Here is a 114,542-nt window from a genome sequence, read left to right on the forward strand (position 1 = left end):
GAAGCGTGAATAGAGCAGGTGCAGAATCGCGTGTTCGATGCCGCCAATGTACTGGTCGACATTCATCCAATAGGCCGCATCTTCCGCGTCCGTGGGCGTTGCCGCGTTGGGCGAGATGAAGCGCGCGTAATACCAAGACGAATCAACAAACGTGTCCATCGTGTCAGTTTCGCGCTGGGCGGGCTTGCCGCAGGTCGGGCAAGCACAGTTGCGCCATGTCGGGTGACGGTCCAGCGGGTTACCTGGCACGTCAAAGGTGACATCCTCGGGCAGTTTGACGGGCAAGTTCTCTTTCTTTTCAGGCACCACGCCACAATCATCGCAATGGACAACAGGAATCGGACAGCCCCAGTAGCGCTGGCGGCTTAGACCCCAATCGCGCAGGCGGTAATTGGTCACGCCCGTGCCCCAGCCAGCCTCTTCCGCGAATTTCACGGTTGATTCGATGGCCTCTTCGCCGGTGGCTTCTTTCAAACCGGCGAAATGGTTAACCCACGTCACCTTCTCAGTTTTTGGCGGTACGAAGGCTGTTTTTTCAACAGGTTCCGGTGTGTCCAGAGACAAGAACGTGTCGACCACCGGCAAATCATACTTCCGGCAGAAGTCCAAATCGCGTTGGTCATGGGCCGGGCAGGCAAAGATCGCACCGGTGCCGTAATCCATCAGGATAAAGTTGGCGATCCAAACTGGTAGCTCCCAATTCGGGTCCAGCGGGTGTTTCACACGAATTCCGGTGTCATAACCCAGCTTTTCGGCGGTTTCGATGGCTTCGGCGGTGGTGCCGCCTTTGCGCATTTCTGCGATCTTGGCGGCAATTTCAGGATTTTCAGCCTCTAGCACCTTGGCAATCGGGTGATCGGGCGAAATGCCAACGAAGGATGCGCCCATCAAAGTGTCGGGGCGCGTGGTGTAGACCTCGATCCCGTCACCACCGTCGGTGCGTTCAAAGGTGAATTGCAAACCTTGCGACTTGCCAATCCAGTTGGCTTGCATGGTGCGCACTTTTTCTGGCCAGTTGTCCAAGCCGTCCAGCGCGTCCAGCAATTCGCCCGAGTAATCAGAGATTTTGAAGAACCACTGTGTTAGGTCGCGACGCTCCACCGGCGCACCTGATCGCCAACCGCAGCCGTCGATCACTTGTTCATTGGCCAGAACGGTCATGTCGACTGGATCCCAGTTCACCGTGGCATTCTTGCGGTAAACCAGCCCACGCTCCATGAAGTCGATGAACATGGACTGCTGTTGGCCGTAATATTCCGGGTCACAGGTCGCGAACTCACGGCTCCAGTCAATCGACAGGCCCAGCGGCTTCATCTGACCTTTCATGGTCTTGATGTTATCGTAAGTCCAAGTGCCCGGGTGACCGCCCTGCGCCATCGCCGCATTTTCTGCAGGCATTCCAAAGGCATCCCAGCCCATTGGGTGCAGCACTGAAAAGCCACAAGACGCTTTATACCGCGAGATGACGTCGCCCATCGTGTAATTGCGCACGTGGCCCATGTGAATCCGGCCCGACGGATAAGGGAACATCTCAAGCACATAGTATTTTGGCTTGGTCTCATCGCGCTTGGCGGTGAAAATTCCGGCCTGATCCCAGGCTTCTTGCCATTTCGGCTCAATATCAGCGGCTGTGTATCGCGACATTCGTCAGGTCCTTGATGTGAAAACGCCGGGCGATGGGCCCGGCGCATGTCTTATAAGTCTGATCGGTCCGGGTCTAGAGCTTGCCGTCACGAATGCGAAGCTGACGGGCACGGGTCAAGATCGCGTCTTCGACCTTACGCACAGCCTCGGCGCTGGCAGGGCCAGAGCGGGAATATAGTGCAACCGACAGCGAACGCGCATCCAACGCAGGGTCACGCACATATACGGTGGCTTTATATGCTGTTCCGCCACCCGGTGGGCGTCCGAAGTTGAACACGATGATGCCCGAGAATGGATCAGCTGCCTGCACAGGCATAAAACTCAGAACATCCAACGAGGCGTTCCAGAGGTAGCGATTCACCTCAACCGTAGTGTTCGGGTCGTCCTGATTGGTGAATAGATCCCAAATCGTCTCGCGCTTTTCTTCGGCTTTCGGGGTGTGTTTCACACCTTGGCCTTGCTGCTGCTGGCCGCTCGAGCCGCCAAATATGTTACCAGAACCAACAGAGCCACGATTCCCCCCGCAGGCGGACAGGCCGACAATACCGATTAGTGAAACCCCGAAGGCGATAGACTTGGCGATGCGCATAAAACAGCCCCGTTTCCTCAAATTCCTCTTGTTAGTATATAAGCCCCTAAGAGCGGGCAAGCGTTTTCCCCGGTTCACGCTTTATGTCATGATATTGCATGAAAACTTGGGGTTTGGATGGGTGATCCGTTGGAGCAATGCGAAAACTGTGACATTGAAGCACCAATTCAGGCCACAATCAGTTTTGCCGTTCTGCATTTCTTGCAAACCCCCGATGAAAGGTGGAAACAACCTCCCATACTCAATTCGGATTTCCCTGAATTGAGGTGCACTCTTAAAGAAACACATGAGGGAAAACGAAATGAAAAAGATTCTCTTCGCTTCGACCGCTCTGGTAGCATCCGCTGGTATCGCAGCAGCTGCAGAAGTCGACTTCTCGGGCGCAGCCGGTATGGGCTTCGGCTATGACGGTTCTGACTGGTCCGCAATCAGCTTCGCAACACTTTCAGTTGCTATGACTGGTGAAACCGATGGTGGCCTGTCGTTCGGCGCTGACTTCGACATCACTGCCGGTAACGGGTTCGATCCTGACAAAGCTGAAGATCGTCAGGGCATCATCGATGATGCTGTTGTTTACATTGAAGGCGGCTTCGGCAAATTCTCAATCGGCGACGTTGACAATGCTGTTCAAGTTGTAACTGGTCTTGGCGACCTTGGCTTCGACGGCCTGGGTGTTGACGATCTGGCTGAAGGTCTGCGCGGACTTTCGAGCGCAAACACCTTGTATGAAGGCACATTCGGTGATTTCACCGGTGCGATTTCATACGATCTGGGTGGCACGGAAGATGTTGCTGTTGGTGTTAAATATGCAATGGGCGACTACTCGATCGCTCTTGGCTATGGCACTTATCAAGCCGCAACTGCATCTGGTCAAGACGCTGTCTTTACAGATCGCCAGAACGCACTTTCGGTCCAGCTTGGCGCTGACATTGGTGACGTTTCACTTGCAGCTCTGTACTCGCAGTCAAGCTGGAGTGGTGCAGTTGCTCTGACTGACTCAGCTGGTGTTGTAACCAACGTCGCAGATTCAGATGGTGCAAAAGCCCGTCAGCTTGGTGTGACCGCTGGTTACACAATGGGTGCTGTGACTGTAACTGCTGCCTACACAGAGGCACGTATCACCGGCGCAGGCGCACTTAACGGCAAAACCGAAGCCTACGGTCTGGGTGTTTCCTATGACCTGGGTGGCGGCGCCACTCTGGACGGTGGTGTTGCAGAAGTTGGCGGCACAACCGTTGCTGACCTCGGCATCAACATGTCGTTCTAATCCACTCGGATTAGTGACTTAGGGAAGAGCGGGCCTTGTGCCCGCTCTTTTCTTTTGGGACACCTGTGTTTGAGAATTCCAACCAACGGGTGCCCTATGCCACTTTCAGACATTCAAGATCGGATCGCCAAAGAAGAAACGCGCGTGGGCCGTGACGTCGGTTCGACACATCTGATCGCCGTGTCAAAGGTGCAGCCGGTTGAGCGGGTGGTCGCTGTTCTGGAAGAGGGTCATCGCGTTTTCGGTGAAAACAAGGTGCAGGAAGCTGCTGGCAAATGGCCGGATCTGAAGGCGCAATTCAAGGGCGTCGAATTACATCTGATCGGCCCATTGCAATCCAACAAGACCAGGCAGGCGATGGGGCTTTTTGATGTAATTCATTCGGTGGATCGCCCCAAGCTCGCCCGTGCTATCGCCCGCATTTCAGACGAAGAGGGTCATTGCCCGAAGTTGTTTATTCAGGTGAACACTGGCGAGGAAGCACAGAAAGCAGGCATCATGCCTGATGATCTAGATGCTTTCGTCGTAGAATGTCGGGCACTTAGCCTGCCAATTGTCGGACTGATGTGTATCCCGCCTGTCGAAGAAGAACCGAGCCTACATTTCGCCCTGCTGGCCAAGATGGCAAGACGCAATGGCCTTGACCAACTGTCGATGGGGATGAGCAGTGATTTTGAACGTGCCATTGCACAAGGTGCGACACATGTTCGGGTCGGGTCAGCGATTTTTGGCGATCGTGACTACGGGTAGGGGCGTTGCCCCTCGAGCCTTCGGCTCTCACCCCAGGATATTTCTTGAAAGAAAATAAGTTCAGCGGACGAAGATACGGGTTTGCGAAGTCCAGCGGCTTAGAATCCAACCGAGGTCGCTCGGGGCGAAGGCGAGGCACCCGGCGGTTGGGTGCCGTGGTTTGCGCCATTGGTGGATGAAGATAGCGGAGCCTTTGCCGGGTTGAGCATCCGGCCAGTTCCAATCGCTTATCAGAAAAGTATCATAAAGCCGGGGCGTCATACGCAGCTTTTCATGGCTGAAGGGGTGGTTGCTTGATCTTAATCCATGATTGTACGCGGGATCTTGTGGATCATCCGACCAGATGTCGTGTGGCCCGATTGGTTGGAGTGCAATTGAGCCCACAAACTCGGGTCGTGCGATCCGGTCCGCACGATAACCACCACCCATGATCCGCCAGACGCCCCGGGGCGTGGCCATATCACCCTCGCGTTTGTCATCTGTCATCCCACCGCGCCCAATTGAGACAGGGAAGCGACGTCCCATGAACCGAGCCCCCCAGCGGGTGACGGTCATGTCGTAACGGTTGGGCCTCACAGCAGATGACCTGACTTTGCAGCCTTGGTCGCCAAGTATTCTGCATTGTGTGTGCCTTTGCCGGCTTTCAGGGGCACGCGTTCGGTCACTCTGATCCCGGTGTCTTCCATCCGGGAGACTTTGCGAGGGTTATTGGTCATCAGCCGCACTTCGGAAAAACCCAGAGATTTGAGCAGTTGAGACCCGATGCGGAAGTCGCGTTCATCATCCTCAAATCCGAGCCGGTGATTGGCTTCGACCGTATCAAACCCTTGATCTTGCAGGGAATAGGCGCGCATCTTGTTCGCCAACCCAATCCCGCGACCTTCTTGGTTTAGGTACAGAAGCACGCCCGCCCCTTCCTCCCCCATTCGGGCGAGAGCCGCGTGAAGTTGTGGCCCGCAATCACATTTCAGGCTACCCAGCACGTCACCTGTGAAACACGCGGAATGAAGGCGCGCCAGCACAGGGGTGTCACGAGACGGGCGTCCGACCTCGACTGCGTAGTGTTCCTCACCTCCATCATCGGGACGGAAAATATGCAACCGACCGGCCTCGCTGACCGATAAGGGCAGGCGAGCATGAACGACCGGAGCGAGAGACAACAATTGCAATGTGCGACCATCAAGCTCGACAACCGTCAACGCATTTGCGGATGCCAGCGCTGCGGCGTCTTCGGGCGTAACAATAAGCGCCGACGGCAGAAGCTGCGCAGATTTACACAAAGCAATGGCCTGCGCCTCTAATCGGTCATCGCCGTCACGCTGAGTGCGAAATGGACCTTTCATCGGATGCGTCAGATCGTCGGCGGGGTCAGCGATAGAGGCGATCCATCTGGTATCCGCGCCAGAGGGTAACTCAATCCGGGCCACATGCTCGGAATAGGCGCGCGCCTTCAGGGTTTCGGCTCTGCGTGGGGTGATGGCCAATGACACCGGCCCCAATGCCCGCATCTCGGTCAAGCGGCCGGATGAAAGCGTCTCGGCCGCCGCTGCCAACACTGATCGCCCCTCAAGCCGCAAGACAACCGGCACCCCCATGCGCAAATCGGCACGGGCGCGGGCAATCAATTCCGTTTGATCAGGGGCAAGCGTCATCAGTGTCCTTTCAAGCCCATAACTAGGGCGAACTGTCACGATATGAAACATTTCCCGGTGAATTGACACGAGGACGTGAGAGTAGTGTAGCAACTCTTGTCAATTCCGCGAGCGGACAACAAGTCTTATCCCAAGACGACAGAGGAGGGCGAGATGTCCACGTTAAAAAAGATACTGCTGGTTGATGATGACGAAGATCTGCGCGATGCGCTGGCAGAACAGCTTTTGATGACCGAAGACTTTGATGTGTTCGAGGCCGGGAATGGCTCCGAGGCGATCGTGAAGTCGAAAGAAGCGATTTACGATCTCGTGATCCTTGATGTGGGCCTGCCTGATACTGATGGCCGAGAGCTGTGCCGTGTGATGCGCAAACAGGGCGTGAAATGCCCGATCCTGATGTTGACGGCTCATGACACGGATGCCGACACCATTCTGGGTCTTGATGCAGGCGCCAACGATTATGTCTCGAAGCCTTTCAAGTTTCCGGTACTTCTGGCCCGTATTCGCGCCCAACTGCGCCAACACGAGCAAAGCGAAGACGCTGTCTTCCAGCTTGGACCGTACACGTTCAAACCATCGATGAAGATGCTGATAACCGAAGAAGACCGCAAAGTACGCCTGACCGAGAAAGAGACGAACATCCTTAAGTTCCTCTATCGCTCAAACGACGGTGTGGTTGCGCGTGATGTACTGTTGCACGAGGTCTGGGGATACAACGCCGGGGTCACAACCCACACGTTAGAGACACATATCTATCGCCTGCGCCAAAAGATCGAACCCGATCCGTCGAATGCACGGCTCTTGGTTACCGAAAGCGGTGGTTATCGCCTGAACGCTTAAATGTTCCCTCGTGTCCGGGGTTAAGGACACATCCTCCCTGATGGACTGGCCGGGCCTTGTGCCCGGTCTTTTTTCAGTCACCCATCAGATCGATGGCATAGAACCTTGCTGCGGTCCGTTCAAACACACAGTTTTGGTCAGCTTCGGGCACCAGTGCGGTATAGGCCGACAACAGCGTCTCGTAATCGGAATAAAGTTTATCCACCGGAAAATTGGAGCCGAACATGGTTCGCGTCGCACCAAATTGATCCAAGCAAATAGCGACAATCTTTGAGATACTCTGAGTTGTCCAACCGTGATCAAACATACCCAAGCCCGAAAGTTTGCACGTTACCTGGGGCAGGATTGACAGGTGATGCAAGTGCTTCGCCCATTGCGCGATGCCCTGCTTCGATCTGTCATGCGGCGAACCGGCATGACAAAGGGCAATCTTTGTATTCGGTACCTTCTCGAGAGTTTTCGCAGTCTTCTCCATTAGCTCCGGAATCAGTTGCAGATCGAAGCTCAGACCGCGTTCTCCCGCTTCCCTCAGACCGGCCGCGAACTGGGGATTGTCGAGCAGATCGTTTGTACCGGTCACGGCATCTTCGCCGGGCGCACGTCCGACGATCTGGCGAACCCCAGCAACGGTTGATAATCGCTGTAGTTCATCCAGCTGTTTGTTCAAATCCGGCGCCGTGAGATCACAGAACACAACCTGCTTCAATGGCCAGTCCGGACTGGCATCCGCGATGGACTGCACCCATTGCGCTTCGGCCAGACCATCCTCAGCTCCAACCTGAATATGGACAGATGCGGTAATCCCGTTTTTGCCTGCCTCTGCACGGTATTCTTCGATCAGGTAGTCGCGCTGTATGGGGGAAGGATCACCAAAGAACCGTTCGATGCCGCGCGCCATCAACCAAGGATAATGAACGGCGGACAAGTCCCACAGGTGGTGATGCGCGTCTATCATATGAGTGCCCCATTCACACCTGTCTCCAGTCCCCCAGCGACACCTGTGGTTCGGGTCAGAATATCGATACCTTGCATGTTCCAAAAATGCAGAAGGTCGATAAATATCCAGTTTTCAGTCAGCTTGTCACCAACACGTCGATAGATATCGATCACCCGCATATCGCCGGGTGTGGTGGTGGCGGGCATGCCCATGAAACCGCCAGCTGGCGTCAACGTCAGGTTCGGCCAGCCAAAGAAACCACCGATATGACCTTCTGCGATGCGGCAGATATGGCCGTTGAACGTACGGTCTTTCAGCCCTGCGCGGAATGGGCCGGAGTGCTGCTGGGCATAGCGTTCGATTGTATAAGTCGCTCCGATCCCAGCGGGTCCCCACCAGATCATATCCTCGTTCCAACTGCGACGCAGCTCGTCGACCAAAGGCTCTTCGATCCCGCCGCGCCAAGTCTTGATATCACTTACCATGTGGTCAATTGCAGCCAGTGTTTTGCTCCCTTCTTCAGGGTCCTGAGCGTCGAACATCAAACCCTCGTGGGTCATTGGCCCGGGTTGAACAAGATGGGCGGCAGTTTGGGGTGGGAACGGTTCTAGTCCGGCCTGCATCATCAAGTGCGGAATATCGAAATACATCGCTGTTTCAGTGATTTTCCCGCTCTCGACCCGATGAAATTCGCAGTAGCGTAGCATGACGATCTTAGCTGTGGGTGGAATGCCGAGCCAAGGTTGGTCAAAAAGGCCCATCAGATGACCCATCGAGACGACCCAGACACCGCCATGCGCTTCGATCGTATTGCAACCAGCCATGAAGATATCCATGCGCCTTTGCATGTGCGTCAGACTGGTTCTCAGTGGCTTCCAGAATCGGTTCGCGACCTCCTGGGCATCGCGCATTTCATGAAACGGATGGAAGCCACGCCAGAGGTAATCGGGTGCGATGAACCGGTCCTGGACTGAGCGCAAGTCATCTTGGTTCGCAGCATCCAGTTGGGCATAGTAATCCCTAACCAGTTGTTTTTCATGTTGAAAGGATATTTTGCCCATTGGTCCAGTTGCCTTGCTCGAGTCATTTTTGCATACGTTTGCAAAAATACATTGCCAAAACGAGGACCTCGAGTCTAGCATATTGCAAACGTATGCAAACGATTCCGCCCGGGGGAGGAACCATGGCCGAAATTCAACTGCGCAATCTGTCCAAGCGTTGGGGAGCGTTCGTCGGTGTCGACAATTTTGACCTGACCATCGCCGATAAGGAATTCTTGGTTCTTCTGGGCCCATCGGGTTGCGGCAAGACCACGACAATGCGGATGATTGCGGGGCTAGAGGACGTCACCGAAGGCGATATTCTGGTCGATGGCGAACGTGTCAACGATCTGGAGCCAAAAGACCGGGATGTCGCCATGGTGTTCCAAAGCTATGCGCTTTACCCGAACATGAACGTCTACGAAAACATCCGCTTTCCGCTGAAAGTGCGGGGTATCGATCCCAGCTCCCACGACGAAAAGGTCCGCCGTGCAAGTGCAATGGTAGAGTTGGACGATTTCTTACATCGCAAGCCCGCCGAACTGTCGGGCGGTCAGCGCCAACGTGTCGCTTTGGCCCGTGCCATTGTACGGGAACCAAATGTGTTTTTGATGGATGAGCCTCTGTCGAACCTTGATGCGAAGCTTCGCGTATCGACCCGCGCACAGATCAAGAACCTTAGCCACGAGCTGGCCGTGACCACGATTTATGTAACCCACGATCAGATCGAAGCGATGACCCTTGCCGACCGTGTTGTTGTGATGAAACAGGGCATCGTGCAACAGGTCGGCAGCCCAACCGAAATCTACGACACACCCGCAAACGCCTTTGTCGCAAGCTTCATTGGCAGCCCCGCCATGAACCTGATGGATGGCGAGCTGAGTGATGGAGTATTCCGCGCAAAGAATACCGAGATATCAGGCCTAAACGGCCCTGATGGCAAAGTCACTTTGGGATTCCGTGCCGAGGATGCGAGTGTTGTTGAAAGCGGTGGCGAGATCAACGCGCCGATATACACGATGGAGCTTTTGGGCGACGCCACCATGGTCTCGGTCCGTATCAGTGGGGCGTTGGTCAGCGTGAAAGCCGACAAGACCTTCCGTGCGGATATCGACGACGCCGTATCCATCCATGTTCACAAAGATCACTGCCATCTGTTTGACGCAGAAACAGGGGCACGCATCGAGGGCTGACGCCCTCGCAACCTCCCGCAACGCGGGACAACGGGGTGCGGTCTTCGAAGTCGCACCCATCCAATAACAGGGAGAGAGACGAGATGTTTCTGAAACACGCAGCACTGGCCAGTGGTTTGGCCTTGATGGCTGGAACAGCCGTGGCAGATTGCCAGATTTCCGGTCGTGTCAGCATTGTGGGCAACGAATTCCCCGCAATTCACTCGGTCGCAGATGACGCCAAAGCCTGCTCGGGCGGCGATGTCAAAGCCAACCTGACATCCGAGCACCAAACGATCAACGTGGCAGGTATGTCAGGCAATCCGGCAGAGTATACCACCGCTGTCATCGCCAACAGCTCAATCGCCGCGTTGATGAACGAAGGCGTCATTCGCCCACTTGATGATTTGGTGGCGGAATATGGTCAGGCGCTGAAGCCAAGCCAGCTGATCACTGTCGATGGCAAAGTAATGGCCGTGGCGTTCATGGCGAACGCACAGCACTTGGTGTACCGGGCTGACATCCTGGACGAAGCAGGGCTGGAAGCCCCGAAGACCTATGAAGAGATGCTGGAAGCCGCCAAAGTGATCCGCGAGAAAGGTCTGCTGGAATACCCATTGGGCGGTGCCTACAAAGCGGGCTGGAACCTGGCTCAGGAATTCAACAACATGTATCTGGGCTTCGGGGGTGAGTTCTTCAAACCCGGCACAGCCGAGGTTTCGATCAACAACGAGGCCGGTATTGCAGCGCTTGAGACGATGAAAGCGCTTAGCGAATATATGAACCCTGACTTCCTTACCCACGATTCCAATGCGACTTCGGCTGAATGGAAAGCTGGCAATGTCGCACTGATGAACATGTGGGGATCACGGATGGAACCCTTGAAAGATCCCGAGCAGTCCACCCCAGAAGTGGTTGCGGGCACGACGTTGTCGGGGCCGATGACCGTTGGTGGTGGTGACACACCAGCCACGACCCTGTGGTGGGACGGTTGGACCGTGGCCAAAAACATCTCGGACGAAGATGCTGCGGCAACCTTCCAAGCGATGATGAACGGCATCGATCCTGCAAATCTAGATGACGAGAAATCGCTCTTGGCCGTTTGGCTCACAGATGGCTACACGCCAACACCAGCAGCCGTTGGTGTGATCGAGGCCGTGAACATGCAAGCCAAGCCTTACCCCATGTTGCCATATATCGGTCTTTTGCACACCGCCCTTGGCGCCGAGATCGTGGACTTCATGCAAGGCAAGGAAAGCGCAGAGCAAGCGCTTCAGGATGCCGAAGCAGCTTATACCGCTGCGGCGAAAGAAAAGGGCTTCCTCTAAAGCCTGCTCCTCGTCTGGCCAGAGCCCCTCTGGCCAGACACCCCTTCACCGAGACGCGGTTCTGATCCATGAAACATCGTACTTTCTTTTGGTTCTTTCTGCCCACTGGGCTGGCAATGCTTCTATTCATTGCGTTCCCGATCATCTCGGTGATCACGCAATCGATGCACACGCCACACGAGGCCGTGCTCGTCGTGACTGAAAACTGCGGCCCGTTTGGCTGCAAACAAGAAACGTCTGTAGACCAAGACGCGACCGAGGCTTTACGCGCTGCAAATCCTGTTGGCAGATTCGTTGGGTTGGATATTTATCTGGACCGCGGGCACTTAGCTGTGAGCGAAGTGGCCCAAGCCTGGCGCACATCCGACGGAGTAGGCGACTTCTTCAAGAAGATCGGCAACCTGCCGCTGTACCGCGCGCTGGCATTCACGTTGACCTACACGTTCACCGTAACGCCCCTTTTGATTATTCTAGGCTTGATAATCGCGCTGACCGTGAACTCGCTTCATCGCCACTTAAAGGGGCTGGTGATTTTCTTCTCACTTCTGCCGATGATCGTGACTCCGCTTATCGGGTCGCTGATCCTGTTCTGGATGGTCGACAGCCGAGGCATTCTTGGATCCGCCCTGCAATGGCTTGCCAATGATCCCAATCTGTCGCTGAAGGCGTCCACTGGACTGACATGGATCATGTTGATCGTGTACGGCGTCTGGCATTCTGCCCCATTTGCTTTTGTGGTCTTCTATGCGGGGCTGCAAACTCTACCTCAGGACCAGCTTGAAAGCGCCCAGATCGACGGGGCAAGCCGGTGGCAGCAGGTGCTTTATGTGATCGTGCCACATTTGATGCCGCTGGTTACATTCGTGGCGCTGATTCAGCTGATGGACAACTTCAAGGTCCTCGAACCCATTGTCGGTTTTAACGCTGAGGCACATGCCACCTCGCTTAGTTGGATCATTCTCAATGACCTTGGTGGCGAGACCCGCCAACTGTCCGCGGCCTCGGCCACATCGGTTTTGACCATCATCGGCGTCGCCATTTTGCTGTCACCCGTTCTGGTGCGCACTTGGCGCGATTTCAAAGGAAAGACCTGACATGGCCAGCAAAGCACAAAGAATGCCCATTGGGCTGCGCGCCACTTCCACTGCCTTTGTTGTGGTCTGGCTGATCCTTGCCGCTTTTCCCTTTCTTTGGACCCTTTGGGGATCGTTCAAAGTCGAGGTCGATTTCTTCTCGATCGCTGACTGGACAGACGCTCTGACTGGCGAGAAAACCAAAGCCACCCACGGCTCGGCCTTTACCGTTGCCGGCTATGAAGGTGCTTGGGTAAAGGAAGAGTTCTGGCGCGCTGCCATCAACACGGGAATTGTGTGTTTCTTTGTTGTCCTGATCTCTCTGACAATCGGAACATTGGGCGGCTACGCGCTATCTCGGTCCGGATACCGATATACATTCTGGTTGCTGATCACTGCTTTGATCTTTCGCGCAATGCCACCAGTGACGCTGGTTTCAGGTTATCTATTGCCGTTCTTTGAGTGGAACCTATGGGGCATCCTGCCCACCACCATCATCGTTCTTGTGGCGATCAACCAACCGTTCACATTGTGGATGCTACATTCATTCTTTCAAAACATTCCGAAAGAGCTTGATGAAAGCGCCAAGGTCGACGGCTGCACCCAGTTTCAGGCATTCCGTAATGTGATCATTCCAGTGATGTGGCCAGGCGTGATCACCACAGGGCTCTTTAGTTTCCTGCTGGCTTATAACGACTTTGTTGTGACCACGATGCTCTTGTCTAAGGAAAACCAGACCATGGTTCCGAAGATCGCAAGCTTCCTTGGAACCACGCAGACCGAAGGCAACGTGATGTTTGCAGTGGCGGCCGTTGTATCCGCGACCGCGCCTCTGTTCATCCTTGTCATGTTCTTCCAGCGTCAAATCGTTGGCGGCCTGACCGCCGGCGCGGTCAAAGGGTGACGATGTGGGAGGCTGTCATCCTCAATCAGTCAATGCCCACGCGCGCAGCGCCGGCTTGAGTGTTGCCGCGCGCCGAGCACGAAGACCGGGGCGGATTCCATTTGCATCGACGCGGGCCGGGCCGGGTGCCCACACCGTCGACGCAAATAGAGTTCCAGATTAAGAGGACAGCCCAGTGAGCGCCCCCGATCGAACCCCTTACCTTGAGTATGCCGCCGCGCAACGCCACCCCGGCGACTTCGCACCGGCAATCGAGTGTTTCTTTTCTCCCACGGCCCAAATCAATGTGGTGCACCCGTTCAACGAAACCGGCAATGGTGGCGGCTATCATGATGCGGTGATTGCAACGCTTCAGGCAGCCTTTTCCGGTCTGTATCGCCGCGACGATATTGTTATGGCAGGCCAGTTTGAATATGACGACTGGATCACCGCCACCGGGTATTACTGCGGCTGTTTTGACAAGGACTGGATCGGCATTCGTGCCACTGGCCGTTTGGCCTATCTGCGATACGGCGAGTTTCACCGGATGAAGAACGGTGCCGCGGTGGAAAGCTACATCTTTCTTGACCTCCCGGAATTGATGATCGCATCGGATCAATGGCCTATTTCAACCGGGCCGGGCGACAAACGTGGGTATACCGGTCTGATCCAAGGACCGGCCACGCAAGATGGTGTCATGACCGCGCCGAAGGACCCGGCAGAGAGTGCAAAAAGCTACCAGATCACCTCGGACATGTTGCTTAAGCTGGCGACCAAAGACGAAGCCTGGCGGCCTTATTGGCATGAAAACATGATGTGGTACGGCCCCGGCGCATTCGGGTCGTTCATTGGCGTTGAAGATTTCGCCTCGTTTCAGGTGCCTTTTGAAGGCCAGTTCGACGAATGGTCGGGCGGATCAAAGAACAATGGCATGACCCGCCACTTCACCCGCATGGGCGAAGGAAACTACTCTTGCTCGGGGGGATGGCCATCGTTGACTGGTATCAATGTCAAATCGTTCCTTGAACAGGAACCGACCGGCGAGCGGGTCTTCATGCGTGTCTGCGACTGGTGGCGTCGCGAGGGTGATTTACTGGTCGAAAACTGGGTCTTTGTGGATGTTCCCCATGTGCTCAAACAGCTCGGTTTTGACCTATTTGCAGAAATGGAGAATGCAACATGAAGGGTTTCCGTCCCGAACAAGCGGTCTTAACCCGCGACACGGACATGTCGAAGACCGAAGACACCCGCCGGGTGATCGAAAGCATGGTGGATGGGCTGAATGACCACCGTATCAACGATATTGGCGAGTTTTTCAGCCAAGGGTTCCGCTGGATGGGAAATCAGGGATGCGGAACAAAGACGGGCCTGAAAGAGTTTCAAGACAACTGGCAACGCCCCTTCCAAGCCGCTTTTTCTGACAAGACCTGCATAGACGAGGCGCGCCTTTACATGGGCGAATGGGCTGCTGCTTTTGGCCGTCAGGAAGCCACCCATTCAGGCGAGTTTCTGGGCATCGCCCCCACCGGAAAACGCGTCGAAATCCGCTATATGGATTTCTGGAAAGTGGTGGATGGCAAGATTGTCGATAACTGGGTGAATGTGGATTTCGCCCACGTGGCCGCGCAGCTTGGCGTGGATCTGTTTAACGGTGAAGGCTGGGAAGCTTTTGACCGGGGCGACCGTGCTGCCCCAACCCCCGAAACGCGCCCGAACTGAGCGAGGAAAAACAATGACAATAGAACACCTCAAACGTGGCAAACCCGAAGCAGATCGCGCCGAAGATGACGCGAAAACCGCCGCGGTTGTGGCCGCGACGTTGAAGGATATTGAGACCCGTGGCGACACCGCCGTGCGTGAGTTGGCCAATAAGTTCGACGGCTACGATCGCGACAGCTATCGCCTGAGCCAGGACGAGATCGACGCGCTGATTGCCAAGGTTAGCCCGCGCGATCTGGAGGACATCAAGTTCGCGCAATCTCAGGTGGTCAACTTCGCACAGGCCCAGCGCGATAGCATGCTGGATATCGAGGTCGAGACCATGCCCGGCGTCATTCTGGGCCATAAAAACATCCCAGTGCAATCCGTCGGCTGCTACGTGCCGGGTGGCAAGTTTCCAATGGTCGCCTCGGCCCATATGTCGGTCGCCACCGCCAAAGTGGCTGGCGTCCCGCGCATCATCGCCTGCACCCCACCATTTAATGGTGAGCCGAACCCCGCTGTGATTGCCGCGATGCATCTTGGTGGCGCGCATGAGATCTATGTCCTTGGTGGCATTCAAGCCGTCGGCGCCATGGCGCTGGGCACCGAAACCATCGACCCGGTTCACCTGCTGGTCGGACCCGGCAACGCGTTTGTCGCAGAAGCCAAGCGGCAGCTATTCGGTCGCGTTGGCATCGACCTGTTCGCAGGTCCGACCGAAACCATGGTGATCGCAGACGAGACCGTCGACGCCGAGATGTGCGCGACCGACCTGCTGGGTCAAGCTGAACACGGCTATAACTCGCCCGCCGTTTTGGTGACGAATTCGCGCAAACTGGCTGAAGATACGTTAACCGAAATCGACCGCATCCTAGAAATCCTGCCTACCGCCGGCACAGCTGGCGTGAGCTGGCAGGACTACGGCGAAGTCATCCTGTGTGACACCTATGACGAGATGCTGGAGGTCGCGGACGACATTGCATCCGAGCATGTGCAAGTGATGACAGATCGCGACGATTGGTTCCTTGAAAACATGACGTGCTACGGCGCGCTGTTCCTTGGGCCGCGCACCAACGTCTCAAACGGAGACAAGGTGATCGGTACCAACCACACCCTGCCCACGAAAAAGGCCGGGCGTTATACGGGCGGGCTTTGGGTTGGCAAATATCTGAAAACGCACAGTTATCAAAAGATAACTACGGATGAGGCCGCCGCCAAGATCGGCGCCTATGGCTCGCGGTTGTGTCTGTTGGAAGGCTTCGTCGGCCATGCCGAGCAATGTAACCTGCGTGTACGTCGCTATGGTGGGCAAAATGTCCCCTATGGCGAGGCCGCCGAGTGATGAGCCGCGTCGCGCATCTCAGATCATTGATCGCGCCCTTACGTGGGGCGATGGCGGAGTTTTCCGAGGATGGTGTGCGCGCAGCGATGGAAGGTGTTTTGGCCGACACAGCAAACGTACAGCTGGCGCATCCGCTGGGCAACATGTCGGGTGCCGAGCTGTATGATTGCGCATTTGCACCACTTTTTGAGGCTTTACCTGACCTTGAGCGCCGCGATCTGATCGTCGTTGTTGGCGATGATGGCGACGGCGATTGGGTCGGTTGCATGGGGCACTATATGGGCACGTTTGTCGCGCCGTACTTAGATATTCCCCCGACTGGCCACCTTGCCCATATGCGATTTCACGAGTTTTTTCGCTTTGAGGACAACAAAATCGTCGAGGTTCAGGCAATCTGGGATCTGCCTGAACTTATGATGCAAGCGGGCGCTTGGCCGATGGCGCCAAGCCTTGGGCGCGAGTTCTGCGTGCCTGCCCCGATGACCCAGGATGGACTGTCGGCGCATGATCCGGGCACCAGTCAGACCAGTCATGATCTGGTGATCGAGATGCTCACCAACCTGTCGCGTCATCCCTCCGAAGGTGGCCCCGAGATTATGCAGGCTGAGCGCTTCTGGCATCCGCGCATGAACTGGTATGGACCGGCGGGCATCGGCACGGCGCGTGGCATTGCAGGTTTCCGCAACTGGCATCAGATACCGTTTCTAAATGCCCTGCCGGATCGCAAGGGTGGAACAACCGGGACACTACGCGCGCATTTCTTTGCCGAGGGGAACTATGTCGCCGTGACCGGGTGGCCCAACATGCAGATGACAGTTACTGGCGATGGCTGGCTTGGCATCGCGCCAGCTGGGCAAAAGATCACTATGAAAAGCCTCGATTTTTGGCGTGTTGAAGGCGATCGCATCCGCGAAAACTGGGTGCTTGTCGATCTGCTGGACGTCTATGCCCAGCTGGGCGTAGATGTGTTTGCCCGTCTGCGCGAGTTTAACAAAGCGCGCGTCCCCGGCCGCATTCAATACCTAATAGGAGCCGCCTGATGTCCCTGCCCAAAACCCCTTCATTCCGTCTGGACGGCAAGCGCGCCCTCGTCGCAGGTGCCAGTTCCGGCATCGGCTTGGCCTGCGCTGCTGCGTTGGGCGAGGCAGGGGCAGAAGTCACATTGGCCGCTCGCCGGGCAGATGTGCTGGACAGTGTGGTGGCCGAGATGAACGCCGCAGGTATGTCCGCGCGCGCGCTTCCATTGGATGTAGCAGACGTGCCCGGAACCCAAGCTGCGATAGCAAATAGCGGCCCTTTTGATATTCTTGTCAACTCAGCCGGATTGGCCCGTCACAGTCCAGCCGACAAGACAACCGAAGAAGATTTCGACGCCGTCGCGAACTTGAACGTAAAGGGAGCATATTTCCTGACGCAGGCGGTCGCCAAAGGATTGTTGGCCGCAGGGAAACCCGGCAGTCTGATCAATATTTCATCCCAAATGGCCCACGTCGGCGGGTTGGATCGCGCGGTCTATTGCGCCACCAAACACGCGGTCGAAGGGTTCACCAAATCGATGGCAATCGAGTGGGGCAAGGCGGGCATTCGCGTCAACACAATCTGCCCAACGTTCATCCTGACCGATCTTACCCGATCTACCTTCGAGCAACCCGACAAGCGCGCGTGGATCGAAGATAAAATCAAACTCGGCCGTGTGGGCGAGGTCGAGGACATTATGGGCGCTGTGGCATATCTGGCATCGGATGCGTCGTCGCTTGTGACCGGCACGGCGCTCATGATCGACGGAGGATGGACAGCGGAATGAGCACAACCAAAGTCACATCCCAACAAGTCGCCGAACGTGCCGGTGTCAGCCAGTCGGCGGTCAGCCGGGTGTTCACTCCGGGCGCATCGGCGTCGAAGAAAACGGTCGAAAAGGTGCGCAAAGCGGCAGCCGATCTGGGATATCGGCCCAACGTTTTGGCCCGTGCAATGGTGTCTGGTAAAAGCCGGATCATCGGGCTGGTCGTCGCCTATCTGGAAAACCAGTTCTATCCGGAAGCGCTTGAAAAGCTGTCGAACGAGCTCCAGCAACGCGGCTATCACGTTCTGATCTTCTTGGCCGAGCAAACGGCGGGAAATATTGACGCCGTGGTAGAGGAAATCCTTGATTACCAAGTGGATGGGATCATCGCGGCATCGGTTGCGATGTCTTCGGACTTGTCCGAGCGTTGTCGGGCTGCCGGCGTGCCCATGGTTCTGTTCAATCGAAGCCAGGATGACCCGAACATGTCTGCCGTAACCTCGGACAACTATGCCGGAGGGCGTAAGATCGCCGAGTTCCTACTGGCCGCCGGGCACCGTAAAATCGGTCATATCGCCGGTTGGGAAGGGGCTTCGACCCAGCGCGATCGTGAGGCTGGATTTATCTCGGCATTGGCCGAAGCAGGTGTCACCCTGCATTCGCGGGCAGCGGGTGAGTTTACAATGGAAAAAGCCGCCGAGGCCACGCGCACCATGTTTGCCTCCGACCCACCAGAGGCGGTTTTCGTGGCCAACGATCATATGGCCATTGCCGTAATGGACACGTTGCGGTTCGAATTGGGATTGAACGTGCCCGAGGATGTCTCGGTCATCGGCTTCGATGATGTGCCCGCCGCTGGATGGCCAGCTTATAGTCTGACGACTGTACGGCAACCTGCCAATCGCATGGTTGCGGACACGGTCGAAATCCTGCTCGACCAGATTGAAAACAAAAGCGACGAACCACGCCGCATTGCCATTGACGGCCCTCTGATCCTGCGCGGATCGGCCCGTATTCCAGAAGGATGGACCACATGAAGGGGTTTGACCCGAAATTCAACGATTTCCCGGACTACATCCTGCAGATCACCCGCGAGATTTGGGAGGATCGTGGCATCGCCACGCTCAACCACTATTACACCGAAGACATCCCAATGCGCTTCCCAGAAGGCGTCTCGATTGGCAATCAGCGCACGATGAACGGCACACTGGCCACCTTGGCGGAATTCCCGGATCGCGAGTTGACCGGCGAGGATGTGATCTGGTCAGGAAACGAGGATGAGGGCTTCCTGTCCTCACATCGTCTGCTGACTATGGGCACGCACACGGGCGGGGGCTATTTCGGCCCGGCAACCGGCAAGCGGTTTGTGATCCGCGCCATTGCCGACTGTGCTGCGATCAATGATCAGATCAACGATGAATGGCTGATCCGCGACACGGCGGGCATCGTCCTGCAACTTGGGATGAAGCCGAAGAAGTTCGCCCGCGACCTGATCAAGCGTGAAGGTGGGCCCGAGAATTGCGTGAAGCCGTTTTGCCCAGCAGTGGATGTCGAAGGCCCCTACAAAGGGCGCGGCAATGACAACGAATGGGGCGAACGGATGTCCGACATCCTGACCCGAATGATGGACAAAGATTTCGCGGTGGTTCGCGCGGAATATGACCGGGCGGTACAGACCGAACACCCGGCATCTACCACGGTGCATTCCTGGGCGGATACCGAAAAGCTGTGGATGGGTTTGCGCGCGTCTTTCCCGACCGCTGAGTTCAAGATTGAGCATCAGATCGGCCGCGAAGACCCGATGCTATCACCCCGCGCCGCCGTCCGTTGGAGCCTGCACGGCAAGCACGACGGCTGGGGTATGTTTGGGCAACCGACGGGTGCGGATGTCTACGTGATGGGCTTCACCCATGCCGAGTTTGGCCCCTACGGGCTGCGCCGCGAATGGTCGTTGTTCGACCATGTTTCAATATGGAAGCAGATCTTGATGCAGACAGGCGCGTGCTAGATGGCCGTACGACACTCATATCTGGATGGCAGTCAGGCAGCGCGGCGGTTTCACACCCATCGCGCCAGCCTGCGCGCGCGTCGACTGAACAACCGTCCTCCCAGCGGTCGGGTTTGAGCCACTCAAACCCAAACCAAAGGAGACAAAACAATGAGTAATATCGAAAACCGCATCGTTCGCTACGGCGATCTGAAACCCTGCAAAACCGCGTTTATCGACGCCCACACGCCGGGGTCGGATCAGAAGGAGAATTTCACCATCATCGGTGGTGGTGTTTCTGAAAGCCCCGATCAGCATGTGCATATCGCTGACCAAATTGGGTTTAATATCGGGGCCGCTGGGCAACCTCCGCGCGTGCGCAATTCGCTGCACGACCACAACACAGCCGAGGTCTTCTTTGTCCTGAAGGGCAAATGGCGGTTCTTCTGGGGCCGTTGGGGCAATGCAGGTGAGGTGACACTGGAAGAAGGTGACATCTTCAACATTCCCACCGGTATTTTCCGCGGATTTGAGAATATTGGCACCGACTACGGAATGATTATGGCGGTTCTGGGCGGCAATGATGCTGGCGGAGGCGTCCATTGGGCCCCTCAGGTGATCGAGGATGCTGCAGATCATGGCCTCGTGTTGGGCGAAAACGGCGTGCTTTATGACAGCAAAAAGGGCGATGAACTGCCCCACAACGTTAATCCCATGCCGCTCATGTCAGAGGAAGAACTAGCCAAGCGCGGCGAGCCAACCACAGCGAACGTTTTGCCAAATCACGTCGCACGCTACTGGGACCTGATGGCTTTGTCGGACAACCAGCCCGCCAAGGTGATTGGTGCCGATGCCCTCTTGCGCGATCGCCCCGGTTTCGAGGTCGATTTCTTATCGTGCAACTCGATCACGTCCGACGTTCATACCCACGATCAGAACACCGTTCTGATGCCCGTGCGTGGACACTGGAAAGTGCGCCTTGAAGGGGAAGAAAGCGTCCTTAATCCGGGTGACACTTGTCTGATCAAAGCAGGCGAGGCGCATTCCGTCGCACCTTCGATGACCGGCGAAGCATGCCTCTATCGCATCCGCTCCACAGACGATCCTGCTGGCCTGACCGGCGCAACATAATACACTAGGGAAAGGGTCCATAATGACCAAGATAAACACAACTCATGTGGGCTCTTTGCCGCGCACTCAGGATGTGGTGGATTTCATATTTGCCCGCGAGAATGAAAAGCCGTTCGATCAGGCCGCGTTTGACGCCTGCATGACTGCGGCAGTTTCCGAAACGGTTCGAAAGCAGGTCGAAGCCGGGATCGACATCGTGTCGGACGGCGAGACGTCCAAGATCTCCTATGCCACTTATGTGAAAGATCGCTACACCGGTTTTGGCGGCGATAGCCCGCGTAACGCGCCAGCGGATCTGAAGATGTTCCCGGGCTTTCTGGAGCGTTTGGCCGATGATGGCGGCACACCGCAATATGCCCGCCCAATGTGCGTGGGTGAGGTACGGTCTAAGGGTCAGGGTGAGCTTGATAAGGACATCGCGAACCTCAAGGCGGCGATGGCCGACCATGGCGCAGAACGAGGTTTCATGAACGCCGCCAGCCCCGGTGTGATCTCGCTGTTCCTGCAAAACGATTACTACAAATCGCGCGAGGCCTATCTGGCCGCCTTGGCTGATGCGATGAAGACGGAATACGAGACCATCGTGGCCGCCGGGTTGGACCTGCAACTGGATTGCCCTGACCTTGCCCTGTCACGCCACATGCTGTTCACCGACTTGTCTGATGACGAGTTCATCAAGGTCGCAAACATACATGTGGAGGCTCTGAACCACGCGCTGTCTGATGTGCCTGCCGAGAAGGTGCGCGTCCATATTTGCTGGGGCAACTACGAAGGTCCGCATTGCTGTGACATCCCGATGTCAAAGATGTTCGACACGTTGATGTCGACGAAATCCCGCTATGTGCTGTTCGAAACCTCAAACCCGCGCCACGGGCATGAATGGTCCACCTTCCGTGATCGCAAAGCAGACATCCCGGACAATAAGGTTCTGGTGCCCGGTGTCGTCGATACCACCACCAATTTCGTGGAACATCCCGAACTGGTCGCCCAGCGGATCGAACGCTTTGTGGATATCGTCGGCGCAGACCGGGTAATCGCGGGCTCGGACTGCGGCTTTGGCACGTTCGCGGGGTTCGGCGCGGTCGACCCCGACATTGCCTACGCCAAACTGTCAGCCCTGTCTGAAGGGGCAGCGCTGGTCAAATGACACCACTGGTCCTGCTTCCCGGAATGATGTGCGACGCGCGGCTGTTTGCGCCGCAGATCGCTGCGTTCTCCGGGCGCAGGACTGTGATTTGCGCACCGATATCTGGACGATCTAGTATCGAGGAGCTTGCGTCTGACATTCTTGCCGACTCCCCGCCCCGTTTCGCTTTGGCAGGCCTTTCGATGGGCGGGATCGTGGCGATGGAAATCCTGCGTCAGGCCCCTGAACGGGTAGAGCGGATTGCGCTGCTCGACACCAATCCTCTGGCGGAAACTGACGAGGTCAAAGCCCGCAGGTTTCCCCAAATGATGGCCGTTAAAGAGGGCAATCTGTCCACGATCATGCGCGATGAAATGAAACCGCACTACTTAAGCGACGGGCCGCGGCGGGGTGAGGTGCTCGACCTTTGTATGGACATGGCGTTGGGTCTCGGACCGCATGTGTTTCTGAACCAATCCCGCGCCTTGATGGATCGACAGGACCAGACTGATGCGCTGCGCAATGTGGCTGTTCCGGCGCTGGTTCTTTGTGGGCGCGAAGACACTCTTTGCCCGGTCTCCCGTCACGAACTGATGGCCGACCTGATACCCGACGCCAATCTTGAAATCGTCGACGGCGCGGGACATTTGCCGACTTTAGAACAACCCCAAAAAACCAATGCAGCGCTCGCCCGCTGGCTGGAGGATTAAATGGACAACACTCTCCTGACCTTGCTCAAGCAGGTCGACACGCCGACCGTGTGCAACGCCATCGAGGTGGCGCAAGGCAAGCGCGGGTTCAACGCTTTCACGCGCGGAACGATGCTGTCCTCACGTCCAGAAGCACCTGCGATGGTGGGGTATGCACGGACTGCAAAAATCGCGGCTGTGAAACCGCCAAATGAGCCCCCCGGAATTATCAAGACCCGTCGCATGGACTACTACCGCCATATGGCCGAAGGCCCCCGCCCAGCCATCGCGGTGGTTGAAGACCTCGATTTCCCCCGTTGCATCGGAGCATACTGGGGCGAGATAAACACAACCGTTCACAAAGGGTTCGGCTTGTCGGGCGCACTGACCAACGGCGTTATGCGCGACCTCGGAGACCTCCCAGACGGGTTTCCTGTCGTCGCAGGTTCCATCGGACCCAGTCACGGGTTTGTTCATGTGAAAGAGATCGCGACGACCGTGTCAGTGTTCGGACTGCAAATCACCGATGGCGATCTGGTTCACTCCGACCGGCATGGTGCGCTGGTCATTCCACCTGATGTGATACCCGATCTCGAATCCGCCATAGACAAGTTGTTGGAGACGGAAAAACTAGTGCTAGAACCAGCGCGACAAGACGGGTTTGATTTCGAAGCGTTTGAGGCAGCTTGGGGAAAGTTCGAGGCAGCACGAACTTAACATGTGACACATATCAGAAGCTGATCCTTAAATCATCCGGATAACGTCTTTATCAATCGACAGCATATAGCCGCGGCGCGCGATGGTTTTCACGAGTAATTCGCTCATCATCTGATTGCCAAGCGCATCGCGAAGGCGTTTGATTCGGGTTGCTCCTGCGGCTTCTTCACAGTCCGATGGATCACGACCGGAAATTAGTCCTTCCAGTTCTGACCCTGACAAGACCTCTTCGTCCATTCGGGCTTCGGCCAACGCCGACAGCGTTTCGATTGCGGCCTCGGTCAGCGAGAACTCCATGTTGTTTAAATAAACAGTACGCTCTTCACGACTGATCAGAAGAGAATTCACCTGGATGCCAGCACGTTCAATTTCACCCATGCGGCGGTTTAGGCCGATGATGGTGATCAAGAACACTAAAGCCGAGACCAGCAGAGCCGTCGAAAACACCAACAACACAAATATCACCATGCGATAGCTGGTCAGCGTATCTGCAAAAGCAGTGCCGGACTGGGCAAGGATCTCAAGCAGTTTAATCTCGGCGCCGGACGTCAGCCCGTCATTTTCAATGAATATCTGTTCGACGCGTGCGTTGAATGCATTCGCATCTGGCAGGGTCATGAACAACAAGATCGCTGCAACCAACAGGATCCCCACAATCGTAACAATCCCAACTACGACCACCCGATTGGACAATCGGCGTGTGTCAGAAGCGGAGGAAGAATTCTCCGGCACTTTCTTTCCTTTCGGCAAGACCCGTCTCGTCAAAGATGGACTGAATCTTCAGAAGGAGCCAGCCCCCATCCGATAACCGCTGTGTGACTTGCCGTGTGGCGGCAGCACGATTTCCGCAAGCAACATCGGGCAGCTGCATCACGCCGTAATGCAGTTTGAGCGGGTTGTCCTGTTTGGCTTTGTAATCGGCATAGCAAGCTGCCTGAGACGGCAGCGCATAAGCGATCAGCGCAAGGGCTAGGAGTGTTTGTTTCATCATGCACAAACCATGCGGGCTGACACAGGGATATTCAATATCAAAGCTGTTGTTAGGTGATAACAGCGGGCTGATATTGCCTGTCTTAGAGGGGTCGACCCAAGTTTGGTTCATCTTCCACGCATCCCCGGATGCCCAGTTGAAAGGAAACCAAATGAAACGCTTTATCGCTGCCCCCCTTAAAATTGCCCTTAGCGCTACACTTGCAATGTCGTTGCTCGCCGCGCCTGTTTCGGCTGGAAACGACCGGTCGAGATCAGATGGTGGAGACACTGCCGCAATACTCGGTGCTCTCTTGGGATTGGCGACAATTGGTGTACTACTATCAAACAAGGGCAAAGAGGATCGCGATCACGGACATCGTCCCCGTCGCCCAAAGCCCCATGCCCCACATGTACAACCTGTTCCGATCAACCTTCAGCTACCCAGCCAGTGCCTTCGTTCGTATCACACGCAACAGGGAATGCGGAACTACTTCAGTAATCGCTGCTTCAAGAACAACTTTGCCTATGCTGACCAGTTGCCACGCAGGTGTCGCGACACGATCGTCGCTCTTAACAACAAAGGGACCTACGTGACCCGTAAGATCTATCACCGGTCGTGCCTGACCCAGCGCGGTTACAGAACAAAACCTACCTACTAATCAAACATCGAGCAGCGGCACGTCGTCCCCTAACCCTTCGTGCCGCTTAACTTGCGGGAGGTTCGCCTCCCGCCTTTTTTACTTGCAGGCAGGCGCCTGATCAGCGACCCAAGATGCATGAGCAAGTCTATACCCGATTTTAGCTTTGAGACGGCCGCGCATGATCGCGGCTTTTTGCGCATCGCTGGCGTGGACGAGGTAGGCCGTGGGCCCTTGTCCGGACCAGTAACAGCTGCGGCTGTCGTTCTTGATCCATCAAACATTCCAGAAGGCATGAACGATTCCAAGGCGTTGAGCGTCAAGAAGCGAGAGGCTTTGTTTGATCTGATCATGACGGCCGCCGATGTTTCCATCGCCCACGCCACAGTCGAAGAGATCGACGAGATGAATATCTTGCGCGCCAGCCACGTGGCGATGGTGCGCGCTATTGAAGGCCTCGCCACCGCCCCGGATCATGTCTTGATCGATGGCAATATGGTGCCACGCGGCCTGACGCTTTCATCCGAGACGATCATCAAAGGTGATGCCAAATCACTGTCGATTTCCGCCGCCTCGATCGTCGCTAAAATCACCCGCGATCGGATCATGGTGGATTTGGCGCAACAGTACCCCGGCTACGGTTGGGAGACGAACGCAGGATACCCGTCGAAAAGCCACAGGTTGGCGCTTCAAAATCTTGGTGTAACCCCACACCATAGACGTTCGTTCAAGCCCGTCCACAACATCTTGTATCAACAGAAAAATGTAAGTGACTGATTCAAAAAAGAATTTGACGACGAATCAGCTTTGACTCATCCTGACCCCATCAAAACGAGCGCAACAATGCGCCACCGAAGAGCGCAAAATGCGCCGGGTACATGAGGCAGAAATGAAGACGAAAACCAAAGCAAAAGCGGCTGTCGAATTGCCGCTCAATCAGATTATTGACGGTGACTGCATCGAGGTGATGAACAGTCTACCGGAAAACTCGGTCGACCTGATTTTCGCCGATCCGCCTTATAACCTACAGCTAAAGGGTGATCTGCATCGCCCCGATAATTCGAAAGTCGATGCGGTTGATGACGAGTGGGACCAGTTTGACAGCTTCAAAGCTTATGACCAGTTTACCCGTGCGTGGCTGAAAGCCGCCCGCCGCATCCTGAAACCTGATGGTGCGATTTGGGTTATTGGCTCGTATCACAATGTGTTCCGCATGGGTGCCGAACTTCAAAACCAGGGCTATTGGATCCTGAACGACGTTGTATGGCGCAAGTCCAACCCGATGCCAAACTTCCGCGGCAAACGCTTTACCAATGCTCATGAAACGATGATTTGGGCCTCGAAATCCGAGGGCGCGAAATACACGTTCAATTACGAAGCTCTGAAGGCGTTGAATGAGGGTATTCAGATGCGTTCGGACTGGGTGCTTCCAATCTGCACCGGCCATGAGCGTCTGAAAGATGACAACGGCGACAAAGCCCACCCGACGCAGAAGCCAGAGGCTCTATTGCACCGTATTTTGGTCGGATCGACCAGCCCGGGCGATGTAATCCTTGATCCGTTCTTCGGTACCGGCACAACAGGTGCTGTCGCCAAAATGCTGGGTCGTGACTTTATTGGTATCGAACGCGAGGAAGCCTATCGCAAAGTCGCCAACAAGCGCATCTCAAAGGTCCGCAAGTTTGACAAAGAAGCGCTAACGACGACGCCTTCCAAACGTGCCGAGCCGCGTGTTCCCTTCGGTCAGTTGGTCGAACGCGGCATGCTGCGCCCCGGCGAAGTTTTGACAAGTCCACGTGGCCAGACCGCTAAGGTTCGCGCAGATGGCACGCTGATTTCCGGTGAAGCTCGTGGGTCGATCCACCAAGTTGGCGCCGCCCTTGAAAGCGCACCAAGCTGCAATGGTTGGACCTACTGGTACTTTAAGCAGGACGGAAAGAAAGTTCCAATCGACCTGCTGCGCCAGCAAATCCGCGCAGAAATGAACTAATCCCAAGAATTTACAGGGCATACAATAAGTGCCCGCAACCCGAGGTACCGCCTGTGCCTGTGGCATGCTCCACGGCACTCTTCAACTGACCCCGCCCTGAAAAGGGTGGGGCCTTTTTTTGCGGTTGCGCCGGTCCGCTTGGTGCGAAATCATCTGATTATGACGCTAGATCTTCCCATCCTCTATTCCTTCCGCCGGTGCCCCTATGCCATCCGCGCCCGGCTTGCGCTGGTCAGCAGCGGGGTTAGGGTCGAATTGCGCGAGATACTCCTGCGCGACAAACCCCAGGCCTTTTTGGAAAAGTCGCCTTCCGCAACAGTGCCTTGCTTGGTGTTGGCTGAAGAGGTTTTGGACGAGAGCGTCGACATCATGCGATGGGCATTGGCCCAGAATGATCCCGAGCGTCTTTGCAACATGCCCGCTGACGGCGACAGTTTGATTGAGACGTTCGACGGTCCATTCAAGCGGGCGCTCGACCTTACCAAATACGCGATCCGCCACCCAGACAGCGATCCGGATGTAACACGCGCCGAAGCGATGGGGATCCTCAGATCGTTGGAAGATCAACTGGATGCCGGCTGGCTTTATGGCGATCGCCCGACTTTGGCAGATATGGCAGTTCTGCCCTTCGTTCGGCAATTTGCGATGATCGACAAACCCCGCTTCGACGGCGAGGTCACACCACAAGTTTCCGCATGGTTAGAGACGTTTTTGGTAAGCCATCGCCTGTCGAATACCATGCAAAAGCATGCACCATGGAAAAGCGGTGACGCGCAGCTGATCTATCCTTAATTTTGCCCCGGTGGCGGCAAGCTACCCGCCTTATAGGCGCTCCAATCGGTGATTTCAGGATAGTGCAGTTTACGCCATGCACGCACGCGCGGATTCATAACACGTCGCCAAACTGGCGGGATCATCGCTGCGACCGTCATAACGGGATACCCATAAGGAAGTTGCGGGGCTTCGCCATCAGGATAGGTCTGCAAAAGGGGAAATCGTCGTGCGGGCTTATAGTGGTGGTCAGAATGGCGTTGGAGGTTGATCAAAAGCCAGTTTGACGCCCTATGATCCGCATTCCAACTGTGATGCGGCATCACACGTTCGTATTTCCCATCCTCAAGATATTTACGCGTCAGACCATAGTGTTCGACATAGTTCGTCAACTCCAACTGCCAAATGGCAACCAACGCCTGGAAAGCAAATAGGGCGAGGCCAAGCCAACCACCAATCACCACCGCAAGAATCATGGCGATGAGCTGCAACGCCCCATACCGCCAGAACGGGTTCGACCCGTCGAAAGCGGAAAAACCGCGGCGCGCCAGCATCGCCTTTTCGGCCTTCCACGCTGAACCGGGCGTTTCACGCAATACGCGGGCGAAATATCGGTGGAATCCTTCGTTGTACTTCGCAGTCACTGCATCGCGCGACGTGCCCACATACGGGTGGTGGACCAAAAGGTGTTCCGTGCGAAAGTGACTGTACAGGACCAAGGCCAACAACAGATCGCCCAACCAACGCTCCAACCGGCTGGATTGGTGCATAAGTTCATGCGAATAGACGATCCCAACCGCACCCGTCAGCACCCCGACTCCAAAGAAGGCAAAGAACTTTTCGGACAACGAAAGGTGCGCCGCACCGGTAACGTACCAAATCATGCCGTAGATCATCACAAACTGAATTGGAAACCAGATCAGGGTGATAAGGCGGTACCAAAACAAATCCTTATCCGAGATGTCGGGATCTGCGTTTTCGCTATACCGCCCGACTGCCGCATCCAGCACGGCGTAGAGCCACCACGTGCCCAGTGGCGGCAACAAAAGATACCAACCACCATTTACAGCAGCGATACAGACCAGAATTGGCAACAACAACGAGACACCAAAAGGTGCCGCGTTTCGGAACCGAGCGACCGTCGATGATGGAACCATGGTTGCGTCCTTTCTGCCCCGGCATGACTTATAGCTCTGTCCGGGGTAACGCTCAATGCGACAGGAAGGCTCTCGCGACGTCAAACGCCTTTCGCATAACGGTCGGCAGATCGCTGGGCCTGATTTGTTGGAAGAATCGCGGGTCAGGATCCGTGTCATTTGGCACAACCGCGACGCGCAGCGATAAACGCAGGTGGAAATGTGTAAAGGTATGTCGTACCTCGACGCCGGGATCGCGCCAATTGGCGGAAATCGGCGGGGCCTCCAGCGGTGTCTCACCCCAATCTGCTCCCGGCCAGCCAAGCATACCACCAAGAAGCCCAGTATCTGGCCGGCGCTCGATCAGCCAACACCCGTCTTCACGCTGGGCAAGATATGCAATTCCCAGACGCGTCGGCTTAGCGCTTTTAGGCTTACGGGCAGGAAGGGTCGACTGCACGCCCGATCTTCGGGATAAACAGTCCCTATTCCATGGACAAATGCCGCATGCTGGCGACTTAGGGGTGCAGATCGTCGCCCCCAAATCCATTACGGCCTGCGCATAATCCCCGGGCCGTTTGGTTGGCGTCAAGATCGCAGCAAGGCGTTTCAACTCGGGTTTGGAATCAGGCAGGGGCGTTTCAACTTGGAACACGCGGGACATGACCCGTTCGACATTCCCATCCACAACGGTTTCCGGTCGATCATACGCAATCGCCGAAATTGCAGCAGACGTATAAGGCCCGATTCCGGGCAACGCTTCGAGCCCCTCACGTGTTCTTGGAAAACCATCACCCTGCGCAACAACCCGGGCGCATTTCAGCAAATTTCGGGCTCGCGCGTAATATCCAAGCCCGGCCCATTCCCCCATCACCCGGTCATCATCGGCATTGGCCAGATCGTTGATCGTTGGCCATAATGCCATAAACCGGGCGAAATAGTCTCTTACTGCTGCAACGGTCGTCTGCTGTAACATGATCTCGGACAGCCACACGGCATAAGGATCGGGAACCACTCCTAAAGCGCGGTCCGCTGGACTAACCCGCCACGGCAAATCACGGGCATGTACATCATACCAAGCCAATAAATCGGCGGAATCTGGCGTGTCACGCACGTGTTATCTCCTAACAAGGGTTTGTACTGGCATAGCACCTTCAAACGCATAGAATAGGGGCAATCCTAGGATGTGCCAGACGTGAAACAGACGAAGAAAATCCCTCGCCGCCGCAAAGGCTTTGAAAGGACATCAAGCCTGCTGTCGACGCGCATTCGCAAAACGGGCGAAGCGCGCGGATTTGCTGTCACGCGCGTACTGACACACTGGGCCGAGATAGTGGGCGACGCTGCAGCCGCAACAACCAAGCCTGTCGACATTTCCTATGGGCGCGGTGGCTTAGGGGCCACGTTGACTGTTCTGACCACAGGCGCAAATGCGCCGCTGGTGGAAATGCAGAAAGAGCAATTGCGCGCAAAAGTGAACGCCATCTATGGCTATAACGCGATTGCGCGGGTAAGGATCACGCAAACGGCTCCGACCGGGTTTGCCGAGGGTCAGGTACAATTTACGCCAGCCCCAAAACTCAAACCCCAAGCGGACGAAGCAACGCGCACGCGCGCGGCTCAGGTCACTGCAGATGTGGCCGATACTGGGCTTCGCGAAGCATTAGAGAAACTGGCACAAAATGTGCTGATGAAACAAAAAACACGATAGAGGCTGAGAGACATATCATGACCCGACTCCTACCCATCCTGCTGGCCGCTGTGCTTTTGATTGGCGGCGGTGCCTACTACATGAGCCAGAACAGTGGTTCGGTGCCTGGCGTTTCGATCGCAGAAGCGCAAAGCGCAGATGCCGAAGTCGAAGTCGAACTGGCCCCCGACATGGTTCTGGGTGATGCTGACGCCCCGGTAACCGTGATCGAATACGCGTCGTTCACCTGTCCGCATTGCGCGAACTTCCACGAGACAGTTTTTAAAGAGCTCAAGAAGAACTACATTGACACGGGCAAGATCAAGTTTGTCCTCCGCGAGGTGTATTTTGACCGATTTGGTCTGTGGGCCGGCATGATCGCACGTTGCGGCGGCGAGACACGTTACTTCGGTCTAGCTGACAAAATCTATACAGATCAGAAAGAATGGATTGGCGATGGCGATCCCGGTCAAATTCTGAACAACTTGCGAAAGATCGGCCGCACCGCAGGTATGACCGACGAACAGCTGGACGCCTGCTTGCAGGACGAGGCAATGGCTCAAAGCATGGTTGCCGCTTATCAACAGAACGCAACTGCTGATGAGATCAACGCTACGCCATCCTTCGTAATCGATGGCACAACATACTCGAATATGTCCTACGACGAGTTTGCCAAGCTGATCGATGAAAAGCTGGCAGAGTAAACGATCGGGTTAGGGCCGTAGCAGGCTCTAACCCAGCCCAATCTTCGCAAGTTCTGCATCAACCAGCAACCAGTCTGGCAACACCAACCGAACGGGGACTGTCAGAACTTTGCACCGGAACGAGGTTGGCAGACGCACGGCATCCTTTTCCGTGGTGACAAGCTGAGCGCCAAGCGCCTGTGCCTCGATCTCCAGCCTCTTCATCAACGCCTCGGTCAAGGGTTGGTGGTCCGCAAGCGCCTCGGCCCGAAGCAAGTTAGCCCCAAGGCCCTGAACGGTCGCAAAGAACTTCTCGGGCAGTCCGATCCCAGCGAACGCAAGCACGTTCATTCCGTCCCAATCCATACCTGTCGGCAATGGCTCCAGCCGCCCTTTGGTATGGGGACAGGTGATCTGACCGGACCAGTCTTTCGCAAACCGCCGTTGCGCTGCCTCGATACCAATCGACAAAAGAAGATCGGCGCGCTGCAAGCCTGCCGGTACAGTTTCGCGAAGCGGTCCGGCCGGAATGCACCGCGCGTTGCCGAAACCCTTAACCGCGTCGACCACAACAATCGACAGTTTTTTTTCGACCGCTGGGTTCTGGAAGCCGTCATCCATCAGGATGACATCGGCCCCAGCTTGCTCGGCGGCTTTCACGCCCAAGGCGCGATCCTTTGCAATCCAAGTGGCGGTGAAGGCGGCCATCAACATTGGTTCATCACCAACCTGATCGGCAGAATGCCCGCGTTCATCAACGCGCAAAGGACCTTCCAGCGACCCTTTGTGACCGCGAGAAACAATGTGTACATCCAAACCGCGCGCAATCAAGTGCTGCGCCAGCGCGATGGTGGTGGGTGTCTTGCCGGTACCGCCAGCGTTTATATTACCGATACAGATCACTGGGACATTCGCGCGGTGTGTCGGATCCTCGGCAACACGACGGGCAGTGACTGCGCCGTAAATCCAGCCCAACGGGGCCAGCAATCGGGCACGCCAGTTTGGTTTGTCGGGTGGTGTGAACCAGAAGCTAGGCGTTCGCATGTGGTCCTCGTATCTCGGCTGCATCACACACATCGGACAGTTTTTCACGCAGCAGGTCGCTCACCTCAGCGCCGCTTGTTGTAACATCCCAGGCGGCCATCGCCATCTTGGCGGCTTCTTCCGGAGAAAGAAGGTGCCCCACAGCTTCCTTCAACGTCTTCGCATCACTCACTCGACGGGCTGCCCCCGCCCCTTCCAGCCGCCGATACGCGTCGCGATACCCGTTGACATGTGGTCCGAACAGGACCACCGATCCAAGCGCGGCAGGCTCAAGTGGATTAAGTTCCGTGCCGATGCCCATGCTTCCACCAGCATATGTGATCGGCGCCAAATGCATCCAAAGGCCAGCCTCGCCCATTTGATCTGCAAGATAGACCTGACATTCTGGATCGGGCTCCTCGTCGTGCGACCGCCGCGCCACGCCCCAGCCTTCATCTTCAAGGCGTTGGGCAAGCCCATCCCCTCGCTCTTCATCCCTTGGCTCGATGATTAGCAATAACCTGTGGGACCTTCGCACCAACTGCTTGTGGGCGGCGAGAAGAGCGGCCTCCTCGACCTCGCACACCCCAAGCGCCAACCAAACAGGTCGGGCACCAAGCGCACGGGCCAAACCATCACGCTCGGCCATATTGCAAGACGGCGCCACCACCTGAAGTTGGAGCGGTCCAAACATAACGACTTGATCCGAACGCGCACCGAACTTCCTCAGTTCGCGCGCAGAGCGTTCGGTTTCCGCAAGAATAGTGTCGAATCCCTTTAATATTGACTTCAAGGAACCAGGCAGCCAGCGCCACTGGCTCTGCGCCTCCTTCGGAAGATGCGCGTCAACCCAGATCGCGGGAACGTCACGCTCAAACACCTCAGGCAGCAAGGCTATGTCGAGCTTTGCATCCATCCAAAACACCATGTCAGGTTGCCAGTGGTCCAGAAATTGGGTCGCAAGCGCCGAAGACGCATAAGGTGCGTATTGATGGATAATATCATCGACCTCTAACACCGCTCCATCGAAGATCGCGGTCGTGAGAAGAACATTTATATCAGAGCGATCGCTTCGGAAGTGCTGTACTAGTCCGATGATCTTCTCGATCTCGTCCAGATTCTGGAGGTGAATCCAAATCAGAAAACCATCAGGGCGATCTGCCATATCTCGGCACAGGCGCTCTGCCCCACGGGTGGGATGTTCGGTGCCATCCGCTACACCGCGACGCAATCGCCGTTCAAGCCCCGCGGCGCCTTGCATGTTTTGCAAGCCGCGAAATAGAGAAATCCCGATAGGGGGCATTATGACTGCTCTTCCTTGGTTGGCGATGCGTTGACCACAGGCCCTTTGTCCCGCCAGATTACGTGAATCCTACGTATGTGCAAAGGGTCAGTCGTACCACTCGCCACGCGCAAACATCCCGATGGCCGCTACGATCCGATCAAAGCTAAGGCGGGCACGAGTCACGGAATAACGCGCACGAAGATAGCCATGCACCAAGCCGGGCTCATTCACCCAGCGCACCCTGCCGCGAGCTGCCAAAATTGCATCCCGATAGTGCTGCCCGTCATCTGCCAACGGGTCACATTCAGCCGTCACAATCAAAGTTGGCGGGAGGTCCGCGAACGAAGTTGCCTGAAGCGGCGCCGAGGTCGGGTCACAACCAGGCACTTCATCTTGATAGCGCATCGCCTGATAGAACAGAATATCATCCAATGTCAGCATCGGCGCATGCGCGTGCGAAAGATACGAACCCTTGGACATGTCGCCGCCGAGACCGGGATAAATCAACACCTGCCCAGTGTATCGGCTATCACCACGGGTCGAATGAGCGACAGCTGCCGCAAGGTTCCCACCCGCACTGTCGCCGGCAAGAATCAGCGAACTTGGCCATGTTAGAGCCACATATTGCGCCACCTCAAGCGCGTCATCATAGGCTGCGGGGTGCTTGTGTTCCGGGCATAGTCGATAGTCGGCACTGACGACTCGCACGCCCGAACGCTCACAAATCTCGGCGCAAACATCATCATGGCTATCCAACCCGCCAACCACAAATCCACCCCCATGATAGTAAATCACCGTCGCATCGTGACGGGTACCCTCATAGATACGGATCGGAACCGAGCCCGCCATGTCGTCACGCGCTGAAACACCGTCGGGATACCCCGTAAAGAAGGCCCGACACATGCGATCATAGATGGCACGTTGGGTGGCAATATCTGCCGTGATGGTATCGGCCGGGTAGTAGGTTTCCGTCTCGCGGATAAATGCCCAGGTTTCGTCGTCAATCAGCGTGTCATAGTTCATGCCCAGAACGCTAGGACAGCGCGTACTCTCTGGCAAGGAATCTTGCGGAGGCCCAGCTTAGCGCTGCCATTACCGCAGCCGTAGATAGACAAAGGCTCAGCCCGCCAAGTTGATAGCTTAATCCAGAAAGAAGTGTTCCCAGCAAACGCCCGGCGGCGTTAGACATATAATAAAATCCGACGTCGCGAGTCACACGCTCGGCCGTGCTGAACGCCAGAATCAGATAGGAATGAAGTGCGCTGTTGACGGCGAAAACAAAACCGAACAGCAGCAACCCTGCTACGACCATGAAGACCAACAAATCCTGTGGGAAGAACGACAGCACCGCCAGCACTGTGATCAACACAGTCAGAATTGCGGCCCAACGACTTGCATCATGTACCAGACCAGCCTCGTCCCGGACGTGGGCACGCAATAAACGCGGGGCATAGGCCTGTACGGCGCCATAAGCGACAATCCAAACGGCCATAAAGCCGCCGACAAGGAAAAACGCGTCACGGTCGTCAAAATGCCCGTACTGGGTCAGCACCGTTTGGAAATAGACAGGCACACCCACAACGAACCAGACATCCCGCGCCCCAAACAAAAACATTCGCGCAAGGGATAAACGGTTCACCCGCGTGTCCTTGGATAACATATGCGAAAATTTTGCCGATTTTGAGCCTGCCGGAAGGCCCTTCGGCATCCAAAACAAAAGCATCAACAGTATCACTGCAAGTGCAACCGCCATTACGATCAATGAGCCCGAAAACCCAATCACACCAAGCAAGATCGCACCCAATAGGAAACCAAACCCCTTCACCGCATTTTTGGAGCCTGTCAAAATGGCAACCCATTTGAACAGTCCGCCTTGCCCACTGGGGGCCAGCAGTTTCACCGCGCTTTTGGACGACATCTTGGTCAGATCTTTGGCAACGCCGGACAAGCCCTGCACCACCATGACGTAAGCGACCGAAAGGGCCATCGCCCATCCGGGTGAAAGTAATGCCAGCGCTATCAAAGCGAAAACCTGCAGGATCAGGCCCATAAATAGGGTCGAACTTAGCCCAAAGCGAGCCGCGATCCATCCGGCAGACAAGTTTGTGACTATCCCGGCGAACTCGTAAAGCAGAAACAGCCAGGCCAGTGTGAACGGCGAAAATCCCAGTGTGTGGAAGTGCAACAGCACCAACATACGAAGCGCGCCATCAGTCAGCATGAACGCCCAGTATGCGGCCGTCACCGCAATATAGGCATGCAGCCCGTCAGGTCGATCTGACGACCCTTCTGTACTCATTCGATCGACGCTCCAACCATCCGCGCCACATCCGCCAACCGGCAAGCATAACCCCATTCGTTGTCGTACCAGGCATAGATTTTCAGTTGGGTGCCGTTCACCACCATCGTCGACAATGCGTCGATGATCGAGCTACGTGGATCATTGGTGTAATCTGCGGAAACAAGTGGGCGCTCTTCGTAACCCAGGATCCCCTTCAGGGGCCCTTCCGAGGCCGCTTTGAACAGTTCATTCACCTCTTGCACTGTTGTTGCGCGCTCCAGCTCGAAAACGCAATCGGTCAGCGACGCATTGAGCAGCGGCACCCTGACCGCATGACCATTCAAGCGCCCTTCAAGTTCAGGAAATATCTGGGTGATCGCCTTGGCCGATCCCGTTGTTGTCGGGATTAACGAATTCAGCGCCGACCGTGCGCGTCGCAGGTCCTTGGCCGGACGGTCGACTATGGTTTGCGTATTCGTGACGTCATGAATGGTCGTCATCGACCCATGTTTGATACCTAATTGGGTCTGGATCACCTGAACCACAGGGGCCAAACAATTGGTCGTACACGAGGCCGCAGTCACCAAATCCTGATCTTCGTAAAGACTGTGATTCACGCCATAGACAACATTCAGCGCATTGTCTTCTTTCACGGGCGCCGAAACGACAACTTTCTTGACGCCGGCGGAATAATAAGGTGCGAGCTTTTCGTTCGTCTTGAACGCGCCAGTGCAGTCAATCACAAGATCAATTGCGTTTTCCGCCAAGGGCAGGTCATCCAGCGTCCAACTGTTGGTAAGCTGCATTGTTTGTCCGTTGATCGTGATACTGCCGTCCGCTGCATGAAATTCAGCGTTCCAACGCCCGTGGACCGTATCCCACTCCAACAGATGGGCGTGTTGTTCCGCATCGCCAACGGGATCGTTAAGCAGCACAATCTCGCCCGGTGCGCCGTTGTCGATCAGGTCACGCAGGACCAGTTTCCCCATACGTCCCAAACCATTGATTGCGATGCGCGCCATGGTGTCGCCCCCCTATTACCGTGACTCTGTCTGTCCCTCGCGGGATAGGTCAAGCGCGTAACAGAAATATGACGTGGACTCGATCAGTTTAGAGGGACTGTCTTGGGGCCAAACTCATCGCGTGATCGTCTGGCCGCGACGCGGGCGCTGCAAGCGTGACAACCTTGCCATCCGCGCGAGCCGACATTCCATCACTTTGCACACCCGGGATCAGATGAGCCTCGACGCCCGCTGCGGCAAGTCGTGCAAATTGGGACTTAACTGATGGATCACTAACCGCGTCGCCTGGCAGCAAACACACCACGCGTTGACCATTCTGGGCCAAGTTAGAGACTATATCGAGCGAGTTGGAGATCGTGACTCGACGCTCAGCATCGCGCCGCGTCAAAGCCAACAACTCTGGGCTGGCAGAGCCATCATGAAACACGACATCCGCACGCTGCATCGCACCCAAAGCGCGGAAGGTCAAAAGCTCGGGGTCGCCAGATCCCGTCCCGATCAGCCAAACGCCGCCCTGCTCGGCATCCTGACGATCAAGCGCTTGATCTATCAAGTGACTTGCTCGATCCTCGTCGCCGGTCAATACGGCATCCCCGATCGGGCCTTCGATCATCCGCTCCCAGAAACGGCGACGAGCACGGCCACCATCGACGCGGGCTTCGATCCGCCCCCGGAGGCCTGATAAAAACTCGGCCAGACGTCCGTAACCTGTGGGTAAAAGCGCCTCGATCCGCGCGCGCAGAATACGGGCTACAATAGGTGCTGCTCCGCCCGTTGAAATTGCTATTGTCACCGGGCTTCGATCAACGACCGAAGGTGTGATGAAATCGCAAAGCGGCTTCACGTCCGCTACGTTCACCAACGCGCCCGCAGACTTCGCAGCTTGATGCAAGAAACGATCACGGACTTCGTCTTCAGAGGCACCGTAAGCAATCAAGCACCCATCAAAATCCCCATCTTGCGGGACACGGGCAACGTGAGTCAGGTGCTTATGTCCGATAAGGCGGCGTAACTCCTCTTCCGGAGCGGGATCGAATACCGTCACTTCCGCCCCAGCAGACAACGCACGCTCAACTCGGCGCGCAGCAGACGTGCCGCCGCCATCAACGACGACCTTGCGGTCTCGGATATCAAGGAAAATTGGCAGGTGATCCAAACTGGCGCTCCGTCTGTTTCGCGTGATCTGCCAGTAAAGTGGGAAAAACGTCCAATAATTTTGAGTATGCAGCCAACTGAAAAGACGGACTGCGCCGAAATGCGCAGCACTTCGGGAAATATTTCCGATCTTGCGTAAGTTGCTGGCATGTCTGACCACCACATTGGTCAGGCTTCCCAAGAAATCTATCATCGATTCGCATGCGGTTAGCTTGTAGAAACCCACGTCTGGTTATAAACCCATCTGCATCTGGACCTACCGATTGAGGGTGCTGACTGGTTGGGTTCAGCAACCAAGTTATGCGGGGCAAATGCCCCGTCTTGCCATGAAAAATTGTCTTCAAAGCTAAGACCTTGCGACAGGGCCATCACCGATATGACCAAGCCTGAGAACATTCAGATTGATACGTCGCCGATTGTTTCCGACGAAGTGCGCCAAACCACATGTTATATGTGTGCCTGCCGCTGCGGGATCAACGTGCACATGAAAGACGGCCAAGTCGCTTATATAGAGGGCAACCGCGATCACCCTGTGAACAAGGGCGTTCTGTGCGGCAAGGGCTCTTCGGGGATCATGCAGCACTATGCGCCGTCTCGCCTGCGTGCCCCCCTGAAACGTGTCGGGCCGCGTGGATCGGGCGAGTTCGAGGAAATTAGCTGGGACGAAGCGCTGGATATGGCTGCCGGACTGATGGCCCCTCTTCGTGAAGAAGATCCATCGAAACTGGCGTTTTTCACCGGTCGCGACCAAAGCCAAAGTTTCACATCTTGGTTTGCGCAAGCTTACGGCACGCCAAACTACGCCGCGCACGGCGGATTCTGCTCGGTTAACATGGCCGCGGCTGGCATCTACACGATGGGCGGCGCGTTTTGGGAGTTCGGGCAGCCTGACTGGGACCGCACCAAGCTCTTCATGATTTTCGGCGTGGCCGAGGATCACGACAGCAACCCGATTAAGATCGGTTTGGGCAAGTTGAAAGAGCGCGGCGCAAAGGTGATCGGCGTGAACCCGATCCGGTCAGGCTATAACGCGATTGCAGATGAATGGGTGGGCATCACGCCCGGCACGGATGGGCTTTTCATCCTGTCCTTGGTCCATGAATTGATCCGCGCGGGTAAGGTCGATCTGAACTACCTGTCGCGTTACACCAATGTCGGCTTTATCGTCAATGAAGAGCCTAATTCACCAGAAAATGGCCTTTTCTTGCGTGGCGAGACAGGCAAGCCGCAGGTGATCGACCGAGCGACCGGCAAGCTTGCAGACTATGACGCGCCCGGCGTCATGCCTGATCTGGCCAGTGCCCATCGCCATGGTGGCACCAGCCATCGTCCGGTGTTCCAACTGATGGCAGAGCGCTACATCTCGGATGAATACGCCCCAGAGGCGGTTGCTGAACAGACCGGCATTCCAGCAGATCGCATTCGTTCGATCGCCGCTGAACTTGCACGCGTCGCGTTTGAGGAAGAGATTGTCCTCGACCAGCCATGGACCGACTGGAAAGGCCAAAAGCACGACAAGATGATCGGGCGTCCGGTCAGCTTCCACGCCATGCGCGGGATATCGGCACACTCAAACGGGTTCCAGACCTGCCGTGCGCTGCACATGCTGCAAATCCTGCTTGGCTCAGTTGAGGTTCCCGGCGGGTTCCGCTTCAAACCCCCCTACCCCAAACCACCCGAGGCGCATCCGAAACCTCATGCAGGCGTGACGCCTGGCCAGCCGCTTGACGGTCCGCATCTGGGTTATCCGATGGGGCCAGAGCATCTGCTTTTGGACGATGACGGCAACGCCAAACGGATCGACAAAGCTTTCACATGGGAAAACCCAATGTCGGCGCATGGGTTGATGCATATGGTGATCTCGAACGCGCATGCGGGCGATCCCTACAAGATCGATACGCTGTTCCTTTACATGGCCAACATGGCCTGGAACTCGTCGATGAACTCGGCCGAAGTCATTCGGATGCTGACTGACAAGGATGACGACGGAAACTATGTTATCCCCAACATCATCTATTCTGACGCCTACAGCTCGGAAATGGTGGCCTATGCGGATCTGATTCTGCCGGATACGACCTATCTTGAACGGCACGATTGCATCAGCCTGCTCGACCGCCCGATCTGTGAAGCGGATGGAGCGGCGGACGCGATCCGTTGGCCGGTTGTTGAACCTGACCGCAACGTGCGTGGGTTCCAAACCGTTCTAGTCCAACTTGGCGCAAAGCTCGGCTTGCCCGGTTTCGTGGCCGAAGATGGTTCGGCCAAATTCGAAGACTATGCCGATTACCTCGTGAATCACGAACGCCGTCCCGGTGTTGGCCCGCTGGCTGGTTGGCGTGGTGCAGATGGCAATGGAAAGGGCAGAGGAGAGCCTAATCCAGCCCAAATCGACAAATATATCGAAAATGGCGGCTTCTGGATTGATCACATTCCCGAGGAAGCGACATTCTATAAACCTTGGAACAAAGCCTATCAGGAATGGGCCGTGAAGCGCGGTATCTTTGATGCCGAAGCGCCCTATGTGTTCAACCTCTATGTCGAACCGATGCGGAAGTTCCAACTGGCCGCTGAAGGATATGGCGATGTTCAACCGCCCGAGCATCTGCGCGAACGCATTGCACAGACCATGGACCCGCTGCCAATGTGGTACGCGCCGTTCGAGGATGGCAATGTCAGCACGGATGAGTATCCGATCCACGCGCTGACCCAAAGGCCCATGCACATGTATCACTCATGGGGCACGCAAAACGCATGGCTGCGTCAGATCACCGGCAAGAACTATCTGTATCTGCCAACCGACCTTTGGAACGAACACGGGTTTGCGGATGGCGACTATGCGCGTGTGACTTCGGCCCATGGCTCGATCACTGTCCCCGTTGCCCACCACGCGAGCTTGAATTCAAAGACGGTTTGGACGTGGAATGCTATTGGGAAGCGCAAAGGAACCTGGGCGCTGGAAGATGATGCCCCAGAGGCAACCGAAGGCTTCTTGCTGAACCATCTTATTCACGAACTGCAGCCGCCGAAAGGCGACGGGCTTAGATGGGCGAACTCTGATCCTGTCACCGGCCAGGCGGCGTGGTTTGATCTGCGCGTGAAAATCGAAAAAGCAGACCCTAAACCGGCTGAAAGCCAGCCAGAATTCCCGTCGATCAAGTCCCCGGTCGGCAAAGGCCCACGTGTTGTTGCGAGGAAGATTTAATGACTGCACTTCCTGAAAAGACCAACAAAAAGCTGGGTCTTGTTATCGATCTGGATACCTGTGTTGGCTGCCATGGCTGTGTCACGGCTTGTAAGGGCTGGAACACCCAGAACTATGGTGCGCCGCTGTCCGATATTAATGCCTATGGCGCCGATCCGGGTGGGACGTTTCTGAACCGCGTGTTCTCGTACGAGGCACAAGCAGAAGGCAAAGCGGCGCAGACCGTTCACATGCCGCGGTCCTGTTTGCACTGCGATGATGCGCCTTGTGTCACGGTTTGCCCCACAGGCGCGAGCTATAAGCGTGAGGAAGACGGCATCGTTCTGGTGAACGAAGATCGCTGCATCGGTTGCGGCCTTTGCGCGTGGGCTTGCCCCTATGGCGCCCGCGAACTGGATCGCGACGCTGGCATCATGAAGAAATGCACCCTTTGCGTTGACCGAATTTACAACGAGAACCTACCCGAAGAGGACCGCGTTCCTGCTTGTGTGCGCACCTGCCCTGCCGGTGCTCGTCATTTCGGAGACCTTGGCGACCCAGACAGCGATGTTTCACAATTAGTGGCCGAACGTGGTGGTTACGATTTGATGCCAGACCTTGGCACCAAACCTACGAACAAATATCTGCCACCGCGCCCCAAAGACACATTGAACACGCAGCCGCTTAACGTGGTTGCAGACGAGCCGAAGGGGTTCCTTGGCTGGCTCGATAAAGCGCTTGAAAAGCTCTGACGGAGGAAACGGATGCATCCTGCACCCAGTGTTATCATCTTCACCACGCTGTCGGGGCTTGGCTTCGGACTGTTCTTTTGGCTCGGGCTTGGCATTCCTGATGTCACCGGCTCGACAGCGTTCTGGTTCTTTGCCATCGCCTATGCGCTGTCGTGTATTGGGCTGATCGCCTCGACCTTTCACTTGGGCAACAAGATGAATGCGATCTATGCATTCAGCCAATGGCGCACCAGCTGGCTTAGCCGCGAGGGTGTCGCAGCTGTTATTACGCTGGGCCTTTTTGCTCTGGTCGCGATACCACGCATCTTTATTGGGGCGGATATGGCGATATCCGGTGCAATAGGCTCTGTTTTTGCGCTGGCCACGATCGTCACAACATCAATGATCTATGGGCAGCTCAAAACCGTTCGGCGTTGGAACCAGCCGCTGACTCCGGTCATGTTTTTGTTGCACGCGCTCGGTGGCGGCGCGCTTTTGGCGGGCGAATCCAAGATCGCTGGCGTCCTGCTGTTGGCGCTGGGCGTCACGCTGTTCGCCATGTGGCGCATCGGGGATCGACGTGCCGCAGAGCGTGGCACGACTGGCGACGCTACCGGCCTTGCTCATCTTGGTGATGTGCGGATGCTGGAGAGCGGCCACACCGCACGCAACTATGTGATGGACGAAATGGTCTATCGCGTCGGCCGCAAACACGCAGAGAAGCTGCGCATGATCACGCTCGTGCTGGCCAGCGCCTTGCCAGCAGCGCTTTTGCTGTTGACCCATCCAGGCCACATCATCGCATTTATCGCACTGGCGCTGCATCTTGTCGGTGTTGTCGTTGGCCGCTGGCTGTTCTTCGCCGAAGCCGAGCATGTTGTTGGGCTTTACCACGGCCGTTAAGCCGTCTTTTCATTGAACCTGCTCCCCTCTGAGCATATCAGGGGGAAACGGACAATGAGGGCAGACATGGCCAATCACCTTTACAAGCGCGACCTTCCCGATGGTTTGGATCTTGGACCAATCGTTGCGATCGACTGTGAGACGATGGGTCTGAACCCGCATCGCGATCGGCTTTGTGTTGTGCAAATGTCCTCGGGCGATGGTGACGCACATTTGGTACAGGTCGAAAAGGGGCAAACGAGCGCCCCGAACCTGGAACGTATGCTGGCGGACCCCAACGTGCTGAAGCTATTTCACTTTGGGCGGTTCGACATTGCGGCAATGCTGAATGCCTTTGGCGTGGTTACGGCGCCTGTCTATTGCACCAAGATCGCCTCGAAACTGATTCGCACATACACGGACCGGCACGGATTGAAGAACCTTCTGGATCAGCTCTTGAAGGTCGATATCTCTAAGCAACAACAGATGAGCGATTGGGGCGCGGAAGAGCTGACAAAAGCGCAGCTAGATTATGCTGCGTCCGATGTACTGTATCTTCACAAGCTTCGCGACGAACTGAATCAGCGGCTGGAGCGGGAAGGACGCATGGACATGGCGCAAGCCTGCTTTGACTTCCTGCCAATGCGCGCGCAGCTTGACCTTGCGGGTTGGCCCGAACAGGACATTTTTGCGCACTGAACCGGCGGAGACCTGCTTGGTGACGGGTCTGCGCCTTGGAACCGGCGCGATACCCCCTAAATACCATAACATACTGATCTAAACTCGGGGCCCCATGAACAGGTCTGACACACGTTATTCTCGCTTCGTCGCCTGGCTGAAAGTTCTTCTGCCGGTCAGTGCGCTTGCATTGCTGTCAACGATGTTCCTGATCTCGAAATCCGTCGACCCGACAACTGCGCTAAGCTATGCCCGCGTTAATCTTGAAGAACTGACGGGCAGCCAGCGGATCGACAGTCCCAAATTCTCCAGCGTGACAGAAGATGGTGCTGCAATCTCATTCTCTGCCAAAAGTGCCGTACCTGATTCAAACACCCCAAACCTTTTCACGGCTGATGTTTTGGCTGCCCGGATTGAAACACCGGATGGTGGTGCCGTCGATATCGATGCGGCCAAGGCAGTGATTGACGGAAGCTCGAACCGGGTGGACCTATCGGGCGGCGTCACGCTGGTCACATCGACGGACTACGAGATCGCCACCGACGGGCTGACAACAGCAATGGATGCAACCTATGCCAAGTCAAACGGCCCGGTCGAGGCCAGTGGCCCCATGGGCGACATGACGGCCGGCACTGCGGAAATTACTAAACAGGGCGACGGGCCCAGTACCTATCTTCTTGTTTTCAAGGACGGTGTTAAGCTGGTATACCAACCCCAGACAGAGGGGGAAGTGAAGTGATGAGAAGCGCACGTATTGCGGCCTGTTTGTTGGCGCTAAGCCTGCCCGTCATGGCTCAGGCTCAGGCACAAGTGGCTTTTGGCGGACTGAAACATGACAGCACGCTCCCGGTTGAGATCACCGCCGATCAGTTGAATGTCGACCAAGCCGATGGATCGGCGACATTTGTTGGTAATGTTCAGATCGGGCAGGGCGAAATGCGCTTGTCTGCCGGACAAGTCAAAGTCGAATACGCGACTGGCGCCGACACAACCGGCGAGATTTCACGCCTGCTTGCCTCTGGTGGGGTTACGCTTGTGAATGGCGCCGAAGCCGCGGAGTCACGCGATGCAGTTTACACGATTTCTTCGGGTGTGATTGTCATGACCGGCGACGTGATCCTAACCCAAGGTCAGAACGCTCTGTCATCAGAAAAACTAACGGTGAACCTGAAATCGGGCACCGGCACAATGGATGGCCGGGTCAAATCTATTATCCAAACGGGCGCAAATTGATGGCTCAGGCACCTGATTTAACGGTTGAAGACGGCGACGCTGGGCTGCGCATCATTGGGTTGCGCAAAAGCTATCGTAAGAAGCCGGTGATCCGGGATGTGGATTTAGAGCTTCACCGCGGCGAAGTCGTCGCGTTGCTGGGCCCCAACGGCTGCGGCAAAACCACGACATTCTATTCCATTGCCGGACTGGTTACCCCCGAAGCAGGGCAGGTGATGATCGACGGGCGCGATGTAACATTGTTGCCTATGTACCGACGTGCCAAATACGGCATCGGCTATCTGCCGCAAGAGATGTCGATTTTCCGGGGAATGTCGGTCGAAGATAACATACTGGCCATTCTGGAAATCTCGACCCCGGATCGCCACAAAAGGCGTGAGCGGCTGGAAGAGCTGCTTAACGAATTTTCGATTAGCCACCTACGTCGTGCGCCCGCGCTGGCGCTATCTGGTGGTGAACGCAGGCGAGTCGAAATTGCCCGCCTATTGGCATCGAATCCCAAGTATTTGCTGCTGGACGAACCCTTCGCGGGCGTCGATCCAATTGCCGTTGGCGAGATCAGATCACTGGTTCACGACCTGAAAGATCGCGGTATTGGCGTGTTGATCACCGACCACAATGTCCGGGAGACGTTAGAGATCGTGGACCGCGCCTATATCCTTCACGATGGCCATGTTTTGATGAGCGGGACGACCGACGAAGTCATTCAGGATGAGAACGTGCGACGGGTCTATCTGGGAAAGAATTTCTCGATCAAATGATCGTTTTCGCCGCAGTTGTGGTTGACAACACCCTACGACTCGTCGCCAAATGTGGGTAATGCAAGAACACTTGACCTTTCGTTCCTGCCGTCTCGGAAACGAGGCATGCACATCGGATCGCCCCAACAAATTCGGGCGGACAAGGTTCTGCAAATCACTCACAAGACTAAGTAATATAAGTGATTTTTCGATTCTTGCCCTTCGCGGGTAAGGTATCTTGAGGCCTGCAAATACCATAGGAGGTAGGATGCAATATCAAATCAGTGGCAAACAAATCGACATTGGCGAAGCACTTCAGGTCCACGTAAAGGACGAACTTGGAAGTGTTGTTCAGAAATACGCCGAGCGGCCGACCGACGCACAGGTGGTGTTCTCGAAAAATGCCCATGAATTTGTCTGCGAAACCGTTGTGCATCTGTCTACGGGTCTAACAGCTCAGGCCAAGGCAAATGCCACCGAAATCTATGCTGCGTTCGATCACTGCACCGAGAAAATGGAGAAGCAGCTGAGGCGCTACAAGCGTCGATTGAAAGATCATCACAAGGATCGAGTAGACCCGGTTGAAGTTTTTGGCGGAGCCTCGTATATCCTCGCTTCAGAAGAAGGACAGGAAGAAGCGGACGACGCGACACTTCAACCCATGATCATTGCCGAAATGGAGACACGGATCCCGTCGCTCTCGGTTGGTGAAGCAGTGATGCAAATGGAGTTGGCACATGCGCCCGTCCTCGTTTTCCGAAACGAGAAAACCGAGGGTATGAATGTGGTCTATCGCCGTGAGGACGGCAATGTAGGCTGGATCGACCCCCAAAACGAAGCGTAAGTTACCCGCCCGCAGGCGGGTGGGGAAAGTTGTTGGGTATGGAACTTTCGAGCATCCTCATGCCATCGGCCGTAAAGGTCGTGTCGACGGTGTCGTCCAAGAAGCGCCTGTTTCAGGACCTTGGTGACATCGCGATGGATTGCTATGGAATTGATGGCGGCGAAGCATTTTCCGCCCTTCAACAACGTGAAACCCTGGGGCCCACAGGCGTGGGCCGCGGGGTGGCCTTGCCACATGCACGCCTGCACGGTTTGGATTCTGTTGTCGGGTGCTTCATTCGCGTTGAAACACCTTTTGATTTCGACGCTGTCGACAAACAATCTGTAGACTTGGTCTTTGCGTTATTCGCCCCAGAAGGGTCTGGCGTCGATCACCTGAAGGCCCTGGCTCTCGTCTCGCGAACTATGCGTGACAGCACGATTTGCGCGAAATTGCGGGCCAACGCGGATGCAAACACACTGCACGCCCTGCTGACGGACAGCCTGTCCAACAAAGCAGCGTGATCGCGGCCTAGCGATCACTCCACGGGCCAAATCCGAACATCATATAGTCCCGCTGATAGAGCTTCCGCACAGCGGCTTCGATACAGTCCGTGTAAACATCCGTCAGCGGATGCGGGGCAACCGGCGATGTGGTGGGTAAGTTTGGCGCCGCCTTCTCACCCAGTTCGGTCAAGAGACCTGAGAGCCCAACCTCAAGCTGATCCTCACGCAGTATGGCGTCAGGTAACGTAAAGTTGGCAAACCCTTGAATAGCGACTGATTGTGAAGCCCATGCAGGATCAATTGCAACTCCTGTCTGTCCCCCCATCGCCTTACCTGCGAACTCGATAAACTGCTCGAACACCATCCTATGGGTCAGAAGCGTCCAATTCTGGTCAATATCCTGTGGCAGATCGACCCCATAGCTGCTTCGCAGAGCATCTTTCAGGTCTGCTCGGGGGTCATTATCGCGGGGTGCCAGCAACGTACAGAACGCATCATGTAGCCTTGCAACTGGATGGCGCACAACCGTGAATGTCCGATGTGACTTGCGACGCCGCTTCCATTGCCGCAGCGTTTTTTGCGAGAAGCCTTGCTCGATCTCGCCTTCCTTCTGCATCCAGCTTTTCACCAAATCTGTTGGCCCGCCCGCGATCGGCATGAAAATCAACCCCAGCGCATCAGAAGCAATGTAGCTTTTCAACGCTGGCGCGCGACCGGGCTCGAAATTGGGCACCTTGTGCAAGTCGAAGATGTCAATTCGATCAACCACCGAAGCCATGTGTTGGAAGTTCTGCACCTTGTCGATCAGAGCTTCTGGATTTTGCTTTTTGAACTTGCCCGCAAACTCCGAAATCTCGGTTGTTTCGCCCAGGAACCTTGCTAGCCCGTTGACCACATCTAGATCCTGAGCATCTTCGTAATCCAGATAGAACGCCGTTTGCCCTGTACGCTGCAGGCGCTCTTTGATCATAAGCTGGAAGCTTTTCATGCGATAGAAAAGCCGTTCGAACTCCTCAGGGATAAACCGGGCCTTCGCCTTTCGAACATTCGCAGCATCGTTGAGCTGCCATTGGTCCGTCGCCATCGCGATCCGGCGCGAGACATAGGCGTCAACTATGTTGCGGGTCAAAACAACTTTAGCACAGCTCGGATCATCCATCAGCGCATCAAACACGCGTGGATCATGGTCATGGAAAAACCGAAAACCGGGCAACCCATCTGTCTTGTCTTTGATCCGCGTCAGAAGGGAAAGCGGGTCGGCGTCCCGCTGCGCCACCGTGATACCAAACAATTCGTCGGTATTCGGAGTCACCATGAAATATGGATTGAACGCTTCTCCATAGCAGGTCAGGCCGGGAAACAGGTCTAGATTGCTTTCCAGAAAGTTCGAACCCGTGCGCATCTCTGCAAATATTACGAAGCATTCGAAATTGCGATTCATGTCTCTATTTCACCAGAAAAGGCTTACGTTGGATGCGTTTTGTCGGCACCAGATCGTGCCCGACCGGGAAGTCACCCATTAGGTACGGCTGCATCCCTTCGTTCTTTAAGTCCTGTAAGAATTGTCCGAACCCCTTCAGCGGCTTCATCTTGGGAAAGTTTGAAATCCGTGCGCTGTGTTGCGGTCCGATATCGTCAACGATGGAGTGCAACGGCTCTATCGGGTTTAGGACAAAATCAGCCAATGACCATATATGAGTGCGTGCACGAGCGCGCCGGGATCGGAGCGCTTGGATATGTTCGCTTTCTATCTTCTGTAGACGAGCGGCTTCGCGACGGACGGTCGCAAAGTCGTCATCGGACTGAAACAACGGCACCGCCCACGCACCGGTAACCAGGTAGACTCTGGCGTTTGGATCGCTGGCAATCGTTGCCGAGACGTCTTGGGTGTCACGCGGTCCAAACTGAAAACACTGGCGTTCACCGCGGGTGTTCCAGATCAGATTCGTTAGAAAGGCTTTGCTGTTATAGTCCCGCAGCTTGGCCCCCGCGCTCTGAGCGCCGAAGAACTCGTCTTCGCCTCCTGCGAAATGCGCCCGATCTGGCGCATAAAGATGCCCATGTACACGCGCATTCACGGTTTCGTTCAACCACCCCTGAAAATTCTCAAACAAATCCGAGAAACCTTCAAGAACCGCATAGCGCGAGGCCGTGACGCTTGCTTCAAACTCGCCGCGCGGAAACCGGCTTTGCATGTAAAGGCCCGGTCGGCCTTTTGTGCGACGCTCGATCGCTTTGGTGAATATGCTGTCCAACTTCCCGGGATTCGGTTCGGCCGACGACCCTATTTCAGGCCCATCGGACAGGAAGCTGGAATAGAGCTTATCAGCGTGACGCCAGACTTTCCGCGCCACAAAGCAATCGGAACGCCGCAACAGCTGAATATGATCATCGTAGAAAATATGCGGTTTGCCCTGATAGTCGAATTTCGACAAAGTTAAGGATCGACTTTCAATCCGTGTTGAATGCCGCCTTACGAGGGTCTGATAATAGCTTTCGTCGGGAATCCAAACTTGCTTGAAGTATCGATCATATGTGGTTCGGTTCGGATCCATCAAAATGGTCGAAAGAGTTTGCCGTGTAAGGCACCACCACTGACTCCCCAAATGTGGGACCAGCCCCTCCGGTACCGAGCGCCTAAGCCCGATGCGTCGCTGAAACGAGACAAAAGTGTCAAACAGGCGGCGGTGTCTCTTCCACGAAAATGGAAAGCGCAGAGTGAAGCGCTCAATGTCCAGGCCACCAATTGTCCATGGAACATCTTCAGTCGTCACACTTTCAATGAAATCTGTCTGGGGTCGATGGCTAAGGTAGCTCACCATCTCTGAGATCGGGCGCAAAGGCAGACAGCTTCCTGATACAAGCATGACATGACCAACTTCTGGAAACGCCTCTAGCATAAGCTCGGACGCTGCCTGACTGGCGACAACCAACGACCAGGTACCCCATTCACAGTGTCGACGGTTGCAGAATTTGACCCGATCCAGATCCGCTAAAGAAGAGACAAAATCGACATAGTCAGCATCCGATACGCGATCATCTACATGAATCACAACTGGGCACCCGTGTGTCGCCCAGTGCCGAACCAACTGTTCACCACGGTCCAACGCATCATGCACGAGCATCACGATCCCAAGTGTCATGCCCAATTCCCCTTGGACATCAGACCCAGCATTTCTAGCTGTCGCCAGTTCAGATACTTTTCGCTCCATGGGCACCAAAGGTCTGTGTCAGCCTGAGCGGCACCATAGGCCTGGTATTCGTAACCACCTGCGTAATGCTCTCCACGCTCAAGTTCCTCGGATGACTTTGTTGTAAACGTATCCAGAAACTTTGCGTGCAGCAGGCATCCCGATGTTTTTTCACCACCCAACTCATCATAGACAAGGTTCAGTCCACGGGGCAGGAGCGCGTGCGTCGAACTGACATATGTGTAGTTTCGGTTCCACTTCACCAGCGGCACCTTATTCAACGCCGGAGCCTTTCTAGGCCTGTCCTGAAAAAACGCACGCGCTCTAGGACCGCCCTGTATCCACAGATTTCCAAGCAGAGCATTTTTGGCTAGCGTATAGTTGCCACTGTCAAACCAGCTCGCGATTTCAAACGGGTTTTGGCCAACCTGATACGGTTGCGCGTCAAGCGGTCCTTTAGGATACATATCCAGCAACATAGCTCCAAACGACCTGATTTGCGCCGAGTCCAGCCAATCTGTAAGCGCTCGTAGAGGCCGGGTATCACAATATGGGTAGACAAGAAATTCGTCGGGATCGACCACCAACGACCAGTGACCGTGGGCGTGTTTTCGTTGTAACCAGTTTAGCCAATCGACTCCATAATGTGCATTTTTATAGCTAGCATCTGTCGTCCAAACAGACACATCCGGCTGCTCGGCCAGGTATTCCGCGGTCCCATCATCAGAGCCATTATCGACGAACAGGAAATGATTAACCCCAAGATCGCGATAATAGTTCAGGAAATATGGCAGGCGTATCTGCTCGTTTCGAACAGTGGAGAAAGCCAGAATATCGGTCTGTCTGATCTGTGCTGTCCGATCTTGAAGAGCCGTTAACTCTCGACGCCGGCGGAACGCACGCATCTGTCGATATTTTCGCCTTAGGCGTAGCCGATATGATTCCCAGACACCCAACTATCCGCAGCCCATCTGAGCAATATCTTGCAAGCAAGATATATGTCCACACTGGGAAGGATGGTTTCTCCTGGTATTCACAATCGGCATCGCACCTTCGTTCATATGTCTGACACTTGTATTGAACACTTGTCTAATCCCACCCGCCACTGGAAAGAAGCCCCAATTCAACAAGCTGTCGCCAACCTTTGTAAGCTGTTGCATCACTGTGCCAAAGATCGGGATCCGAAGCGAGCCAGTCGTAGTAGGCGTCAAACTGGTCTGGTTGCCCGAAATGCTGTTTGCGTGCCTTTTCTTCAACGGCCCGCCGGGTGACGCCTGGCAAGAATTTGGTATGCAGCAGAGCCCCAGATAGTCGGGTGTCGTCCGACACCGATTTTGGACCATCCCACTCCAGGTTAAGTCTGGGAGGCAATAGTGAGTGTGTCGAATTCATATAGGCAAAGCGCCTATTCCACCGAACCAAGGGAAACTTATTTAGTGTCGGCGCGCGTTCTGGTGTCTTGCTAAAAAAGGACCGGTCTCGTGTTCCGCCTTGCATCCAGAGGTTCTTTGCTGGCTCTTGACGGGTCGCCCGATAGGGACCGGCATCAAACCAGTTCAGCACTTGCGTCGGATCCTGCCCCGGCTGATGGCTCTGCTGACCAAGGGGGCCCTTGGGAAACAGGTCCAACATCAATGCGCCCAATGCCGTGGCACCTGTTTCGTCAAGGCGCGCTGTCAGTTCTTGCAACGATCGCTTGTCATGATGTGGATAAATCAACAGTTCATCTGCATCGACGGTCAGGCACCACTCATCGTGACCATATCGAAACTGCAACCATGTGGTCCAATCCACACCGAACCGGGACGCCTTGTACCCCGCGCTTGTTCGCCAAAGCGAGACATCTGGTTGATCTGATAACAGGGCTTCGGAGTCGTCGTTGCTGTCGTTCAAAACGATCAGAAAATGCCCGGCGCCCAACGACCGGTAGTGAGCAAAAAAATAAGGAAGACGCTCGGCTTCATTGCGCATAGTGGCGAAAACACGGACCTGACCGGATGACATCCGATCAGTCCGGTTTACGACGGCCTCGAGATCACGGCGTGCCCGGATTGAGCGCCAGATCAATCTGCGGCGCTTCAACCTAAGACGATGTGCCGTCCAAAGGTCCCAGGCGGCATTCGCCACAGCCGGTTACTCGGCCGCCTTTTGCTGTGCCACAAGATCATGCAGATAACCCGAGAACTCTTCACGCAGCTCTTCGCGGGCCATACCGAACGCGACGGTTGCCTGAAGGAACCCTGCCTTCGATCCGCAATCAAACCGTTGACCACGGAAACGGTAGCCAAAGACATCGCGATCTTGTTCAATTTCTTCGGCGATGGCATCGGTCAACTGGATCTCTCCACCCGCGCCGCTTTTCATTCGGTTCAAGCTACGCAGCACATCAGGAGTCAGAACATAACGCCCGATAACGGCAAGGTTGGACGGCGCTTCTTCCAAGGACGGTTTCTCGACCATACCTTTAACCGAAACGATCGATCCCATATCCTCTTTCACATCAAGCACACCATAGGCGCTGGCCTTTTCTGCGGGAACCTCCATAGCGGCGACCATGCAGCCACCGGTTTCCTCATAGGCCTCGACCATCTGTTGCAAACACGGTTTCTCCGCCGCGATAACATCGTCTGGCAGAATTACGGCGAAGGGTTCGTTGGCAATCAAACGACGAGCACACCAGACGGCATGACCCAAACCCAAAGCCTTGTGCTGACGCATATAGGCGATCGCCCCGCTTTCCATATTGGTATCTTTCAAGATATCCAACAAAGCGTCTTTACCCTTCTTTCGCAGCTCTTGTTCTAGCACGGGTGAGTTATCGAAATAGTCTTCCAAAGCGCCCTTACCGCGCGACGTGACAAAGATGAATTCCTTGATCCCCGCCGCACGCGCCTCGTCAATGGCGTATTGAATTAGCGGGCGGTCCACCAGCGTCATGATCTCTTTCGGAATCGACTTCGTTGCAGGAAGAAATCGAGTCCCCAGACCAGCGACCGGAAATATAGCTTTTGTGACCTTCTTACGCTTCATGCAGATACCTCTGTTTCCACTTATTCCGCCTTATCACTTGGCGGATTACTCATTACAAAATTGGGTTACTTTAATTGCATCACCTCAATGGGTGAAAATTCTGACAACATCGTGGCAATTGTTCACGATATTGATTTAATACCACATTTTTCACAAGAATATTCCATTATTAGTGGAGCCCATTTAAACCAGTGTCGCAAAGGTTGGCGAATGACGTTTTTGGTTCGCAACTATTCGACCCCACGCAGCAAAAGAATAGCTTCGATTCGCGCGACGTCCTCCGGATTGTTTAATTCCCAGAACTGCTGGCCTTTTCCATCAACCTCAACACACTGGATCGGTCGTTCGCGCTCCAAGAACCGCAACTGCTCTAGCCCCTCCAGCGCCTCCAACGGACCGACGGCCCAGCGTGGGTACGCTGCCAGCGCCGATGGCCTATAGGCATAGACACCTACATGATGAAAAACCGGCGTGGGTTCGTCATCCTGCCAAGTATTTCCGGTCGTATAAGGGATGACCTCTTTCGAGAAGAACAAGGCCTTACCTTCGGCGCCGAACACGACTGTTGTGGCGCCAACCCGTCCGGCACGCCGATCTTCCATAAACCCCGACAGCGCGCGGCCATCACAACGCAACACCGGCGTTGCGACCTCTGCGGTGGGGTGGGCGTCCAACCCCTCGATCAACTCCTCGACAAACCAATGTGGCGTAAGCGGCGCATCCCCCTGGAGGTTGACGACAATGTCGTATTCTCCGCCCAGCGCATCCAGCGCCTCTGCACATCTTTCCGTACCATTTTGACATTCCGAAGAGGTCATGACGACATCTGCACCAAAGCCTTCTGCCTCGGTCCTGATCCGGTGATCATCTGTTGCCACGACGATACGCTCAACGCCTCGAACGGCCTGCGCAGCGTCCCAACTACGGCGGATTAGAGACTTATTTTGCCCACTCACCCCGCGCAACGGGACGAGCGCTTTGCCCGGATATCGAACCGAGGCATATCTGGCGGGAATGACAATCAGGACGCTCATGTCTCAGGCCTTTTTCAGGTCAACTCCGGGCGCATACGCGATGAAAAACGGATTCTCGTAGATCGGCTTTCCATAGGTCAGTGGCGTGTGATCATCAAAGCGCACAACATCGCCGCCTGCCCCTTTCAAAACCGCATGCCCGGCGGCCGTATCCCACTCCATCGTACGCCCAACGCGCGGATAGATGTCCGCCTCGCCAGTCGCGACAAGACAGAACTTCAACGAGCTGCCCGCTGATTTCATGTCCTTAACGTGATACTTGCCGATATAGTCGTCGGTTGCCTGATCTCGGTGGGACTTCGACGCGACAACCATTAGTGCGGCGTTGTCCGGGTTTGAGACGTTGATCGAAGACAGTGATCCGGTCGTCTGGGGATCAAATGGACCCGCTTCTTCAACACTGACCCCATCCGCGCGGGTAAAGAACATCCGAGATTTGGCGGGTGCATAGACCACACCGCGAATTGGCACACCGTCAACGACATAGGCGATGTTGACGGTGAAATCGCCCCGGCGGTGAATAAATTCCTTGGTACCGTCCAGCGGATCAACGATCAGGAAGGCATTTGCTTGCTCCGAATGACTGTCAGCCTGTTCTTCCGTCACCAAAAGCACATCCGGGAACGCCTGACGCAGCCCGTCGGAAATCAGAAGATCAGCCGCTTCGTCCGCCGCCGTTACAGGGCTGTCGTCTGATTTTGCCCTGACATCAAACTCGTCTGAGTTGTAAATCTCCATAATCACATCACCCGCCTCAATCGCGACCCTGCGCATCACACTTTCCAGTTGGTTAAAATCCACGATAATGTTCCTTAACGGCTTGCCAAAAAAGCGACAAAGTTGATGGCTATTGTCGAAACACTTATGATCTGTGAGTAACGGAACGGCAAGATTTCCCTGCGAGTATCTTCGTGATGCAGGACAGAAGGCAGCGCGATGTTTGAAGTAAAGGTCAACAGAACAAGATTCGAGGCAGCCGTCTCGATGATGTCGGTGATCTATCACGCGACGGTTTTTGGCATTCGAAAGACCCAAACCAACGCGATCATTGCTCTGCTGGTTAACATCACTCAAACACTAATGCTTGTGGCAGTGTTTTTTGTCATGATGTCTGTCATGGGGTTGCGTGGAAGCGCCGTCAGGGGCGATTTTTTGCTCTATATTCTGTCGGGCGTGTTTATGTTTATGTCTAATATCAAGGTGCTTAACGCCGTCTTCAAAGCGGCGTCCTCGACATCTGCCTTGATGTTGCATAGCCCGATGAACACCTTGGTCTCCATTATCTCAACTGCAATTGGGTCTTTGTACATACAGGTTCTCTCGGTATTTTGCGTATTATCGGTTTATTCGCTAGCCGTCCGACCCATCGAAATTTACGACCCCGCTGGTGCATTTGCGATGTTATTGCTCGCTTGGTTCAATGGCATTTCGGTCGGAGTGGTTTTTCTAGCGCTTAGGCCTTGGTTCCCACAGTTCACCGAGATCGCGACGACTTTCTATACCCGTGCAAATATGTTTGCGTCTGGGAAGATGCTGCTAGGTAATACGATACCTAGCGTCATGTTGGTATTGTTCACATGGAACCCACTGTTCCACATCATCGATCAGACCAGAGGATATGTGTTCATCAACTACAACCCCCACTACAGCAACGCCACCTATCCGCTGGTGGTGTCATGTGTGCTGCTAGTTTTGGGTATGATGGGGGAAAGCTATACACGCCGCCATGCATCTATCAGCTGGAGCGCTCGACAGTGATCCGCTGCAGCCTTTGTGTGGTCAGCTAGTATCCACGACCCGCAGCGTAAGATTAATCCGGCCGTGATCTTTCAGCAGGCCTGACGACCCAAACCTCAGCCGATCGACACCGTGATAGGCCAGTCGCGCCGCGCCGCCCATCACCAGCACATCGCCCGATTGCAACCAAGTCGATTGTGTCCGCCCGCGTCGTTCGGGTCCTCCTATCCGAAACAGTGCATCATCACCCAGGCTGATCGATACCACCGGATACGAATAATCCCCTTCATCCCGGTCTTGGTGCATCCCCATTTTGGCACCTTCTCGGTAAAAGTTGATCAGGCAACAATCCGGCTCCCTCTCGACATCGGAAACTGAGCGCCAAACATCACGCACAGCCTTGGGGATGTCTGGCCAGGGCGCTCCATCCGGATGTCGCGCCTCGTAACGATAGCCCCGCCGATCCGAAACCCAACCTAACCGCCCTGCCGACGTCATCTGTACCGACATTTGTTTGCCAGACCGGGTCACAGGATGAAAAAACGGTGCCTGCGCGACCACATCCCGCAACGTCATGACCAGCGATTTCTGCGCGTCCTCGTCCAACATTGCTTTGAAAATCTTTGCCCCGTTCAGATCGAGCGAGGCTTTGTTGCGCGCTATCATGGTCAAAACCCTAAATTGACTCGTTTTTTTACCCAAAAGCCGCCTCATGAACGGTTGCAGGCTTCATTCACCCTACTTATATACCCCGAGACGCCGGATTGGGGCACGCCCAACCGGTCAGAAATCTGGGATCTGGGACCGATGCTTTGCAAGGTCGGCTCTCATAACATCGCCTAAGAAAGGGTTTTGAATAATGGCTAAAGTCATTGGTATCGACCTCGGCACCACGAACTCCTGTGTTGCCATCATGGACGGCTCGCAACCGCGAGTCATTGAGAACGCTGAAGGTGCGCGTACAACGCCTTCGATCGTCGCCTTCAAAGATGAAGAGCGACTGGTAGGCCAGCCGGCAAAACGCCAGGCTGTCACCAACCCCGACAACACCGTCTTTGCCGTGAAGCGCCTGATTGGCCGCAACATGCAAGACCCTGCTGTCGAGAAAGATAAAAAGCTTGTTCCCTACGCAATTGTCGACGGCGGCAATGGCGACGCTTGGGTTGAAGCTGCTGGTGAGAAGTACTCTCCCTCGCAAATTTCGGCCTTCATTCTGGGCAAGATGAAAGAGACAGCGGAAAGCTATCTTGGTGAAGAGGTGACGCAAGCTGTCATCACCGTTCCCGCATACTTCAACGACGCACAGCGTCAGGCCACAAAAGATGCCGGCAAGATCGCTGGTCTTGAAGTGCTGCGTATCATCAACGAGCCGACTGCGGCGGCATTGGCCTATGGTCTGGACAAGCAAGAAACGCAAACCATCGCGGTCTATGACCTTGGCGGCGGTACTTTCGACGTAACCATCCTTGAGATCGACGATGGACTGTTCGAAGTGAAATCGACCAACGGCGACACGTTCCTTGGCGGTGAAGATTTCGACATGCGCATCGTTCAGTATCTGGTCGATGAGTTCAAAAAGGAAAACCAGGTCGATTTGTCGAAAGACAAGATGGCCCTGCAACGTCTGAAAGAAGCTGCAGAGAAAGCCAAGATCGAACTGTCTTCCGCGTCGCAAACCGAAATCAACCAGCCCTTCATCTCGATGGGTGCTGACGGCGCGCCACTTCACATGGTTATGAAACTGACCCGTGCCAAGCTGGAAAGCCTTGTAAACGACCTGATCAAACGCTCGATGAAGCCTTGCCAAGCTGCGTTGAAAGACGCTGGCCTGTCGAAGGACGACATCGACGAGGTGGTTTTGGTTGGCGGTATGACCCGTATGCCAAAAGTGATCGAAGAAGTTTCGAAATTCTTCGGTAAAGAGCCGCACAAAGGTGTGAACCCAGACGAAGTGGTTGCCATGGGTGCCGCCATTCAAGCTGGTGTTCTGCAGGGCGACGTCAAAGACGTTGTTCTTCTGGACGTGACCCCGCTGTCGCTGGGTATCGAAACGCTGGGCGGTGTCTTCACCCGCCTGATCGACCGCAACACGACGATCCCGACGAAGAAGTCGCAGATCTTCTCGACCGCGGAAGACAACCAGAACGCCGTGACCCTGCGTGTGTTCCAAGGTGAGCGCGAGATGGCAGCCGACAACAAAGTGTTGGGCCAGTTCAATCTGGAAGACATCCCACCCGCGCCGCGCGGCATGCCTCAGATCGAGGTGACCTTTGACATCGACGCCAACGGCATCGTTGAAGTGGGCGCTAAAGACAAAGGCACAGGCAAAGAGCAGAAGATCACCATCCAAGCTTCGGGCGGTCTGTCAGATGACGACATCGATGCAATGGTGAAAGACGCTGAAGCCAACGCCGAGGCCGATAAAGAGCGTAAAGAGCTTGTCGAAGCGCGCAACCAGGCCGAAAGCCTGATCCACTCGACCGAGAAGTCGATGGAAGAGCATAACGACAAGGTCGACCCGACCACGATCGAAGCCATCGAGCTGGCGATTGCCGCTCTGAAAGACGACCTCGAGAAAGAGGACGCCTCGGCTGACAAGATCAAAGGCGGCGTTCAGAACGTGACCGAAGCGGCCATGAAACTGGGCGAAGCGATCTATAAGTCGCAGCAAGATGAAGCTGCAGGCGAAGAACCCGAGGAAGCTGACGGCCCCTCGGCGGTGGATGACGACATTGTCGACGCCGACTTCGAAGACCTCGACGACGAAAACAAGCGTTAAGTCGGTTTAGGTAACGGGCGGGGCTGCCTGGCGGCCCTGCCCCCTCCCAAAGGGAGACAGATACCCCATGTCAAAGCGTGATTATTACGAGGTTCTCGGTGCTGCCAAAGGCGCGTCGGCGGACGAGCTCAAGAAAGCCTATCGCAAGAAGGCCAAAGAGCTTCACCCTGACCGCAATTCGGACAACCCGAATGCCGAAAGCCAGTTCAAAGAAGTGAACGAGGCTTATGACGTCCTGAAAGACGCCGAAAAGAAAGCTGCCTATGACCGGTTCGGTCACGCCGCTTTCGAAGGCGGTATGGGCGGACGTCCGGGGGGCGGACATCCCGGTGGCAATGGCGACTTCGCCAGCGCCTTTTCGGATGTGTTCGACGATTTGTTCGGCGACTTCATGGGCGGTGGAGGACGTGGCGGAGGACGTGCGCGTACTCAACGTGGTTCAGACCTGCGCTACAATCTGCGGGTGACACTAGAAGAGGCCTACTCTGGGCTTCAAAAAACCATCAATGTTCCGACGTCGATCGGCTGTGACGAATGTGACGGCACCGGTGCGGAAGCCGGTGCAGAGCCGACAATGTGCCCGACCTGTTCGGGCATGGGCAAAGTGCGCGCGCAACAAGGTTTCTTTACCGTCGAACGGACATGTCCGACGTGTCAGGGCACTGGCCAGATGATCCAGAACCCCTGCAAAAGCTGCGGCGGCGCCGGGCGCAAGGAAAAAGAGCGCTCGCTGTCTGTGAACATCCCTGCTGGTGTTGAAACCGGCACACGCATTCGCTTGTCTGGCGAGGGCGAAGCGGGTTTGCGCGGCGGTCCAACTGGCGATCTGTACATCTTCATCGACGTCGCGGATCACCCGATTTTCGACCGCGAAGGTACGCATCTGCATTGCCGCGTGCCTGTCTCCATGGCCTCAGCCGCCATGGGTGGCGATATCGAGGTGCCGACCATCGACGGTGGCCGTTCACGGGTGAAAATCCCGGCTGGCAGCCAATCAGGGCGACAGATGCGCTTGCGTGCAAAGGGTATGCCGGGCCTGCGTGGCGGTCCGAATGGCGATATGTATATCGAACTTGCGGTGGAAACACCGGTTAACCTCACGTCTAAGCAAAAAGAGCTTCTGCGAGAGTTCGAAAAGCTCTCGGAAGAGAACAACCCGGAAAGCTCGAACTTCTTTTCGAAGGTTAAAAGCTTTTGGGACAGCATGAAGGGTTAACAGCTATTAGTTGTTAACCCTCTGTTCACCAATTTCAGTGCAGTTTGCTCTTATGACCGAGAGCAGACAATTCCAATTTGATGAGATGCCGCAAGCACTGTTTGATACAGACGAAGCGCCCGTTATTCCCGTCAAACTGAACGACGGTAAGCTGCCGTCCTATATCAAAGATCACCGCAAAAGGCTGAGGGAACGCTTCATGTCAGGCGGGGCGCAGGCCATGCCGGACTACGAGATGCTCGAACTTGTCCTGTTTCGGGCCATTCCGCGGCGCGATGTAAAGCCGCTAGCCCGCAAGCTTTTGGATACATTTGGTGATTTCAATCGGGTGGTCACCGCCTCACAAGAGCGTCTACGCGAGGTTCCGGGTATTGGCGAAGCGGTAATCACAGAACTTAAGATTGTCGAGGCATCGGCCCACCGAATGGCACGTAGCCGAGTTATCCAGCGGCACGTTATTTCCTCGTGGGACGCGGTTCTGGACTATTGCCACACCACTATGGCCCATCGCGACACGGAACAGTTTCGCGTGCTGTTTCTGGATCGCAAGAACGTCCTGATCGCGGATGAGGCGCAAGGCACCGGCACCGTCGACCACGTCCCAGTATATCCTCGCGAGGTGGTGAAGCGGGCTCTGGAACTGAATGCCTCTGCGATAATTCTTGTCCATAATCACCCCTCGGGCGATCCAACGCCTTCGGACAACGATATCCAGATGACGGCGCAGGTGAATGACGCAGCTTCGGCACTAGGAATTACACTACATGATCACCTGATCGTCGGAAAGTCGACCGAACTAAGCTTTCGTGGATCGGGATACCTATAGGGTCTAATTCACCCAAATTTCGACCCGGCGGTTCACACCACGACCCCAGGCACTATCGTCGCAAGCCATTGGCAAGGCTTCTCCAAATGCTTCTACCTGCAAATCCACACGATCGGGGTTGAAAGCCTCTAACTGTGCCGTGACGAGATCTCGTACAGCCGTTGCCCGCTTACGCGCGAGGCCAAGGTTTTGGGCCGCCGCCCCCTGCCCGTCAGAGAAACCGACAAACACCATGGTCCGCCCATCGAAGCGGCCGCTTTCCAGCGCTTTGGCCAGCAGCGCGACATTTGATTGTGACGGTGCATCCAACAAGGTCGAGCCGCCTTCGAAGCGAAAACTGATCGACAAGCGGTCTTTGCCGTTCAAGCTGCCCACAAGGCGTTTCAACTCCAGCAGATCAACTTCGGCACCCGACGCAGCGATAGCGTTGGCCATCCGATCGCCTTGGCCATCTATTGGAATACGCGTTAAAGCCTGGTCGACGAAACCCGCCCGCCGCGTCACGAACTGCGCGCTATCGGTTCGAAGATAGGCCAGCAGCTCTCTTGCTAGTAGCGGTAAACGGCGTTCTGGCAGATAAAGATACATCGGCATGGTCAGCGGATAGTCCTCCGCTTTGATAGACTGTGCGGAGGCTTTAACCTCAAACCCGCATTTTCCCGACAGCTGGACGACCTCTCCATTTCCCGGCTGCATAAAAGACGAAATCGCAATCCCAAACGGGTCCTTCGACAATGCATCCGTCAGCGATTTGTTTGATGGCATGAAGCGAACCCGGTCCGACAAGGTCACGCCTGTTGCTGCAATGACATCTTGCATAAAGGCCGGACCAAATCCTTCTTCGATATCCACCAGATAAGGTGTGATCGGAGCTTCCTCGCCACCCAACTCACTCCAGTTCGTAATTTTCCCTGCATAGATGGCCGCCAGCTGGGATACGGACATCCGTTTAACCGGGTTCCCCGGCGCCACCACAGGCACCAGCGCATCCAACGCCAGAACGCGGCTTTGACGTGCAATACGCAAATCTCCCAGCCCCGCCTCGCGTGCCATACTGCGTTCACGGGTCGACGCTTCACGCATCGACAACACCATGTCCGCTTGCTGTCCCAACAGGTCAGCAAACCCTTCCGCACTTGTGGTCAGCTTGATCGAAATGCGAGCCTGTTCCTGCCCGGAAGCCCCATCATAGAGAGTGTAAAGCGTTCCAACGCCCAGCAGCTCCTCGCGTTTCAGGGCATAGCCCTGCCGAAGCGCGAAGCCTTCGACCAACGCCGGGAACAACACCTCACCCATGCTGTGCGCACCAGATATCGTAAGCTCCGCTACAAACGGTCCGAGGCTGGGGCAGCCCGGGCCCTCGCAAGACACGCCGGTGCTATCGACGGTTAGAATCCCGAATTCTGTATCGACCCGATAGAATTCTCCGTCGAACGTCAACAGGGTGCCGGTCAATACGATTGTACCGTCTCGTGACGTCAGCGTGACGTCCTCGGCCACCGCCACCACGCTGGACAGCAGCGTGATGCAAATCGCCGCAAGCAGCTTTTGCAGTCCCTTCATGAAAAATCCCGACCCACGCGTTTCATTGCGCAATCATCTGGATTGACGCGCAAGATTTCAACCACGGATATTAGGCAGTACACGATTAAAACGTTTCGCGGAAATCCAAAGACACAACTTGTTCGCACAGCACCCGTTTCGGCTTAACTTACTGTGACGAGTCTAAGCCGGACCGCATTAGGACAGGCGCCCGTGGCAATGCTTGAACTTTTTGCCGGATCCGCATGGGCAAGGATCATTGCGCGTCGGATTGCCCCAGGTTGACGGATCGTTCTCGTCAAACCCATCGTCAGCTGCATCGCGTTCATCCTGCGCAACATCCGCCGCGGCGGCCATCGCCTGCTGTTGGCGCAACATCTGTTGCATCATTGCTTGCTGTTCGTCCTGAGACATCGGTCGGATCTGCGACAGTTTCTGCGTCACATCTGATCGAAGGCCGTCCAGTAGACTTTCAAACAACTGGAACGCTTCGTTCTTGTATTCGTTCAATGGATCGCGTTGTGCATAGCCACGGAACCCAACTACTGATCGCAGATGATCAAGGGTCAAAAGATGTTCACGCCATTTGCTATCAATGGTTTGCAAGATCAACTGCTTCTCGATCGACCGCATAGTATCAGGGCCGAACTCTGCCGCTTTCTTGGCCATGAACTCGTCCGACGCGTCGTAAAGTCGTTCGCGAATGCTGTCGTCATCGACACCTTCTTCGGCCGCCCAGTCAACAACCGGCGTCTCAACACCAAGGTTCTCAACAACTGAGCTTTGCAAACCATCCGTATCCCACTGATCGGCATAGGATTTCGGTGGCATATGGGTATCAACAAGATCGTCAATCACCTGATGACGCATATCGCCCACAATCTCGGACAGGTCATCTGCTTCCATGATCTCCAAGCGTTGGCCAAAGATCGCCTTACGCTGGTCGTTCATCACGTCATCGAATTTGAGCAGCTGTTTACGGACGTCAAAGTTGCGACCCTCGACCTTAGCTTGAGCACGCTCCAAAGACTTGTTGACCCATGGATGAACAATGGCCTCGCCTTCCTGCATTCCGAGCGTCGAAAGTACTTTCTCAAGACGTTCCGAGCCGAAGATGCGCATCAGATCGTCTTCAAGTGACAAGAAAAACGAAGATCGTCCCGGGTCACCTTGACGGCCAGACCGGCCGCGAAGCTGATTATCGATCCGGCGGCTTTCATGGCGCTCTGTCGCCAACACAAACAATCCGCCGGCGTCTTTGACGGCCTGCTCGTCAGCTTCATGCTCGGCCTCGATCCGCGCGCGAATGTCGTCCGGATGGGTGTCTGGATCGGCGGCAATTGCCTCCATCACTTTGAATTCTACATTCCCGCCAAGCTTGATGTCGGTCCCACGGCCAGCCATGTTCGTCGCGATAGTAACAGACCCTAACTTGCCTGCATCGGCAACAATTTGGGCTTCACGCTCGTGTTGTCGCGCGTTGAGAACATCGTGCTTAATGTCAGCTTCAGTCAGCATATTCGACAACATCTCGGATTTCTCGATGGATGTTGTGCCAACCAGCATTGGCTGCCCTTTTTCGTGGGCTTCACGGATCTCCTCGACCACCGCTTTGTATTTTTCACCGGTTGTGCGATAGACCGCATCGTGGTCATCGATCCGCGCGATGGGCTTGTTGGTCGGAATCTCGACCACACCCAAACCATAGATTTCGCTGAATTCGTCAGCTTCGGTCAGGGCCGTCCCGGTCATTCCACTAAGCGTGCCGTACAGCCGGAAATAGTTCTGAAACGTCACCGAGGCGAGCGTCACGTTTTCCGGCTGCGTCTTACAACCCTCTTTGGCTTCGATTGCCTGATGAAGCCCATCGGATAGGCGGCGTCCTGCCATCATACGACCGGTAAATTCGTCAATCAGGACGACCTCGCCATCACGCACGATGTAATCTTTGTCCCGTTGGAACAGTTTGTGCGCACGCAGGCCTTGGTTCACGTGGTGAACGATTGTGGTGCTTTCTGGGTCATAGAGCGATTGACCTTCTGGCAACAATCCCCGCGCAAGCAGGATCTCTTCAAGAAATTCATTACCCTCCTCAGAGAAGGTCGCACCACGGTTCTTTTCATCGATGGTATAGTGCTCATCCGTAAGCTCAGGGATCAGCGCATCAATAGTGACATATAGTTCAGATCGATCTTCGGAAGGGCCGGATATGATCAAGGGGGTGCGCGCCTCGTCGATCAGGATCGAATCAACTTCATCCACGACGGCGAAATTATGCCCACGCTGGGACATATCTTTCAAATCCGACTTCATATTGTCGCGCAGATAGTCAAACCCAAGTTCGTTGTTGGTGGCATAGGTCACGTCGCAAGCATACGCCGCGCGCTTCTCAGCCTCGTCTTGATGCGGATAAACAACGCCTGTTGTTAGACCCAGCGCCCCATAGACCTTGCCCATCCATTCGGCATCCCGCTTGGCAAGATAGTCGTTCACGGTGACGATATGCACACCCTTACCAGTCAAAGCATTCAAATACGCGGGGAAGGTCGCCACGAGCGTTTTACCTTCACCTGTCTTCATTTCCGCAATGTTTCCGCGGTGCAGGAAGATGCCGCCGATCAGCTGCGTGTCGAACGCCCTAAGGCCCAATGCGCGCTTTGCTGCTTCGCGGCAGTTGGCAAAGGCCTCTGGCAGGATCGCTTCCAGCTTCTCGCCGCCGGTCGCGCGTGCTCTCAACTCTTCGGTCTTGGCAATGATGCCGTCATCCGTCAGCGCTGCGAACTCTTCCTCCAGCGCGTTGATTTTTTCAACGATCGGTCGGGTCGCTTTGATCATACGGTCATTGGGTGTTCCAAAGACCTTGCGCGCGATTTTTCCAAGCATGTTTTTCTGCCTCAATGCGGTTCTGACGCTGGTGTGACGAGAGGGAACTTGCCCGTCCCTGCATGGCCCCCTATCTAGGAACCCAAGAACCAGCGCTCTCAAGCCTTCAAGCGATGTAAGCGTCGGGTGTAAAACTGTCAATGTTGCCGGGGTCTCCGGCCTGATTTGAGGACAAAAATCATGTTGAAACGCAGCGTATTTCTTCTGGGGACCGCTATGTCGGTTGCCGTTGCCTTGCCGGTGATGGCGCAAGAGACAGCGACAGCCGAAGATCAGGCCGTCGAAATGATCGACGTTACCGGCGACACTGTCTTGGCGACCGTAAATGGCGACGACATCACAATGGCACATGCAATTATGGTGCGCGCCAGCCTGCCCGAGCAATTTCAGTCACTGCCAGACGATGTACTGCTGCCAGGTATTGTCGAACAGCTGGTACAGCAAGCCGTTCTAGGTCAGGCCATGGGCGAGCTTAGCAACCGTGCCGAGATCCGGTTAGAGAACCAGCGCCGGGAACTGGCCGCCAACGACAAGGTCGAGGCGCTGATCGCAAGCGCTGTTACGGACGAAGCGCTTCAAGCGGCCTATGAAAAAGTATATGCCGATGCGGAGCCAACGAAAGAGTTCAACGCATCGCATATTCTGGTCGAGACTGAAGAAAAAGCCAAAGAGCTGATTGCTCAACTGGAAGGTGGCGCGGACTTTGCTGAGCTTGCGAAAGAAAACTCCACCGGGCCATCTGGACCCAATGGCGGAGAGCTGGGGTGGTTCGGCCCCGGTATGATGGTGAAGCCTTTCGAAGACGCCGTGATGACAATGAACGATGGTGGTATTTCCGGCCCGATTCAGACCCAGTTTGGTTGGCACGTAGTAAAGCTGAATGAAAGCCGTATGGCCGGTGCGCCCCCGCTTGACGATGTCCGCGCAGAGCTCGCAGCCCAGATCGAAAATGACGCGGTTGAGCAAGCGCTAAACACTCTTCTAGAAGCCGCAACGATTGATCGCATCGCGCTTGAGGGGATCGACCCTTCAAAACTGCGTGATATGACACTTCTGGACAACTAAACCGGAAGGCACGGGGATGAGCAAAGACACAAAGATCAAAAAGCTGAAGAAGAAGCTGCGCAAAGCCAAGGCCCGTTTGGCCGCCGCGAAGGTGCATACTCACCCCGTGTCACCACTTGCCCCGCCAAACTTCCCCGATCTGCCCGTCATTGATGGTGCAAGATTTTCGGCGGTCAAAGCGGGTGTGAAATACACAGATCGGCTGGACGTCATGCTGGCCGAACTGCAACCGGGCACCACAATTGCAGGTGTATTTACCAAATCTGCGACCCGGTCGGCCCCTGTTCTGGATTGCCAGGCCAAACTAGGCAGCGATCCAAGCGCTGGGGCCGCTTTTCTTGTCAACGCGGGAAACTCAAACGCGTTTACTGGATCGGTCGGGGATGGGTCAGTAGATGCCATAACGTCCGAGGTTGCACAGACCTTGGATGTGCCAAGAAACAGGGTCTATACCGCCTCAACTGGTGTAATTGGTGAACCTTTACCCCATGATCGCATTACGGCGCGTATCAGCGAACTGAAAGGCGCGCTAGCATCCGAAGGGCTATCCGCTGCTGCCCAAGCCATCCGTACCACAGACACGTTTGCCAAAGGGTCCTGCGCCGAAGTTGAAATCGATGGTCACACCGTCCGCATTGCAGGAATTGCTAAAGGCTCTGGCATGATCGCGCCGGATATGGCGACGATGTTGGTGTTTATCTTTACTGATGCAAAGGTCGCCCAATCTGACCTGCAGACAATCCTGTCAGAGTTAAACACAACGACGTTCAACAGCATCACTGTTGATAGCGATACATCGACGTCGGATACGGTCTTGCTTGCGGCCACGGGGGCGTCAGGCTTGGATGTTGACAAAAACAACGCCGCCTTCAGCACGGCTCTGAACAACGTGATGCAAGATCTCGCTATTCAGGTCGTTCGCGATGGCGAAGGGGCGACCAAGCTTATCGAAGTCAGTGTGACCGGCGCGAAATCCGACGATGACGCACGCACTCATGCACTTGCGATCGCCAATTCGCCGTTGGTAAAAACCGCCATCGCCGGAGAAGATCCGAACTGGGGCAGGGTGGTCATGGCTATCGGAAAGTCGGGCGCGTATGCAGATCGCGACAAACTGTCGATCCGTTTTGGCGATATTTTGGTGGCCGAGAATGGCTGGGTCTCGCCCTCGTATCGCGAGGAAGACGGGGCAAGTTATATGCGACAAGAGGAACTGGCTGTCTCGGTTGATCTTGCCGTCGGGAGTGGACGGGCAACCGTCTGGACCTGCGATTTGACGCATGGATATATCCAGATCAACGCCGATTACCGGTCGTAGGCCGGCGCTCAAGGAGTTCTCTATGAAAGTCGTTCTTGTTTCTGCTGTCGCATTGATTGATCGCGATGGACGCATATTGCTTGCGCAGCGGCCCGCGGGAAAATCCATGGCAGGGCTATGGGAGTTTCCGGGTGGAAAGGTCGAGACAGGCGAGACGCCCGAACAAGCGCTGGTGCGAGAGCTTCACGAAGAGCTGGGCATCAACACTTGGACATCATGTCTTGCACCCTTGACCTTCGCCAGCCACAGCTATGATGATTTTCACCTGTTGATGCCCGTCTTCGCGTGCCGGAAATGGGACGGGCAACCAAAACCGCAAGAAGGTCAGACACTTAAATGGGTAAGGCCCGAACATCTTCGCGACTATCCCATGCCCCCAGCGGACCTACCCTTGATCCCAATACTACGCGACTGGCTGTAATTCGCCCAAATGCGACAAAATTGTGATCTGTATCACTATTCCTGTTAAGGTTGTGCCGAATCAGTGCTTTTGGATTGGGGAGAATTCAGATGTTACGTACGATCATGATTGGCACTTGTGTCATGGTACAGGGACAGTATGTTCGCGATCTTTCTGACGGGCGCATCGTCGTTCGGGTTGAAGACCGCCTGTTTTCGGGGCGCCCTGTGGCCCAACGCAAAGCTGCGTAAACTTATTTCTGCATAGTTCATCTGGGTGAACGAAAAAGGGGACGGTTGAACCGTCCCCTTTTCTTTTTGTGGTCGCGCTCGAATTACTCGAGCGAACGCTCAACTTCTTCACGTTCGAAGATCTCGATCACGTCGCCGGGGCGAATGTCTTCGTAGTTCTCAAACGCCATGCCACATTCTTGACCCGAGATCACCTCTTTGACCTCGTCCTTGAAGCGCTTCAGTGTCTTCAGCGTACCTTCGTGGATGACCACATTGTCACGCAGCAGGCGCACGCCAGCCGAACGACGGGCGACACCTTCGGTAACCAGACAACCAGCAACCTTGCCGACACCCGACACCTTGAAGACTTCGCGGATCTCCGAGTAGCCGATGAAGTTCTCGCGAACCTCGGCCGACAGCAGGCCGGAAGCCGCCGCTTTCACGTCGTCCACAAGGTCATAAATGACCGAGTAGTAGCGGATCTCGACACCCTTTTGGTTGGCTGTGTTGCGCGCAGATGTATTCGCACGAACGTTGAAGCCAATCACTGGGGCGCCTGACGCTTCCGCCAGACCGATATCTGACTCCGTGATCGCGCCAACACCATAGTGCAACACGCGAACGCGGACTTCGTCGTTGCCGATTTTCTCCATCGCTTGAACGATGGCTTCGGCAGAACCTTGCACGTCGGCTTTGACCAGAATTGGCAGCTCGGCGACATCTTCGTCAGCTTTCGCTTTTGCCATCATCTGTTCAAGCGTGGTCGCAGCACCAGCCGCAGCGCGTTTGTCTTTGGCTGCCTGATGACGATACTCCGCAATCTCACGCGCCTGTGCTTCGGTATCAACAACGTTCAGAACGTCGCCTGCCTCTGGTGTACCGTTCAGACCAAGCACTTCGACCGGGACCGAAGGACCGGCTTCTTGAACACGATCTCCGCGATCATTCACCAGCGCACGGACTTTACCGTATTGCTCGCCCACAACGAAAATATCGCCTTGTTTAAGCGTCCCGTTCTGAACCAGAACAGTAGCAACAGGTCCACGACCCACATCAAGCTGAGCTTCAATGACTGCACCTGAAGCGGCACGTTTTGGGTTGGCTTTCAGTTCGAGGATTTCCGACTGCAGCGCAATCGCTTCCAAAAGAGTATCAAGCCCAGCGCCTGTGATGGCCGAGACCTCAACATCCTGCACGTCGCCGGACATTTTCTCGACGATCACTTCGTGCTGCAGAAGTTCTGTACGCACTTGATCAGGGTTCGCGGATGGCTTGTCGCATTTGTTGATCGCAACAATCATTGGCACATCAGCCGCCTTGGCGTGGTTAATCGCTTCGATGGTTTGCGGCATGACCGCATCATCAGCGGCGACAACCAAAACCACGATATCAGTTACCTGAGCACCGCGCGCGCGCATCGACGTAAACGCAGCGTGACCAGGAGTATCGAGGAACGACAGGACTGTGCCGTCATCTGTTGCAACTTGATAAGCGCCGATGTGCTGCGTGATACCGCCAGCTTCACCCGCCGTCACTTTCGCATCACGAATGGCGTCCAACAGAGACGTTTTACCGTGGTCAACGTGGCCCATGATCGTGATGACCGGAGGCCGCGCGACAAGATCTTCGTCTTTGTCGTCAACCTGATCGATCACGTCTTCCACGTCAGCATCCGAGACCCGGACGATTTTGTGTCCAAACTCTTCGATGATCAGTTCAGCAGTGTCAGCATCAATGGTTTGGTTTTGTGTAACCATCATACCCATATTCATGAGCGATTTTACGACATCCGCAACGCGTTCGGCCATGCGGTTGGCAAGCTCTGAAACCACGATGGCTTCTGGCAATTGCACTTCGCGAATGACCTTTTCCCGCTCGACATTCTCACCCATGGCTTTCTGACGCGCGCGTTCTTGCTTACGGCGCATAGATGCAACCGAACGGTGACGATCGCCGCCGCCACGCAGAGCTTGGTTCAGCGTCAGTTTTCCAGACCTGCGGCCGTCATCGCGACCACCCTTGGTATTTCGGTTCTGACGGTCATTGGCGCCACCGCGGTCATCTTTCTTGCGCGGGGCCGACGCCGTCTTGCCTGGACCACGTTGTTCGGCAGCCTGCGCTGCAGCCGGATCGGCGGCGGGTGCGGGTTGCTTGGCACGGGCTTTGGCTTCTTCGGCCTCACGCTTCTTGCGCTCATCTTCGACTGCCTTGGCCTTCAAGGCCTCTTCGCGCTCACGCTCTTCGCGTTCTTTGGCTTCAGCCTCTTCGCGGCGACGGCGGCGGCTTTCGTCGCGTGCCTTTTCTTCCGCTTCGCGTTTTGCGGCTTCTTCCGTCTCGCGTGCTTTGGCTGCCTTAAGCGCCTTCATACGGCGCTCCAACTCGGCATCTGAAATACCTGCGGGACGTTTCTTAGGGTCACCCGCTGCCGGAGACGCGGCACCAGCGCCGCCAGCCGCGCCCGGCTTGGGCACGACAATGCGCTTACGTTTCGTTTCGACCACGACGTTTTTCGTCCGCCCGTGGCTGAAGCTCTGCTTCACTTGACCGGGGCGTCCACCGCCACGCAGTCCCAGGGTCTTTTTACCGTCATTATCGCTCATCTGATCTTCGTACCTTTCCGGTGACCCTTGCCACCGTCGCTATCTTGCACGCGCATCGCTTGTAGTTTCTTGGCTTCCTGTACAACACGAGATGCCAAACCACCAGACGCAAGCGCGCCATGTATCACATTTTCACGCCCGAAGGCCAATCCCAGCTCATCTGCCGTAAGACAGGTAAAGAACTGGTCTTTGCCTTGCGGCGGGCGAAGCTTCGATTTGCCCCGCTCTGACCCGTCAGAGGCCTGGATCAAAACCGCAGCCTGTTCCTTAACAAGCCAGTCTTTCACCTTTTCAAACCCGGCGACCGCACCGCCCGCTTTTCGGGCAAGGCTGATCAGGTGAACAACCCGTGCCGCCAACCCTTTTTCCAGCATCGGCAGCAAGTCATCCGGCACAGATACCTGCTGTTTTGCCCCGCGAGAGAACAGACCCTTAGTGGCCGCTTTCTCAAGCGCAGAACGATCCGCAGACACCCAAATCCCGCGACCGGGCAACTTGCCCAAAAGGTCCGGCACCACCGACCCATCGGGCCCTACGACAAATCGGATCATTCCAGCGGATGGCTGGGTTTCCCCGGTCGCAATACAGCGCCGTTCGGGCTCTTCCGGCCGCGTTCTATGGCCACCGCGCGTCATGCGCCGTTCCTCCGAGACCTGAGATCAGGCCTCGGCCTCCTCGGTTGCCAGTTCGTCTTCGCCTTCGGCCTCTTCTGTTTCAAGTTCAGCAGGATCGACCCAACCCAGCATAATCCGGGCGGTCATAACCATGTCTTGTGCCTGTTCCAGCGTGATGCCAAATTTCTCAAGCGAGCCATCGTCTTTCGAACGCTCGCCATCCACGGTGGTCCAGCCTCCAGCCAGCTCCCAGTCCGCACAGGTTGCGAAATCTTCCAGCGATTTCACGCCGTCTTCTGCCAGCGCTTCGACCATCTGAGCGGTCAAACCTTCGAACGCAATCAAGCTGTCTTCGACACCCAGCGCACGCGCATTCTCCAATGCTTTGGCATTCTGAGCTTCCAGATAATCGCGTGCACGAGCCTGAAGTTCACCTGCAGTGGCTTCGTCAACACCGTCGATGACCAGCAGCTCGTCAACTTCGACATAGGCAACTTCTTCGAGGTTTGTGAAACCTTCAGACACGAGTAGCTGGGCGAAGAATTCGTCCAAATCGAGCGTTTCCATAAACAGCGCGGTGCGCACGGCAAACTCTTTCTGGCGACGTTCGCTTTCCTCGGCGTCTGTCATGATGTCGATGTCGAGGTTTGTCAGTTGCGAAGCCAAACGTACGTTCTGACCGCGGCGACCAATGGCCAGCGACAATTGCTCATCGGGGACCACAACCTCGATCTTACCAGCTTCTTCGTCCAGAACAACCTTCGACACTTCGGCAGGTTGAAGCGCGTTCACAAGGAATGTCGGCTGGTCTTCGTTCCACGGGATGATGTCGATTTTCTCGCCCTGAAGCTCGTTCACAACAGCCTGTACCCGCGATCCACGCATACCAACACAAGCGCCAACGGGATCAATCGAGTTATCATACGAGATCACAGCGATCTTCGCACGCGAACCGGGGTCGCGGGCAACGGCCTTAATCTCGATGATACCATCGTAGATCTCTGGCACTTCCATCTTGAACAGTTCGGCCATGAACTCTGGCGCAGTGCGCGACAGGAAAATCTGTGGGCCGCGCGTCTCGCGACGGACATCTTTGATGTAGCAACGGATACGGTCGTTCGGGCGATAGCTTTCGCGGCCGATCTTTTCGTTGCGGCGCAGGATGGCTTCACCCGTGCCCACATCAACGATGACATTGCCGTATTCTTCGCGTTTGACCTGACCATTGATGATCGTGCCGGCGCGGTCTTTGAATTCTTCGAACTGGCGATCACGCTCGGCTTCGCGAACTTTCTGCAAGATCACCTGCTTAGCGGACTGCGCAGCAATCCGGCCCATTTCAACGGGTGGAACTTCTTCGACGAACGTGTCGCCGATGGCTGGGTTTTCCATGTATTGCTTAGCTTGCTCAACGGTGAACTCAGCCTGATAGTTTTCCAGCTCTTCTTCTTCGACCACGGTGCGTACACGAGTGAAGGTGGCGCGACCGGTCTTACGGTCGATGGCCACGCGAATGTCCATTTCAGCGCCGTAACGCGACTTAGCAGCCCGTGCGAGGCTTTCTTCCATCGCCTCAATAACCAGCCCCGGGTCGATCATCTTCTCACGAGCGACGGCCTCGGCAGTTTGGAGCAGCTCCAACTGGTTTGCAGAAGTAATAGCCATGATCTCAGTCCTCCTCAGAACCGGTGATTTCTTGAATTTCATCAAACTGAGCTTCGTCGATCTGCCCAGCATCTTTGCGTTGGCTCAAAGCCTCGCGGATAAGTTCATCTGTCAGTACAAGCTTGGCTTCTGACAGCCAGTCAAAGTCCAGACCAATGGTGACGGTCTCGCCTTGGTTTTCGATCTCGATCAGAACCTCGTTGCCTTCGGTCCCCGCCAATACGCCCTTAAAGCGCTTGCGGCCGTCAATCAGTTCAGAGGTCTCGATCTTGGCAACATGACCGCTTGATGCGTCGAAATCTTTCAGACGCGTCAGCGGACGGTCAATGCCGGGCGACCCAACTTCGAGCGTATAGTTGTCTTCGATTGGATCCTCGACATCCAACAGCGCGCTAACGGCGGTCGAGATCTCGGCGCACTCGTCAACTTCGATCCCACCTTCGGGACGTTCAGCCATGATCTGAAGCGTCGCAGTCTTGCCGCCCATCAGGCGCAGACGAACAAGTTCAAACCCCATGTCTTCGATGACAGGTTCGACAATGTCGGCGATCCGACGATCTATCGCTGCTTTGGCAACAAGGTTGCTCACACGTATCTCCAAAACAAAAAAACGGGCCAGCGGGCCCGTCGGAATTTCCGGTGGAGCTTCGGGGGTGGAGGCCGAAGCGCCGCTGTTGTGAAGGGATATAGGTCAGATGCTGCGGGGATGCAAGGGGTCACCGCTTGGTTCGCGGAAGGCGCTTAACTTCTTGGGCAAGTGCGGCGATATCTTCATCCGCCTTTTTGTGGCGCTCGACCTTCTTGGCTTCTTTGTATTTGGCGTATTCGGTGCGTGCATGGCTGTCAGCTTGTTTCTTGCTGACTGTACCTCCGTCCCGCAAAACAACACGTCCCAAATTATCCAGTTGTTTGTCCAAAAGCGACTGCACGTCTAGCATCGTCGCAAGCCTGCCAAGATCAGCCTGATCTTCAAAAATATCGAGCAATATTGTAGTGAGTCGATTAAGCTCTTTTAGTTCGGTTTCAGCTAAGTAATTTTTGGACACAGTCACATCTGTTTTGCGGATGTTGTCGTTTACCCAGTTGGTCAATCCCATATTTGGTGGTTTGGCGTCAGCTCGACCCATGATCACTTCTGCGGGTGTATGCGACACCACTGCATGAACAAGTTTAGCCTGGGTGGTCTTGTAGAAATCTACCCACTGCGCAGATCCTGATTTGTAATCAGAACACATCGCACAGATTGCTTTGAGTTCACGGTAGACATTGGCCTCATCAGAGCGAATATCCCGGATGAGCTCTCGTAACTCTTTCAAGCGATCCGTGTTTTCGGGATTCTTCAACCGAATTGCGTCTACTATAAATCCCTTCTTCGCGTATTGAACTAGGACACCTGTTGACCAACGGCGAAACAGCGTGGCTTGAGCCGAAGAAACCCGGTATCCAACCGATATTATCATGTCTAAGTTATACAGTGTGATTGGCCTTCCAATACTTATGTGAACTTTTTTCACAGAAGTCTCTTCGTCCAACTCTCCTTCATCAAATATTTTGACAATATGTTTCGTTACACTTGTCCGATCTTTACCAAACAATTCAGCAATCTGCGCCTGAGACATCCAAAGAGTTTCCCCTTCAAACCGGATATCTAGCATTGGGCCTCTATCGGTCCCATAAACCAGAAACCGGTCTCCGGTATTGTCGTCTTCGATCAAATGAATAGGGCCAGCTTCGTCGTTCATGATAATCTCATTTAGAAGAACATTTTAGCAACACTATCAGAGCAGAAGTAGGTATTAAACCCCCAGCGTATCGCGCTGACGTGCCAGCTTTTCCATCGTGTGCAACAGCTCATCCGCGATGCCGCGTTCGGACAATGCATGACCTGCCAGATGGATCATCCGCAACTCTGACGTTGGCCAGCGTTGATGCAGCTGCCACGCTGTGGTTGGAGGGCAGATCATGTCGTGGCGCCCCTGCACAATTGTGCCCGGAATCTGAGCAATACGTGGCATATCGCGCAGTATCTTGTTGTCCTCATCCAAAAACGCGCCATGGGTGAAATAGTGGTTTTCGATCCGCGCAAAGGCGCGCGCATAGTCGGCTGGGCTGTCGATCATCGTGCCCGTATTCTGGATCGAAGCCAACGCGTTTTCCCACCCGGTCCATGCTTTTGCATATCGTGTTTCTTCGCGTTGATTGCCTGAGAAAAGCCGGCGGTGATACGCCGCAATCATGTCGTGACGTTCATCCTCGGGAATCAGCCCTTCAAACCGCTCCCAAAGCTCAGGCCAAAACTTGCCTGCACCACCACCGTAGAACCAATTCAGTTCTGCCTTCGTGGCAAGGAACACGCCGCGCAGCACCAGCCAGGCAACACGCGTTGGGTGGGCTTGCGCATAGATAAGCGCCAAGGTCGCACCCCAGCTGCCGCCAAACACGACCCATCGATCAATCCCCAACGTCAGGCGGATATGTTCGATATCACTGACCAAATGCCACGTGGTGTTGGCTTCAATACTGGCGTGAGGTCGCGAGCGTCCACAGCCGCGCTGATCAAACAGGATGATCCGATAATCATCTGGATTAAAAAACCGTCGCATCGCGGGGGATGATCCGCCACCCGGTCCACCATGAAGAACCACAACGGGGATACCGTGCGGATTACCGCTTTGCTCTACATAAAGCTTGTGTCCATCGCCCACATCAAGCATCCGCCGATCGTAAGGGTCAATCGACGGATAGAGCCTCTGTGTCGCGTTGTTTTTTCCTGCGGCCTTGTCCATATGTCCTCTATATAATGGTGGGAACTTGCCCGCTATCAGAAAGAAAGTCGCCCGCGATGAATACTGACGCACAGACCACCGTTGATCCAGCCGAAGTGGCCAAGTTTGAGGCCATGGCTGCCGAATGGTGGGACACCACTGGCAAGTTTAAGCCGCTTCACATGATGAACCCGGTGCGTCTGGACTATATCACAAACCAGATTGCCGCGGAATTTGGACGGGATTTGAATGATGTGGAGCCTTTCAAGGGGCTGCGTCTGTTGGATATCGGTTGTGGTGGAGGCCTGTTGTCCGAGCCCATGACACGGCTTGGCGCGACGGTCGTTGGTGCCGATGCCGCAGCGGGAAACATCCCGGTGGCGCAGGTTCATGCCGAACAGATGGGGCTGGAAATCGACTACCGCCACACCACTGCCGAAGCGATGGCAGAAGCGGGCGAACAATTTGACGTCGTTCTGAACATGGAAGTGGTCGAACACGTCGCCGATCCACTGGCTTATTTGACCGCCTGTCAGAAATTGCTCAAGCCCGGCGGATTGATGGTGGCGTCAACGATCAATCGAAATCCGAAAAGCTTCATGGTTGCGATTGTCGGTGCTGAACATGTGATGCGTTGGCTGCCAAAAGGCACACATGAATGGTCCAAGTTTATCACACCTGACGAACTGGCTGATCTTATCGCCAAGGCGGGTCTGGATGTGGTGGATCGCAAGGGGATGGTCTTCAACCCACTGGGTTGGAGTTGGTCAATCTCGGACCGCGATTTGTCGGTGAACTATGCCATGGCATCGGTGAAGCCCCAAACCTGAACACGTCATTCTTTCGGCGGTAAGTACGCGCTGACGGTGGTTTCGGCCAGCGCGAATCCGGCGCGGCGATAAAGCCGCCCAGCATCGCTATTGGCATTTGCCACGATCACAGGACGAGCATTTGGTGCGCGTGCCCTCGCCCAATCAAGGCTCGCACAAAGAAGGGCCGAGCAGATACCGCGGCGGCGATAATCTTCGTGCGTTTGGACTGACTGATAACGAATCAGGCGATCATCGTGGAATATTCCCATATCACCGGCCAACCTATCGCCATCGAATGCACCGAACCATTGACCCAAACCCTTGCCAATCTGCGCGCGCCGTGCCGCCGACTTGTTGCGCAAGAAAGTGTCCATGCCACGCTCGACATAATCTTCCTTCAGCAGATCAATCTTGCCTATGGCTTCGCTTTGCGCCCAGTCTTCCATCGTCTGAAACGGGCGTATCACAATACCGTCTGGCGCTTCCGTTCGCTTGAGCTTACCCGGCAAAGATAGCGTATCTGCCTGCTCAACTTTAAGCTCTGTTTTCTCAAACACGGCTTCGATGTCGCTAAGCACAGGGCTGGCGATATCCCAGCCGATGCAAATGTGCTCTGCATCCGGGATATCCGCCCGAAATTGTGCGATCAGCGTGTCTGCATCCACGGGTGCAGCCTTAAACAACACGCGATTGCCAAACCAAAAATTCGGCTCGTCTGGCGTAGTCTGGACTATGCGGTCTGAAAATAACCGAACATCACACTGGCCTGACTGAACAAGCAGGTCCGTCGCAAACTCGAGTGTGTTCATTCGGCTTCGCTCAGCAGCTGACGCATTTCGCGCAAAACAGGCAACACCTGACGGACTTTATCGGGGCCAATCTTGGTAACCATGTTCGCAATGATGGGTGTGATCGCCTGAAGTGCCGCATCTCGTGCCGACCGTCCCGAAGGTGAAATAGTGACGAATTTACGCCGCGCGTCGTCCCAGTCAGGGCGAATATGCACATGACCCGCCCATTCCAGCTTGTTCAGCGTATTGGTCATCGCGCCCCGCGTGACGTGAAACGCTTTTGCCAACTGCGCCGGGCTTTTTTCTTCATTCAATCGCGCCAAATGGTTCAATACCGAGAAATGGCTCAGCTCCATCCCTTTCGGCAGCGCCTTTGACAAGCGATTTCGCGCCAGCTGGTCTGCCATGAACATTTCACTGAACAAAGCAACCGAAAGGGTTTCTACAGAGCTTTCCGACATCAAGGGCCTTCAAATTCGCGATCATGATCAAGCGACGGTACGCGTCGGCGCGACCTTCCCACGTCATCTAGGTCAAGATCAACCATTGTGATGCCCGGCGCGGTGCCTCCGTCCGCTAAAACCTCGCCCCAGGGCGAAATCACCAGAGAATGTCCATGCGTTGCCCGCTTTGGCCCATTCTGGCCGCATTGCGCAGGAGCAAGAATGAATACGCCGTTTTCGATGGCGCGGGCGCGCAACAGGCTTTCCCAATGTGCGCGGCCTGTCACCGGCGAAAACGCAGCGGGTGCCGTGATAATTGTTGCCCCCGCTTTGGCAAGCTTTCTGAACAAATGGGGGAACCGCATGTCATAGCAGATCGTCAACCCGATCTTGGCAAAGGGTGTATTCGCCACAACCGCCTGACGCCCGGGACGGTAACCCGCGCTTTCGCGATAAGTTTCCGTCTCGTCGATCTGGACATCAAACATGTGAATTTTGTCATAGTGGGCGGCAATGTCACCCTCCGGCGTGATCAAATAGCACCGATTGGCCAGACGGTCATCGTCGCAGTCTGTTTTGATAGCCAATGAGCCAATCATCAGCCAAATGCCCAGCGCCGCCGCTTCCGCCCGCATTTCTTTCAGGAACGGGTCCTGATCCTCGGTTGATAGAACGGCATCGCTATGACGCCGGCTGGTTGATACAATATTGGACACTTCGGGCGTCAATACGAACTCGGCACCGCCTTTTGCGGCATCGCGAACCATCTGGCGAACGACCTTAAGATTGGCGACAGGATCATCGCCTGCGGTGAACTGGATCAGAGCCGTTTTCATACTCTAACTCGCCAGAAGCGGATCCAATTTCCCGACCCGATCCAACGCCGATAGATCGTCAAACCCGCCCACGTGGATGTCGCCCACAAAAATCTGCGGCACGGTGTGGCCACCATGAGCGCGCTTCATCATTTCCTGTCGCTTTTCTGGGTTCATCATCACATCGATCTCATCGAACGAGACATTCTTGCCCTTCAATAGGCGCTTTGCCGCGTGGCAATACCCGCAAAGCGGAGAGGTGTAGATCGTGACTGGCTGCATAATGCGCTCCGTTATCAAACTGTCTCTGGTACGAGCCAGAACGAGCGAAACTTAGGAGCCAAGTCCCACGCGAGCAAGGGAAAGCACGCGGACGTGATCGGCACCCGCCACAAGACAGGCGCGCGTGGCTGCATCAAACGTCGCGCCCGAAGTCATAACGTCATCCAGCAGCAGAACATCGCGCCCCTGTAGCGCCACGGCGGGTTTTGAGTTCAGGCCAATCGCACCTTCCATGTTTGCAAAGCGTTGATCGGCTCCCATGCCATCATGCACCATGGTACGCCGCAATCGGACAAGTGCATCTGGTACACACTTAAGGCCCGTCTGAAAGGACATTGCCCGCGCAAGTTCTGCAGATTGATTATAGCGTCGCCGAAACAGTCGTGATCTGTGGATTGGGACCGGCACGATAATCGTTCTGTCGGTTAGCAAAGGGGCGGCGGCGCGCGCAAGCCAAGGGGCAGCTGCGCGCGATAATTCTGGGCGGTCGCCGTGTTTCAGCGCAAGTATCAGGCGGCGCGCATTCTCTGCATAAACCATCGCCGATCGCCCTTGATGCCAAGGTCGTTTGGTTGTCAGGCAGGCGTCACAATGAACCAGTTGACCGTCATCCTCGCCGGGCAGGGGATCGCCGCATAGGTCGCACACCAACCCTTCGATGAAAGGTGTGCCCTTCCAGCAGTCGCCACATAATCCAAAATCGGTGTCTGTGGGTGCATCGCAACTTACGCATTGCGGCGGATAAAGCGCGCCAAGCAGCATTTGCATTTTCCAAGCCTCCAACTATGTTCCGCGCCATGACGCAAGCTGATCCCACCACGCCACCAAAGCTTACCGACCGCGCGCAACTGCTGCAAAACCGCGCGCGCGCAAGGGATGAGGGCATGTTCCTGCAACAGCTCGCAGCTGATCAGGTGCAGGATCGCCTGTCAGAGGTTAACAGAACGTTTACCAACCCTGCCGTTGTCACAGGTTTCCCCCATGTGTGGCAAACCGTCTTCCCCGCAGCCAAGATCATTGCGGACGAAGAGACGCTGGATCTTGATCCTGGTGTCCACGATCTGGTGATCCATGGCCTGTGCCTTCATTGGGCAAACGATCCTGTCGGGCAGATCATTCAAGCCAAGCGCGCCCTTAAGCCCGATGGGTTGTTCATTGGGGTGCTGTTTGGCGGCCAGACACTGGCCGAGTTACGGGCGGTCCTGTCTGAAGTCGAAATTGAAATCACCGGCGGGCTATCTCCGCGCATTCTACCAATGGGCGAGATCCGCGACTTAGGCGCATTGCTACAACGCGCCGGTTTCGCACTTCCCGTAGCGGACAGTGATCTACGTGAGGTGTCGTATCGCTCCGTCGCCAGCCTGTTAGGTGACCTGCGGCTGATGGGAGAGCGAAATGCGCTGGAACAGAGACTATCCAAACCTCTCACTCGTAACTTCCTTACCATGCTCGAAGATCGCTATTCTTTGCATTTCCCAACCGACGACAACCGCATTAAGGCCAGCTTCGATCTTGTTTTCCTGACCGGATGGGCACCTGATGACAGCCAGCCAAAGCCATTGCGACCCGGCTCGGCAGCAGCTCGACTTGCAGATGCGCTTGGAACCGACGAAAACAACTTGTCTGATTGACTCGACAGCACCCGCCCGCAATTGATCCAACATAGCCAACGGAGCGTACCAATGATCATGGAAAAGCCTTCTGACCACCCAACGATCCCGCCCCGCAAGATCGGCGTTCTGTTCGCCAACCTTGGCACCCCCGACGGCTATGACTACTGGTCGATGCGCCGTTACCTGAGTGAGTTTTTGTCAGACAAGCGAGTCATCGATTATCCCGCGTGGAAATGGCAGCCGATCCTTCAAGGTATCATTCTGACGAAACGTCCGTTTTCATCAGGCGAAGCGTACAAGTCGATTTGGAACGAAGATGAGGGTGAAAGCCCGCTGATGACGATCACCAAGCAGCAAATCGTCAAATTACGGGCCGGACTGGAAAAACGATTTGGCGCTGAAATAGTCACTGATTTCTGCATGCGCTATGGCAATCCGTCGACAAAATCAAAGGTGCAAGAGATGGTAAAAGCTGGATGCGACCGCATCCTGTTCTTCCCGCTTTATCCGCAGTATGCGGGCGCTACGATGGGCACTGCAAATGATCAGTTCTTCCGCGCCTTAATGGATGAAACCTGGCAACCCGCCAGCCGTACGATCGAGCCTTATTTTGACGATCCAGCCTACGTCGATGCGTTGGCTCAGTCCGTTGAACGTGGCTATGCCGCTTTGGACACACGCCCCGATCTTCTTGTAGTGTCCTATCATGGGATGCCCGAGCGGTACCTTAAGCAGGGCGATCCGTATCATTGCCAATGCCAGAAAGGCACGCGGCTGTTGAGGGAACGGCTTGGTTGGGATGAGGGCGAGATCACCACGACGTTCCAGTCGGTGTTTGGCCCCGAGGAGTGGCTTAAGCCCTATACGGTGAAAGAGGTCGCGCGCCTTGCTGAAACGGGCAAGAAGAACATCGCCGTAATCGCACCCGCATTTTCAGCTGATTGCATCGAAACTCTGGAAGAAATTCAGGAAGAAATTCAAGAGGCCTTCATCGAAGCAGGCGGAGAGAGCTTCACCTATATTCCATGCCTAAACGATGACGACGCGCATATTGAGGCGCTGCTTGGCGTCGCAAAACGCAACTTGGCGGGCTGGACAGGTTAGTCTCTAATCCAGCTTCCAACCATGTTTTCGAAGTGTGGAGAGAATCTGATTGCTCACGTCGTCGGCATCGGCGCGGATCGCATTCTCGATGGTGAACCAGTAGAGATATTGGTCAAAATTAGGCCGCGCATTCTGGACGGCGTCAAACGCCTCTTCATATCCAAGCTCATGCACGTTTGCCGCAATATGGTGAAAGTCGATCTTCGAAAACAGGGCCGCTGGTTTATGGAAGAAATATCCAAACAATGCAGCAGAGGAGTTTTGCGTCACCACAAACCTGCACTCTTTTAAGGCTGGCTCCATCTGTCCTTCGACGACGCGCAGATTTGGATAGCGCTCGGAAGTTGCTTGAAGCGCCTTCCGTTCAGCGCTTGTATAAACTTCAGAGGGGTGAAGCCCCGCCAAAATTGGCGCATCGGCAAAATAAGTGGCGGTCCTTTCAAGCATCTCGATTGGACTGGCGGCCTGAAAACTTCGGTGATGCAACAGCCGGCCTTGCAATGGAACGTAAATAGGTCCGTCATAAGTCACGTTGTCCGCTGCGCCCTTAAAAAGCCATTTGCGCCACCGGTCGGCCCACGCACCCGCTGAATCTCGATCAATCAACGACGGGTCGAAGGTTTTGGTTGCGACCTCAAATTCCCACCGCTTTGCAGACGCCTCGATCCGCCAAAACGGATAGAAGTAGCTGCGCCGCATCGTCAGAGCATTTTTGTGAAGCGGATCATCCATCAGAAAAAGGGAGTACCCATTTCGCGCGGCTGATTTCAGTCGTTGATTGGGACTATTCTTGCGCAACTCAACCTGAAAGCCGCGATCCTCAATCGTCTCTGCGATCTTGTTTACAAAATTGAACTTACCAGAACGCGCCCGATCTAGCGGTTCTGGGTCAAGATACACTCGCAGGATTTTCGCCGTCGACATAGTCGCACGCTAGCCGCCCGTCACCACAAGAACAAGCTGGGGGTTCTTGTCTGATAGGTCGCTCGCGTCCATATAGGGTGAAATCGAACGGAGACGACATGGCAGATACAGATTTCCCCGGCTGGCACGGCACGACGATCATCGGCGTGCGCAAGGGCGGCAAAGTTGTAATTGCGGGCGATGGGCAAGTTAGCCTTGGACAAACCGTGATCAAAGGAACGGCTCGTAAAGTGCGTAGGCTTTCGCCCGGCGGATTTGACGTAGTCGCGGGGTTTGCAGGATCGACAGCCGACGCCTTTACCCTGCTCGAGCGGCTAGAAAAGAAGCTTGAGGCCACACCCGGGCAATTGGCGCGCGCTTCGGTCGAACTGGCGAAAGACTGGCGCACAGACAAGTATCTTCAGAAACTCGAGGCTATGTTGATCGTGACTGACGGGACAGACTTGCTCGTAATCACTGGGGCGGGCGACGTACTTGAGCCTGAACATGACGTGGCCGCCATCGGGTCAGGGGGAAACTTCGCCTTGGCTGCGGCGCGCGGCTTGATGGAGGGCGATCTGGACGCCGAAAGCGTCGCGCGCAAAGCCATGGCGATCGCCGCGGACATCTGTGTCTACACCAATGGGAACCTGACCGTTGAGGAAATCAGCAAATGACCGATCTGACCCCCCGCGAAATCGTTAGCGAACTTGATCGCTATATTATCGGCCAGAATGACGCCAAGCGCGCCGTCGCGGTCGCATTGCGCAATCGTTGGCGCCGCAAGCAACTGGCTGATGACTTGCGCGACGAAGTTTATCCCAAAAATATCCTGATGATCGGCCCTACCGGCGTCGGGAAAACCGAAATCAGCCGCCGCCTGGCCAAACTGGCCCGTGCGCCCTTTATCAAGGTTGAAGCCACCAAGTTTACCGAAGTTGGGTATGTCGGCCGCGATGTCGAGCAGATCGTTCGAGATCTGGTCGACGCCGCCATCATCCAAACTCGCGAGCACATGCGCGAAGACGTTAAAGCGCGGGCAGAGGCCGCCGCGGAAGATCGTGTGATCGAAGCGATTGCCGGTGAGGATGCCCGCGATGCAACACGAGAGATGTTTCGTAAGAAGCTCCTCTCGGGAGAGCTGGATGACCATGAAATCGAGCTCGAGGTCGCGGACTCTACAAACCCGATGCAGATGTTGGATGTGCCCGGCCAACCGGGGCAGGGTATGGGAATGCTGAACCTTGGCGACATGTTCGGCAAGGCTTTCGGGGGTCGGACAGTGAAGCGCAAGATGACAGTGCGCGACAGCTATGATGTTCTAATCTCGGACGAGGCCGACAAGCTTCTAGATGATGAAACAGTCACTAAATCGGCCCTAGAAGCGGTCGAGCAGAACGGAATCGTTTTCTTGGACGAGATCGACAAGGTTTGCGCACGCGCTGAGGCACGAGGTGCAGATGTCAGTCGCGAGGGTGTTCAGCGCGATTTGTTGCCACTGATCGAGGGCACCACCGTTTCGACCAAGCATGGTGCGATCAAAACAGACCATATTCTGTTTATTGCTTCGGGCGCTTTCCATGTCGCCAAGCCGTCGGATTTGCTGCCCGAGCTTCAAGGCCGCCTGCCAATCCGTGTTGAGCTTCGCGCGCTGACCGAAGAGGATTTCGTACGCATCCTGACTGAGACAGACAACGCCCTGACCCGGCAATACACCGCGCTCATGGGGACCGAAGAAGTTGAAGTCGAGTTCACCGAGAACGGCATCGCCGCCCTTGCAGCCATTGCCGCCGAAGTGAACCAGAGCGTAGAGAACATCGGTGCGCGCAGACTTTATACGGTTCTTGAGCGTGTGTTCGAGGAGTTGAGTTTCACGGCCCCAGACCGGGCGGGCGACAAGGTTGTCGTTAATAAAGAGTTCGTAGACACAAACCTTGGTGCCCTCATGACGTCAACGGATGTAAGCCGCTACGTGCTTTGATGCTTTGCAGATGCGGGCTCCTCTTGTATCCAAGGGGTAGATTAAGGAGCCCGCATTGCGTTTCATTCAATTTCTCGCCTTAGTTTTGCTGCTGACCTCCTGCGCGCCGCGCGGAGAAATCACGCTTTACGCGGGTGCGGCTAGACAAGGGGACGTTCAGCGTATTTTTGTGGGCACAACACGCGAAATCAACGAAATGGGGTTTCCAAGCGGGCAGCGCAGTCGGAACCTGATCTTCGGTCGGTTTGATGTCTCAGTCCCCTCAGAGCGTGAGCCCGGGAGTGTGACTTGGCCGGGCCGTCAGACACCCGACCCCGAAAAGCACTTCCTGGTCGATAACTTCATGCCATTGCCCACGATCAAGGCATTTCAAACTTCGATCCGGCAAGCGCTTCGAACCCGCAGAAACGAAGGCCGTACGGCGGTCCTGTTCGTCCACGGGTTTAACAACAAATTCTCCGAGGGGCTTTATCGCTTTGCCCAGCTATCCGAAGATTTGGAGTTGCCCTTCCTTCCCGTCCACTATTCTTGGCCCAGCGCCGGGCATCCGTTGGGCTACGGCTATGATCGCGACTCTATGCTGATCGCGCGTGACGGGCTTGAAACCACTATTCGGGCTGTCGGCGATGCTGGTGTCGACGAAATCATCCTTGTCGGACATTCGATGGGCGCTCTTTTGACGATGGAAACCTTGCGGCAAATGGCCATCGCAGACGGACGAAAAGGCTTGCGGAAGATCGGCGGCGTCGTTTTGCTGTCGCCAGACATCGACATCGACCTATTTCGCAAACAGGCTGATCGGATTGGTAAGCTACCTCAGCCATTCTATATCTTCTCGTCTTCTCGCGATTTGGCGCTGCGGTTGTCGGCCCGTATCACGGGGCAGACGGCCCGACTTGGCAACACAACAGATGTCGATAAGCTGGCCGCACTGGACGTCACGATGATCGACATATCAGCCTTTAGTGATGGGGCGCTGGAGCATAACACGGCGCTTGCGTCGCCGTCGTTCCTGCGGCTGTTGAAGTCCGTTCCAGATCTGAGTGTGGCATACGGTCAAGACCCAGCAGCGCGACCCGGATTACTGCCTGGTACTGTCCTTGTTGTACAAAACGCGACACGTTTGATTGTCCCAAATGCTCCAAATTAAACGTCAGCGGCGCCGTTTCAGATAGACGTAATACGCCCCCTGACCACCATGTTTCAAATGTGCCTCGGAAATCTGCAGGACATGCTGTCGCAACGGCGCGGATTGCAGCCATTGCGGCACCTGATGGCGCAGTACACCAAACCGAACGGGGATCGGCCCGCCATCGTCGCGATGTTTTCCTTTGCCCGTGATCACCAGAACAAGCCTGCGATTCATCGCGGCGGAGTCCAATATAAACCGGGTTAGGGCTGGGTGTGCCTGCGCGATTGTCATCCCGTGCAAATCGAGCCGAGCCTCTGGTGAAAGCCGGCCCTTCTTCATCTTACCAAAAGTCTTTTGATCCATGGCAAGCGCCTGACTTGCAACGCTGTCCGAAAGGGAAGGTGCAATATCATTTGGTTTGGAGCGAGGAAGGTTGTTCTCACCAACCCGAAATCTTGGGAGCTTTGCTGTCGCGGGCTTCTTCGGCTCGCCCATCAGTTCAACGGGCGGGAACTCCACTTGCGGCCGTGTTTGATGCAGTCGTTCTGTGCTGTCGGCAACCTTTTTCCAAAGCGCCTTATCCTCAGCGCTGAGATGTCGGGGTTTGCGCACCATTACTGGTCCTCGGGCAAGATGGCGAATGCGCGCTGGATGGGTAAAAGAACAACCATTCGTCCGTCGTCTCGAATTCGTCCAGCTAGTCGCCCCGCGTCATCGCCAGTTCCCCAGAAAATATCAGCCCTCTGCGCGCCCTTCACGCGAGAGCCCGTGTCCTGAGCAATCATTAACCGATTGAAAGGTTCCTTGCCTTTTTTCTCAAGCCACACGGGTGCACCAAGCGGCGTATACTTTGGATCGATTGCCACGGAACGATGTGCGGTGATGGATCGGTTCATTGCTCCCAAGGGTCCTTTATGGGCGGCAACATTTCCGATTTCACGAAAATAAACATAGGAGGGATTGGACATCAAAAGCTCGTGCCCGTCCTCAGGGTTACGCTTCACCCAGTTCTGGATTACCTGCTGAGAAACCTGATGTGGCGCGTAAACACCCTGCCGAACCAGCTCTTTCCCAAGCGACTTAAAGGTATGTCCATTAGAGCCGCCATAGCCCAACCGAATTGATCCGCCCTCTGCCAAGCGAATACGGCCCGATCCTTGGATTTGCAGAAATTGCAGATCAACGGGGTCTTCAACCCACGCAATCTCTAGTCCACGCCCCAAGAAGGCACCGCCTTCTTCGATCTCACGACGTGAGAAACCAATCTCACCTTTGTTCTGCTCGGGTGGCTTGCGATAAACGGGGTAGCGGTACCGGATCGACTGGGTTTTGGAGCCGCGAATCTCCGGCTCGTAGTAAGCAGTGAATAGCGGCGCCTTGCCATCATCGATTAACACAGGGCGGAAGAACAATTCAAAAAATGTTCTTCCATCGTCCTGCTCGGCCGCCAATGCGCAGATCGGGCGCCATTGTGGCTCGTCCAGATCGCGGCAGGTGTCTAAAAATACTCGAAGGGCGTCTTGATGGTCATCGTCATTCCATCCCTCGAGGTCATCAAAGGAAAGTATAGAAACTTCAGCCTTATCAAGGCCCGCAACCGCGGGAGAGCCCAAAAGGGCCAGCGCACATGCCAGCCCCCGAAACATCATCCACCCGTGGCGACAAGCTGCCAGTTGGGGTTGTCCGAACCCATGACGCGCGCAAATGTCCAAACATCGCGTTGCGGTTTTACTTCGTTCGGGTTGCCTTCGATAATGTCGCCGCCTTTGTCACGCACGACCGATGTCAGCTCGCCAATGAAGCGGACAGTGACTTCGCCCTCGCCGCTGGCGGCATCAAACTCGGCATCGTCAAGCTTCAACTCTCGCAGGCCAACAAACTTCGCGTCGACCGTGAGGCCTTTCTTCTCGCGATCTTCAACCACAGAGGCGAAAGTCTCGTACACATCATCCGATAAGAACGGCTTGATTTGCGCCAAATCCCCAGCTTCAAAGCCCATCAGGATCATTTCATACGCGCCGCCCGCACCACCCAGAAATTCACTTACATTGAACGAAGGCTCTGCGCCCTTCATGGCGGCCAACGCTTTTGCCGCAGGGCTGCCCTCGGGGACGTGATCGGTGATGTCGTTATCGGGTCCGCCTTCGATCACTTCAAACTGATCGCGTGTCAGACGACGATCGTCCTTTTGCGTCACTTGTGGCTTCTCAAAGCCTTCGCGCGTGCCAAGCACATCGCGCAGGCGCAAAATCAGAAACAGGGCAATTCCGGCAAGGACCAGAAGCTGGATCAGGGGTGAGCTCATTTATACCTCTTTTCAAGCGCCATATGGAAACGCGTTAACCGGAGACATATGTAGGTGCTGAACGGGGCCAAGTCCACCGTTCGAAATGAAAAGGAGACATGCCTTATGTGGCTTTTCGCATTGTTTATCGCGGTTCCGCTGATCGAGATCGCTTTGTTCATCCAAGTCGGAGGCGCAATCGGCTTGTGGCCAACGCTGGGAATCGTTGTTTTGACTGCCGTTATCGGGACCCACCTGATGCGCGCGCAAGGTGCATTGGCGATGTCACAACTACGTGAAAGCTTCGGTCAACTGAATGATCCCACCGAACCGCTGGCCCACGGTGCGATGATCCTGTTTTCTGGCGCACTGCTTTTGACACCCGGCTTCTTCACCGACTTTGTTGGGTTTGCGCTTTTGATTCCCGCGGTTCGGCGGGGCGTTTTTAAATGGGCGCGATCGCGTGTTCAGGTTCAAAGTTTTACGATGGGGCAGCAAGGCCATCCTCAGACACATCGCCCTGGAACAGATGAAGACGTAATAGATGGCGACTTCACCGATGTTACGCCAGAAAAGCGCCCCACACATCCAGGGGTGGAAGGCCCCTCAGGCTGGACCAAACACTGAGCGCGCGTGCTTCGACATGTAAATTTTCAGCCAAGGTGTGAAATTGTCAGGCTTCGCAGCAATCTGGCGCTCAAGGTCTTCGCGGATCAGCCATTCAATCGCCTGAACTTCATTCGGGTTTAACGTGATCTGTGGCTGAATATCGGTGTGAATGACGAACAGATCGACAACTTCATGTTCGATCAGACCACCGCCGACATCGGCCCGGTATTCAAGTGTCTCCACCCATTTCGGGGCCAGCCCGGTAATCCCCAGCTCCTCATCCAGACGGCGGACCGCGCATTCCGCGGGGCCTTCGCCCCAATGAGGGTGTGTACAGCAGCTATTCGCCCATTTGTTTGGTGTATGGTACTTGCCCGCCGCCCGTTGCTGGATCAGCACCTTGTCGCCGTGAAACAAAAACACCGACACTGCTTTGTGCTTCAGGCCCTTCACATGGGCCTCAAGTTTTTCAATTGGGGTCAGGTCATCACCAACCCAGGCAGGGATCATAACAGTCATATCGCCCAGATACCGCCAAAATCCGGTCGTTGAAACCCCTTGGTTGAGGGACTTGGTTGAGGGTCGATGGGCAAGGTGCTAAGCACACGCCAACAGTTTTTCCCGAAGGAGAAGATTATGGCCGACGAAGCCGCTACACCAACCGCCCCCGTTCCGCCCAAGATGCAAGTTCTTGGTCAGTTCATCCGCGATATGTCGTTTGAAAACATTCTGGCGCAAAAGGGCGTACAAGGTGAGGTTCAGCCCGACATCAATGTCGAGGTTGCACTGGACGCAAAGAAACGCCCCGTCGACAACCAGTTCGAGGTGATCTCGAAATACACGATTGGGTCGAAGAACAAATCCGGTGGCGAACAGCTGTTCCTGATGGAATTGGAATACGCTGGCATCTTTCAGGTCGAAAACGTGCCGGAAGATCAGCTGCACCCTTTCCTGATGATCGAGTGCCCACGCATGCTGTTCCCATTCGTGCGTCGTATTGTGGCCGACATGACCCGTGACGGAGGCTTCCCGCCGCTGAACCTGGACACAGTCGACTTTCTGGCATTGTACCGCCACGAGATTGAACGTCGTGTCGCCGCCGAAAAGGGCGATGCTCAGGTCAACTAAGGCTGATCTAACTTACCGGAACTTGTTCCAAATTGCGCCGTCGCCCAGCTTTTCTACGAAAGCATCATGGGCGGCGGTTTCTTTTTCGCTGATACGCGAGGGCAGTGGGCTTGGTCGCGGTTGTGGTCGCCAACTGCCTCCAGCGCTGCCCCCGGAAGACGCTCCATTATCGCTTGAGAGCACCAAGTCGGGCTGACGTCCGCCTATCAGCTCCAGATAGACCTCGGCCAGAATTTCACTGTCCAACAATGCGCCGTGTAACGTCCGCGACGAATTATCAATGCTGAACCGACGGCACAACGCATCCAGCGAAGCAGGCGATCCGGGAAACTTCTTGCGTGCGATTGCCAGTGTGTCGACCGCTTGTTCCCATGGGATTGCCGGCAAACCCATCCATTTCAGCTCTGCGTTCAAGAACTTCATGTCAAAACTGGCATTGTGGATGACCAGCTTCGCATCACCGATGAAATCCAGAAACGCCTGCCCGACAGCCTTGAACACCGGCTTGTCTTTCAAAGTCACCTCTCCGGCCTCGGCCGCGCGCGGCATATCCAAAAGGTCTGGGCCAATACCGTGAACACCAAACGCCTCATCCGGCATGCCCCGTTCGGGGTTGATGTACTGATGGTACGTCTTGCCGGTCGGCATATGGTTCATCAGTTCAAGACACCCGATCTCTACAATCCGGTCGCCACTTTCCGGATCAAACCCCGTCGTTTCAGTGTCGAGCACGATTTCACGCATGATCCAAACGCTCCTTCACATGGGCAACAACTTGTTTCACAGCTTGCCGTGCACCATCCATTGTCACAGTCGGAATAATGACGTCAGCCCTTGCCCTTTTTTCGGCATCTGGCACCTGCTTGGCAAGGATTGCCTCAAACTGTTGAGCGCTCATCGTACCACGGGCCAATACCCGCACGCGTTGAAGCTCAGATGGGGCAGAGACCACGGCGACAAGATCAACCTGGTCGGCCGCGCCAATTTCAAACAACAACGGCATATCTAAGAGAACGATAGGGGCGGGCGTTGTGTTTAAGAACTCCGCGCGATCATCCGCAACAAGCGGATGGACCACTGCTTCGATCTGTTTCAGCGCTGTCGGGTCATCGGTCAGCCAAGCTTTTAAGACTTCCCGATCTACGCCCTTCTCGGACACAGCTTTTGGGTAAAGATCGCGCATTGGTTCGACCGCGGCACCCCCCGGTGCATAAATTCGATGAACCGCGGCGTCTGCATCCCAAACCGGAATGCCTTCGTCCGCAAACATCTTGGCCGTCGTGGTTTTACCCATCCCAATCGACCCTGTTAGACCAATGATAAACGGCTCACTCATATGCCGAGAACAGCACTGCGTAGCGCATCATCAACAACAGGGCGCATTCCGAACCACCGCTCAAAACCCGGTACAGCTTGATGAAGCAGCATTCCAAGGCCATCCACGGTTACACAGCCGGCTTTTTCTGCTTCCTCAAGGAAGTGCGTTCTAAGTGGGGTGTAGACAAGATCTGTCACGACAGCACCGGGCTTGAATCCATCCAGCGGTGCGCGAAATTCTGTTTTGCCAACCATCCCCAAAGAGGTCGTGTTCACCACTGTGGTCGCTTCGTCCAACATATTTCCAGCCTGCAGCCAATCACAGACCTTGATGCGATTGCCGAATTCAGCACGAAGCGCGTCTGCGCGGGCGCGGGTTCGGTTGGCCAACCGGATTTCTGGCACGCCGACATCAATCAAGGACGCAAGAACAGCGCGCGCGGCACCCCCGGCACCAAATACAGCTGCCGGGCCTGCATCCGGCACCCAGTCCGACGCACCCTGGCGGAGGTTTTCTATAAACCCGTAACCATCTGTATTATCTGCATAAATTTTACCATCCGGGCGGAAAATCAAGGTGTTCGCTGCCCCAATCAGCGCGGCGCGATCTGTAACTGTATCGGCAAGGTTCAATACTGTCTCTTTGTGGGGAATCGTGACATTCACACCAACAAAACCTGCCATCGGTAGTGTGCGAATGACGTGCTCTAGGTTTTCGTTGGTCACTTGCATCGGGATATAGTGTCCAATGATCCCATTGGTCCGCAACCAATGGCCATGCAATCGCGGGGACAGGGAATGTCCAATCGGATCGCCAATTACGCCGGCCAAAGGAATTGTGTTGTCACTCATATTTCTAGATCTCCTCGCAGGATCAGGTATGACAGCAGCTCGGTCAGGGGCAAACCCAAAACATTGAAATAATCTCCGTCAATCTTTGAAAACAGCCGAACGCCTTCTTCTTCGAGTTTGTAAGCGCCAACTGCATGGCAAATGCTGTCCCAATTTCGCGAGACGTAACTTTCAATGTAGTCCGTCGACAAATCCCGCATCCGAAGCCGAACAACGCCAACATGGCGCCACAGCGGTTTGCCATCTTCGTAAATAACCGCGGCTGACAACAGGCGATGGGTCTTGCCAGACATAGCCAAGAGCTGAGCGACCGCTTCTGCCGCATCACGCGGCTTAGACAAAACCACTCCCCCTAGCTCTGCGACTTGATCACAACCGAGAACCAATCGGCCCGGATTTTTCTCGCTGATCTTGCGCGCTTTGAATTCCGCCAGAGCGTCCGCTAGATCCCGAGGGCGCGCACCTTCAGCCTCTAACGACGCTTTGATCATCTCTTCATCAATGCGGGCCGGTTGCACCTCGGTCTTAACAGCTGCATTTCGCAACAGAGTATTTCTAATCTGCGAGGCCGAGGCCAAGATCAAAGTTGTGCTCATCTGATAACTCTGTGGACAATCTCTGTTTGTTCCGGTGTTCCGAAACGTGAATAACTGGGGTTCTGCGGGTCGAGCGGGAAAACTCGCGTAATTACTAAGACAGTTTCCTTATTTCTTCCACTGTGGAACTTGAACTCAGCTGCGTATGTATATTTTCGTGCGATACGAAATTGTCCCTTAAGTTATCCACAGCGATAACATCCAACTATCTCTAATTTTCAGCGGTTTTATAGCTTTCTTCGAGCGGCCAGCTACGACTTATACACCTGTGAATAAAAGACTGGATATCTAGATAATCCCCATTATCCACAGACCCTACATAATCATCATCTTTCTTTCTTCTTCTTTATTATTTTATGAGGGATGATAGCAAAGCATCTGAACAGGAGTGCTTAGAATGGGTGAGTTCCTTGCCGATATTTATCCTTGGACGAAATCTCTGCACATTGTGTCAGTGATTGCGTGGATGGCTGGTATTTTTTATTTGCCCCGCCTGTTTGTCTATCACGCCGAAGTGGTAATATCAGGATCTGAGACGGATTCACTATTTCAAACCATGGAACGTCGCCTTTTAAAGGCAATCATGAACCCTGCTATGATCAGCACATGGGTGTTTGGCTTGCTGTTAATTGGGACACCGGGTGTTGTTGATTGGACGATGATTTGGCCGTGGAGTAAGGGTTTATCGGTCCTTCTTATGACTTGGTTTCACATGTGGCTTGGTGCGCGTCGCAAGGAATTCGCATCGGGCAGTAATTCGTTGCCGGGTCGGCGGTACCGGATCATGAATGAGGTCCCGACGGTTCTTTTGATCATCATAGTCTTTTCGGTCGTCTTCAAATTCTGACAAGATTGACTCCACTCGCGATCGGCCTTATGTGATTACCCAACGCGGGCCGTCCGGCCACGCATGTTTCCCAATTCTGAAATGACCGCATAGCCCATTGGCACGCCGTTCATAGATAATCCCAGAGTATTGATATGTCCGACAACCGTCTGAACCTTGCTGAGCTGAAAGCCAAAAGCCCGAAAGAGCTTGTGAACATGGCCGAAGAGCTTGAAATCGAAAATGCGTCAACCATGCGCAAAGGCGAGATGATGTTCTCGATCTTGAAAGAGTTGGCCGATGATGAATGGATCATTGGCGGCGATGGAGTGCTGGAAGTTGTTCAAGATGGCTTTGGTTTTCTTCGTTCACCAGAAGCAAACTATCTGTCCGGCCCTGATGATATCTATGTCTCGCCCGAAGTGATCCGTCAGTATTCGCTACGCACCGGGGATACGATTGAGGGGATCATCCAGGCACCTGGCGAGAATGAGAACTACTTTGCCATTACCATCGTTGAGAAGATCAACTTTGGTGATCCAGAACTTGCCAAGCACAAAGTTGCTTTTGACAACCTGACACCGCTTTATCCTGATGAGCGTCTGAAGATGGAGATCGAAGATCCTACCATCAAAGATCGCTCGGCTCGTATTATCGACTTGGTGTCACCGATTGGTAAAGGTCAACGGTCGTTGATCGTGGCACCGCCTCGGACGGGTAAAACGGTGCTGCTGCAAAACATCGCGCACTCAATAGAAGCCAACCATCCAGAGTGCTATCTGATTGTTCTATTGATCGACGAGCGCCCAGAAGAGGTGACGGACATGCAGCGTTCGGTGAAAGGGGAAGTTGTATCTTCGACCTTTGACGAGCCCGCGACGCGCCACGTGGCTGTCGCCGAGATGGTGATTGAGAAGGCCAAGCGCTTGGTGGAACACAAGCGTGATGTGGTTATCTTACTTGACTCGATCACACGTCTTGGGCGCGCTTTCAACACGACCGTGCCGTCATCAGGTAAAGTTCTAACCGGTGGTGTGGATGCGAATGCTCTGCAACGTCCTAAACGCTTCTTTGGCGCAGCCCGGAATATCGAAGAAGGTGGATCGCTGACCATTATCTCAACGGCTCTGATCGATACTGGTTCGCGCATGGATGAAGTGATCTTTGAAGAGTTTAAAGGCACTGGTAACAGCGAGATTGTTCTGGACCGTAAGGTTGCTGATAAGCGCGTCTTCCCAGCTATCGACATTCTTAAGTCCGGGACACGGAAAGAAGAGCTGCTGGTTGATTCGAAAGACCTTCAGAAAACATATGTTCTGCGTCGTATCTTGAACCCAATGGGCACGACAGATGCGATTGAATTCCTGATTTCGAAGTTGAAACAGACCAAATCTAACGGTGAATTCTTCGATTCCATGAACGCATAACTTATTGTTATAATACAATGGGTTAACTATGGATACGATTTACTCTCTAGCCAGTGCTCGCGGAAAAGCGGGGGTCGCAGTGGTCCGGATATCCGGGCCACAAGCATTTGTGGCTGCAACAAATATTGCCGGAACGATTCCGGTTTTACGAAAAGTGGGGCTACGAACTCTAAAGTCCGATGACGGATCAGTTTTGGATGAGGGTTTGGTATTATGTTTCGACGCCGGTGCAAGCTTCACCGGTGAAGACGTTGTGGAGCTGCAACTTCATGGATCCACTGCGGTGGTTCGTGCGGTTTTGGAAGAGCTTTCAAAGCAGCCAGATCTGCGTTTGGCAGAACCAGGTGAATTTACGCGCAGAGCGTTGGAGAATGACCGGCTGGACCTAGCACAGGTCGAAGGGCTAGCAGACCTTCTGGATGCAGAGACAGAGGCTCAGCGGCGTCAGGCCGTCACTATCCTGTCTGGTGCTCTTGGAGACCTAGCAGAGGAGTGGCGGCGTGATCTGATCCGGGCGGCAGCGCTCTTGGAAGCCACGATAGATTTCGCTGATGAAGATGTTCCGGTTGATGTTTCACCAGAGGTGAATGCGCTGTTGGACGGTGTTTTGGAGACTTTAGCAGCAGAGACAGCCGGGACCCGGATAGCAGAACGAATTCGGGAGGGGTTTGAGGTCGCCATTGTCGGATCACCGAATGCTGGTAAGTCGACCTTATTGAACGCTCTTGCTGGACGCGAGGCTGCTATCACGTCAGAAGTTGCGGGCACGACGCGAGATGTGATTGAGGTTCATATGGAGTTGGCGGGCCTACCGGTAGCCGTTCTGGACACAGCCGGATTGCGAGAAGCACAAGATGTTGTGGAAACTATCGGTATAGAACGCGCTATATCGCGTTCAGCTGCGGCTGATCTGCGTATTTTTCTTGCGCTGGAAGAAGGCGAAGCATTCGCGCTTGAGCCCCGAATTGACGACATTGTAGTTCTAGGAAAAGCAGATAAGCGCGCGTCTGGCGGACTGTCTGTCTCGGGTCTGACCGGGCAAGGCGTTAGCGAGTTGGTCGAGCGAATCTCTGATGTACTGGAGAGCCGCGTCAAAGGCGCAGGGATAGCGACACGAGAGCGTCATAGAATAGCGATGGAGATCGCTTTGAGAGCTTTGGAAGACGCTCGAATCGAGGTACAACACGGCCCAGAGCGCGCAGAATTTGCAGCGGAAGAGATCAGAACCGCGGTTCGAGCCCTTGATAGTTTGGTCGGGCGTGTTGATGTAGAGCATTTGTTGGATGAGATATTTTCCAGCTTCTGTTTGGGAAAATAGGACCGGTTGATAGGATGGAGTGTTTCACGTGAAACATCTTGATTTCGATGTCGTTGTTGTTGGTGGCGGGCATGCGGGCGCGGATGCGGCCCATGCTTCGGCGCGGCTAAATGCACGCACTGCATTGATTACACTCAGAAAAGAAGATTTGGGAGTGATGTCCTGTAATCCGGCAATTGGTGGCCTTGGAAAAGGCCATCTTGTTCGAGAGATCGACGCTATGGACGGCCTAATGGGTCGGGTCGCGGATCAGGCTGGCATCCAATTTCGACTGCTTAACAGGCGGAAAGGTCCGGCGGTACAGGGACCGCGCGCGCAGGCCGACCGAAGGCTATATCGCTCTGCCATGCAGGCAGAAATAGGCGCGACGCCAAACCTTACCGTTATTGAAGGTGAGGTCGTCGATCTTTTGATGGATGGTGATCGCGTCGTTGGTGTTATGTTGCAAGATGGAAGCCGTGTAAGGTCGGCAGCCGTTATTTTGACAACAGGGACTTTCCTGCGGGGCATTATCCACGTTGGCGATGAGCAGACGTCCGGCGGACGAATGGGCGATCGACCATCGATTAAGCTGGCGGAACGCATCGATGGGTTCGGACTTCCATTAGGGCGATTGAAAACCGGTACGCCCCCGCGGCTGGATGGCAGAACTATCGACTGGGACATACTCGACCTTCAACCGGGTGACGACGACCCGGTGGTGTTTTCGTTTATGAACAGCAAGGCGATTGCGAAGCAGATCTCCTGTGGGATAACCCACACTAACACCCAAACCCATGATATTATTCGCGAAAACCTAGACAAGTCGGCGATGTATGGTGGGCATATTGATGGTGTAGGACCGCGATACTGCCCTTCGATTGAAGACAAGATCGTCCGGTTTGCAGATAAAGAATCCCATCAAGTATTCTTGGAGCCAGAGGGACTGGACGATCATACCGTCTATCCAAATGGGATAAGCACCTCTTTGCCTGTGTCTGTGCAGAAGGATTACGTTCGCTCCATCGTTGGGCTGGAACGAGCAGAGATTCTTCAGCCGGGCTATGCGATTGAGTATGACTATGTTGACCCTCGGGTCCTGACGGAAACTTTGGCTTTGCGAGATGTACCAGGGCTCTATCTTGCGGGCCAGATCAATGGAACGACAGGATATGAGGAGGCCGCGGCGCAAGGTTTGGTCGCCGGGTTGAATGCTGCCCTTGCGGCCCTGGGCCGCGATCCGGTGATCTTCTCGCGCTCGAATTCGTATATTGGTGTGATGGTAGATGACCTTATAACACGGGGCGTTACTGAGCCTTATCGGATGTTTACGTCGCGAGCGGAGTATCGGCTTTCCTTACGGGCGGATAATGCAGACCAGCGCCTGACACCACTTGGCGTATCGCTAGGATGTGTTGGTTTGGAACGAAGGCGTGCGTTTGATCGAAAAATGGAAAAGTTGGAGGTTGCGAAGGCCGAGCTCACCAGAAAGACGTTCTCGCCTCAGGACCTTGAGGGTCTTGGGCTTCAAGTGAGAAAGGATGGAACTCGTCGGACGGCGTTTGACCTACTGGCTTTCCCGGATATGAATTTTTCCAAAGTTATCCTGCTTGATCAATCCTTTGGTGACATCCCTGAGGAAATTCAGGTCCAAGTGGGCCGGGATGCGATGTATGCGAACTATATTGAACGACAAGCGCGTGACGTGGAGGCGTTAAAGCGCGATGAAGCGCAACGTATTCCTGATGATTTCCGATATGAGGGGCTAGAGGGGTTGTCGAACGAACTGGCAAGCAAGCTTTCTCGAACACGACCGCGTACGTTGGCCCAAGCGGGTAGGGTCGAGGGAATGACGCCTGCAGCGTTGACGCTGATACTCGCCAAGCTTCGTCAGGCCGCCAGAAAGCGGACGGCATGAGCAAGGACGCGCTGCTCGACGAACCTTTTGTTTCACGTGAAACAATGGAGAGGCTGGAGATTTATGCCGGTCTGCTAAGTAAGTGGAACCCTGCGATAAACCTAGTCGCTCCGTCTACGATCTCGGACCTTTGGACGCGCCACTTTCTGGATTCCATTCAGGTGTATGAACAAGGCGGCGTTCATGTCGGTAAGTGGTGTGACCTTGGAACCGGTGGCGGGTTTCCCGGCCTGATCACCGCCATTGTTGCGCAAGAACATGACCCGGATCGCAGAACAATCTGCATTGAAAGTGATGTGCGCAAAGCAACGTTCCTAAGGACGGTAATTCGCGAGACGGGCATCAATGTGTCGGTAATTGCACAAAGAATCGAGCAGGTTAGCCCACAGGGAGCAGAAGTCGTATCGGCACGCGCACTTGCACCGCTGGATCGTTTGCTTGGATTTGCACAACCTCATTTGTCAACGGGCGGTATTTGCATCTTTCTAAAGGGAGAGAATTACCAGTCCGAAGTCAACGAAGCACTTGAAAACTGGCAATTTGACCTTGATACATATCCCAGCAAGACCAACCCGAACGCTGTTGTTATGAGAATCGGAGACCTAAAGCGTGCCTGACATTTTTCACGATCGAGGTCCCAAGATTATCGCAATTACCAATCAGAAGGGCGGCGTTGGAAAAACAACGACGACCATTAATCTTGGTGCCGCCTTGGCGGAGTCGGGTAAAAAAGTACTGCTGATTGACTTGGATCCGCAAGGCAACGCCTCGACTGGGTTGGGTGTGGAGCCGGCCGACCGAAACCTGACCACTTATGACTTATTGCTAGAGGATGCGTCCGCGGTTGAGGTCATTCAGGAGACCGACGTAGAGAACCTGTTGATCGCACCAGCGACAACCGACCTGTCTTCAGCTGATATTGAGCTGGTTTCAAACGAAAAGCGCAGCCATCTACTGCACGACGCGTTACGTTCTCCTGACTTGGGTGGTCTTGATTTGGACTACGTGCTAATTGACTGCCCGCCGTCGCTTAACCTATTGACAGTAAACGCATTAGTGGCCGCGCACAGTGTTCTGATCCCGCTTCAGAGCGAGTTCTTTGCGTTGGAAGGCCTGTCGCAGTTGATGCTTAGTATTCGCGAGGTGCGTCAAACAGCGAACCGCGATCTCCGCATCGAAGGCATTGTTCTGACGATGTTCGATAGCCGGAATAATCTGTCACGCCAGGTCGAGAATGACGCCCGCGAAAACCTTGGGGAGTTGGTGTTCAAAACCATAATCCCGCGCAATGTCCGGGTAAGTGAGGCGCCATCTTTTGCGCTGCCGGTCTTGATGTATGATCCCATGTCAAAAGGTAGCCGAGCTTATCGCGACTTGGCCGCCGAGCTTTCGAACCGCAATAAGTGAGGCTGAGATGAGTAAGAACCAAAAACAACGGGGCTTGGGTCGCGGGTTGTCTGCCTTGATGGCGGATGTTTCGACAGAGACGGCACCAACAACAGATGCGCCACGTCGGGCGGACATGTTTGTTCCGGTAGAGAAGATCACTCCGAACCCCGAACAGCCTCGTCGTCGGTTTACAGAAGAACAACTGCAGGATCTTGCGGCCTCTATTCGCGAAAAGGGTGTTATTCAGCCATTGATCGTGCGACCGAAACCGGGAGCTGAGGGTGAGTACGAGATCGTTGCAGGTGAGCGTCGCTGGCGCGCTTCGCAGATGGCGCAACTTCACGAACTACCTGTAATCATTAGAGAATATGATGATACAGAAGCGTTGGAAGTGGCGATTATCGAAAACATTCAGCGTGCCGATCTGAATGCGATTGAAGAAGCTGCGGGTTATCGCGATCTGATGAACCGATTTGGCCATACGCAAGAGAAAGTATCAGAGGCCCTGGGCAAGAGCCGTAGTCACATTGCGAACTTGTTGCGCTTGTTGAACCTGCCTGACGAGGTTCAGGGGTTTGTTCGCGAAGGCAAGTTGACCGCAGGCCATGCCAGAACTCTTGTCACCGCAGACAACCCGCTGGATCTTGCGCGTCAGATTATCTCTAAGGGCTTATCCGTTCGTGCGGCAGAGAAGCTTGCCAAAGCGCCCACGACGAAGTCTGCACCTAAGCCGCGCATGAAGACTGAGAAAGACGCTGACACCCGGGCGTTAGAGGGCGATCTGTCCGCGAGCTTGGGTATGAAGGTGCAGATCGATCACGCTCCGGGTGGTGAATCTGGAACGATCATGGTGCGATATAAGACATTGGATGATCTGGATACGCTGTGCGGTAAGCTGTCTTCTTAGGTTTGTTGCGCAGATTCAATCAGGGGCTAACTCTCGAAGAATGCCGTTAAGAACAGGGCGACCGGCTGCGGTTGCCCGGAGGTTAGAGCCAGACTGTTCGACGAGCTCAAGGTCGGACAACTCTTTGATTTTATTTGCACTTAGAGATGTAGAGTATTGATTTTTCAGCCGCTGAAGATCAATTCCGCTGCTCATCCGTAGTCCCATTAACAAATACTCGGTCGCCTGTTCGCCTATTGGGATAACAGTCCTTTGATGTTCACCACGCCCTTGTGCAACATCATCCAACCAATCCGAGGGTAGCAAACGCGTCTCGGTCGCGAACCGTTGGCCATCTAGTGTCAGTCGACCATGGGCCCCCGGGCCGATACCGATCCAATCGCCAGAACTCCAGTAAATTAGATTGTGCTGGCTTTCCTGACCTGACCTCGCATGGTTCGAAACCTCGTAGGCCGGAAGGCCCGCAGCTTCACACATGGATTGTGTCATGAAATACATATCTGTCGCGATATCTTCGTCGGGCAGACCTTTCAGCTTCCCCGCATCAAATCGTGCGCCAAATGCAGTGCCGGGCTCGATGGTGAGCTGGTAAAGCGACAAATGATCTGGATCGAATTCAAGTGCCATCTCAAGTTCAGCATTCCAATCACCCAATGACTGATCTTGACGCGCATAGATCAGATCAAAGCTGACACGATCAAACAGTGACCTGGCCAATGTTAGAGCCTGTTTTGCCTCGTTCACTGAATGCAGCCGGCCCAAGCGCTTCAGATCCATATCGTTCAGAGCCTGAATGCCGATAGAGACGCGATTTACGCCGGCATCTCGATACCCCGCGAAGTTCCGAGCTTCTATGGAGCCGGGATTGGCCTCGAGCGTGATTTCTATGTCGTTCGCAAATGCCCAGTGATGCGCCGCCCGGTCCAATATTGCACCAATCGTTGAGGGATTCATCAAACTGGGCGTACCGCCGCCAAAGTAAATCGAACTCAGATACCGATCGGGGGTTTCGGCTGCATATCGATCAAGTTCGTTCAGATAGGCGTCGGCCCAAGCCTGCTGGTCAATGGAGGCCGAGACGTGACTGTTAAAATCGCAGTATGGACATTTTGACTGGCAAAAAGGCCAGTGGACATAAAGCCCAAACCCGCCGACTTGCCAATTCTCCATCTTACGGCTCAAACACTTGCATAAGTTTTGCGAATGCGTCGGCCCGGTGGCTGATGCGGTTTTTCTCGGCCGGGTCCATTTCAGCGAAGGTAATGTCATAGCCATTGGGGACAAACATCGGATCGTATCCATGCCCCAGCGTGCCGCGCATGGGCCAAACGACCTGTCCGTCAACCTTGCCCGCAAACACCTCGTCGTGCCCATCGGGCCAAGCCATTACCAACGTTGAGCAGAAACGCGCGCTTCTAGGGAAGGGCGCATTCACAGCTTCGAGCTCTCTCCATGTGCGGGTCATCGCCATTGTGAAGTCGCGCCCGCTGGGCGTTTCCGCCCAATCGGCGGTATAAACACCCGGCGCTCCGTTTAGTCCATCAACCTCGATCCCACTGTCGTCGGACAAAGCGACCAATCCGGTCGCTTTGGAGGCGGCATGTGCTTTGATGCGCGCGTTGCCGACAAAGGTGGTTTCTGTTTCTTCAGGTTCCGGTAATTTCAACTCCGCTGCGCCTACGACTTTGATGCCCAAAGGTGTCAGCAAGGCCGACATTTCTTCAAGCTTGCCTGCATTGTGCGTCGCGAACAGAAGTTTGGGCTCAGCGAATTTGCGTGTCATGCGGTGGCCTTAAGCTGGGCAGCGACCAATTCCGACACGCCCTTGTCGGCCAGGTCCATCAGCTCGTTCATCTGGTCGCGTGTGAAGGTAGAGCCCTCAGCTGACATTTGAACTTCAATCAGTTTGGGGCCACACAACACGAAGTTTCCATCTACGCCAGCTTCTGAATCTTCTGGATAATCCAGATCGAGAACCGGTTGGCCTGCATAGATGCCGCAAGAAACTGCAGCGACCGGATCAACCAGCGGATCGGTTGTGATGTCGCCAGCTTTCAGCAGTTTGTTTACGGCCAGCCGCAGCGCAACCCAGCCACCAGTGATCGCCGCACAACGCGTCCCGCCATCGGCTTGAATGACGTCGCAATCAACGGTGATTTGGCGCTCACCCAATCCAACAAGATCAACACCAGCCCTAAGCGAGCGGCCAATCAAACGCTGGATTTCTACGGTGCGGCCGCCTTGTTTGCCGGCAGCCGCTTCGCGACGCATCCGCGAACCGGTTGACCGGGGCAGCATACCGTATTCAGCCGTTACCCAGCCCTTGCCAGAATTACGCAGGAACGGTGGCACACGCTCTTCAAGTGAGGCGGTACAAAGCACATGCGTGTCGCCGACTTTGATCATGCAAGAGCCTTCCGCATGTTTGGTGACTCCGGTCTCGATTGAAATCGGACGCATTTGATCTAAGTTTCGACCTGACGGGCGCATGGGTTTCTCCCTTTGTTTCATGTTCAAAGGCGTGATACCCATGGCTCTGGCGAAAAGGCAAGGCGATTGCGCATGGAAGACGGCCCAGATCTGATGAATGACATGAACACGCGTTCGCGCGAGGTGTTTCGCAGTGTGGTCGAAAGCTATCTGAGCACGGGCGATCCCGTTGGGTCGCGAACCTTGACGCGCGCCCTAACGGAAAAAGTCAGCGCGGCCACAATTCGCAACGTGATGCAAGACCTTGAGTATATGGGCCTGTTGGACAGTCCCCATGTTTCTGCTGGGCGCATACCGACCGAACTTGGGCTGCGCATGTTTGTGGATGGGCTGCTTGAGGTGTCGAACCTCGACAATGATGATCGTCAGAAAATTGATGCCACTGTCGGCAGTACTGACAATGATATCAACATGATGATGGATCGTGTCGGGTCCGCGCTTTCGGGCATTACGGCTGGGGCCAGCCTTGTGTTGACGCCGAAACATGAAGCACCGATCAAGCATATCGAATTTGTCTCGCTTGGTCCGGATCGTGCATTGGTCGTATTGGTCTTTGCTGATGGTCACGTAGAGAACCGCGTTTTTTCGCCACCGATCGGACAAACGCCATCATCTATGCGCGAAGCCGCAAATTTCCTGAATGCGCTGGCCGAGGGCCGCACGATCACCGAGCTGCAAGGCGTCGTGAAAAGCGAGATCAAACGCCGTCGGCAAGAATTGGACGTTTTGGCGCAGGCACTTGTCGAAAGCGGCGCGGCGTTATGGGAAAATGAAGGCGAGGCCTATGAGCGCTTGATTGTCCGCGGTCGCTCGAATCTGTTGGCAGAAGATGCGGAAGCGGCGGATCTGGAGAAGATAAAGACGCTGTTTGATGACCTTGAACGTAAGCGAGATATCGCAGAATTCCTTGATCTGGCCGATCAGGGTGATGGAGTGCGCATTTTTATTGGGTCAGAGAACAAACTTTTCTCACTTTCGGGTAGCTCTTTGGTGGTTTCACCCTATATGAACGCTGATCGAAAGATCATTGGTGCGGTTGGGGTCATCGGACCCACGCGTTTGAACTATGGACGGATTGTTCCCATCGTGGATTATACCGCGCAATTGATTGGCAAGATGATCTCGGATCGAGGATAGAAGGCAAGAAGATGGCTGACGCGAAAGATGACGCAGTTGAAAACTTGGACGCAACGATTGAACAGTTGATGACCGAGGAAGTTGATATTGATCTGACCGAAGAAGAACCGGTCGACGAGCTGGCCGTATTGCGCGCCGAGCGGGATGAATTCAAAGACCGCTTTATGCGAGCGTTGGCAGATGCCGAAAACACGCGCAAACGCGGCGAGCGTGATCGTCGTGAGGCCGAGAACTACGGTGGATCGAAATTGGCACGCGACATGCTGCCGATTTATGACAATATGAAACGCGCCTTGGAGGCGGCGGGCGACGCTGGCGACAGTGCTAAGGCTTTGGTCGAGGGTGTCGAACTGACCATGCGCTCGCTTTTGAACATCTTTGAGAAACACGGTATTCGCCGCCTGGCCCCCGAAGTGGGCGAACGGTTTGACCCTGAAGTTCACGAAGCGATGTTTGAGGCTCCGCTGCCCGGCACCAAAGCTGGCGACATCATTCAGGTGATGGGCGAGGGATTCATGCTTTATGACCGCCTACTGAGACCGGCGCAGGTTGGTGTGTCTTCAACACCGAAATAAGACGCTTGAACCAAATACAAAGCGCCTCCGAGTTCCGGGGGCGTTTTTATTTGTCCTCGACCAGCTCTTTTAGCTGATAGAGCAGGTTTAGAGCCTCAATCGGGCGAAGGTTGTCGGGTTGAATATCCGCCAATTTCTCTTCCAGCTCGGACGGCCCAGTGGGTGCGGGTTGAACCGGGGCAGGCGTCGCCGCAAATAGTGGAAGATCATCGATTACAGCCTTCTGCACCGCGCCTTCGCGCTCGCCTTTTTCCAGCGCTTCCAGAACAACGTTCGCACGGGCAATCACGCTGTCTGGAAGCCCGGCGAGCTTCGCGACTTGAACACCGTAAGACCGATCCGCAGCGCCCTTGCGGACTTCGTGCAGAAAGACGACTTCGCCCTCCCACTCCTTCACCGCAATCGTCGCGTTTTCCACGCCGTCGAGCTTGGAGGCCAGTTGCGTCATCTCGTGATAATGCGTCGCGAAAAGGGCGCGGCAACGGTTTGCCTCATGTAGATGTTCCAGCGTTGCCCAAGCGATCGACAAGCCGTCATATGTCGCTGTGCCGCGCCCAATTTCATCAAGGATTACCAATGCCCGGTCGTCGGCCTGGTTCAGAATGGCTGCGGTCTCGACCATCTCTACCATGAAAGTCGAGCGGCCGCGCGCCAGATCGTCGGATGCCCCGACGCGGCTGAACAACTGGGAAACTATCCCGATATGTGCGGCCTTTGCGGGCACGTAGCTGCCGGATTGAGCGAGCAATGCAATCAAAGCGTTCTGGCGAAGAAAGGTTGATTTACCGGCCATGTTGGGGCCAGTGAGCAACCAGATATCAGCGTCGCGTTCGCCATCCGACAGGCTACAATCATTTGCCACGAACGGGTCACCGCTTCGCTTCAAAGACGCCTCTACGACGGGATGGCGACCGCTTTCCACGTGAAACACTCGGCTGTCATCCACCTTTGGCGCGCACCAATCTTCAGATCGTGCGAGATCGGCAAATGCTGCGGAGACATCCAGTTCCGCCAAGGCGCGAGCGGTGTTCGCGATTTCTGCCGCTCGATCAAGAATTTGGCCTACTATGGTGGAATAGAGACGCTTTTCTATTTCTAACGCACGATTGCCGGCATTCAGGATTTTGGTTTCCATATCGCTAAGCGCGACGGTTGTGAAACGCACAGCATTCGCTGTCGTTTGCCGGTGAATGTAATGCTCCGCCAACGGTTCACCCAGCATCTTTTGTGCATGCGTGGCGGTTGTTTCGATAAAATAGCCAAGCACGTTGTTGTGCTTGATTTTTAGGGTCGAGATGCCGGTATGCTCGGCATATTGCGCCTGCATTCCGGCAATCACGCCGCGACCTTCATCGCGAAGCTGGCGAGCCTCGTCCAGTTCGCCGTCATATCCCGGCGCGATGAACCCGCCATCACGCGCAAGCAACGGTGGTTCGGCAACAAGTGCCTCTTCCAGCAGGAGTGATAGCTCGTCATGCCCAACCAAAGCCCTTGCGGCGTGCGAGAGGTTCTGGGGTAGCTCCAGCTCCGAGAGCATTGCATTAATATCGGCGGCGGCACCAACGCCGGTACGGATGGCAGTCAAGTCTCGGGGGCCACCACGATCCAAACCAAGGCGCGATAACGCGCGGTCGATGTCGGGCACGTTTCGTAAAGCGTCACGAATGTCCGCTGCAAGGCGTGTATCACTCTTGAAGAACGAAACACCATCAAGCCTAGCGTTGATCTCGGTCAGGTCACGTGACGGGCTAGATAGCCGACGCTCCAAAAGTCGCCCGCCTCCAGCTGTCGCGGTGCGGTCAATGACCGATAGAAGCGACCCGTCACGACCCCCTGACAGGCTGTGCGTTAGTTCAAGGTTTCTTCGGGTCGCCGCGTCGATCTGCATCGTTCCGTGCGCCAGCTCACGAACCGGCGGGCGCAATAGGGGCAGTTTGCCTTTCTGAGTGATCTCGAGATACTCGACGATTGCCCCCATTGCGCCTGTTTCCGCGCGTGAAAAGCTGCCGAATGCGTCCAGAGACCCGACTTTAAACAGCTCCAAAAGCCGTTTTTCGGCGCCCGAACTATCAAAGGCGGCACGGCCCAGTGGTGATGCCGCTGCGCCCGATTCAGAGACTAATTCGCCTAGTTCTCGCTCAAGATCATCACATAAGATGAGCTCCCTTGGTGCCAGCCGCGCCAGTTCTGGGGACAATCTGCTGCGTACGCAAGGCATCACCCGAAATGCGCCGGTCGAGATATCAACCCATGCCAGTGCGGCTTCGTCCCGCACCTCGTTATAGGCAGCCAAGAAATTGTGGCGTCGCGCATCAAGCAGGCTTTCTTCGGTCAAAGTGCCGGGGGTCACAAGTCGAACAACATCGCGCTTCACGACCGATTTTGATCCACGCTTTTTGGCTTCGGCGGGGTTTTCCATTTGCTCGCAAACAGCGACACGAAACCCTTTGCGGATCAGCGTTAGAAGATACCCTTCGGCGGCATGGAACGGCACGCCGCACATCGGAATATCTTCGCCCAAATGTTTGCCGCGCTTGGTAAGCGCGATGTCCAGGGCAGCCGCCGCAGCGACCGCATCGTCAAAGAACAGCTCGTAAAAATCGCCCATGCGATAGAACAGCAAAGCGTCTGGGTAGTCCTTCTTGATCTCAAGAAACTGCGCCATCATTGGCGTGACTTTGGCCGTCTTATCGCTCACCTTGGATCCCCCATGGTCCGGTTTGCGCCAGACTATGTGCTTCGCATCAGAGGTAAAAGAGGGATCAGCGATTTTTGCGGCGAGAGATCCAGTTCCAACTGGATCTGCACATATCATCCAGGCCCAATTCAGCCTTAAAGCCGAGCAGTTCATGCGCAAGACGGGTGTCACCATAAATGCAGGCAATGTCGCCTGGTCGACGTGGCGCGACCTGATAGGGCAGTTCTTTTCCAGCGGCGCGCTCGTACGCTTTGAGCACTTCCATGACCGAGTACCCGGTGCCTGTACCCAAGTTGACAGTATGGTCTTCGTGGGTTTTCAGCAGGGCATCTAACGACTGAACATGACCACGGGCCAGATCCATAACATGGATGTAGTCACGAATTCCGGTTCCATCTGGGGTGTCATAGTCATCGCCCCAAACTGACAGTCGCTCTAGCTCACCGTTCGCGACTTTCGCGATATATGGGACAAGATTGTTGGGGATGTCGTTTGGATCCTCGCCGATCAGACCTGTTTCATGTGCGCCCACTGGATTGAAATAGCGCAGGATGCCGAAAGACCAGCGTTCATCTGAAGCCCTGATTTGTTCGAGCGATTGTTCGCAGACCAGCTTGGTATAACCATAGGGGCTGCCAAAGCTCCGAGCGGCCGTTTCGGAAACAGGAAGGTTCTCTGGTTCGCCATAGACTGTTGCTGAGGACGAAAAGACCAGCGTAAACACCTCCGCCCGCTTCATTGCACCAAGCAGGGAATATAGGCCCGCAATGTTGGTATTGAGGTAATCCAGCGGCTTTTCCACACTTTCCCCAACGGCTTTCATTGCAGCGAAATGAATAACCGCGTCGATTTTGTGTTCCGAGAAAATCTGGTCCAACACCTTGGCGTCCAAAACGTTTCCGGTGACAGATTGAACCGGCGCGCCGGTGATGATCTCGAGCCGTTCCAGAACATCCGGGCGCGCGTTTGAGAAATTATCGAGGATAACGGCTTCGTAGCCAACCTCTTTCAGTGCAACATATGTATGAGATCCGATGAAACCGGCGCCGCCGGTCAATAAGACTTTCTGAGCCACAGGAAACCCCTTGTTCGTTTATTGAGGTATAGGACGGAAGAGTGCGAAACGCACGTCCGGAATTATTGGGTTGGGCTGCCCCAATCTAAGGCAGGCGCTTTCCTAAAATTACCAATACTGCACGCCGTGACATATAGAATTGCGTCAGAACGTCATAAGGTGACATTAAAATTCGCGAATACCGGTTGAGGCTCCGGCGGACCCCCTATAAGGGTGTAAATTCAAACCGCAATTTACAAAGGCGATACCCATGCCCAAAGCCAAGATCACATCGGAAGAGGCCCTTGCATATCACTTGGACCCGATGCCGGGTAAGTTTGAAGTTACGCCTTCGGTCCCGATGACAACGCAGCGCGACCTTTCGCTTGCGTACAGCCCTGGTGTCGCCGTCCCCTGTGAGGCGATCGCTGCGGATCGACAGACGGCCTATGACTACACCAATAAGGGCAACTTGGTCGCCGTGATCTCGAACGGGACGGCCGTTCTGGGGCTTGGTAACCTTGGCGCGCTTGCTTCAAAGCCGGTGATGGAAGGTAAGGCCGTCTTGTTCAAACGTTTTGCGGATGTGAACTCGATCGACATAGAGCTTGATACCGAAGACCCAGAGGCTTTCATCAACGCGGTCAGGCTAATGGGTCCGACATTTGGCGGCATCAATCTGGAAGATATCAAAGCGCCCGAGTGTTTTATTATCGAGCAACGCCTGAAAGAAGAGATGGATATCCCTGTCTTTCATGACGATCAACACGGCACGGCTGTGATTTGCGCAGCGGGCCTGATGAATGCACTACATCTGTCGGGCAAGAAAATCGAAGACTGCCGGATTGTGCTGAACGGCGCGGGTGCCGCTGGCATTGCATGTATCGAATTGATCAAAGCAATGGGCGCCAAACACGATAATTGCATCGCTTGCGACACCAAAGGTGTAATTTATCAGGGTCGCAAAGAGGGTATGAACCAATGGAAATCAGCCCACGCCGCGAATACCGAACTGCGCACGTTGGAAGAGGCTATGGAGGGCGCAGATGTGTTCTTGGGCGTATCAGTCAAGGGTGCGGTGACGCAGGACATGGTTGCGTCGATGGCGGACAACCCCGTCATCTTTGCTATGGCAAACCCCGACCCAGAAATCACACCGGAAGAAGCGCAAGAAATTCGCAATGACGCCATCGTTGCAACTGGCCGGTCAGACTATCCGAACCAGGTTAATAACGTGCTGGGCTTCCCTTATCTGTTTCGCGGAGCGCTTGATATCAACGCCCGCGCCATCAATGATGAGATGAAGATAGCCTGCGCGCGCGCTTTGGCCGAATTGGCGCGCGAGGATGTGCCTGACGAAGTTGCCATGGCCTACGGTAAAAAGCTGACCTTTGGTCGCGACTATATTATTCCCACACCTTTTGATCCTCGTTTGATCCACACAATTCCGCCGGCAGTCGCGCGGGCCGGGATGGATACCGGCGTTGCGCGCCGCCCGATTATCGATATGGACGGCTATGAACAAAGCCTGAAGGCCCGGATGGATCCGACGGCTTCGATCCTGCGGGGAATTACGGCTCGGGCGCGGAAGAACCAAGCGACTATGATTTTCGCCGAGGGTGATAATCCGCAGGCTCTGCGGGCAGCTGTTCAGTATCAGCGAAATGGATATGGCCGGGCACTGATCGTTGGGCGCGAAGATGATGTGAAATCCAAGCTGGAGGCCGAAGGTCTGGGCGATGCAGTGCGTGAGCTTCGCGTGGTGAACGCCGCCAATACGGACGAATTGGATGCTTATAAGTCGTTTCTGTATGAAAGGCTGCAACGCAAGGGGTTCGACCGTCAGGACATCCACCGGCTGGCGGCAAGGGATCGACATGTGTTTGCATCCCTGATGCTGGCGCATGGCCACGGTGATGGTCTAATCACCGGTGCAACACGAAAATCTGCCTATGTGCTTGATCGCATCAATCACGTGTTTGATGCCCGCGCGAGCGATGGGGCGGTTGGGGTGACCGCGGTTTTGCACAAGGGCCGGATCGTTCTGATCGCAGACACGCTGGTGCATGAGTGGCCCGAAACAGAAGATTTGGCGAACATCGCCGAACGCGCTGCCACCGTCGCGCGCGGGCTTGGACTAGAGCCTCGTGTCGCGTTCGTTAGCTTCTCGACTTTCGGGTACCCTATTTCCGAGCGGGCCGAAAAGATGCACGAAGCGCCCGCCATCCTTGAGGCGCGGGGCGTCGATTTCGAGTTTGACGGAGAGATGACGGCCGACGTAGCGTTGAACGCTGATGTGATGGCGCAGTACCCGTTCTGTCGCTTGTCAGGCCCAGCAAATATTTTGGTTGTTCCGGCGCGTCACTCGGCGTCGATTTCGGTCAAGATGATGCAAGAACTGGCGGGTGCGACGGTCATTGGGCCGATCCTGTCTGGCATTGATCAGCCGATCCAGATTTGTTCGACCAATTCGACCTCGAACGACATTTTGAACATGGCCGTTCTGGCCGCCGCACGGCTGGGCGAAAAGTAAGCTAAGCCGCCGTTTGACCAGCGATAGCCCGCGCCCCTAGTCTAAGGCATGGCCTATCTGATGACTCATTGGCGTGGCGAACAGTCGCTGGTCCGTTCATTTTGGCTGAACGGGGTCGCGCTGCGCGTGGTTATCTATGGTGCTTTGGCAGCGCTGACTTGGGCGCAACCGTTGCCAAAGATCCTGCTTTAAGCGGCGATTGCGTTCGATCTTGTTGTGCTCACGTGGCAAAGCATTGGCTATTTTCGGGCGTCAGAGCGAAGCTTATCTGGGTCAAGCTCTATGATGCCGCTTTGGGGCGGGATAATCGCGTTGGTGGTCGCCGTGTTCATTACCCTGTCTCAATGGTGGGGTCTTGTATTGGCGGCAAACCCACCGCCCGAGGAAGAACTCTTTTCATCAAAGATGGAGAGGCTGCGCGCGGCGCAGTATGCATTGGACGTTGGTGACAACGGAAAGGTTCTGACCTTTGAGGGTGAGTTTACGCATGGCGTAACCAAGCGCATTGCAAACTTGATTGCAGAGAATCCGCAGCTAGAAACCGTTACACTAACCAGCCCCGGCGGCAATATTTTTGAAGCGCGGGGGGTGGCACAACAGATCTTTTCGGCGGAATTAGACACTCATGCTGCGGGTGATTGCAGCTCTGCCTGTACACTGGTGTTCGTTGCTGGTCGGGGACGCACCGCAGCGCCTGATGCACGGCTGGGGTTTCACGGCTACGCTCTGCTTAACGCGGCGCAACTGCCGCAGTTCGATGTCGAAGCAGAACAAGATCGTGATCGCGCATTCTTCGTTCAGCAAGGCGTAACCGACGCATTCGCGAAACGTATGTATGATCAACCAAACCCATCAATCTGGTTTCCCACTCGTGAGGAGTTGTTGGAAGCGTCGGTTCTTCGGGGACGGAAATAGAAGACGCCCCCACAGAAATCCTGTCGGGGCGTCCAGTGTTAAGTTCAAGCAGATCAACCAATGATCGCGTTTAGTGTGGCGCTGGGCCTCATGATTTTGGCCTTCAACTCGATGCTTGGACGGTAGTAACCGCCAATGTCCGCCGCTGGGCCTTGAACAGCCGCCAGTTCCGCCAGGATTGCGGTCTCGCCATCCGCCAGAGCCGTGGCAATCGGTGCAAACTCTGCTGACAGTTCCGCGTCATCCGACTGGGCAGCAAGTGCTTCAGCCCAGTACCGCGCAAACCAGTAGTGGCTGGCGCGGTTGTCGGGCTCTCCGACCTTGCGGCTGGGCGAGCGATTGTTATCAAGGATGCCTTGCGTGGCTTGCTCGGCCGCCGCGCCAAGAACACCGGCTTTGGCGTTGCCTTTCACGTCCGCAAGGAAGTTCAGGCTTTCGCCCAGCGCGCAAAACTCGCCCATGCTGTCCCAACGCAAGTGGTTTTCTTCGACCAATTGCTGAACGTGCTTGGGTGCTGAGCCACCGGCGCCGGTTTCAAACAGCCCGCCGCCCTGCATCAGCTTCACGATCGACAACATCTTGGCCGATGTGCCGAGTTCCAGGATCGGGAACAGGTCGGTCAGGTAGTCGCGCAGCACATTGCCAGTAATCGCGATGCTGTCATTCCCTGCTGTGATGGTGGCAAGCGACTGTGCCGTTGCTTCACGAGGGGCCATGATCTGGAACAGATCCGCCTTGCCCGCAGCGTCCAGCGCGGGTTGAACATACTTGATCAGTTCGGCGTCATGGGCACGGTTTGTGTCCAGCCAGAAGATCGCCTCGGACCCTGTCAGGCGTTGGCGGTCAAGTGCAAGTTGGATCCAGTTTTCAATCGGCGCTTTCTTAACGGTGCAAGCGCGCCAGATATCTCCAGCCTCGACCGCGTGCGTGTGGAGCGTGTCGCCATTGGCCAGAACAACGCGAATTTCACCATCTGCGGGTGCTTCAAATGTTGTTGGGTGCGAACCGTATTCTTCGGCTTTCTGCGCCATTAGACCCACATTAGCCACCGCACCGGCGGTGGCGGGGTTCAGCGCGCCATTCTTTTTGAAGAACTTGATCGATTCATCATAGATGGTCGAATAGCAGCGATCTGGGATGACGCAATTCGTGTCGCCTTTAGCGCCGGTCTGGTCCCAGCCCTTGCCGCCTGCGCGGATCACGGCTGGCATCGAGGCATCGATGATAACGTCTGAAGGGACATGCAGGTTGGTGATACCCTTGTCGGAATCCACCATGTACATCGATGGGCGCGAGGCATTCACGTCCGCGATTGCGGCCATAATTTCGGCGTCGTCTGCGACACGTTCCAGCAGGTCGCCCATGCCAGAATTCGGATTTACGCCCAACGCATCCAGCTTGTCGCCGAACTTGTCGAACACAGGGGCAAGCCATGTTTTGACGGCGTGGCCAAAGATGATCGGGTCCGACACCTTCATCATCGTTGCCTTCATGTGCAACGAGAACATAGTGCCGTCTTTCTTGGTGTCTTCGATGGCGTCGGCCAGAAAAGCCTCTAGCGCTTTGGCAGACATAAATGTCGCGTCCGCGATTGCGCCTTCTTCAAGTGGCCAAGCGTCTTTCAGAACTGTTGTTGAGCCATCTTTGCCAACGAACTCGATCCTTGCATCACCGGCTTGGGCGGCAGTGATCGTCGCGGATTTTTCATTCGCATAGAAATCGTTGCCCAGCATAGACGACACTTTGGTTTTGCTGTCGGCGGACCATTCCCCCATCGAATGAGGGTGCTTCTGCGCGAAGTTCTTAACGGCCTTCGCGGCCCGTCGGTCAGAGTTACCTTCACGCAGAACGGGGTTAACAGCCGAACCTTTGATGGCGTCAAAGCGTGCGCGGATCGCCTTCTCATCGTCAGTCTTCGGTTCTTCGGGATAATCTGGCAGGCTATAGCCCTGTGACTGTAGCTCTTCGATTGCGGCGACGAGCTGCGGGACAGAGGCTGAGATGTTGGGTAGCTTAATGACATTTGCATCTGGCGTTTTCACCAGCTTGCCAAGCTCTGCCAGATCATCGGACTGGCGCTGGGCGTCTGTCAGGCTCTCTGGGAATGCCGAGATGATGCGGGCAGCCAGTGAAATATCCTTGGTTCCAACCGAAACGCCAGCCGCCGAGGCAAAGCGTTTGATGATCGGCAGGAACGAGGCGCTGGCCAGTTCGGGCGCTTCGTCTACAATTGTATACAGAATGTCGGGTTGCGATGTGTCGGTCATGTTAGAACACCCCTTTTTTCGCTGAAGGTTCCAGGGACGGGCTGTGGCGCGTTGCCGCTGGAAGGTGAGAATTCACCCCTCCCATACACAAAGAAGACAAGGAAAAAAAGGGCTGAGCGCTAACAGTTCGAAGAAAAAGGGTCGCAGGCTAAGCTGCGACCCCAATCCGTAATGTGTCGTGATTACAGACGGTCAATGATCGCCTCGGCAATCGACATTGTGTTGCCAGTGCCGCCAAGGTCGGGCGTCACGCGATCTTTCGCTTGAACAGTGTCTATTATAGCCGTTTTCAACCGTTTTGCATCACTGGTCAGGCCTACATGCTCTAACATCATTTCGGCCGCCATTGCGAAAGCGCAGGGGTTGGCTTTTTGCTGGCCCGCTATGTCGGGGGCAGAGCCGTGTACGGCCTCGAAGATCGCTGCATTGTCGCCAATGTTTGCGCCCGGAGCCAATCCTAGCCCCCCAACCAATCCGG

Annotated in this window: 114 protein-coding genes (2 of these 114 only partly in view); 61 read left to right on the top strand and 53 right to left on the bottom strand. The window is 55.1% G+C overall.

Annotated features, from left to right (window positions below; translation table 11 throughout):
• Together leuS and V6N04_RS10245 are read right to left on the bottom strand one after the other, a co-directional pair.
• On the bottom strand, positions 1-1,644 hold the 5' portion of the coding sequence (leuS, locus tag V6N04_RS10240; protein WP_371170062.1) for a leucine--tRNA ligase. The gene continues 912 nt to the left of window position 1, outside the view; the window shows 1,644 of its 2,556 coding nt (coding positions 1-1,644); its start codon is at positions 1,642-1,644; its stop codon lies beyond the left edge, outside the window.
• A gap of 73 nt (positions 1,645-1,717) precedes the next feature.
• Positions 1,718-2,233 carry a DUF3576 domain-containing protein gene (locus V6N04_RS10245; RefSeq protein ID WP_371170063.1) on the bottom strand — a complete coding sequence of 172 codons (516 nt, stop codon included), beginning with the start codon at positions 2,231-2,233 and terminating at the stop codon, positions 1,718-1,720.
• Positions 2,234-2,534: 301 nt separating this feature from the next.
• Here V6N04_RS10245 and V6N04_RS10250 point away from each other — a divergent pair, with 301 nt between their 5' ends.
• Positions 2,535-3,500, top strand: coding sequence for a porin (locus V6N04_RS10250; RefSeq protein ID WP_371170064.1), 966 nt, complete (start codon positions 2,535-2,537; stop codon positions 3,498-3,500).
• 96 nt (positions 3,501-3,596) lie between these two features.
• Positions 3,597-4,250, top strand: a complete 654-nt coding sequence (locus V6N04_RS10255; protein ID WP_371170065.1) for a YggS family pyridoxal phosphate-dependent enzyme — start codon at positions 3,597-3,599, stop codon at positions 4,248-4,250.
• A gap of 60 nt (positions 4,251-4,310) precedes the next feature.
• Here V6N04_RS10255 and V6N04_RS10260 read toward each other — a convergent pair whose 3' ends face one another.
• On the bottom strand, positions 4,311-4,805 hold the full coding sequence (locus V6N04_RS10260; RefSeq protein WP_371170294.1) for a L,D-transpeptidase family protein: 495 nt from the start codon (positions 4,803-4,805) through the stop codon (positions 4,311-4,313).
• A 17-nt stretch (positions 4,806-4,822) separates the two neighbouring features.
• The gene (ribA, locus tag V6N04_RS10265; RefSeq protein ID WP_371170066.1) at positions 4,823-5,902 is read right to left on the bottom strand and encodes a GTP cyclohydrolase II; all 1,080 of its coding nucleotides are present in this window, start codon (positions 5,900-5,902) and stop codon (positions 4,823-4,825) included.
• A 153-nt stretch (positions 5,903-6,055) separates the two neighbouring features.
• Here ribA and V6N04_RS10270 point away from each other — a divergent pair, with 153 nt between their 5' ends.
• On the top strand, positions 6,056-6,742 hold the full coding sequence (locus tag V6N04_RS10270; RefSeq protein WP_371170067.1) for a response regulator transcription factor: 687 nt from the start codon (positions 6,056-6,058) through the stop codon (positions 6,740-6,742).
• 73 nt (positions 6,743-6,815) lie between these two features.
• Here V6N04_RS10270 and V6N04_RS10275 read toward each other — a convergent pair whose 3' ends face one another.
• Both V6N04_RS10275 and V6N04_RS10280 read right to left on the bottom strand, forming a co-directional pair.
• Positions 6,816-7,697: an amidohydrolase family protein gene (locus tag V6N04_RS10275; protein ID WP_371170069.1), complete on the bottom strand. Its 882-nt coding sequence runs from the start codon at positions 7,695-7,697 to the stop codon at positions 6,816-6,818.
• A complete protein-coding gene (locus tag V6N04_RS10280; protein ID WP_371170070.1) occupies positions 7,694-8,740 on the bottom strand; it encodes a nuclear transport factor 2 family protein in 1,047 nt (348 codons plus the stop codon). Before V6N04_RS10280 ends, V6N04_RS10275 begins: the two co-directional genes overlap by 4 nt.
• 122 nt (positions 8,741-8,862) lie before the next feature.
• Between V6N04_RS10280 and V6N04_RS10285 the strand changes: the two genes are divergently transcribed.
• The 15 genes from V6N04_RS10285 (at position 8,863) to V6N04_RS10355 (ending at position 23,651) form a co-directional block, all read left to right on the top strand.
• Positions 8,863-9,912 carry an ABC transporter ATP-binding protein gene (locus V6N04_RS10285; protein WP_371170071.1) on the top strand — a complete coding sequence of 350 codons (1,050 nt, stop codon included), beginning with the start codon at positions 8,863-8,865 and terminating at the stop codon, positions 9,910-9,912.
• A gap of 83 nt (positions 9,913-9,995) precedes the next feature.
• On the top strand, positions 9,996-11,219 hold the full coding sequence (locus tag V6N04_RS10290) for an ABC transporter substrate-binding protein (RefSeq protein ID WP_371170072.1): 1,224 nt from the start codon (positions 9,996-9,998) through the stop codon (positions 11,217-11,219).
• A 68-nt stretch (positions 11,220-11,287) separates the two neighbouring features.
• Positions 11,288-12,313, top strand: a complete 1,026-nt coding sequence (locus V6N04_RS10295) for a carbohydrate ABC transporter permease (protein ID WP_371170073.1) — start codon at positions 11,288-11,290, stop codon at positions 12,311-12,313.
• A 1-nt stretch (position 12,314) separates the two neighbouring features.
• Positions 12,315-13,196, top strand: coding sequence for a carbohydrate ABC transporter permease (locus V6N04_RS10300; protein WP_371170074.1), 882 nt, complete (start codon positions 12,315-12,317; stop codon positions 13,194-13,196).
• Positions 13,197-13,371: 175 nt separating this feature from the next.
• The gene (locus V6N04_RS10305; protein ID WP_371170075.1) at positions 13,372-14,358 is read left to right on the top strand and encodes a hypothetical protein; all 987 of its coding nucleotides are present in this window, start codon (positions 13,372-13,374) and stop codon (positions 14,356-14,358) included.
• Positions 14,355-14,894 carry an ester cyclase gene (locus V6N04_RS10310; protein WP_371170076.1) on the top strand — a complete coding sequence of 180 codons (540 nt, stop codon included), beginning with the start codon at positions 14,355-14,357 and terminating at the stop codon, positions 14,892-14,894. Before V6N04_RS10305 ends, V6N04_RS10310 begins: the two co-directional genes overlap by 4 nt.
• Positions 14,895-14,907: 13 nt before the next feature.
• A complete protein-coding gene (gene hisD / locus V6N04_RS10315) occupies positions 14,908-16,218 on the top strand; it encodes a histidinol dehydrogenase (protein ID WP_371170077.1) in 1,311 nt (436 codons plus the stop codon).
• Complete coding sequence (locus V6N04_RS10320) at positions 16,218-17,258, top strand: ester cyclase (RefSeq protein ID WP_371170078.1); 1,041 nt, start codon at positions 16,218-16,220, stop codon at positions 17,256-17,258. The genes hisD and V6N04_RS10320 overlap by 1 nt, the downstream gene beginning before the upstream one ends.
• Positions 17,258-18,022, top strand: coding sequence for an SDR family NAD(P)-dependent oxidoreductase (locus V6N04_RS10325; RefSeq protein ID WP_371170079.1), 765 nt, complete (start codon positions 17,258-17,260; stop codon positions 18,020-18,022). Before V6N04_RS10320 ends, V6N04_RS10325 begins: the two co-directional genes overlap by 1 nt.
• Entirely contained in the window at positions 18,019-19,038 is a 1,020-nt protein-coding gene (locus V6N04_RS10330) for a LacI family DNA-binding transcriptional regulator (RefSeq protein WP_371170080.1), read from the top strand. Before V6N04_RS10325 ends, V6N04_RS10330 begins: the two co-directional genes overlap by 4 nt.
• The gene (locus tag V6N04_RS10335; RefSeq protein WP_371170081.1) at positions 19,035-20,009 is read left to right on the top strand and encodes a nuclear transport factor 2 family protein; all 975 of its coding nucleotides are present in this window, start codon (positions 19,035-19,037) and stop codon (positions 20,007-20,009) included. The genes V6N04_RS10330 and V6N04_RS10335 overlap by 4 nt, the downstream gene beginning before the upstream one ends.
• Before the next feature lie 150 nt (positions 20,010-20,159).
• Positions 20,160-21,119, top strand: a complete 960-nt coding sequence (locus tag V6N04_RS10340; RefSeq protein ID WP_371170082.1) for a cupin domain-containing protein — start codon at positions 20,160-20,162, stop codon at positions 21,117-21,119.
• Between the two features lie 22 nt (positions 21,120-21,141).
• Positions 21,142-22,266 (top strand): cobalamin-independent methionine synthase II family protein, encoded by a 1,125-nt coding sequence (locus tag V6N04_RS10345; protein WP_371170083.1) that lies wholly within the window; start codon positions 21,142-21,144, stop codon positions 22,264-22,266.
• Positions 22,263-22,955 carry an alpha/beta fold hydrolase gene (locus tag V6N04_RS10350; protein ID WP_371170084.1) on the top strand — a complete coding sequence of 231 codons (693 nt, stop codon included), beginning with the start codon at positions 22,263-22,265 and terminating at the stop codon, positions 22,953-22,955. The genes V6N04_RS10345 and V6N04_RS10350 overlap by 4 nt, the downstream gene beginning before the upstream one ends.
• Positions 22,956-23,651, top strand: coding sequence for an RraA family protein (locus tag V6N04_RS10355; RefSeq protein ID WP_371170085.1), 696 nt, complete (start codon positions 22,956-22,958; stop codon positions 23,649-23,651).
• Between the two features lie 27 nt (positions 23,652-23,678).
• On the opposite strand, the gene V6N04_RS10360 is transcribed toward V6N04_RS10355, so the two are convergent.
• Positions 23,679-24,383, bottom strand: coding sequence for a winged helix-turn-helix domain-containing protein (locus V6N04_RS10360; protein ID WP_371170086.1), 705 nt, complete (start codon positions 24,381-24,383; stop codon positions 23,679-23,681).
• The gene (locus V6N04_RS10365) at positions 24,355-24,753 is read right to left on the bottom strand and encodes a hypothetical protein (RefSeq protein ID WP_371170087.1); all 399 of its coding nucleotides are present in this window, start codon (positions 24,751-24,753) and stop codon (positions 24,355-24,357) included. The genes V6N04_RS10360 and V6N04_RS10365 overlap by 29 nt, the downstream gene beginning before the upstream one ends.
• A gap of 40 nt (positions 24,754-24,793) precedes the next feature.
• Here V6N04_RS10365 and V6N04_RS10370 point away from each other — a divergent pair, with 40 nt between their 5' ends.
• The 4 genes from V6N04_RS10370 to V6N04_RS10385 all read left to right on the top strand — a co-directional run bounded on the left by V6N04_RS10370 (position 24,794) and on the right by V6N04_RS10385 (position 28,043).
• Complete coding sequence (locus V6N04_RS10370) at positions 24,794-25,282, top strand: hypothetical protein (RefSeq protein WP_371170088.1); 489 nt, start codon at positions 24,794-24,796, stop codon at positions 25,280-25,282.
• A gap of 117 nt (positions 25,283-25,399) precedes the next feature.
• The gene (locus V6N04_RS10375; RefSeq protein ID WP_371170089.1) at positions 25,400-26,038 is read left to right on the top strand and encodes a ribonuclease HII; all 639 of its coding nucleotides are present in this window, start codon (positions 25,400-25,402) and stop codon (positions 26,036-26,038) included.
• Positions 26,039-26,150: 112 nt separating this feature from the next.
• A complete protein-coding gene (locus tag V6N04_RS10380) occupies positions 26,151-27,251 on the top strand; it encodes a site-specific DNA-methyltransferase (RefSeq protein WP_371170090.1) in 1,101 nt (366 codons plus the stop codon).
• Positions 27,252-27,410: 159 nt separating this feature from the next.
• Positions 27,411-28,043, top strand: coding sequence for a glutathione S-transferase (locus V6N04_RS10385; RefSeq protein ID WP_371170091.1), 633 nt, complete (start codon positions 27,411-27,413; stop codon positions 28,041-28,043).
• On the opposite strand, the gene V6N04_RS10390 is transcribed toward V6N04_RS10385, so the two are convergent.
• The gene (locus tag V6N04_RS10390) at positions 28,040-29,179 is read right to left on the bottom strand and encodes an alkane 1-monooxygenase (protein WP_371170092.1); all 1,140 of its coding nucleotides are present in this window, start codon (positions 29,177-29,179) and stop codon (positions 28,040-28,042) included. The two genes, V6N04_RS10385 and V6N04_RS10390, sit on opposite strands and share 4 nt — an antisense overlap.
• 52 nt (positions 29,180-29,231) lie before the next feature.
• A complete protein-coding gene (locus tag V6N04_RS10395) occupies positions 29,232-30,272 on the bottom strand; it encodes an A/G-specific adenine glycosylase (RefSeq protein WP_371170093.1) in 1,041 nt (346 codons plus the stop codon).
• Positions 30,273-30,353: 81 nt separating this feature from the next.
• Between V6N04_RS10395 and V6N04_RS10400 the strand changes: the two genes are divergently transcribed.
• Together V6N04_RS10400 and V6N04_RS10405 are read left to right on the top strand one after the other, a co-directional pair.
• Complete coding sequence (locus V6N04_RS10400; protein WP_371170094.1) at positions 30,354-30,869, top strand: DUF721 domain-containing protein; 516 nt, start codon at positions 30,354-30,356, stop codon at positions 30,867-30,869.
• Positions 30,870-30,886: 17 nt separating this feature from the next.
• Positions 30,887-31,552 (top strand): DsbA family protein, encoded by a 666-nt coding sequence (locus V6N04_RS10405; RefSeq protein ID WP_371170095.1) that lies wholly within the window; start codon positions 30,887-30,889, stop codon positions 31,550-31,552.
• Positions 31,553-31,579: 27 nt separating this feature from the next.
• Here the strand turns inward: V6N04_RS10405 and lpxK are convergent, their stop codons facing one another.
• From lpxK to V6N04_RS10435, 6 genes are all read right to left on the bottom strand, one after another.
• On the bottom strand, positions 31,580-32,575 hold the full coding sequence (gene lpxK, locus V6N04_RS10410) for a tetraacyldisaccharide 4'-kinase (RefSeq protein WP_371170096.1): 996 nt from the start codon (positions 32,573-32,575) through the stop codon (positions 31,580-31,582).
• Entirely contained in the window at positions 32,562-33,857 is a 1,296-nt protein-coding gene (locus V6N04_RS10415) for a 3-deoxy-D-manno-octulosonic acid transferase (protein WP_371170097.1), read from the bottom strand. Before V6N04_RS10415 ends, lpxK begins: the two co-directional genes overlap by 14 nt.
• Before the next feature lie 87 nt (positions 33,858-33,944).
• Entirely contained in the window at positions 33,945-34,862 is a 918-nt protein-coding gene (locus V6N04_RS10420; RefSeq protein ID WP_371170098.1) for an alpha/beta hydrolase, read from the bottom strand.
• 10 nt (positions 34,863-34,872) lie between these two features.
• Entirely contained in the window at positions 34,873-36,138 is a 1,266-nt protein-coding gene (gene arsJ, locus V6N04_RS10425) for an organoarsenical effux MFS transporter ArsJ (protein ID WP_371170099.1), read from the bottom strand.
• Positions 36,135-37,142, bottom strand: a complete 1,008-nt coding sequence (locus tag V6N04_RS10430; RefSeq protein ID WP_371170100.1) for an ArsJ-associated glyceraldehyde-3-phosphate dehydrogenase — start codon at positions 37,140-37,142, stop codon at positions 36,135-36,137. Before V6N04_RS10430 ends, arsJ begins: the two co-directional genes overlap by 4 nt.
• 88 nt (positions 37,143-37,230) lie before the next feature.
• Positions 37,231-38,298: an NAD(P)-dependent oxidoreductase gene (locus V6N04_RS10435; RefSeq protein ID WP_371170101.1), complete on the bottom strand. Its 1,068-nt coding sequence runs from the start codon at positions 38,296-38,298 to the stop codon at positions 37,231-37,233.
• Between the two features lie 375 nt (positions 38,299-38,673).
• Here V6N04_RS10435 and V6N04_RS10440 point away from each other — a divergent pair, with 375 nt between their 5' ends.
• The 9 genes from V6N04_RS10440 to V6N04_RS10480 all read left to right on the top strand — a co-directional run bounded on the left by V6N04_RS10440 (position 38,674) and on the right by V6N04_RS10480 (position 47,089).
• Positions 38,674-41,499, top strand: coding sequence for a molybdopterin oxidoreductase family protein (locus V6N04_RS10440; protein WP_371170102.1), 2,826 nt, complete (start codon positions 38,674-38,676; stop codon positions 41,497-41,499).
• Complete coding sequence (locus V6N04_RS10445; protein ID WP_371170103.1) at positions 41,499-42,230, top strand: 4Fe-4S dicluster domain-containing protein; 732 nt, start codon at positions 41,499-41,501, stop codon at positions 42,228-42,230. The genes V6N04_RS10440 and V6N04_RS10445 overlap by 1 nt, the downstream gene beginning before the upstream one ends.
• A 12-nt stretch (positions 42,231-42,242) precedes the next feature.
• Positions 42,243-43,112 (top strand): dimethyl sulfoxide reductase anchor subunit family protein, encoded by an 870-nt coding sequence (locus tag V6N04_RS10450; protein ID WP_371170104.1) that lies wholly within the window; start codon positions 42,243-42,245, stop codon positions 43,110-43,112.
• A gap of 66 nt (positions 43,113-43,178) precedes the next feature.
• Positions 43,179-43,790: a ribonuclease D gene (locus tag V6N04_RS10455; protein WP_371170105.1), complete on the top strand. Its 612-nt coding sequence runs from the start codon at positions 43,179-43,181 to the stop codon at positions 43,788-43,790.
• Positions 43,791-43,884: 94 nt separating this feature from the next.
• Positions 43,885-44,508 carry an LPS export ABC transporter periplasmic protein LptC gene (gene lptC / locus V6N04_RS10460; RefSeq protein ID WP_371170106.1) on the top strand — a complete coding sequence of 208 codons (624 nt, stop codon included), beginning with the start codon at positions 43,885-43,887 and terminating at the stop codon, positions 44,506-44,508.
• Positions 44,508-45,002 (top strand): LptA/OstA family protein, encoded by a 495-nt coding sequence (locus tag V6N04_RS10465; protein ID WP_371170107.1) that lies wholly within the window; start codon positions 44,508-44,510, stop codon positions 45,000-45,002. Before lptC ends, V6N04_RS10465 begins: the two co-directional genes overlap by 1 nt.
• Positions 45,002-45,763 (top strand): LPS export ABC transporter ATP-binding protein, encoded by a 762-nt coding sequence (gene lptB / locus V6N04_RS10470; RefSeq protein ID WP_371170108.1) that lies wholly within the window; start codon positions 45,002-45,004, stop codon positions 45,761-45,763. The genes V6N04_RS10465 and lptB overlap by 1 nt, the downstream gene beginning before the upstream one ends.
• 247 nt (positions 45,764-46,010) lie before the next feature.
• Complete coding sequence (gene hpf / locus V6N04_RS10475; RefSeq protein WP_371170109.1) at positions 46,011-46,586, top strand: ribosome hibernation-promoting factor, HPF/YfiA family; 576 nt, start codon at positions 46,011-46,013, stop codon at positions 46,584-46,586.
• A 38-nt stretch (positions 46,587-46,624) separates the two neighbouring features.
• On the top strand, positions 46,625-47,089 hold the full coding sequence (locus V6N04_RS10480) for a PTS sugar transporter subunit IIA (RefSeq protein ID WP_371170110.1): 465 nt from the start codon (positions 46,625-46,627) through the stop codon (positions 47,087-47,089).
• A gap of 7 nt (positions 47,090-47,096) precedes the next feature.
• Here V6N04_RS10480 and V6N04_RS10485 read toward each other — a convergent pair whose 3' ends face one another.
• The 7 genes from V6N04_RS10485 to cysQ all read right to left on the bottom strand — a co-directional run bounded on the left by V6N04_RS10485 (position 47,097) and on the right by cysQ (position 55,127).
• Positions 47,097-48,512 carry a nodulation protein NodH gene (locus V6N04_RS10485; RefSeq protein ID WP_371170111.1) on the bottom strand — a complete coding sequence of 472 codons (1,416 nt, stop codon included), beginning with the start codon at positions 48,510-48,512 and terminating at the stop codon, positions 47,097-47,099.
• Between the two features lie 4 nt (positions 48,513-48,516).
• Positions 48,517-50,214: a DUF5927 domain-containing protein gene (locus tag V6N04_RS10490; protein WP_371170112.1), complete on the bottom strand. Its 1,698-nt coding sequence runs from the start codon at positions 50,212-50,214 to the stop codon at positions 48,517-48,519.
• The gene (locus V6N04_RS10495; RefSeq protein ID WP_371170113.1) at positions 50,211-51,167 is read right to left on the bottom strand and encodes a glycosyltransferase family 2 protein; all 957 of its coding nucleotides are present in this window, start codon (positions 51,165-51,167) and stop codon (positions 50,211-50,213) included. The genes V6N04_RS10490 and V6N04_RS10495 overlap by 4 nt, the downstream gene beginning before the upstream one ends.
• A gap of 184 nt (positions 51,168-51,351) precedes the next feature.
• Positions 51,352-52,329 (bottom strand): glycosyltransferase family 2 protein, encoded by a 978-nt coding sequence (locus V6N04_RS10500; RefSeq protein ID WP_371170114.1) that lies wholly within the window; start codon positions 52,327-52,329, stop codon positions 51,352-51,354.
• 66 nt (positions 52,330-52,395) lie between these two features.
• Complete coding sequence (gene galU, locus V6N04_RS10505; protein ID WP_371170115.1) at positions 52,396-53,292, bottom strand: UTP--glucose-1-phosphate uridylyltransferase GalU; 897 nt, start codon at positions 53,290-53,292, stop codon at positions 52,396-52,398.
• 230 nt (positions 53,293-53,522) lie between these two features.
• The gene (locus V6N04_RS10510; protein WP_371170116.1) at positions 53,523-54,326 is read right to left on the bottom strand and encodes a 3-deoxy-manno-octulosonate cytidylyltransferase; all 804 of its coding nucleotides are present in this window, start codon (positions 54,324-54,326) and stop codon (positions 53,523-53,525) included.
• 3 nt (positions 54,327-54,329) lie between these two features.
• On the bottom strand, positions 54,330-55,127 hold the full coding sequence (cysQ, locus tag V6N04_RS10515; protein WP_371170117.1) for a 3'(2'),5'-bisphosphate nucleotidase CysQ: 798 nt from the start codon (positions 55,125-55,127) through the stop codon (positions 54,330-54,332).
• A 135-nt stretch (positions 55,128-55,262) separates the two neighbouring features.
• Here cysQ and V6N04_RS10520 point away from each other — a divergent pair, with 135 nt between their 5' ends.
• Positions 55,263-56,084, top strand: coding sequence for an ABC transporter permease (locus V6N04_RS10520; RefSeq protein WP_371170118.1), 822 nt, complete (start codon positions 55,263-55,265; stop codon positions 56,082-56,084).
• A gap of 21 nt (positions 56,085-56,105) precedes the next feature.
• Here V6N04_RS10520 and V6N04_RS10525 read toward each other — a convergent pair whose 3' ends face one another.
• Positions 56,106-56,729, bottom strand: coding sequence for an alpha-ketoglutarate-dependent dioxygenase AlkB family protein (locus V6N04_RS10525; protein WP_371170119.1), 624 nt, complete (start codon positions 56,727-56,729; stop codon positions 56,106-56,108).
• A 193-nt stretch (positions 56,730-56,922) separates the two neighbouring features.
• Between V6N04_RS10525 and dnaK the strand changes: the two genes are divergently transcribed.
• From dnaK to radC, 3 genes are all read left to right on the top strand, one after another.
• Positions 56,923-58,842, top strand: a complete 1,920-nt coding sequence (gene dnaK, locus V6N04_RS10530; protein WP_371170120.1) for a molecular chaperone DnaK — start codon at positions 56,923-56,925, stop codon at positions 58,840-58,842.
• Between the two features lie 67 nt (positions 58,843-58,909).
• Positions 58,910-60,058 (top strand): molecular chaperone DnaJ, encoded by a 1,149-nt coding sequence (dnaJ, locus tag V6N04_RS10535; RefSeq protein WP_371170121.1) that lies wholly within the window; start codon positions 58,910-58,912, stop codon positions 60,056-60,058.
• 52 nt (positions 60,059-60,110) lie between these two features.
• A complete protein-coding gene (radC, locus tag V6N04_RS10540) occupies positions 60,111-60,884 on the top strand; it encodes a RadC family protein (RefSeq protein WP_371170122.1) in 774 nt (257 codons plus the stop codon).
• 3 nt (positions 60,885-60,887) lie between these two features.
• Here radC and V6N04_RS10545 read toward each other — a convergent pair whose 3' ends face one another.
• Both V6N04_RS10545 and secA read right to left on the bottom strand, forming a co-directional pair.
• Positions 60,888-62,447: a substrate-binding domain-containing protein gene (locus V6N04_RS10545; RefSeq protein WP_371170123.1), complete on the bottom strand. Its 1,560-nt coding sequence runs from the start codon at positions 62,445-62,447 to the stop codon at positions 60,888-60,890.
• A gap of 177 nt (positions 62,448-62,624) precedes the next feature.
• Positions 62,625-65,309 (bottom strand): preprotein translocase subunit SecA, encoded by a 2,685-nt coding sequence (gene secA / locus V6N04_RS10550; RefSeq protein ID WP_371170124.1) that lies wholly within the window; start codon positions 65,307-65,309, stop codon positions 62,625-62,627.
• A gap of 180 nt (positions 65,310-65,489) precedes the next feature.
• On the opposite strand from secA, the gene V6N04_RS10555 reads away from it, so the two are divergent.
• From V6N04_RS10555 to V6N04_RS10570, 4 genes are all read left to right on the top strand, one after another.
• A complete protein-coding gene (locus V6N04_RS10555) occupies positions 65,490-66,374 on the top strand; it encodes a peptidylprolyl isomerase (RefSeq protein ID WP_371170125.1) in 885 nt (294 codons plus the stop codon).
• A 16-nt stretch (positions 66,375-66,390) separates the two neighbouring features.
• The gene (argJ, locus tag V6N04_RS10560) at positions 66,391-67,692 is read left to right on the top strand and encodes a bifunctional glutamate N-acetyltransferase/amino-acid acetyltransferase ArgJ (protein ID WP_371170126.1); all 1,302 of its coding nucleotides are present in this window, start codon (positions 66,391-66,393) and stop codon (positions 67,690-67,692) included.
• Positions 67,693-67,714: 22 nt separating this feature from the next.
• Positions 67,715-68,113, top strand: coding sequence for an 8-oxo-dGTP diphosphatase MutT (mutT, locus tag V6N04_RS10565; protein ID WP_371170127.1), 399 nt, complete (start codon positions 67,715-67,717; stop codon positions 68,111-68,113).
• A gap of 89 nt (positions 68,114-68,202) precedes the next feature.
• Positions 68,203-68,343, top strand: a complete 141-nt coding sequence (locus V6N04_RS10570) for a hypothetical protein (protein ID WP_371170128.1) — start codon at positions 68,203-68,205, stop codon at positions 68,341-68,343.
• 83 nt (positions 68,344-68,426) lie between these two features.
• Here V6N04_RS10570 and infB read toward each other — a convergent pair whose 3' ends face one another.
• The 6 genes from infB to pip all read right to left on the bottom strand — a co-directional run bounded on the left by infB (position 68,427) and on the right by pip (position 75,990).
• Positions 68,427-70,925, bottom strand: coding sequence for a translation initiation factor IF-2 (infB, locus tag V6N04_RS10575; protein ID WP_371170129.1), 2,499 nt, complete (start codon positions 70,923-70,925; stop codon positions 68,427-68,429).
• A complete protein-coding gene (locus V6N04_RS10580) occupies positions 70,922-71,560 on the bottom strand; it encodes an RNA-binding protein (RefSeq protein WP_371170130.1) in 639 nt (212 codons plus the stop codon). Before V6N04_RS10580 ends, infB begins: the two co-directional genes overlap by 4 nt.
• 24 nt (positions 71,561-71,584) lie before the next feature.
• On the bottom strand, positions 71,585-73,204 hold the full coding sequence (nusA, locus tag V6N04_RS10585; protein ID WP_371170131.1) for a transcription termination factor NusA: 1,620 nt from the start codon (positions 73,202-73,204) through the stop codon (positions 71,585-71,587).
• A gap of 4 nt (positions 73,205-73,208) precedes the next feature.
• Positions 73,209-73,793: a ribosome maturation factor RimP gene (rimP, locus tag V6N04_RS10590; protein WP_371170132.1), complete on the bottom strand. Its 585-nt coding sequence runs from the start codon at positions 73,791-73,793 to the stop codon at positions 73,209-73,211.
• A 127-nt stretch (positions 73,794-73,920) separates the two neighbouring features.
• Positions 73,921-74,946 carry a RhuM family protein gene (gene rhuM / locus V6N04_RS10595; RefSeq protein WP_371170133.1) on the bottom strand — a complete coding sequence of 342 codons (1,026 nt, stop codon included), beginning with the start codon at positions 74,944-74,946 and terminating at the stop codon, positions 73,921-73,923.
• 54 nt (positions 74,947-75,000) lie between these two features.
• The gene (gene pip, locus V6N04_RS10600) at positions 75,001-75,990 is read right to left on the bottom strand and encodes a prolyl aminopeptidase (protein WP_371170134.1); all 990 of its coding nucleotides are present in this window, start codon (positions 75,988-75,990) and stop codon (positions 75,001-75,003) included.
• A 56-nt stretch (positions 75,991-76,046) separates the two neighbouring features.
• Here pip and ubiG point away from each other — a divergent pair, with 56 nt between their 5' ends.
• Complete coding sequence (gene ubiG, locus V6N04_RS10605) at positions 76,047-76,799, top strand: bifunctional 2-polyprenyl-6-hydroxyphenol methylase/3-demethylubiquinol 3-O-methyltransferase UbiG (RefSeq protein ID WP_371170135.1); 753 nt, start codon at positions 76,047-76,049, stop codon at positions 76,797-76,799.
• Positions 76,800-76,804: 5 nt separating this feature from the next.
• Here ubiG and V6N04_RS10610 read toward each other — a convergent pair whose 3' ends face one another.
• Genes V6N04_RS10610 through V6N04_RS10630 form a run of 5 tightly spaced genes read right to left on the bottom strand, consistent with a single transcriptional unit; the run spans position 76,805 to position 79,880 of the window.
• Positions 76,805-77,590, bottom strand: a complete 786-nt coding sequence (locus V6N04_RS10610; RefSeq protein WP_371170136.1) for a GNAT family N-acetyltransferase — start codon at positions 77,588-77,590, stop codon at positions 76,805-76,807.
• A complete protein-coding gene (locus V6N04_RS10615; protein ID WP_371170137.1) occupies positions 77,587-78,033 on the bottom strand; it encodes a MarR family winged helix-turn-helix transcriptional regulator in 447 nt (148 codons plus the stop codon). The genes V6N04_RS10610 and V6N04_RS10615 overlap by 4 nt, the downstream gene beginning before the upstream one ends.
• On the bottom strand, positions 78,033-78,851 hold the full coding sequence (locus V6N04_RS10620; RefSeq protein ID WP_371170138.1) for a carbon-nitrogen hydrolase family protein: 819 nt from the start codon (positions 78,849-78,851) through the stop codon (positions 78,033-78,035). The genes V6N04_RS10615 and V6N04_RS10620 overlap by 1 nt, the downstream gene beginning before the upstream one ends.
• Positions 78,852-78,854: 3 nt before the next feature.
• A complete protein-coding gene (grxC, locus tag V6N04_RS10625; protein ID WP_371170139.1) occupies positions 78,855-79,112 on the bottom strand; it encodes a glutaredoxin 3 in 258 nt (85 codons plus the stop codon).
• Between the two features lie 51 nt (positions 79,113-79,163).
• A complete protein-coding gene (locus V6N04_RS10630) occupies positions 79,164-79,880 on the bottom strand; it encodes a double zinc ribbon domain-containing protein (protein WP_371170140.1) in 717 nt (238 codons plus the stop codon).
• 17 nt (positions 79,881-79,897) lie between these two features.
• Between V6N04_RS10630 and V6N04_RS10635 the strand changes: the two genes are divergently transcribed.
• Both V6N04_RS10635 and hemH read left to right on the top strand, forming a co-directional pair.
• Entirely contained in the window at positions 79,898-80,743 is an 846-nt protein-coding gene (locus tag V6N04_RS10635) for a methyltransferase domain-containing protein (protein ID WP_371170141.1), read from the top strand.
• A 51-nt stretch (positions 80,744-80,794) separates the two neighbouring features.
• Positions 80,795-81,829, top strand: coding sequence for a ferrochelatase (hemH, locus tag V6N04_RS10640; RefSeq protein ID WP_371170142.1), 1,035 nt, complete (start codon positions 80,795-80,797; stop codon positions 81,827-81,829).
• Positions 81,830-81,832: 3 nt separating this feature from the next.
• Here the strand turns inward: hemH and V6N04_RS10645 are convergent, their stop codons facing one another.
• Entirely contained in the window at positions 81,833-82,753 is a 921-nt protein-coding gene (locus tag V6N04_RS10645; protein WP_371170143.1) for a hypothetical protein, read from the bottom strand.
• A gap of 98 nt (positions 82,754-82,851) precedes the next feature.
• Here V6N04_RS10645 and hslV point away from each other — a divergent pair, with 98 nt between their 5' ends.
• Genes hslV through V6N04_RS10660 form a run of 3 tightly spaced genes read left to right on the top strand, consistent with a single transcriptional unit; the run spans position 82,852 to position 85,863 of the window.
• On the top strand, positions 82,852-83,409 hold the full coding sequence (gene hslV / locus V6N04_RS10650) for an ATP-dependent protease subunit HslV (RefSeq protein WP_371170144.1): 558 nt from the start codon (positions 82,852-82,854) through the stop codon (positions 83,407-83,409).
• Positions 83,406-84,713 carry an ATP-dependent protease ATPase subunit HslU gene (hslU, locus tag V6N04_RS10655; RefSeq protein WP_371170145.1) on the top strand — a complete coding sequence of 436 codons (1,308 nt, stop codon included), beginning with the start codon at positions 83,406-83,408 and terminating at the stop codon, positions 84,711-84,713. The genes hslV and hslU overlap by 4 nt, the downstream gene beginning before the upstream one ends.
• Positions 84,714-84,768: 55 nt before the next feature.
• On the top strand, positions 84,769-85,863 hold the full coding sequence (locus V6N04_RS10660; protein WP_371170146.1) for an alpha/beta hydrolase: 1,095 nt from the start codon (positions 84,769-84,771) through the stop codon (positions 85,861-85,863).
• Positions 85,864-85,866: 3 nt separating this feature from the next.
• Here the strand turns inward: V6N04_RS10660 and V6N04_RS10665 are convergent, their stop codons facing one another.
• The 3 genes from V6N04_RS10665 to V6N04_RS10675 are packed head-to-tail and all read right to left on the bottom strand — an operon-like array spanning position 85,867 to position 88,150.
• Positions 85,867-86,460 (bottom strand): Smr/MutS family protein, encoded by a 594-nt coding sequence (locus tag V6N04_RS10665; protein ID WP_371170147.1) that lies wholly within the window; start codon positions 86,458-86,460, stop codon positions 85,867-85,869.
• Complete coding sequence (gene mltA, locus V6N04_RS10670) at positions 86,460-87,491, bottom strand: murein transglycosylase A (protein WP_371170148.1); 1,032 nt, start codon at positions 87,489-87,491, stop codon at positions 86,460-86,462. Before mltA ends, V6N04_RS10665 begins: the two co-directional genes overlap by 1 nt.
• Positions 87,491-88,150, bottom strand: coding sequence for a Tim44/TimA family putative adaptor protein (locus V6N04_RS10675; RefSeq protein WP_371170149.1), 660 nt, complete (start codon positions 88,148-88,150; stop codon positions 87,491-87,493). Before V6N04_RS10675 ends, mltA begins: the two co-directional genes overlap by 1 nt.
• Before the next feature lie 105 nt (positions 88,151-88,255).
• On the opposite strand from V6N04_RS10675, the gene V6N04_RS10680 reads away from it, so the two are divergent.
• Positions 88,256-88,756, top strand: coding sequence for an FxsA family protein (locus V6N04_RS10680; protein ID WP_371170150.1), 501 nt, complete (start codon positions 88,256-88,258; stop codon positions 88,754-88,756).
• On the opposite strand, the gene idi is transcribed toward V6N04_RS10680, so the two are convergent.
• The gene (gene idi, locus V6N04_RS10685) at positions 88,736-89,257 is read right to left on the bottom strand and encodes an isopentenyl-diphosphate delta-isomerase (protein ID WP_371170152.1); all 522 of its coding nucleotides are present in this window, start codon (positions 89,255-89,257) and stop codon (positions 88,736-88,738) included. The two genes, V6N04_RS10680 and idi, sit on opposite strands and share 21 nt — an antisense overlap.
• Before the next feature lie 117 nt (positions 89,258-89,374).
• Here idi and secB point away from each other — a divergent pair, with 117 nt between their 5' ends.
• Positions 89,375-89,866, top strand: a complete 492-nt coding sequence (secB, locus tag V6N04_RS10690) for a protein-export chaperone SecB (protein ID WP_371170153.1) — start codon at positions 89,375-89,377, stop codon at positions 89,864-89,866.
• 12 nt (positions 89,867-89,878) lie between these two features.
• On the opposite strand, the gene dnaQ is transcribed toward secB, so the two are convergent.
• Genes dnaQ through V6N04_RS10710 form a run of 4 tightly spaced genes read right to left on the bottom strand, consistent with a single transcriptional unit; the run spans position 89,879 to position 92,631 of the window.
• Positions 89,879-90,610, bottom strand: coding sequence for a DNA polymerase III subunit epsilon (dnaQ, locus tag V6N04_RS10695; protein ID WP_371170154.1), 732 nt, complete (start codon positions 90,608-90,610; stop codon positions 89,879-89,881).
• A complete protein-coding gene (gene coaE / locus V6N04_RS10700) occupies positions 90,603-91,202 on the bottom strand; it encodes a dephospho-CoA kinase (RefSeq protein WP_371170155.1) in 600 nt (199 codons plus the stop codon). The genes dnaQ and coaE overlap by 8 nt, the downstream gene beginning before the upstream one ends.
• Positions 91,199-92,035: a shikimate dehydrogenase gene (locus V6N04_RS10705; RefSeq protein ID WP_371170156.1), complete on the bottom strand. Its 837-nt coding sequence runs from the start codon at positions 92,033-92,035 to the stop codon at positions 91,199-91,201. The genes coaE and V6N04_RS10705 overlap by 4 nt, the downstream gene beginning before the upstream one ends.
• Positions 92,032-92,631, bottom strand: a complete 600-nt coding sequence (locus V6N04_RS10710; protein WP_371170157.1) for a Maf family nucleotide pyrophosphatase — start codon at positions 92,629-92,631, stop codon at positions 92,032-92,034. Before V6N04_RS10710 ends, V6N04_RS10705 begins: the two co-directional genes overlap by 4 nt.
• Positions 92,632-93,028: 397 nt before the next feature.
• Here V6N04_RS10710 and V6N04_RS10715 point away from each other — a divergent pair, with 397 nt between their 5' ends.
• The 7 genes from V6N04_RS10715 (at position 93,029) to V6N04_RS10745 (ending at position 100,395) form a co-directional block, all read left to right on the top strand.
• Positions 93,029-93,478, top strand: a complete 450-nt coding sequence (locus V6N04_RS10715) for a CopD family protein (RefSeq protein WP_371170158.1) — start codon at positions 93,029-93,031, stop codon at positions 93,476-93,478.
• 134 nt (positions 93,479-93,612) lie between these two features.
• Positions 93,613-94,884 carry a transcription termination factor Rho gene (gene rho / locus V6N04_RS10720; protein ID WP_371170159.1) on the top strand — a complete coding sequence of 424 codons (1,272 nt, stop codon included), beginning with the start codon at positions 93,613-93,615 and terminating at the stop codon, positions 94,882-94,884.
• A 28-nt stretch (positions 94,885-94,912) separates the two neighbouring features.
• Entirely contained in the window at positions 94,913-96,202 is a 1,290-nt protein-coding gene (gene mnmE / locus V6N04_RS10725; RefSeq protein ID WP_371170160.1) for a tRNA uridine-5-carboxymethylaminomethyl(34) synthesis GTPase MnmE, read from the top strand.
• 28 nt (positions 96,203-96,230) lie between these two features.
• A complete protein-coding gene (mnmG, locus tag V6N04_RS10730; RefSeq protein WP_371170161.1) occupies positions 96,231-98,099 on the top strand; it encodes a tRNA uridine-5-carboxymethylaminomethyl(34) synthesis enzyme MnmG in 1,869 nt (622 codons plus the stop codon).
• Positions 98,096-98,716 carry a 16S rRNA (guanine(527)-N(7))-methyltransferase RsmG gene (rsmG, locus tag V6N04_RS10735; protein WP_371170162.1) on the top strand — a complete coding sequence of 207 codons (621 nt, stop codon included), beginning with the start codon at positions 98,096-98,098 and terminating at the stop codon, positions 98,714-98,716. The genes mnmG and rsmG overlap by 4 nt, the downstream gene beginning before the upstream one ends.
• Positions 98,709-99,506: a ParA family protein gene (locus V6N04_RS10740; protein WP_371170163.1), complete on the top strand. Its 798-nt coding sequence runs from the start codon at positions 98,709-98,711 to the stop codon at positions 99,504-99,506. The genes rsmG and V6N04_RS10740 overlap by 8 nt, the downstream gene beginning before the upstream one ends.
• Before the next feature lie 7 nt (positions 99,507-99,513).
• Positions 99,514-100,395 carry a ParB/RepB/Spo0J family partition protein gene (locus tag V6N04_RS10745; RefSeq protein ID WP_371170164.1) on the top strand — a complete coding sequence of 294 codons (882 nt, stop codon included), beginning with the start codon at positions 99,514-99,516 and terminating at the stop codon, positions 100,393-100,395.
• 15 nt (positions 100,396-100,410) lie between these two features.
• Here V6N04_RS10745 and hemW read toward each other — a convergent pair whose 3' ends face one another.
• The 3 genes from hemW to rph are packed head-to-tail and all read right to left on the bottom strand — an operon-like array spanning position 100,411 to position 102,885.
• Positions 100,411-101,565: a radical SAM family heme chaperone HemW gene (hemW, locus tag V6N04_RS10750; protein WP_371170165.1), complete on the bottom strand. Its 1,155-nt coding sequence runs from the start codon at positions 101,563-101,565 to the stop codon at positions 100,411-100,413.
• A gap of 1 nt (position 101,566) precedes the next feature.
• Positions 101,567-102,178 (bottom strand): RdgB/HAM1 family non-canonical purine NTP pyrophosphatase, encoded by a 612-nt coding sequence (gene rdgB / locus V6N04_RS10755; protein ID WP_371170166.1) that lies wholly within the window; start codon positions 102,176-102,178, stop codon positions 101,567-101,569.
• Positions 102,175-102,885, bottom strand: a complete 711-nt coding sequence (gene rph, locus V6N04_RS10760; RefSeq protein WP_371170167.1) for a ribonuclease PH — start codon at positions 102,883-102,885, stop codon at positions 102,175-102,177. Before rph ends, rdgB begins: the two co-directional genes overlap by 4 nt.
• 72 nt (positions 102,886-102,957) lie before the next feature.
• Here rph and hrcA point away from each other — a divergent pair, with 72 nt between their 5' ends.
• The gene (gene hrcA / locus V6N04_RS10765; RefSeq protein WP_371170168.1) at positions 102,958-104,022 is read left to right on the top strand and encodes a heat-inducible transcriptional repressor HrcA; all 1,065 of its coding nucleotides are present in this window, start codon (positions 102,958-102,960) and stop codon (positions 104,020-104,022) included.
• A gap of 11 nt (positions 104,023-104,033) precedes the next feature.
• Entirely contained in the window at positions 104,034-104,597 is a 564-nt protein-coding gene (locus V6N04_RS10770) for a nucleotide exchange factor GrpE (RefSeq protein WP_371170169.1), read from the top strand.
• A gap of 46 nt (positions 104,598-104,643) precedes the next feature.
• Here the strand turns inward: V6N04_RS10770 and mutS are convergent, their stop codons facing one another.
• Both mutS and galE read right to left on the bottom strand, forming a co-directional pair.
• Positions 104,644-107,265 (bottom strand): DNA mismatch repair protein MutS, encoded by a 2,622-nt coding sequence (gene mutS / locus V6N04_RS10775; RefSeq protein WP_371170295.1) that lies wholly within the window; start codon positions 107,263-107,265, stop codon positions 104,644-104,646.
• A 94-nt stretch (positions 107,266-107,359) separates the two neighbouring features.
• Positions 107,360-108,370, bottom strand: a complete 1,011-nt coding sequence (gene galE / locus V6N04_RS10780; protein ID WP_371170170.1) for a UDP-glucose 4-epimerase GalE — start codon at positions 108,368-108,370, stop codon at positions 107,360-107,362.
• Between the two features lie 250 nt (positions 108,371-108,620).
• Between galE and V6N04_RS10785 the strand changes: the two genes are divergently transcribed.
• The 3 genes from V6N04_RS10785 (at position 108,621) to V6N04_RS10795 (ending at position 111,797) form a co-directional block, all read left to right on the top strand.
• Entirely contained in the window at positions 108,621-110,882 is a 2,262-nt protein-coding gene (locus tag V6N04_RS10785; protein ID WP_371170171.1) for an NADP-dependent malic enzyme, read from the top strand.
• Between the two features lie 60 nt (positions 110,883-110,942).
• Positions 110,943-111,074, top strand: coding sequence for a hypothetical protein (locus V6N04_RS10790; RefSeq protein ID WP_371170172.1), 132 nt, complete (start codon positions 110,943-110,945; stop codon positions 111,072-111,074).
• 90 nt (positions 111,075-111,164) lie between these two features.
• A complete protein-coding gene (locus V6N04_RS10795) occupies positions 111,165-111,797 on the top strand; it encodes a COG3904 family protein (RefSeq protein ID WP_371170173.1) in 633 nt (210 codons plus the stop codon).
• 53 nt (positions 111,798-111,850) lie between these two features.
• Here V6N04_RS10795 and V6N04_RS10800 read toward each other — a convergent pair whose 3' ends face one another.
• Together V6N04_RS10800 and V6N04_RS10805 are read right to left on the bottom strand one after the other, a co-directional pair.
• The gene (locus V6N04_RS10800) at positions 111,851-114,064 is read right to left on the bottom strand and encodes an NADP-dependent isocitrate dehydrogenase (protein ID WP_371170174.1); all 2,214 of its coding nucleotides are present in this window, start codon (positions 114,062-114,064) and stop codon (positions 111,851-111,853) included.
• 182 nt (positions 114,065-114,246) lie between these two features.
• Positions 114,247-114,542 carry the 3' end of an isocitrate/isopropylmalate dehydrogenase family protein gene (locus V6N04_RS10805; RefSeq protein WP_371170175.1) on the bottom strand. It continues 721 nt past the right edge of the window, so 296 of the gene's 1,017 nt are visible here — the last part of the coding sequence; its start codon lies off the right edge, out of view — the gene reads right to left on this strand; it ends in the stop codon at positions 114,247-114,249.

This window comes from Aliiroseovarius conchicola (assembly GCF_041403445.1).
GTDB lineage: Bacteria > Pseudomonadota > Alphaproteobacteria > Rhodobacterales > Rhodobacteraceae > Aliiroseovarius > Aliiroseovarius conchicola.

Bases quoted from the DNA above. Each gene is read 5' to 3' on its own strand.
- V6N04_RS10340 (WP_371170082.1), top strand. From the start codon at position 20,160: ATGAGTAATATCGAAAACCGCATCGTTCGCTACGGCGATCTGAAACCC.
- hslV (WP_371170144.1), top strand. From the start codon at position 82,852: ATGGCAGATACAGATTTCCCCGGCTGGCACGGCACGACGATCATCGGC.
- V6N04_RS10270 (WP_371170067.1), top strand. From the start codon at position 6,056: ATGTCCACGTTAAAAAAGATACTGCTGGTTGATGATGACGAAGATCTG.
- V6N04_RS10255 (WP_371170065.1), top strand. From the start codon at position 3,597: ATGCCACTTTCAGACATTCAAGATCGGATCGCCAAAGAAGAAACGCGC.
- V6N04_RS10610 (WP_371170136.1), bottom strand. From the start codon at position 77,590: ATGAACACACTCGAGTTTGCGACGGACCTGCTTGTTCAGTCAGGCCAG.
- rhuM (WP_371170133.1), bottom strand. From the start codon at position 74,946: ATGAACGACGAAGCTGGCCCTATTCATTTGATCGAAGACGACAATACC.
- V6N04_RS10345 (WP_371170083.1), top strand. From the start codon at position 21,142: ATGACCAAGATAAACACAACTCATGTGGGCTCTTTGCCGCGCACTCAG.
- hslU (WP_371170145.1), top strand. From the start codon at position 83,406: ATGACCGATCTGACCCCCCGCGAAATCGTTAGCGAACTTGATCGCTAT.
- hemW (WP_371170165.1), bottom strand. From the start codon at position 101,565: ATGGAGAATTGGCAAGTCGGCGGGTTTGGGCTTTATGTCCACTGGCCT.
- pip (WP_371170134.1), bottom strand. From the start codon at position 75,990: ATGGACAAGGCCGCAGGAAAAAACAACGCGACACAGAGGCTCTATCCG.
- V6N04_RS10615 (WP_371170137.1), bottom strand. From the start codon at position 78,033: ATGTCGGAAAGCTCTGTAGAAACCCTTTCGGTTGCTTTGTTCAGTGAA.
- rdgB (WP_371170166.1), bottom strand. From the start codon at position 102,178: ATGACACGCAAATTCGCTGAGCCCAAACTTCTGTTCGCGACGCACAAT.
- V6N04_RS10675 (WP_371170149.1), bottom strand. From the start codon at position 88,150: ATGAGCTCACCCCTGATCCAGCTTCTGGTCCTTGCCGGAATTGCCCTG.
- V6N04_RS10555 (WP_371170125.1), top strand. From the start codon at position 65,490: ATGTTGAAACGCAGCGTATTTCTTCTGGGGACCGCTATGTCGGTTGCC.
- V6N04_RS10570 (WP_371170128.1), top strand. From the start codon at position 68,203: ATGTTACGTACGATCATGATTGGCACTTGTGTCATGGTACAGGGACAG.
- secA (WP_371170124.1), bottom strand. From the start codon at position 65,309: ATGCTTGGAAAAATCGCGCGCAAGGTCTTTGGAACACCCAATGACCGT.
- V6N04_RS10525 (WP_371170119.1), bottom strand. From the start codon at position 56,729: ATGATAGCGCGCAACAAAGCCTCGCTCGATCTGAACGGGGCAAAGATT.
- V6N04_RS10485 (WP_371170111.1), bottom strand. From the start codon at position 48,512: ATGAATCGCAATTTCGAATGCTTCGTAATATTTGCAGAGATGCGCACG.
- arsJ (WP_371170099.1), bottom strand. From the start codon at position 36,138: ATGAGTACAGAAGGGTCGTCAGATCGACCTGACGGGCTGCATGCCTAT.
- infB (WP_371170129.1), bottom strand. From the start codon at position 70,925: ATGAGCGATAATGACGGTAAAAAGACCCTGGGACTGCGTGGCGGTGGA.
- nusA (WP_371170131.1), bottom strand. From the start codon at position 73,204: ATGGCTATTACTTCTGCAAACCAGTTGGAGCTGCTCCAAACTGCCGAG.
- V6N04_RS10245 (WP_371170063.1), bottom strand. From the start codon at position 2,233: ATGCGCATCGCCAAGTCTATCGCCTTCGGGGTTTCACTAATCGGTATT.
- hemH (WP_371170142.1), top strand. From the start codon at position 80,795: ATGATCATGGAAAAGCCTTCTGACCACCCAACGATCCCGCCCCGCAAG.
- V6N04_RS10405 (WP_371170095.1), top strand. From the start codon at position 30,887: ATGACCCGACTCCTACCCATCCTGCTGGCCGCTGTGCTTTTGATTGGC.
- V6N04_RS10370 (WP_371170088.1), top strand. From the start codon at position 24,794: ATGAAACGCTTTATCGCTGCCCCCCTTAAAATTGCCCTTAGCGCTACA.
- V6N04_RS10790 (WP_371170172.1), top strand. From the start codon at position 110,943: ATGACTCATTGGCGTGGCGAACAGTCGCTGGTCCGTTCATTTTGGCTG.
- V6N04_RS10495 (WP_371170113.1), bottom strand. From the start codon at position 51,167: ATGCGTGCGTTCCGCCGGCGTCGAGAGTTAACGGCTCTTCAAGATCGG.
- V6N04_RS10430 (WP_371170100.1), bottom strand. From the start codon at position 37,142: ATGGCGCGCATCGCAATCAATGGTTTGGGACGTATGGGGAAACTGGTC.
- V6N04_RS10680 (WP_371170150.1), top strand. From the start codon at position 88,256: ATGTGGCTTTTCGCATTGTTTATCGCGGTTCCGCTGATCGAGATCGCT.
- V6N04_RS10420 (WP_371170098.1), bottom strand. From the start codon at position 34,862: ATGAACTATGACACGCTGATTGACGACGAAACCTGGGCATTTATCCGC.
- V6N04_RS10645 (WP_371170143.1), bottom strand. From the start codon at position 82,753: ATGTCGACGGCGAAAATCCTGCGAGTGTATCTTGACCCAGAACCGCTA.
- lpxK (WP_371170096.1), bottom strand. From the start codon at position 32,575: ATGCGAACGCCTAGCTTCTGGTTCACACCACCCGACAAACCAAACTGG.
- V6N04_RS10250 (WP_371170064.1), top strand. From the start codon at position 2,535: ATGAAAAAGATTCTCTTCGCTTCGACCGCTCTGGTAGCATCCGCTGGT.
- V6N04_RS10330 (WP_371170080.1), top strand. From the start codon at position 18,019: ATGAGCACAACCAAAGTCACATCCCAACAAGTCGCCGAACGTGCCGGT.
- V6N04_RS10450 (WP_371170104.1), top strand. From the start codon at position 42,243: ATGCATCCTGCACCCAGTGTTATCATCTTCACCACGCTGTCGGGGCTT.
- dnaQ (WP_371170154.1), bottom strand. From the start codon at position 90,610: ATGCGTGAAATCGTGCTCGACACTGAAACGACGGGGTTTGATCCGGAA.
- V6N04_RS10350 (WP_371170084.1), top strand. From the start codon at position 22,263: ATGACACCACTGGTCCTGCTTCCCGGAATGATGTGCGACGCGCGGCTG.
- lptB (WP_371170108.1), top strand. From the start codon at position 45,002: ATGGCTCAGGCACCTGATTTAACGGTTGAAGACGGCGACGCTGGGCTG.
- V6N04_RS10465 (WP_371170107.1), top strand. From the start codon at position 44,508: ATGAGAAGCGCACGTATTGCGGCCTGTTTGTTGGCGCTAAGCCTGCCC.
- V6N04_RS10380 (WP_371170090.1), top strand. From the start codon at position 26,151: ATGAAGACGAAAACCAAAGCAAAAGCGGCTGTCGAATTGCCGCTCAAT.
- V6N04_RS10800 (WP_371170174.1), bottom strand. From the start codon at position 114,064: ATGACCGACACATCGCAACCCGACATTCTGTATACAATTGTAGACGAA.
- galU (WP_371170115.1), bottom strand. From the start codon at position 53,292: ATGAAGCGTAAGAAGGTCACAAAAGCTATATTTCCGGTCGCTGGTCTG.
- V6N04_RS10275 (WP_371170069.1), bottom strand. From the start codon at position 7,697: ATGATAGACGCGCATCACCACCTGTGGGACTTGTCCGCCGTTCATTAT.
- mutS (WP_371170295.1), bottom strand. From the start codon at position 107,265: ATGATGGCGCAGTTTCTTGAGATCAAGAAGGACTACCCAGACGCTTTG.
- V6N04_RS10295 (WP_371170073.1), top strand. From the start codon at position 11,288: ATGAAACATCGTACTTTCTTTTGGTTCTTTCTGCCCACTGGGCTGGCA.
- V6N04_RS10745 (WP_371170164.1), top strand. From the start codon at position 99,514: ATGAGTAAGAACCAAAAACAACGGGGCTTGGGTCGCGGGTTGTCTGCC.
- V6N04_RS10310 (WP_371170076.1), top strand. From the start codon at position 14,355: ATGAAGGGTTTCCGTCCCGAACAAGCGGTCTTAACCCGCGACACGGAC.
- V6N04_RS10520 (WP_371170118.1), top strand. From the start codon at position 55,263: ATGTTTGAAGTAAAGGTCAACAGAACAAGATTCGAGGCAGCCGTCTCG.
- rho (WP_371170159.1), top strand. From the start codon at position 93,613: ATGTCCGACAACCGTCTGAACCTTGCTGAGCTGAAAGCCAAAAGCCCG.
- V6N04_RS10545 (WP_371170123.1), bottom strand. From the start codon at position 62,447: ATGAAGGGACTGCAAAAGCTGCTTGCGGCGATTTGCATCACGCTGCTG.
- V6N04_RS10455 (WP_371170105.1), top strand. From the start codon at position 43,179: ATGGCCAATCACCTTTACAAGCGCGACCTTCCCGATGGTTTGGATCTT.
- argJ (WP_371170126.1), top strand. From the start codon at position 66,391: ATGAGCAAAGACACAAAGATCAAAAAGCTGAAGAAGAAGCTGCGCAAA.
- dnaK (WP_371170120.1), top strand. From the start codon at position 56,923: ATGGCTAAAGTCATTGGTATCGACCTCGGCACCACGAACTCCTGTGTT.
- secB (WP_371170153.1), top strand. From the start codon at position 89,375: ATGGCCGACGAAGCCGCTACACCAACCGCCCCCGTTCCGCCCAAGATG.
- V6N04_RS10510 (WP_371170116.1), bottom strand. From the start codon at position 54,326: ATGAGCGTCCTGATTGTCATTCCCGCCAGATATGCCTCGGTTCGATAT.
- V6N04_RS10335 (WP_371170081.1), top strand. From the start codon at position 19,035: ATGAAGGGGTTTGACCCGAAATTCAACGATTTCCCGGACTACATCCTG.
- grxC (WP_371170139.1), bottom strand. From the start codon at position 79,112: ATGCAGCCAGTCACGATCTACACCTCTCCGCTTTGCGGGTATTGCCAC.
- ubiG (WP_371170135.1), top strand. From the start codon at position 76,047: ATGAATACTGACGCACAGACCACCGTTGATCCAGCCGAAGTGGCCAAG.
- hisD (WP_371170077.1), top strand. From the start codon at position 14,908: ATGACAATAGAACACCTCAAACGTGGCAAACCCGAAGCAGATCGCGCC.
- V6N04_RS10480 (WP_371170110.1), top strand. From the start codon at position 46,625: ATGGAACTTTCGAGCATCCTCATGCCATCGGCCGTAAAGGTCGTGTCG.
- idi (WP_371170152.1), bottom strand. From the start codon at position 89,257: ATGACTGTTATGATCCCTGCCTGGGTTGGTGATGACCTGACCCCAATT.
- V6N04_RS10445 (WP_371170103.1), top strand. From the start codon at position 41,499: ATGACTGCACTTCCTGAAAAGACCAACAAAAAGCTGGGTCTTGTTATC.
- V6N04_RS10300 (WP_371170074.1), top strand. From the start codon at position 12,315: ATGGCCAGCAAAGCACAAAGAATGCCCATTGGGCTGCGCGCCACTTCC.
- dnaJ (WP_371170121.1), top strand. From the start codon at position 58,910: ATGTCAAAGCGTGATTATTACGAGGTTCTCGGTGCTGCCAAAGGCGCG.
- V6N04_RS10355 (WP_371170085.1), top strand. From the start codon at position 22,956: ATGGACAACACTCTCCTGACCTTGCTCAAGCAGGTCGACACGCCGACC.
- V6N04_RS10580 (WP_371170130.1), bottom strand. From the start codon at position 71,560: ATGACGCGCGGTGGCCATAGAACGCGGCCGGAAGAGCCCGAACGGCGC.
- V6N04_RS10260 (WP_371170294.1), bottom strand. From the start codon at position 4,805: ATGACCGTCACCCGCTGGGGGGCTCGGTTCATGGGACGTCGCTTCCCT.
- V6N04_RS10715 (WP_371170158.1), top strand. From the start codon at position 93,029: ATGGGTGAGTTCCTTGCCGATATTTATCCTTGGACGAAATCTCTGCAC.
- V6N04_RS10285 (WP_371170071.1), top strand. From the start codon at position 8,863: ATGGCCGAAATTCAACTGCGCAATCTGTCCAAGCGTTGGGGAGCGTTC.
- mltA (WP_371170148.1), bottom strand. From the start codon at position 87,491: ATGTTTCGGGGGCTGGCATGTGCGCTGGCCCTTTTGGGCTCTCCCGCG.
- V6N04_RS10385 (WP_371170091.1), top strand. From the start codon at position 27,411: ATGACGCTAGATCTTCCCATCCTCTATTCCTTCCGCCGGTGCCCCTAT.
- V6N04_RS10320 (WP_371170078.1), top strand. From the start codon at position 16,218: ATGAGCCGCGTCGCGCATCTCAGATCATTGATCGCGCCCTTACGTGGG.
- V6N04_RS10325 (WP_371170079.1), top strand. From the start codon at position 17,258: ATGTCCCTGCCCAAAACCCCTTCATTCCGTCTGGACGGCAAGCGCGCC.
- V6N04_RS10440 (WP_371170102.1), top strand. From the start codon at position 38,674: ATGACCAAGCCTGAGAACATTCAGATTGATACGTCGCCGATTGTTTCC.
- V6N04_RS10705 (WP_371170156.1), bottom strand. From the start codon at position 92,035: ATGAGTGACAACACAATTCCTTTGGCCGGCGTAATTGGCGATCCGATT.
- ribA (WP_371170066.1), bottom strand. From the start codon at position 5,902: ATGACGCTTGCCCCTGATCAAACGGAATTGATTGCCCGCGCCCGTGCC.
- V6N04_RS10375 (WP_371170089.1), top strand. From the start codon at position 25,400: ATGAGCAAGTCTATACCCGATTTTAGCTTTGAGACGGCCGCGCATGAT.
- V6N04_RS10710 (WP_371170157.1), bottom strand. From the start codon at position 92,631: ATGAGCACAACTTTGATCTTGGCCTCGGCCTCGCAGATTAGAAATACT.
- V6N04_RS10635 (WP_371170141.1), top strand. From the start codon at position 79,898: ATGTTCCGCGCCATGACGCAAGCTGATCCCACCACGCCACCAAAGCTT.
- mnmE (WP_371170160.1), top strand. From the start codon at position 94,913: ATGGATACGATTTACTCTCTAGCCAGTGCTCGCGGAAAAGCGGGGGTC.
- V6N04_RS10415 (WP_371170097.1), bottom strand. From the start codon at position 33,857: ATGCCCCCTATCGGGATTTCTCTATTTCGCGGCTTGCAAAACATGCAA.
- rsmG (WP_371170162.1), top strand. From the start codon at position 98,096: ATGAGCAAGGACGCGCTGCTCGACGAACCTTTTGTTTCACGTGAAACA.
- radC (WP_371170122.1), top strand. From the start codon at position 60,111: ATGACCGAGAGCAGACAATTCCAATTTGATGAGATGCCGCAAGCACTG.
- rph (WP_371170167.1), bottom strand. From the start codon at position 102,885: ATGCGCCCGTCAGGTCGAAACTTAGATCAAATGCGTCCGATTTCAATC.
- hrcA (WP_371170168.1), top strand. From the start codon at position 102,958: ATGGAAGACGGCCCAGATCTGATGAATGACATGAACACGCGTTCGCGC.
- V6N04_RS10280 (WP_371170070.1), bottom strand. From the start codon at position 8,740: ATGGGCAAAATATCCTTTCAACATGAAAAACAACTGGTTAGGGATTAC.
- lptC (WP_371170106.1), top strand. From the start codon at position 43,885: ATGAACAGGTCTGACACACGTTATTCTCGCTTCGTCGCCTGGCTGAAA.
- mutT (WP_371170127.1), top strand. From the start codon at position 67,715: ATGAAAGTCGTTCTTGTTTCTGCTGTCGCATTGATTGATCGCGATGGA.
- V6N04_RS10795 (WP_371170173.1), top strand. From the start codon at position 111,165: ATGATGCCGCTTTGGGGCGGGATAATCGCGTTGGTGGTCGCCGTGTTC.
- hpf (WP_371170109.1), top strand. From the start codon at position 46,011: ATGCAATATCAAATCAGTGGCAAACAAATCGACATTGGCGAAGCACTT.
- coaE (WP_371170155.1), bottom strand. From the start codon at position 91,202: ATGAGTGAGCCGTTTATCATTGGTCTAACAGGGTCGATTGGGATGGGT.
- V6N04_RS10665 (WP_371170147.1), bottom strand. From the start codon at position 86,460: ATGGTGCGCAAACCCCGACATCTCAGCGCTGAGGATAAGGCGCTTTGG.
- V6N04_RS10630 (WP_371170140.1), bottom strand. From the start codon at position 79,880: ATGCAAATGCTGCTTGGCGCGCTTTATCCGCCGCAATGCGTAAGTTGC.
- V6N04_RS10365 (WP_371170087.1), bottom strand. From the start codon at position 24,753: ATGAACCAAACTTGGGTCGACCCCTCTAAGACAGGCAATATCAGCCCG.
- V6N04_RS10390 (WP_371170092.1), bottom strand. From the start codon at position 29,179: ATGGTTCCATCATCGACGGTCGCTCGGTTCCGAAACGCGGCACCTTTT.
- V6N04_RS10290 (WP_371170072.1), top strand. From the start codon at position 9,996: ATGTTTCTGAAACACGCAGCACTGGCCAGTGGTTTGGCCTTGATGGCT.
- V6N04_RS10620 (WP_371170138.1), bottom strand. From the start codon at position 78,851: ATGAAAACGGCTCTGATCCAGTTCACCGCAGGCGATGATCCTGTCGCC.
- V6N04_RS10770 (WP_371170169.1), top strand. From the start codon at position 104,034: ATGGCTGACGCGAAAGATGACGCAGTTGAAAACTTGGACGCAACGATT.
- V6N04_RS10785 (WP_371170171.1), top strand. From the start codon at position 108,621: ATGCCCAAAGCCAAGATCACATCGGAAGAGGCCCTTGCATATCACTTG.
- V6N04_RS10490 (WP_371170112.1), bottom strand. From the start codon at position 50,214: ATGACACTTGGGATCGTGATGCTCGTGCATGATGCGTTGGACCGTGGT.